The sequence below is a fragment of the Niallia sp. NCCP-28 genome (assembly GCF_023168165.1).
In the GTDB taxonomy this organism is placed as follows: Bacteria; Bacillota; Bacilli; order Bacillales; family Cytobacillaceae; genus Niallia.
Window position 1 is genome coordinate 115344 of sequence record NZ_BQYJ01000001.1, and the last position, 115343, is coordinate 230686.

Consider the following 115343-nt stretch of genomic DNA (forward strand, 5'->3'; position numbering starts at 1 on the left):
TATCCTTGGATTAGAAGTCGTCCTGATTCATTAAAGATCATTTCAAATTTACAAATGTCATCTCTATATTGAAAAAGAGATACTGTCTTTTAATTGCTCGTAGGCTTCTTCCAACTCTTTGTAAAACGTATAAATTGGTCCTGTAGTAAACCGCAATTCTCCATATTTGACATAATATGACAACGTTCCTTAAACATCATATCCGCCATCAAAACTCGTTTCATCTGGAAAATAGAACACTTCATTGAGTTCTATTTGAATAAAACCTTGTTTACCGTCGATTTTAAAATTATTCAATTCCCCTCTGCCTTTGTCTTAACTAAAGCCATTTTTTAGCGAAAGCAATGTTATGCTATCATTTTTTGATGGGGTCCCATTTATTGCATGTAAGAACCCCCACCTTTTTCTAAAGCAATACTGATATATGCTGCTATCATTATAAACTCTAATTTTTTAGCCGATGCAAAAAATATTAATCGTTCCCATAAAAAAAGGAAACCCCTAACAGGAATACCTTTTATCAAAGATAGCGGAGAAACATCTTCCATCTCCTTTAGCGAATTACTGAGTATTTTTAAGATATCACAAATAGCAAAAAGGAAAAGTTATGATTCAGCTTACTGCCAAACGTATATATAACCTGTTATACTTAATTACTCAGCTATGAAAATAATTTTGTTAAATGATAAGGAGGCTTTGTTTTAAGATGATGGAAAATACAAAGAAATTTAATGGAAAAGCAGCTATCTATTCAAAATTTCGACCTGATTATCCTGATGAGCTAATAAACGATATGATATCTGAACATGGTCTACATCAAAATTCGCTGATAGCGGACATAGGTTCTGGCACCGGCATTCTGACAAAAAAATTATTAGATGCGAACTTTAACGTATTTGCAGTTGAACCAAATGTAGAAATGCGTAAACTGGCAGAAGAACAGCTGAAAAATAATAAACGATTTATTTCAATTAATGGATCAGCTGAATATACAACATTGGATACTAGCAGTGTTGATTTTATTACGGTTGCTCAAGCATTTCATTGGTTTGACTATAAAATTTTCAAAAAAGAATGTGGACGCATTTTAAAACCTTCTGGCAAAGTAATGATAATATCAAATAATCGTTTAAAGGAAGCTGACATTAACCAGGACATCATAAAAGTTTATACTGAATTTTGCCCTGAATTTCATGGATTTTCTAATGGATTAAGTGATTCTGAAAAAATATACGATACATTTTTTTTAAAAGGAATATATACAACCAATTCTTATCAGCACCCTTTAACCTATAATAAATCTAGTTTCATCGGCCGTCATTTATCTGCTTCTTATGCTCCCAAAAAAGAGGATCCCCATTATCCATTGATTGTGGAAGCATTCGATAATCTATTTGAAAAATACTGTGAAAATGGATATGTAACTTTACCGAATGCAACAATAAGCCGCTGCGGTTTTGTCAAAGATTATTGATTCTATTAATAGAATCGGAGAGCTTAATAATCAAATGAAACCCAATATTTATATCATTTAATTTTTCATCTCTGTGACGAAACTCCATTCTCTCTTTGTGCCTTTATATTTTTATGCGTTCATTTGTCTGTTCCAAAAGGAATATATTAGATAGTTGATAGTAGCGTTTCAAATTCTTAACAACTAAAAATGAACATTTGGATTCACTCTAAACAAAGCTCCCATTACAAAACCTAAATTTCTTTATTGGAAAGCATCGGAGAATATGGAGAGCTTTAAACAATAACTAAAAATGCATATTATTACCGCAATAAAAAATAACAAGGCATGAATTCTCTACTATTCTGAATGCATGCCTTGCTGACAATCTAAAGAAATACTTTTTCTAACCTTTAGAATTCTTTCACAATAAAAAAACAGTTCTTTTTATTTATGCGCCAATTCTTTTAATAAACGATAGGATTCTAATCTATCTTCATGACTAAAGACTTGTGTATTGACAATCATTTCATCTGCATCTGTTTCAGCAAGGAATTTTTGCAGCTTTTCTTTTACTTGTTCAGGCGTTCCTACAATAGAAGCTTTTAATTGTTGATCTACAATCGCTTGTTCGTGGATGCTCCATAATTCATCCATATTGGATACAGGCGGCTTTAATTTTGTCGGCATGCCTCTTATTAAACTTAAAAAGGCTTGGGAAAAAGAGGTCGCCAAATATTTTGCTTTTTCTTCTGTTTCAGCAACAATTACGTTTACCCCAACCATTACATAAGGTGTTTCCAAACTTTCAGATGGAGTAAAATGCTTCCGGTAAATATCAAGTGCCGGAAGCGTATAATCTGGAGAAAAATGGCTTGCAAAGGAAAATGGCAACCCTAGTTCCCCCGCCAATTTTGCACTAAATCCACTTGAACCCAACAGCCAAATAGGAATATTTAACCCTTCCCCTGGAATGGCTCTAATTGGCAATTGTGTTTCATCCTGGGGCTCTAAATAATTTCTTAATTCCTCCAGTTGTTCTGGAAAATCGTTTCCATCTCTTCTTGTACTTCTTCTTAAAGCATGTGCCGTAATTTGATCACTTCCCGGAGCCCTCCCCAATCCTAAATCTATTCTGCCTGGATACATGGATTCCAATGTTCCAAATTGTTCCGCAATTACTAAAGGAGCATGATTTGGAAGCATGATGCCTCCAGAACCAACTCGAATCGAATTTGTGCCTCCTGCAATATATCCAATTAAAACACTTGTTGCACTGCTCGCAATGCCTGGCATGCTATGATGCTCTGCTACCCAATAACGATTATATCCCCATTTTTCAGCATAACGCGCTAAATCTATTGTATGTTCAAAAGCATTTGCTGCCGTACCGCCTTCTGTAATTGGCGATAAATCAAGGACAGAAAATTTTATCTCTTGTAAGGACTTTGCCATTTCTGTTCCTCCTTTAAGTCTACTTTCTCCCTACTATAAATCTGTCCGCAACGAGCTTTCAACTTTATTGCTTGAAAGAATCTTCCTATCAGCCCCTTTTAGTTATTTTTTTCGAGAAAATCCAATGTATCTTGATGATATTTCTGCATTAAATATTCTATCGGCTCAAATGGAACAACAATCGGCACTTTTTTATCGTTAATAATGCGAATAATGGGCTTTGCTACAGAATTAGATTCAATAATCGACCATTTTCCTGCTTTTTTTTCTAATCTCAAATCAATAATTCCTAAATGATTGCCCCAAAATCCAGCTTGAACAGCAGGTTTTCCAGCAATTTTGCCTTTTGTATGCTTAACAAGAAGAGTATTTTTTTCTCCTTTTTTCGGAAATAAACTATGTGAATGTCCATATAAAACGACATCAATTCCCTTTACTTTGCTGACATCTTGAACATTATTGCCTCTTTTTTCTTTTAATTCTCTGTCTGATTGCAGTCCCGCATGTACAAGAGCCACTACTATATCTGCTCCTTCCGCTTTCATTTTCGGCACTATTTCTTTTGCTGTTTCTTCCATATTTTTTATCTTCACTTTATTTTCCAGATGCTCTTTATCCCACTCTGCTGTTATAGGGGTAATTAACCCCATTACTCCTACCTTTATAATTGTTTTTTCTCCAGTCTCTGTTTGCACTTCCTTATTCAAAATAATATAAGGAGAAAAAAAGTGGATATCATCTTGATTATATTGATTATGATCATCCACATAAATATTAGCATTTACAAAAGGAAACTCTGCTCCTTGCAAGCTTTTAAGCAGATAATCAAGGCCATAATTAAACTCATGATTGCCAACTGTCGCCGCATCATACTTAAGCAAATTCATACTTTTATAGGCTGGATGAATATCTGTATAATAAAGAACATTGCTTGAAGCAACATAATCAGCCAGTGCATTTCCTTTGATTACATCTCCCACATCAAATAACAGAGTATTAGGCTGATCTTTTCTTGCTTGCTGAATAAGACTAGCTGTTCTGTTTAGTCCAAATTCAATTGTTCTTCGTTTCTCTTGATAATCAAAATCCAATATATAAGAATGAATATCGGTTGTTTCTAGAAGGCGTAAAGAAACAAGTGTTGGCTTCTCTACTTCTTCCCCATTTATTATTTTTTCCGGCATAAATAACAGCAGGAGCATGATGATATAAAAAATTTTTTTTGTCATTGTTCATTCACCTCGAAAGATAACGACTCCACATATAACCGTTCTTTACTTATTCTTCTCTATTGTCTGTTATTTTCTTTCAAACTAACCCTTGATTTTGCTCCCATTTTTTTGCTTATCATAAACTTCTTATCTGCAGGTTTATATTGCACGCAAACAGGGAAAAAACTATCTGACAAATAGTACTATAAACTGCGAGAAAATAGATAAAACCTTTTATTATGCAGAAATATGTCTACTCATTAGAAGTTTTGATAGCTTTTGTCTTATCGCAGGAAAATAGATTAAGCATCTCAAATATATGTAAACAAGAAAATAATTAAATATAAATATGAGGGGCGATTCATAATGAAAGCTTATTCCATTTATGAAGCATCAAAAAAACTAACGACTTCACCAAATAGATTAAAAAAATGGGAAAAAGAACTAAAAGATGTACTATATATTCCAAGGAGCAAAAACGGCAGCAGATTTTACACAGACAAAGAAATCTCTTTATTATTGGAAGCAAAAAATTTATATGATAAAAAATTGCCGAAAAAAGAAGTCAAAGAACAATTAACACTGATTCTTCAGCCAAAGCAAACACAACAGGAAGCACAAGAAAAGACAATACAAGAAGCTGTTGAAACATCAGTAGCGCTTGTAGAAGAAATAAAACCTGTTCCTAATGCCTTGACTCCCTCTGTAGCAGAGCAAAACATCAAGATTCTCCTTCATTCTTTAGAAACATACAAACAAGATTTTTTGCAAGAAGTTAAAGAAGAGATCCGCACTGGACTACGGGGAGAAGTTTTGGATCATATTAAAGAAGAAATCAAAGCAGGACAAGCTCAATCAGCCATAACACTCAGCACAACGCTTGAAAGGAAAAATGAAGAATTAAAAGATGTATTAAAGGATGAATTTAGAGACAATATCGATGAATTGACAGATGTTATACATAGTAATGCACATAAATCTCATACAGAATACGAAGATATTCGTTCTAATATTAAAAAACTGTCGAAAATATCAAAAGCTGAAAGAAAAACTTATTCCAAACAGTGGACCACTACCGCTTCCTCTTCACAAGAAATTAAATCAATGATTGAACATTTATCCAAATCGAATGCTGAAATAAACAAATCGATGGAGCAATTGCATCAAAATGATCAATCGATAAAAGAAGATCTTTTAAAAGAACGAGAACAGCTCAGAAAAGAAATTAGAGAACGAGAACAAAACTTCCAAGATTTAGTGCAAAGTTTTCGCGATACCGCAGTTGCAGTGGAAAAGAAAAAACAATGGTGGAAGGTTTGGCAATCTTGAAATGAAACTTCAATCAACAGAATCTTAGTTAAATAAAAATAACTATTGATTGTAAAGGCTGGCTTAAAGACATGTTTTGCTTTTTTAAACATGCTTCAAACCAGCCTTTATCTATGCTGTCTCTTTCTATGGTATTATTATTAAGGGCAATATTCTATTAAAGAACACTACCTGTTTGTTGATTCTATCGACAATATTTATTAACATATCTATATGAAAAAAATATTTTGAAACGGAGGAACAAATGACTACATATAAAATTTTATTTCTTGATATAGATGGTACTATTTTACAGCCTGATGATACCATCCAGGAATCTACCAAAACAGCAGTTAAATTAATGAAAAACCAAGGAATAGAAGTATTTTTAGCTACAGGAAGACCCCTCCATGAAATAGCAGATATTGGCGAAATACTTGATGTCCACTCTTTTATCGGCTACAATGGTGCCTATGCAATTTTTAAAGGTGAAGATGTTCTAAAAGAGCCAATGAGTCCAGAGTTGGTAAAAACATATATTGAAATCGCCAAACAGCAAAATAATGAACTTATTTTATATACAAATACGCATAATTTATTATCGAATCCAGACAGCCCTATCTTAATGGAATTTGCAAAAAAATTCCACCTGAAACAAAATAAACTGTTTTCAGAAGAAGAAGCAGGCAATGTTCTCGGCATAACAATTGTAAATGTTAAATCAGATGATATCCCATTATACGAAAAATTTGCTAATGTTCATTTATCGCAAGTCAATATTGAAGGATTTCGGCATTCTTATGATGTAATTAGCGACAAAGTCAATAAAGGAATTGCTGTTGGAAAAGTTTTGGATCGCCTTGGCATCAGCACTAAAGAGGCTATAGCATTTGGTGATGGCCTTAACGACAAAGAAATGCTCAGTACAGTTGGAGAAGGATTTGCGATGGGCAATGCCAATGAAAAATTATTTGCCTATGCTAAACATAAAACAACATCTGTAACAGATTCTGGAATATTTAATGGACTAAAATTTTTAGGATTAATTAAATAGCCCATATGCATAGATATGCTCCGAAAACTAAAAATCCCCTCAAACGCGCATTTAATAGCACTTGAGGGGATTTCTATTATAGGTCAATATTTTCTTTTTCTTCTATGTCCTCTTCTGCACGTTCACTTTCTAAATACTGGCCTATTTTTTTATCATAGTATGCTTGATTCATTTTATAAGAAAATTCAAAGGCTGGTGTTGTTGCATATTCTTTATTAACTAAATAAAAATCTCCTGCTTTTTGTATTTCTGTTAATTCCAACATCATTGTTACTTCTAATGAAATCAAATTTTTATTTTTTGTAATACTAACAGATGGATTAGATGACTTCACTGGCTTATTCATCAGTTTCTTATTAAAAAAGATAGAGAAATAGAGTTCATTGCCACTTTTGCTTTTTTTATTTATCTTTACTAAAAAAGAATCTCCCAAATCCTCCAACTTTTCTTTGTCCATATTCTCTAAAGACAAAATTAATCTTATGTACTTATTTTCTATCGGTGTTATATTAATTTTTGTTGTGCTCATCTATATCCTCCTCTAATTAGCACACTACCCTTTGACCATTCTGTTCATTATATGATAAGAGGAAGTTTTCTATAACAAAAAACACATTCTATTATCCATACTTTCCCAGAATGAAATCTACAGTAGATTTTTAACAGCATTTTTATATAATAGTATAAATCCTACTCGATTATCAAGCTTCCCTTTAAAATAACAACTTTTTTAAGTAATTCTAAGGAAATATGTGTATAATCAATACTGATAGCTTTATCATTCGACAATAAATAAGGCTAGTCTACAAAATTTTTAAAGAGGTGCACAATGAAAGAAATCCAAACATTAGAAGAATTTAATGAAATTATTCAAAGTGAAAAAATAGTGATTGTTAAGTTTTTCACTACTTGGTGTCCTGATTGTACAAGAATGGATCTATTTATCGGCGACATTATGGAAGCGAACGCAGATAAAACTTGGTACAGCCTTAATAAAGATGAACTTCCAAGCATTGCAGAAAAATACGATGTAATGGGCATCCCTAGTTTGCTGCTATTTAAAAACGGTGAAAAAATTGGTCATTTACATAGTGCAAATGCTAAAACGCCTGAACAAGTAGAAGAATTTTTGCAAGCCTATTAATTTATTTCGGCATTTCATTTATGAGAATAGAAAAGAAGAGAAAAGTTTTCCTTTTCTCTTCTTTCAGCTGTCAATAAACAGAAAACGGGAAATCCCGGTGTACAGAAACCTGCCCACAAAATCCTGTTCAACCAACAATCAGTAGGGAATAAACTCCCTATTGATTGAAGTTTTACTTTATCAGCCTGTATTACGTAAACCTGCTGCAATCCCATTAATAGTCAGCAGCACCTGGTTCATTAATTCAGGATCTGGATTTTCTTGTTCGCGCAATTGTTTAATCAATTCTACTTGGAAGAAGTTTAATGGATCTACATATGGATTTCTACGATACACCGATTCTTGAATAGATGGTGTATGATCCAATAACTGCTCTTCTCCTGTTATTTGCAAAAGAATTGACTGAGTTTTATTGTATTCATCTTTAATATTGGTATATATTCGTTGGCCAATATCCTGGTCTTCTACTAAAGAGGAATATTCTCTAGCTGTTGTTAAATCTGCTTTCATAAGAGCCATTTGCAGATTATCAACAGTTGAACGGAAAAACGGCCAATTACTGTACATTTCTTTCAGCAGAGCCATATTATTTGCGCTACCTTGTGCATATTCATAAAGCCCGGTGCCCGCTGCATACCAAGCTGGCAGCAATTGTCTACTTTGCGTCCATGCAAACACCCATGGAATCGCACGAAGATCTTCAAAAGATGTTTTATTTTTTCTGCTCATTGGCCTAGATCCTATTTTCAAATTGCCAATTTCCGTTAATGGAGTTGCTTCTTTGAAATATGTCATAAAATCAGGATCATTAAAAACTAATGATTGGTATTTCTGCAGCGAAATAGCAGAGATTTCTTCCATTGTCGTTTCCCAAACAGGTCTTCTATCATTATGTTTATCTAAATTTTGGGTGATATGAGCAAATGCTGTCAATAGAGTAGATGTTGCTTGCTCTAAACTTCTGAAAGCAATATCTTCCAATAAATATCTAGAAGACAATACTTCCCCTTGCTCGGTGATTTTCACACCATCGCCTAATGTTTCAATTGGCTGAGACAAGATGCTGCGGTTTAATGGACCGCCCCCACGACCAAGGGAACCGCCTCTTCCATGGAAAAATTTCAAGCCAATGTGATAGCCGCTTGCCATTTCGTGAATTTCTCTCTGTGCTTTATACAATTTCCAGTTCGCAGTAAGTGTTCCGCCATCTTTGCTTCCATCAGAGTAGCCAAGCATAATTTCTTGCTGATCATTATGCTGCTTTAAGTGCTCTCGATATACTGGAAGTTTGAAAAGTGTTTCCATAATTTTTGGCCCAGCAATTAAGTCATCAATTGTTTCTAATAATGGCGCAACATTTAAATTGCTTTCTACCGAACCGTCTGCATGCACACGATAAATACCCGCTTCTTTAGCAAGCACAAGCACTTCTAAAATGTCGCTAGGAGACTGTGTCATGCTGATTAGGTAAACATCGATAGCGCGTTTGCCAAATTTTTTATGGGCTTCTCTTATCATTTTAAACACTTTAATCATTTCTTGTGTTTCTTTCGAATAGTCTTCACTTAATAAAAGAATTGGTCTAGGATCCTTTAGAATTGCTTCCAATACGTTTACTTTTTCTTCTTCTGCTAAATTTTTGTAATCTTCCGCAATATGAACTTTTTTCAATATTTCGGCAATAGCTGATTCATGTTCCCCGCTATGGTTGCGAATATCCAAAGTTGCTAAATGGAAGCCGAAAAGCTTTACTTGGCGAATTAATTTATGCATTGACTTTTCATCATGGTGAATCGGCTGATGACTTTTGATACTGTCATTAATGAGCAGTAAATCTTGACATAATTCGTCTGCATCGTTGTATCCTTTTTCAGAAACACCGACTTGATTTAATCTTTCGAAAATTACCGCAAGTTTTCTGCGGTACACTTCTTTTTTAGCAGGCCATCTTTTATCTTCCGCCAAATATAATTCTTCTTCCCTATCAATTGTTTCTAGCAGCACGGAACTTACTTCAACACGATTGGTTGAATGGCTGAAGCGTTTCATTAAATCCACAACGGATTCTTTGTATTTTTCTATAACGAGCTTATTTTGTTTGTGCAATGTCTGCCATGTTACTTCTGGGGTAACAAATGGATTTCCATCGCGATCCCCGCCAATCCATGAACCAAATGTTAGGAAATTTGGCACTTTCCATTCAAAATTCGGATAATTTTCTTGCAGAGCATCTTGTACTTCTTGATGAATTTCAGGCAAAACATCAAATAAAGTTTGTTCGAAATAGTATAAACCATTTCTCACTTCATCCATTACAGTCGGTTTACTATGTCTTAGCTCATCCGTCTGCCACATAATCGTGATTTCGTTAAATAAATCTTCCTCTATTTTCTTTCGTTCTTTTTTTGTTAATAAAGGATTATCCGATTGTTTAAGCAGATTTGCAATCCGCTTTTGGATTTCTAAAATAGACCGTTTTGTTGACTCTGTCGGATGTGCTGTAATAATTAGCTCTAATGAAAGAGTATTAAGTACATCCTGAATTTCAGCTTCTGTTAAATTTTTCTGTTTAAATATTTGAATTGCACTTGCGATAGAATCAGGCTGTATGCCTTTATCATCTTGCAGCTGATAATCTCTTCTGCGTCTAATCCGATGAATTTGTTCTGCTACATTCACTAAATGAAAGTATTTCGAGAATGCACGAATAACTTGCCTGCGCATAGGTCTTTCTAATTTTTCCAATTCTGCTTTTAACGCGTTGTATGTAGATTCATTATTATTATTTCGCAGTTCAATCGATAGTTTACGTATCACTTCTACTTTTTCTAGCAATTCTTGGCCACCATGATGAACAAGAACCTCTCCTAGAATATAACCTAGCTGTTTTACGTCTTTACGTAACGGTAGACTGCTTTCATTTACTTTAATTCTTGTTGTCATTAGATTACCATCCCTTAATCTAAATATTATTTCAAACTGTATCAACATCTATAATCGTATCATTATTTTTAGAAAAATTCATTAATAATTACTGTTTATTAATAGATAGAAAAGATAAATCAGAACAAATCAATCTAATTTATAGATCAATAATCAATCCTATGGATAAAAATGGATTTTTAATGCGCTTTCAATCCTTATTATGGAAAAAGAGGTCTAACCTTTACATATTAAAGCATAAAGAGTTGACCTCCCTTTTTTAATGGTGATGATGTTCTTTTGCTGGATTATAAATAATAAAACCTGGCTCTGGAACATAGAAATATTGCACCCATACTCCATCTAAAAAATCAGCTTCACGAGTGTCTAATAAAACTTCTACCTCTTTATCTGTTTGCACAACCTCATCAAATTCAGTCTGCTTGTCTAACTTCAAATCATAATGGGCATGGTTTCCGTGGTGTTCGGTTATGTACACACGAAGTTTTTCGCCTTCATTAGCATTTGCTAACATTTGCTTCATTACTTTTGAAGCATGTCTATTTATCTTTACTTTCATTTTGTCATCCCCCAAATCATTAGTTGCTTATTTATTGTAGTATTCCAAAATGTCGTTTGCAACTAATTGGATTTCCCCTTTCCTATTTTATTATTTGCTAAGTCCTTTATCACGAAAAAAACTAGGCTGCTTATGCATTCGCCCAGTTTTTCATTTTTTATAAGAATATTCTGTTAATTTTTAAAAAACAGCTACGCTATCTTGCACCTCTTTTAATACAGCAAGTTCTTTTGCATATAAAGAAAAATTGCATTCATCCATGCTATCAAGTGTTTCATTGACTTTATATTCCAAGTAGTTGATTTTCAGTTCCAGGTCTATGATTGAACAAATCTTTTTATCTTCTACAAACTCTTCCAATTCATCTATGTACATATAGATACTAGAATTTTTTATTAAAACGAGAACTAGCCAGCCAAGGGAATCCACATATTTTTTTTCATCGGTAATGATGAATGTGTCTCCTTTATCGAATTCCAGCATAAATGTATGATCAGGACTAGGACATGTACATTCAATTAAATATTGAAAAGATTTTAGCACCACATAGTCATTTTTCATCCTATTTCCACCATCCTATAAATTGTTTAATAAACACTATTTGTGAAATAATAAGTTTTATTTGTTTTTTATTTTAAATGAAAATGATTATCAATGTCAAATGATTTTCTTTTAAAAATAGAAAAAAATGCGATGGTTTTCTTTTAAGAAGAAAACCATCGCATTTTTTAGGATATAGAGTGGGCTTTATGATTTCTTTTATCTACTAATGTCGTAACAGAGGAACTATTTCTTTTTGCAATTTTTTCTTTAAAATAGCTTATCATCAAAGAAATGATAAATACGGAAACAATACTGTAAAGCGCCCTTATTATCCCGACACTATACACCCCTATGAGTATAACCATTGCATCAAAAACAAAATTTGTTTTTCCCATATTCCAATTAAGCTGCTTTTGCAAGGTAATGGATAGAATTTGCGCTCCACCTAATGATGAGCCATTCATAAATAATAGAATGGTGCCAATTCCAATAATTACTCCCCCAACCACGCTGCCTACTAGGGGATGCATACTAATTGCCACATGAATTTTTGACAATAGGGCTGAAAATAAAGTAACCGTACAGACAGCTGCCATCGTTGCAAAGGTAAATTCTTTCCCCATTTTTTTGAAGGAAATAATAAAAAAGGGAAGGTTGATAATGACAAACAATAATGGAAAAGAAAATGGCAGCAAATACGAAAGGCTTAATGCGAGGCCTGCTGTGCCCCCAGTTACAATCCCGCTTGTTTTTAGAATAGATAAACCGAGTGCAGTAATAAAACAGCCAAGCATCATAAAGAGGAATTTCAATAGATACCACTCCTAAAACAAATTTTGTAGTGTATGAATTTTTTGCTTTTCGGCGGCATTTCATGCAGTTTGGTAAGGTATAAAGATATGTGGATTTAAAGGTGGAATTATTACAATTATAATGATAGAATAGATCGAAGCAATTTTACATAACAAAAAGCATATATTTAAATCAAAACACCTAAATATCGAATTGTTTTTTTAGAAAATCAATTCATATTGTTTAAAGGAGCCATTAAAGAAATGGATAAGGTTGATATACAATTACTGAAAATTTTGCAAGAAGATGGAAGAATAACAATAAGCGATTTATCCAAAAAATTAGCTTTAAGCCGCCCAAGCGTCTCAGAACGTTTGCTTCGCCTACAAGAAAAAGGAATCATTGTAGAGTTTAGCGCACGAGTATCTCCTGCTAAATTGGGAAGAGAAACATTATTATTTATTCAAATTAGTGAATTAAAAGGAGAAGCAAAAACATTCGAAGATTTCATTCAGACAGTAGAGGATATTATCGAGTGTCATCGGGTAACAGGACCAATTAGCTATACAATTAAAGCAGCTGTCTCTGGCATTGATGGAATGCGTAAATTGGTGGATCGGCTAATTCCATATGGAACAATCAATACCTCTGTTATTTTGGCTTCTCCTGTTCCTTACCGCCATCTATTGCCAATAAAGGAGGAGGACCTTTTGTGAATGAAAAAAGGAAGCGGAAAAAAGCAATTCGTCTTTTCTCAGCTTCCTTTTTCACTTTTAAACCAATGAATCGATGATGGCAAATAAATCGTGAAGATTCTGAATTTCATACGTAGGAATAACCTCTTTAGGAATAGCCTTTTCCCTATTGATCCATACTGATTTAATTCCAGCTCTTGTGGCACCAAGCACATCTGTATTTAGATTATCCCCTACCATCAGCACCTCTTCTTTATTCACATCTGCAATTTTTAATGCATGCTCAAATATGGATGGGTCAGGTTTGCCTTTGCCAAATGCTCCTGAAATGATGATTTCATCAAAGTATGGTGCAATTTCTGGCGTTATTTCCAATTTTGTATTTTGCAATTGCGGAGAACCATTTGTAATAAGGACTAACTTGTACTTTCCTTTTAATTGATCGAGAACTTCAAATGTTTCTTCATAAACAAATGGTGATTCTTTTCTAAAACGAGGAAAAGCCTCTGCCAATTCTGCACCAAATGATTCATCCTCAATCCCGACCGCTTTTAAGCCATTTATCCACGCATTTTTTCGGTAAAGCGGCACAATTTCTTTCATTTTTCGAAAAGAATCATGATCATCTGCAAATTCTCCCCATAATCCCTCAAAAGGGTTAATGCCAATCATTTGGGTAAATGAATAAGTTTCATACCCTTCATAAAGTGATCTTGCCTCTTTGCGTACTGCTTCTTCTAATACTTGAACATCGATTCCATATTTTTTTTGAGCAAGCTTGCATGTTTTGTCAAATGCTTCTTGCACACTTTTTTTATCCCATAATAATGTATCATCTAAATCAAAAAATATCGCTTTCATCATTTGTACCCTTCCCCATTCTATTATGTACTTAGACAGCCTTGCTTTCCCTATTAGATTACAAGGTAACAAATTAGATGTAAATACTTGATTTTTTAACAAAAGCTTGATTGTAAAGTGGATTGCCCTAGAAAGAGAAAAAATCAGGCAGTTTTCCCCGCCTGATTTTCCAATCATTATTTTTATAAAATTATTTTCGCTTTTTAATAAACACTACTTTTAAATAATTGCTTTCTTTGACCTTCTCTAAATAGCGAAAGTCTTTTGGCAAACCAAATTCTTCGACAATTTCATAACTGCTGCTTTGTTTTTCAAAAGCATCTAAAATAAATTTTTTAAATTTTTTCATATCAAAGGTGCTACAATTGGTGGAAGCTACAATGATGCCATTATCCTTTGTGATCGCAATGGCCTCTTTTAATAAATTAGTATAGTCTTTGGCAGCGCTGAATGTATGTTTTTTTGACCTTGCAAAACTAGGAGGATCCAGGATTACCATATCAAATAACAAGTTTTTTTTGACGGCATATTTAAAATAGTGAAAAACATCTTCGACGATAATTTTTTGCTTTTCAAGATCAATATTGTTCAGCTGAAAATTTTCCGCCGTTTTTGCTCTGCTTCTATTTGCTAAGTCCACACTTGTCGTTGACTTGCTTCCACCAACTGCTGCCGCAACAGAAAAAGCCCCTGTATAAGAAAAAGTATTTAAAACATCTTTCCCTTTTGCATATTTATCACAAATCATTTTGCGCACATCCCGCTGATCCAAAAAGATTCCGACCATGGCACCATCATTTAAGTCAACAGAATAGCTAATGCCATTTTCTTTTATTGTAATAGGAAAATCTCCTTTTTCCCCCATAACAAAATCATCATCTTCTACGTACATTCCTTTTTGATCAAAACGCTTTTTCTCATAAATTCCTTTAAACTCCATACATGTTTGCAGAGCTGCAATAATCTTGTCTTTAAAACGATAGATTCCTTTGCTGTACCATTGAAAAAGTAAAAATCCATTAAAAAGATCCAGCGTAAAACCACCGATTCCATCTCCTTCGCCATTAAATAAACGAAATGCAGTTGTATGAGGATCTTGAAATAATGCTTTTCTTTTCTCAATAGCATCAGCTAATTTTTTTTGAAAAAACATTTCGTCGATTGCCTCATTTGAATTATTGGTTAAAATCCAGCCGATTCCTTTATTTTGAATAGCATAATATCCAAGTCCAAGAAATTGTTTGTCCCTATTTTCCACTTCTATAATCTGCCCTTCTTCTAAACGGGAAACATTTTCCAAGGAATCTTTATACAATAAAGGATTGCCTTCTTTTATTCCACGCTCAAATAAAGGAGTTACTTGCACTTTTATTCGTTCCATTTTGTCACCTATTTACTTTCTATTATTCATTTCATTATGGAAATAACTGCACAAAAACCTTTTACGCCTTATCTTATTATACATGAAAAATAACTGGATACCTATAATGGACCAGCCAACTTTCTTTTTCCTCAAAAAAAGTCCACTTGGCCAAGTAGAACCAAATGAACTAACATTTATTATTTCGAAATAATTATTTCATCGATAATGCCATATTCTTTTGCTTCGTCTGCACTTAAAAAATAATCCCGTTCTGTATCACTGAAAACTTTTTTAAGTTTTTGGCCTGTTTTTTCGGCAATAATCCTATTTATTTGTTCTTTCAGCTTTAAAATCCGTTTTGCGGCAATTTCAATTTCTGTCGCCTGCCCTTTTACTCCCCCTAACGGCTGATGGATCATTATTTCACTATTGGGCAGAGCATATCGTTTTCCTTTTGCTCCAGCAAGCAAAAGCAGTGCTCCAAAGGATGCCGCCATTCCTGTACAAATCGTTTTTACATCTGGTTTAATATATTGCATAGTATCATAAATGGCAAATGTTACTTGCTTTTTATTTTTCCGAATCATATCCATCCATTGATGATAGGCGATTTTTTTAATAAAGCAGGAGTTATATTGTGTTCTCCGTATGCTTCTAATGCTTTTAGCCATGTTTCTTGCATAATATCTTCCCGTCCCAGTTTTTAATCTGAAGAAACTTGCAATAATGATCCAGTTTTTTTATATTTTCTTCCAGTCTGCTTTTTTGACTTATCATGCTATTTTTGGGAAAGTTCATCGACGCGCCTCTTTTTCTTTCGTATCTATAACGCAGGAAATCTTTAAAAAGATATGGTCATAAAAATTTTTTCGTGGTTTTTTCATTATACTCCTTCGCCTTGCTTTCATCCTATTTGTTTGCCAGCTCCCACGATAATTCCAGCCGATTTAGGAAAATATAAAAAAATAACAAAAGAGAGGAAATAATCATGGAAAAATCAAAAAAACAAGCAGGAACCTGTCCGTTATGTTTACGAGAAGAGGTAGAAACAACTGTTCATCATTTGACACCAAAAGAAATGGGCGGTGCTTTTTTAACTACCGCAAAGCTTTGCATTCCTTGCCACAAACAAATCCATGCCTTATACACAAATGAAGAATTAGCGCTTCGATTACATACCATTCCCCTCTTAAAGGATGATCCACAAATAAAAAAATATTTGGTTTGGATCAAAAAACAGCCATCCTCAAAATTATTGAAGGTTAAAAAATCAAAAGAAAAAAAGAAAAGAAGATAAGTGCAACTAACAGGCTGGAAAAGCATTTGCTATCCATCAGATTTTTAGCTGCACCATTTTCTTCTTTTACTAAAAATTCTTATTCCTTTATATCTTTTAATGCTTTTTTCGCTTTTGCTTCCATTAGATTATACGACTGCCAGCGAACTTCTTTTTTGTGTATAGTTTGTTTTTTCTCAATCAGCAATTGCTTTAATCCTGTAATATGGGGTTCCTGCTTATAATAATCCACTAAAGGAGGAATAGAAGCGTCAGATAGTGTTTTCATATAGGGAATATCAAACTGGCCTGTATGGGAAAATCGCTCGATATTTTTTTTGACAATTAATCCGTCTAAATTAGTGATCGTTAATGTGCAATAATATACTAAAAAAATAATTATAAAAATTCGAATTAGATTTAGCTTTTCTATCCAAATTTTTATAATCGTAAAGGCCCATGCAACAGCAAGGAGCAATAAAAAAGAATGGGCAAATAATCGCAAATAGGTATAGCCATATGCTTCTTCGTAAAGAGACAACCGAAGATGGGAAGATAATAGCATAATGAGACTAAATACTGTTAATAGTGTCATACAAGATTTTAGCATAATTATTTTTTTCTGCGCATAGGTGTTCACACAAAGGATGATCAGCAAATTTATTATAGAAACAATAATCAATTCAAAAAATCCTCTTCTTGCATATGCAGAAAAACTATAGCCATTCATTAATACATCATTAAAAAAATAGCGGAATTGCACAATTGTAAACAGCAAATATAAGCTATTTACAGCAAACAAGACTGTTAATACAATTGTATGATCAAAAGTTCCTCCCCTTTTTGACTTATTCACAGGGACTATGATTGCTTTTCTTTTTATCGTTTTCATTGCTAGAATAAAAAAAACACAAAAAATGATGACCCTAATTCCCTGCCAAATAAGGTTTGCATTTATTTTAACGCCATCCCCTACTATTTCTTTTATAAAAAAAACAAAATTTTCATCAGAGGAACTCAACAAAAAGAACATAACTACTACAATAGGTGCAGCAATGATTAAACCAATTATGACTTTTTTCAACTGTACAACACTTTTAGGATACTTTTCTTTTTTATATTGTTTAAGAAATAATTTCCCGAAAATTTTTGTGCATTCACAAAACTGTTCCGCTTTTTTTCCTAAATATTGAAGAAATAGAGAGGAACTCCAATCAAGAAATGGAGGACTTGTTATTAAACAAGCATGAATACAAACCAGCCCAATTATAAGAATAAAATTTATGCTGTAAAAATAAGGATTAGCTGTTACAACATAACTTAAGATCAACACCCATATACAGCAAAATAAAAACATGCCGATGAATTTATGGCTGGATACTCTTTTTTTGATATAAGCATAAAATAAAAAATAAAAAGCAGCAAAAAAGAGACTAAAAGATATACCGATGCTTTCTGTAAATAAACTTATTTCGGCAAGCATACTTAAAAGCAAACAACTTAATGAATAGATAATATTTTTTCTTTTCATTTTTATTCTCCTTTACATAGTAATTCTATATAGTTAACAAAATAAGAAGTAATTCTAGGTAGATAAAAACTATATATCGCTTTTTGTATTGCAATGTAGTAATTCTAGGTAGATAATAGAACAACTTAAACTGATTTTGTTGTTCCAAAACGAAAACCTACTACTGTAATTGGATACAAAAAAAACGTTGCACCAATGCAGATAAAGATAAACTGCTCAGATAATAATGGATCAAACACCGAAATAGGAATAATTTGAAAAACTATTAAAACCATTAATAAAAGATTCGGAATCAAAGAAATAGAAAATGTCTTTTGCAGCAATTTTCTGCCGCCAAGCCCAAATTCTTTGCCCACTTCATAACCTAACAACAGCCAAAAGAAACAATATAAGCAAATAATTGTAAAAGGAATGCTTGTTAAAAATGCCCATACTTTATGTATCGATGGATTAGATAATTGATGATAAATGACTGTTAAGCCAACTCCGCTTATAAAAAAGAAGAGATTGCTGATGAAAAAAAGCCATTTTGTTTTTTCCGCTGTAACCGCTGATTCCTCTTTATAAATCTCGGCAATTTCTTCTGGTAATCCAAACCTTTCAATAATCAGTTTCATCGCTTCCTGTTCTGAAATCTGCTTTTTGCTATAGATTTCGGTATGCATTTCGGCTAAATGGACTTCATATTCAAGAAGAATTTCTTCCTTATTCGAATTTTTCTCTAAATGCTCCCTAAGCAAATCGATATATTCTTTTTGCGTAGAAATCATATTCCTTTTCTCCCAATTACTTTATCAATTGTCTGTACGAATTTTTTCCATTCGCTTGTTTTATGCAATAAGATTTCTTTTCCCATTTCCGTAATCCGATAATATTTTCTAGCTGGACCTTTTTCCGATTCTTGCCAAAAAGACTCTACATACGCTTGTTTCTCCAGTTTGTGCAGCGCAGGATATAAAGTTCCTTCCTTTACTTGAAGTGTATAATCACTGCGGCTTTCCATCTCTTTTACCAATTCATAGCCGTACATTTCTTTTTCTTCTAATAACTGCAATAAAATTAATGATGTGCTTCCTTTAACCAGCTCTCGATTAAACATTTTTCCACCTACCTAGAATAAAAATGTACCTTACGTTCATCTTAGAGCTTTCCTTCTGTAAATGCAAGAAAAACAAAACTGTTAGTCGAAAAATGTACCTTTTAATACTTTGTGGGTAAAAATATTTTCTTTCTATGGTAAACTATTAGATATGGACAATTTATGATAAAGGAGGCATTTTTTATGATCGTAGAGATCTAGAGAGGTAATATGAATCAATTAGTAATTCAACATTCTTCGAATACTCGAATTATTTCTTACATCCATACTCCCATTTAGCGTTTATCCTCTTTTCTACAACTAATCAACAATAAACATTAGAATATTTGGGTACGTCCATTGTCCAAATAATTGCATATTTTAACTTAATAGTGGAATGATAATTTAATCAATATTTTATGATGGTTAATAAATATTCCTTGAATTTTCATAAGGAAAGGTGTACAAAATGGTAAAAATACATAAAAAAGAATCAAAGTCACATTTAATTCTGCGTTATATTATGCTGATGATTGGCGCAAGTCTTGCAGCAATAGCAATTGAGCTATTTTTAGTTCCAAATACAATAATAGATGGCGGCATTATTGGTGTTTCTCTTATCTTAAATTATATGACAGGGTTTAGTTTCGGAATTCTTGTGCTTATTATTAACCTGCCGTTTTTATTTGCAGGATATAAATATATAGGGAAAAACTTTTGCATTTCCTCCCTATTTGCAATTATTATCCTGGCCATTGTAGAATCAAGCCTCCATCATTTTGATGCATTAACGACAGAACCCTTGCTTGCGACAGTATTTGGCGGCTTAATTTTAGGTGCAGGTGTTGGTCTTGTAATCCGCAACTCTGGTGCATTGGATGGGACAGAAATTTTAGGGATTTTATTATCAAAAAAAATCCCCTTTTCAGTCGGTGAATTTGTAATGTTTGTTAATGTTTTTGTGTTCGCATGGGCAGGATTTGTTTTGGAATGGGAACAAGCCATGTACTCTATCTTAACGTACTATATTGCAAGCAAAGCGTTAGATGCGGTTATTCAAGGATTTGACGATACCAAAGCTGCAATGGTTATTTCCAATGAGTATGAAGAAATTGCCGAAGCATTATCAGATCGCCTCGGCCGCGGCGTTACAAAACTAAAAGGAAAAGGCGGATATTTAGATCAAGAAAAAGAAGTGCTGTATGTTGTATTTACCCGCCTAGAAGTGGCAAAATTTAAAAGCATTGTCCAAGAAATTGATCCAAATGCCTTTATTACCATAATGGATACCCAAGAAGCTCATGGGGGCAAATTTAAATCAGCCATCCATTAAAATAAAAAACTCTTGTCTGACAAGACAAGAGTTTTTTATGCTTTACACAAGGGATAAAACAATCGGCAATGTAATTAAGCTGAGCAATGTGCTAAATAGCGTTGCAGATGACACAAAGTCTGGATCCGTATCATACTGCAAAGCATATAATGTTGTATTGGCTGCAGATGGCATCGCTGCCAGCACAATCATAATTTGTTTTAACAGATCATCAACAGGAAGAAAAAATGTCATTCCCCAAGCAATCAATGGCGACACTACTAATCGGAGCACTAAAGCCAAAGAAAGCTGCGGGATTCGTAAATTTTTCACCGAAATTTTTGCCAACTGCATGCCGAGAACAAGCATAACAGTTGGAATAGCTGCATTGCCAACCATTTTAATGGCTTCCATCATTGTACTGCTTATTGGCACATGCCAAAAGTGAAAGATTATGCCTAATAATGCTCCATACATAATCGGCACACGCAATACTTTTTGCATTGTTTCTTTACTCGAGGGATTTTCGGAAGATCCTTTTGCCGCATAATATATTCCAATCGTCGCCATTATTAATTGCTGAATAACCATTAAAATAACCGCATAATGCAAAGCTGGTACGCCAAATGCAAATAAAACAAGAGGTGTGCCATAATTGCCATTATTCATAAATGCTGAAGATAAAATCATTCCGCACATCTTGTTTGTGCTATAGCCTCTGAACTTTCCCACCAGATAAATAATCGCAATAATACCAAATACTAAAGCAAGAGCATAGATAGTCATCATTACATAATCACTATTAAATTCTGTTTCATAAAACACACTAAAACCAAGGATCGGACTCATTAAATAAACACTCACGGTCGAAACCGGTTTAACGTCAATATGCAGAATCTTCTCTCCAACAAACCCGACCCCAAAAATAAAAAATATTGGCAATAATACAGCAAAAAATTCCATTGAAAAAGCTCCGTTCTCCTGCATCGTCCTTTTATTTTTTAACTCTTATTATCGAACCTTCATATTTTGCAGCTTCTTTATGTTATTCAGTCGCTTTACTAAACAAACAGCGGAAAAAACTTCTTACCTATTAGAAGTTTTCTAGTCTACCGTGCATTGGCGGGCTTAACACTCCCACCTAAAAAGAAAACGAGCGCTCCAGATGGGGAGAAACTTGCCCGCAAAAGCCTGATTAGCTCCGCTAACAATCAGTAGGATGAAGCCCCTACTGATTGAACTTTCACTTTATTAGCATTTATTGTCTTATTTGGCCATCGCCATAAATTAAATACTTGGTGGATGTTAAGGCTTTTAATCCCATTGGTCCCCTGGCATGCAGCTTTTGTGTGCTAATGCCAATTTCTGCACCATAACCAAACTCAAAACCATCTGTAAATCTTGTGCTTGCATTATGATAAACAGCTGCTGCGTCTACTTTTGCTAAAAATAATGCAGCATTTTTTTCATCGCTTGTAATAATCGCTTCTGAATGATTGGTTCCATACTGATTGATATGCTGGATAGCTTCTTCTACATTTCCGACCATTTTTACACTGATTTTTAAAGCGGAATATTCTGTATACCAATCTTCTTCTGTTGCTTTTTTCGCTTCTGCAAAAGCGGAGCATACTTTGTTGTCACCATAGATCTCCACTCCTTTATTTTTTAAAGCAGTTAGAAGCTCGACTCCATGCTCATTAAACCATACTTCATGAAATAGGATTGTTTCAATCGCATTGCAGACAGAAGGCCGCTGTGTTTTTCCATTTAAACTAATAGATATCGCCATGTTTTTATCTGCTGTTTCATCGATAAAGATATGACAATTTCCTGCGCCTGTTTCAATAACAGGAACAGTTGCTTCCTGTACAACTGTATCGATTAAATTTTTTCCGCCTCTTGGAATAAGAACATCCAAATATTCTTTTAAATGAAATAATTCTTTTGCCGCTTCTCTGCTCGTATCTTCAATCAGCTGCACAGCATCTAGTGGAAGAACAGACTTTTCTAGTGCCCTATGAATAGATTTTACAATCGCTTGATTAGAGTATGCTGCTGTAGAACTGCCTCTTAATAAAACAGCATTGCCTGTTTTAATGGATAAGGTCGCTGCATCTACCGTTACATTTGGTCTAGCTTCATAGATCATGCCCATTACGCCTATCGGAACCGTTTTTTTCACAATTTTCAAACCGTTTTCTTTTGTTATTTCTTCTAATGTCAGTCCAATTGGATCTTCCAATTCAATTAGTTGTTTAATAGATAATGACATATCTTCTATTCTTTTTTTATTCAGCATAATGCGGTCCAAAACAGACTCTGTCAGCCCTTTTTCTTTTCCATAAAGCAGGTCTTTTTTATTTTCCTCAATAATATCTTCTTGATCGATTAAAAGCTGATCGCTGATGAATAATAATGCATCATTTTTTTCCGCTGTCGTTAATTGCGTCATATCAAAACCTGCTTGTTTCGCTTTTTTTCCCTTTTGTTGGATTTCTGTCATTTTTAATCCCCCTTAAATTTTTACCCATTTATCACGGTGAATGACTGTTGTTCGGGAAGGATGTTCGGCATTTTTGCATTCTTCGCTTTTTTTGCCGATAATGGTCATAAGTTCGTCTGATGAATATAAAACTTCCCCTTTTCCAATTCTTCCTGATTCGCCAATCACTTCTACTACATTCCCTTTTTCAAATATTCCTTCAATTTTGTATATTCCAGCAGGCAATAAGCTGCTTCCATGATTCATTAAGGCTGTTTCTGCCCCTTTATCTACATAAAGGCTCCCTTGAACTGTTGAATGCAGGGAAATCCACTGGCGATTATTATTAATGGCTGTTAATTCATCTTTTCCAATATAAGTGCCATCTCCATGCCCTTCTAAAATAGAAATGAGTTTCTCTTTTCCACTGCCATTTCCTATAAATACTTTTACCCCTAATGAAATGGCCGTTTCTGCAGCAACCAGTTTCGACTTCATTCCACCTGTTCCAACCTTTGAACCGGAACCTTCCGCGCCCTTCATAAACTCTTCTGTAATTTCCTCGATAAAATCATATCTTTTGGCGTCAGGATTATCCTTTGGATTGCTGTCATACAGGCCATTAATGTCTGTTAAGATAATTAGCTGCCCTGCATGCACCAATCCACTCACCAGAGCCGACAGCATATCATTATCGCCAAATGTCAATTCTTCAACAGAGACTGTATCATTTTCATTGATAATCGGCAAAATGCCTCTTTCCAATAATTCCATCAGTGTAGAATAGGCATTGCGGTATCGATCTCTTTTCGAAAAATCATTTCGTGTCAAAAGGATTTGGGCAGGAATAATGTCAAATTGAGCAAATTGTTTGATATAGTTTTGAATCAACAAACTTTGCCCAACTGCCGCTGCTGCTTGTTTTCCCTTTAATGTAACAGGCCTTGATGGATATCCCAATTTTGCAAATCCCGCGGCAACTGCTCCTGAAGAAACAAGAATGACTTCATGGCCGAACCTTTTTAAGATGGCAATGCTTGCAATATGGTCTGATAATTTTTGTTCATCTATTTCTCCTTTAGCATTCGTTAAGGAGCTGCTCCCTATTTTCACCACAATTCTTTTTTTCTCCATAATCTGTAAAACCTCCTGATTCCAAAAAAACATAAAAAAGCCCTTCTCATCCTTCAATAAAGGACGAAAAGGGCTAATATTTCCGTGGTACCACCTTAATTGGATAATAGAACATCAATTGATGCCATTATCCCACTTTGTCTGTTAACGCCAGATTACGCCTATCTTTTTCATAGGACTCAAAAGGCAGGTTCTGCGACTTTAACGTTATGAAGTCTTTCAGCTTCTAAACTTCACTCTCTAAAACGCAAGGTTTCGCATACTAATCCTTTTTCAAACGTTCTCTTGTTTAGATGTTGATTTCATTATAACAGTTTTTTTGATTGTTTCAATCCGTTTTTTTGATTTCGCTGACGATTCCGGCTGGCAACTGGATTTACTTTGTTTTCCCATCAGTCTTTAAAGCTAGGCTCTTTTTTTAATGCATATTTTCGGATAGCATTCGCTACACCATTTGCTTCATTAGTTTCGGTAACCGCATCTGCCGCTTTTTTTACAGTCTCTTGAGCATTTCCCATTGCAACGCCAAATCCTGCTTCTTTAATCATGCTAATATCATTTAAGCTGTCTCCAACAGCCATTACATCATCCATTGTAATATGTAATTTTTCGCAGACGGTTTTTAAGCCTTTTGCTTTATTAATTCCAATCGCATTTACTTCAATGTTGCTTAAAGAAGAATTGCTTAATTCAAAAACTCCTTTATCTTGCAATTCTTTTAATACACTTGCACGAATCTTATCATCTTCTATATCAAAACCAAATTTCAGCCATTCTAATGAAGCAATATCTTCAGGCATTTGATCATTCCATGTTTTTCCGCAGCTGATAGCCCAAACTCTTGCCTTGTGTTTTTGGGAAAGCTCCCACATCCATTTAATGCTCTCTGCTTCCACCAGATTTCTTTCAATTAGATTGCCTTGGTAATCCCAAATTTCGCTTCCATTAACTGTTACTAAAAAAGTTTTTAAAAGCAAACTTTCTGCATGCTCCCGACAAGTAGCAATAGATCGTCCGGTGCTTAACACCACATGGATTCCTTGATCTTGAGCTTCTTTAATGGCTTTGCGGTTCTCTTCTGGAATCTCGCCTTTTTGATTTAATAATGTCCCGTCCATATCTAATGCAATTAATTTAATCGTGGGATTTTTTAACACGTTGTTCATGTTTTTTCCTCCTTCTTATTTGGCTGCAAAAAGATGGATAGTATACTATTATCCTTTATTTCCTTAGCAGAAAGTAAAATTCTTCTAACTAAATTTCACTTTTTTCTATTAAATAGTATATCGCTTCTCTTGCAAATAGTAAAAAATAGCGCAAATTTTACAAAATATTAATATTCCTTTATTGTAAAGAACTGAAATTACTATTATGCAGAAATAGATTTTTTTATAGCAAAAGGCCGTCTTGAAAAAATACTATGCAATACCATTCCTACAATGATGAAACATATGCCAATTAATGAGAGAAAAGAAGGCATATGTGCAGAAAGGAATAGCATTTCCCCAAGCAGCGCAAATAATACTTCAAATGATTGGGTTGCTTCCACAGCTCCTAATTTCTGCATATCACTTCGCACTAAATCGGTTGCTGCAAAAAATAAAACAGTGGCAAAAACTCCTGAAAATAAAGCGACTGCGCTCGATTGCGCCACTTGCTCCCGGCTTGGCAAACCTACAGTATAGACCCCATAAATAGATAAAATAACCCAAAAAGGCAGACTCGCAATCGTCATGCCAAGCACCCGCTGATAGGCATCTAAACGTCCGTCTAAAATCTCCATCATTTTGCGGTTGCCAAGTGGATAGGCAAATGAAGCAATGACAATTGGAATAAAACAAAGCAATGTACTTTGAATAGACATCTCTTTTGCATACTCTGCTTGCATCAGCAAAACACCAAATACAATCAGCAAAGAAAAGGTTAAACTATTAAATGGAATTTTTTTTCGAATTCGTTTACTGCCCGCTTTTTCATAAAAAAGTGGTGCAAGCAAGGTGCCAGATATAATGGTTAGCTGCCATGTTGCCGCAACAAGCCATCCAGGTCCATAAGCTGCTGCAAAACAAATAAAAGCATAAAAAATGCCGAATCCAACGGAACTCCAAAGAATCCATGGAATAGGATTTGCCTTTAGCTCGTGCCATACTATAGTTAGATTTTTTCTAAAAAGCACTATTATAATTAATAATGGCAACATAAAAAAATAACGCAGAGATGCACTCCAGACCCAACTTCCCCCATTCATTTCCATTGCTTGATTCAAAACAAATGTAAATGCGAAAAAAAACGCTGCTAAAATGCCTAAAATAATAGCTCGCATAAAACTTTCTCCTTTAGCTTTATTTCTTTATGAATTTTTATACTATTCCAAACCTTTATCTACTACTATAACGCAATTGTTTTGGAAGCTGAATAGTTTTTATCATGGATGCGTAGAATTTTATGTTAAGTTTTGCACGAATAATAAAAAAGAAAGAGATGGACATTTTGCATACAAAGAAAAAATATTTCCTCCTTTTTTTGCTCATTTGATTTTATGTATATTTACACATATTAAAATCTATACTGTTTATAGCGCCAACCTTTTTTTGCTTGCCTCTTATTCTGTTTGCAGATATTCTTATTTTTTAAAATCAAAACTTAAATAAAGTATAACTTCCATCAGGCTTTGCGGACTAGTTTCTCTCCGCCTAGATTTCTTCTTTTTCTCTCCTTATATTGAAAATTCGGGAATGCGCGATAAAGCAGCTCATGTTTAAAACCAGCTATTAATATAAAGAAAAGACCGTTGGAACACTCCAACGGCCTTTATTGCTTGCCTATTAAACAAGTACTATTGCTAGCATTTTTTGGTTATACTGATAATAATAGAAAGGTGTGGTAACAATGGATTTTATACTTTCGGCATTTTCTTTTGTAGGCATTATTTTTATTGTGTTTCTCCTAGCATATACTAATGCCTTAATAAGGATAAATCGAAATAAAGATCGGGGAAAATAGACCTTCTTCCATTACTTTATTTTTTCACACAGTAAATCGCCTAATTATCCCTTGCAATTCTTCTGAGCTGTCAGCAAGAGCTTTTGCAGAAGCATTCACTTCTTCTAGTGATGCAATTTGCTCCTGAGTGCTGGCGGCAACAGCATCCGATGCAGCAGCATTTTTTTTCGCAATATCTGCAAGTTCATTTGTTGTAGAGCTGACCGCAGAAACTTCCTCAGAAACTACTTTTACAGTAGTAGAAATTTCAGCAATTTGTGGTGCAATGCTTTTTACTCCTTTTAAAATTTCATTAAATTTTATAATCGTATCATTGGATATTTGAATGCCTGTCCCGACACTTTTAGCCGCTTTATTCATTTTTTCAGCAGATTGCTCTGTTTGCAGTTGAATTTCTTGTACAAGATCTGTTATTTGTTTTGCTGATGACTGTGATTGTTCCGCCAGTTTTCGAACTTCATCAGCGACCACAGCAAACCCTTTTCCTTGCTCTCCAGCTCTAGCTGCTTCAATTGCTGCATTTAATGCTAATAAATTCGTTTGTTCTGCAATTTGACTGATGACTGTAATAATCTCATTTATTTTGCTAGAACGATCGTTTAGTTCTTGAATCATCTGATCCGATTCATTTACATGTGCATAAATCGTATTCATTTGCTCCACATTTCTTTTGACAAATGATTCCCCTTCTTCTGCATGAAAAGCAGTATTGTTTGCTTGCTTATTTACACTTTCCGTATTAAAGGAAATTTTCTTGACGCCTTTGGCGATTTCTTCAATTGCAAGTACTGTATTATCTATTGCACTTGTTTGTTTTTCCGCATCAAATGCAATATCTTGAATAGATGCTCCTACATATTCTGTAGCTGCTCTTGTTTGTTCAGATGCTGCTGATAATTCCTCAGATGCCGTTGCCACTTGCTCTGTATTTTCATCTACTTGAATAATTAACTGGCGCAGGTTTTCGTTCATATTTTGAAAAGCATCGCCTAACTCTCCTATTTCATCTTGAGACTTAATTTTTATTGCTTCTGTTAGATTTCCTTGACTAATAATATTTGCGCTGGTCTTTAGATCATTTAATGGTTTTGTTATCAAACGTGTGACATAAAACGCTACACTCACTCCTACCATGATAGTAAGAATCTCGATTACAATGATTATTTTTATTAAATTATCCGATGCTTGCACTATTTCATTTTTGTACATAGTGCCCATGACCTTCCAACCAGTTAATTTATTGGTCAGATAAACCATTTTTTTATCTTGATCTTTATATTGATAAGAAAATTTCCCCTCATCGTCTACATATATTTTTTTCAGAAAATCCTCTTTGGCTATTGTTCCAGGATCAATGGTCGGATGGGAAATATAATTCATTTCTTTGCCTAAAAGCGCTGCATAGCCCTCTTTTCCTATATTAACTTCTCTTGTTACTTGATTAATCGTATCGACTGTTAAATTAATTCCTATAACACCAGATCCATCTTTTAGTTTTTTTGAAATCGTGACAACATGGTCTCCTGATGCTGACAAATAGGCATCTGAAATAACCGTATTGCTCTTATTTTCCGCATTTTTATACCAGTCTCTATCTCTTGGGTCGTATCCTTCCGGAAGTTCCTTCTTTGGATACTGCACCATTGCCCCTTCTGTAGTCCCAAGAAAAACACTTGCATTTTCTGGATGAATGGATGCATATTCTTCCAGTCTTTTTCTTAATTCTGATCCCTCATTTATTTGTATATTTTGCTTTGAAATTGTTTCTGCAAAATAATCTGCATCTTTTACTTTTGGTTCTACTGTATCGGTAATATACTGATCAAGCAATTTAATGCTTTCTGTTGCAGCATAATCAATTTGATTTTCTACTGCTTTTGTTCCATTCAAATAGGACATTGTTCCTATAAAAATAGCAGGAACAAGTGCAAGCAGCAAAAAAGCAGCCAATAATTTTTTTTTAATTGTTAAGAGTGCCCGTTTCTTTTTCATCTAAATCCTCCCGCAATGCAAAAACTTAATATTTTTGTCCTTACCCTTAATATCGGCAGAACCTTGTTTATCTGAATAAACGATTAGTCATCATTCAACAGGCGGAATTTTCAAAAAAATAAGAATGCGCCTCTTTTTTTAATGAATTATATTCAGGAGATACGGTATATCTTATGCTGCTCTTATAAAAATAAAAAAGGACGGAAACAGTTTATACCTGTTTTCGTCCTTTTTATCTCAGATTAATGGACATTAAAAATCCCCATTAATTGCTAGTTTTATTTTATTGCTGATATTGAACACGATGAAGGTTAGCAAAAATGCCGTCTTGTTCCAGTAACTCCTCATGACGTCCTTCCTCTGCAATTCCATCTTCCGTTACCACTACGATGCGGTCTGCATTGCGAATCGTTGCAAGGCGGTGGGCAATCACTAGTGTCGTACGGTTTTCTGCAAGCTCATTTAATGAGTTTTGAATAATTAATTCTGTTTCTGTATCCAGCGCAGAGGTTGCTTCATCCAATATTAATATTGGCGGATTTTTCAAAAACATACGAGCAATGGCAAGGCGCTGTTTCTGCCCCCCTGAAAGTTTTAAGCCCCTCTCGCCAATTTGCGTTTCATATCCATCTGGAAGCTTGCGGATTAAATCTTCCAAATGCGCACGTTTTACTGCTTGATGTATTTCTTCATCCGTCGCATCTAATTTTCCATAAGCAATATTTTCTTTAAGTGTTCCTGTAAATAAAAAAACATCTTGCTGAACAATGCCAATTTGGGAACGCAAGGAAGAAGTTGTCATCTCGCGAATATCGATTCCATCAATTGTGATGCTTCCACCTTTTACATCATAAAAACGAGGAATCAATGACGTAATCGTTGTTTTTCCTGCTCCAGATGGCCCTACAAAGGCAATTGTTTCTCCGGCACGTATGGAGAGATTAATATTCTCTAAAACAGGACGATTATTTTCATAGCTAAAATCGACATTTTTTAATTGGATATCTCCGCGAAGATTTGGTACATCAATTGCATTTTCTGCATCTTTAATATCTGGTTCTGTATCAATTAATTCTAAGAAACGCTTAAATCCTGCCATTCCTTTCGGATATAGCTCTAATAATGTACTAATTTTATCAATCGGTTTTTGCAATACATTCACATATAAGATAAAAGCAACAAGCGCTCCGCCTGTTAGTTGATTATTAAAAGTAAGCCAAGCACCATACACGAGTACAATTAGTGTAAAAAAACGCATAAGCATATAAACAGAAGAAGAAGTAAGAGACATTATTTTATAGGCCCCAACTTTTGCTTTGCGGAAACGTTTATTGTTAACCGAAAACCGGGACATTTCAAACTCTTCATTGGTAAAAGATTGCACAACGCGAACACCTGATACACTGTCTTCCACACGAGCATTTACATCGGCAATATCACCATACATATTCTTCCATGCTCTATGCATGCTTTTATTGCAATACGTAATTAGCCAAACCAAAATTGGAACTATGAATATAATGATAAGTGCAAGTTTCACATTGATTGTAAGCATGATCCAAAAAGCGCCGACAAATGTCATAATGGCAATAAATAAGTCTTCAGGTCCATGGTGAGCCAATTCGCCGATATCAAATAAATCGTTGGTAATGCGGCTCATAATATGGCCTGTTTTTGTATTGTCAAAAAAACGAAATGATTGCCTTTGAACATGGTTAAACAGTTGGGCACGCATATCTGTTTCAATATTAATCCCTAATTTATGGCCCCAGTAGTTAACGATATACTGCAAATATGTACTGACTAAATATAATGCCAATAAACCAAAACTTACAGATACAATCGAGCTCCAATTGCCCTCAGGCAATAATGAGTCTATAAACCAAGAAACAGCCAAAGGAAATGCCAACTCTAATATGGCTACAACAACGGCACTCGAGAAATCTAGTATAAATAATTTTTTATGTGGCAAATAATAGGTGAAAAATCGCTTAATCATAAAAATCTCCCTTATATTTTTTATTTTAAGATCCTATTCACTCCCCCAAAATGTTGCATACTAGAATTGTTTATGAGAATCATTATTGATTATAGATGTTAAACAGCTATTATTCAAGAAATTTATTTTTCAAACCGAAATAGTTTCCCGACAAAAAAACAATGAAGAAATATATCTCCATCGTTTTTTTGTCTATTAGTGATTTAAAACGCTTTTTGCAATTCTAGTTAACAATACTACACTCATCGGCAGCACTTGTTCATCTATATCAAAACAATGATGATGATGTGGAGCAGGAAGTGGGGAACCGATAATCATATAGGTTGCTTTTCCTCCACGTTCTTGTACCCGGCGCATCATAAAAGTGGCGTCTTCACTGCCTAGATTGCTTTTGCTTTCCAGCTCAAACTTTGTAAATCCTGGAACTTTTTTTGCCTCTTCAATCACCAATTCCATTAGTTCAGAATCAGAAGCTGCCGTTGTCGCTTTGCCAATTACTTCGATATTTGTTTGTACACCATGCATGGCACCGCTTCCTGCAATGATGTTTTCTACCCTTTTTTTTAGCTCTTCATTCACTTCCCAGCTTTCAGCTCTTGTTTCCAAAATCATTTCTGCATGAGCTGGAATAATATTGGCAGCAGTTCCTCCTTCTAATACGCCTACATTTATTCTCGTTTTTCCCCCGCTAAACCGAGGCAGAGCATGAATATTCAACAAAGCAGTAGAAGCTGCCAATAATGCATTCGCTCCTTTTTCAGGAGAAGCGCCAGCATGGGAAGGAATTCCTTTAAATATCGCTTTTAATTTAGATGTCGCCAAAAAATTGCTGATGCCACCGTGCACTTCACCCAATGGAAGGTTTAAGCCTAAATGAAGGCAAAATAGATGACGGACATCATCTAATATCCCTTTTTCTACCATTGATACAGCGCCGCGTCCGCCTTCTTCTGCAGGCTGAAAAATCAGCTTAATGATTTGAGATGGAGCAGCTTCTGCTATTTTTTCGGCGAATGCCAAACCTATTGCGGTATGGCCATCATGGCCACATGCATGCATAGATCCTGCCATACAAGAAGCATAGCCTTCTTTAAATGGCAAATGATCTTCCTCTTCACTTTCTTTTATTGGCAGTGCATCCATATCAAAACGAAAAGCGATGGGAGACCTCTGCCCCCCTCCTCTCCAAATGCCAACAACAGCAGTATTTCCACCTTGCATCCTTGTAAGCAGCAAAGGATCTGCCCCCTGATTCAATGCTTGATGATAGGCTTTTGTTAATTGCTCCTCTTTTGGAACGCCAAAACGAGCTTCTGGCACCATTGCTTCTTTGCCGCAAAGCACTTCAAATCCTAGTTTTTTTAATGTTTGTGCGACAATGGAAGCAGTGCGAAATTCAAGAAAACCTTGTTCGGGATGACGATGGAAATCCCTTCTTTGTTCAATTACATTCACATTAATTGCTCCTTTTTTGCAATCCTTTCTCTCTATTTTACCATAATTTAAATTTTTTAAATTTTTTAAATTCAATAAACCATCATTTGTCATAAATACAAAACCATATGTTTTTCATCATAATAAATATTTTTATACTTTAATGCTTTTTTTTCTAGCCCCATAACAGTAAAGCCAATTCCTTCATATAAGTGGACAGCATCCATATTTTGAGCGACTACAGTAAGAAGAAGTTGTTCTATTTCATAGTTTTGGGCAATCGAAATAACTTTTTTTAATAAAGCTTTGCCTATTCCCTTACCTCGATAATCATTTTCCACAAAAAAAGACAATACACTGCCCTTATGTTTAATTTTTTCAAATACTTCTCTTTGCAATGTAATTGAACCAACCAATCTGTTTTGATCAAATGCCCCTAATGTTATTCTAGTTTGATCTTTTAACTGCTGTGCCGTCTTTTTTACAGGCTGCAGTTTATTTTCTTCTTCCGCAACAGTAAGCAAAAAAGCATGCGGATTTTGTTTTAGTGTTTTTAGTCGCAATTGCCAATATAATTTGGCATCTTTTGCTGTCAATAATCTTATGTACATGTTTCCACCACACTTATCTTGTTGATTCAAGCTGCAGCACATGCAGCTAAACTCTATCTCTATATTGTAATTCCATAACTCTTCGTTTCATCCCTTCTCCTTCAGTAAATTTTTTTAATGCAAAAAAACGCAAGATTTAAGCTCTTGCGCTTTTTTCTTCTCACCATTATTAATTGGCTACTTTTTTCGTCGCATTTATTAAAGCTTTGATTCCTTCGAGATCGTTTTGATCAAAAAGCTCCACTATTTTACTGCCCACGATAACACCGTCGCAGTACTGTGTCATGTTTTTGACATGTTCTGGTGTAGAGATGCCGAATCCTGCCAGAACTGGAATAGGACTTATTTCTTTCACTTTTAATAAATGTGGACCTAAATGTTCTTGGAAAGTGGTTCTTGCTCCTGTTATTCCAGTTACCGTTACAGCATACAAAAAGCCGTTTCCTTTATTGGCAATCGTCGCAATTCTTTCCATTGGGCTTGTTAAGGTTACTAGACGAATTAATTCCACATCATGTTTAGCTGCAGCAGCAAGCAGAATTTCTTCTTCTTCCATCGGCATATCCGGCACAATTAAACCGTTGATATTCGCCTCTTTACAGCTTTGAAAAAACGCCTCTACTCCGTAGGACAGAATTGGATTAATATAGGTCATAAATACTAATGGGATCGATGTTTCTTTTCGGAAAGAAATAATCGTATTAAATACTTTATTTAACGTCGTTCCTGCTTTTAATGCACGTATTCCCGCTGCTTGAATAATCGGTCCATCTGCAACAGGATCAGAAAAAGGAATGCCGACTTCAATTGCTGTTGCACCAGACTCTTCCAAAAACTTAATTTTTTTTTCTAAAGTCTCTAATCCGCCATCTCCAGCCATAATATACGGCACAAATCCTTTATCCCCATTTTCCTTTACTTTTGCAAATGCTTCTGCAATTGTCGCCATTAGTTATTCACTCCCATTTTCTCCATTACTGTATTGACATCTTTATCGCCTCTGCCTGATAAACAAACGACAATTCCTTCTTCTTTTTTCATTGTCGGCGCTAATTTCAGTACATGAGCTATCGCATGAGAACTTTCTAATGCTGGAATAATCCCTTCCAATTTGCATAATAATTGCAGTGCCTCAAATGCTTCATCATCTGTTACCGATTCATACTGGACACGGCCAATATCATGCAAATGGCTATGTTCTGGCCCAACACCTGGATAATCAAGGCCTGCAGAAATAGAATGAGCCTCTTGCACCTGGCCATCTTCATCTTGCAGCAAATACATATAAGCTCCGTGAAGCACGCCAGGTTTTCCTTTCGTTAAGCTTGCTGCATGCTTTTCTGTATGAAGGCCATGCCCTGATGCCTCTATTCCATACAGCTTTACCACTTCATCTTCAATAAAAGGATAAAACATGCCCATTGCATTGCTGCCTCCCCCAATGCAAGCAATGACGGCATCCGGCAATTTTTGTTCTTTTTCTTTATATTGCTCTTTTGTTTCTTTGCCGATTACACTTTGAAAGTCACGAACCATCATTGGAAATGGATGGGGCCCAGTCACTGAACCTAAAATATAATGAGTATCCATTACATTTGTCACCCAGTAGCGCAGCGCTTCATTGCACGCATCCTTTAATGTCGCGCTTCCTGATGTCACACTTACTACTTTTGCTCCTAACAATTCCATACGGAATACATTTAGTTTTTGTCGGCGAATATCCTCTTCTCCCATAAATACCGTGCATTCTAAATTTAAAAGGGCACATGCTGTCGCTGTTGCAACACCGTGCTGGCCTGCGCCTGTTTCTGCAACCACTTTCTTTTTGCCCATTCTCTTCGCAAGCAATGCTTGACCTAACGAGTTATTGATTTTATGTGCACCAGTATGGTTAAGATCTTCTCTTTTCAAGTAGATTTTTGCACCATTTAAGTGTTTGGTTAAATTCTCGGCATAATAAAGGGGCGTTTCTCTGCCAACATAATCTTTCAGCAAATAGTCCAACTCTTGTTGAAATGCTGGATCTGCGATTGCTTTTTTATAGCCTTTTTCCAGCTCCAAAACGGCATGCATTAATGTTTCGGGAATATATCTTCCCCCATATACGCCAAAATGGCCTTTGCTGTCTGGAAAAGAATAATTGATTGTCATCTTTATTTCCTCCTATTGCTTATGTAGATTCGCAATTGATAAAAAATCACGTATTTTCTTTAAATCTTTTTTCCCGTCTGTTTCCACTCCACTGGAAACATCCACTAAATCAGGCTGAACCATTTCTAATGCTTCTTTAATATTATCAGTATTTAATCCTCCGGCAAGGATGACTTTTTTTCCTTTAAAATCATAGTCTTTTAATATCGTCCAATCAAAGGTTTTTCCATTGCCGCCATGATATGTTTCTCTTGGGCTATCCAATAATACATAATCACATTCAAATGCAGCCGCTGCTTTCAGGTCTTCTTCTGATTGAATGCTGAATGCTTTAATAACCGGCAAAGAAAACTGGGCAGCAAATTCATTGGATTCATCCCCATGAAGCTGAATAACATTAATGCCAGAACTGTTTGTGATTTCATCAATTTTTTCCTTTGATTCATTCACAAACACGCCTACTTTCCAGATGTCTTTAGGAAGCTCTTTAATAATTGCCTTTGCATCTTCCGCACTTATTTTGCGTTTGCTTTTGGCAAAAACAAATCCTACTGCTTTTGCCCCATTTTCCAATGCACATTGTGCTGCCTCTTTTGTTGTAATGCCACATATTTTTGCACCCATATCTTCACTACCTTAAATAGAAACTTTCATTTGTTTTAATGTTTCTTCTAAGTTTCCGCTTCTCATAAATGTTTCTCCTACTAAAATGGCATTGGCTCCTGCTTCTGCTACTCTTCTAATATCGTCTGCTGTTGCAATGCCGCTTTCGCTTACTAAAAAGCTGCCACTTTTTTTAATCATCGGCGCCAATCGCTCCGTTGTATCCAATGTTACTTCAAATGTTTTTAAATTCCGGTTATTTACGCCAATCAATGAAGCGCCAAGGGCGATGGCGCGTTCTGCTTCCGCTTCATCATGCACCTCCACAAGAACTTCCAAGTCTTTTCCTATTGCATAATCATACAGATTTTTTAACGTTTCATCATCCAATGCTGCCACAATCAATAAAATTAAATTGGCGCCATAATGTTTGGCAAAATCAATTTGAATAGGATCAATAATAAAGTCTTTGCATAAAATTGGCAGTTCTACAGCGGAACGGACTTTTGTTAAATCTTCGAATGTTCCTTTAAAAAAAGGAGTATCTGTTAAAACAGATATAGCATCTGCTCCGAACTGCTGGTAATCTCCCCCTTGTTTAGCTGGGTCTAATTTGCTATTAATCTCCCCTTTTGAAGGCGAAGCCCGCTTAAATTCCGCAATAATAGAAAGAGTATTGGCATTTTTCAATGTATTTAGAAAAGAGTATTTTTGTTTCTTTTGCACAGAAGTCTCCAATTCTTCTTTTCTAGTTTTTAATTCTTCCACAACAGAATGTTTTTCAGCAATAATTTTATCCAATATTGTTCCCATTATATCCCTGCTTTCTGCAATTTTCCACTTTTTTCAACCAATTGCTGCAATTTGCGATACGCTGCACCCGTATCAATACTTTCAGCGGCTAATTGGACTCCTTCTGCAATTGTTTCTGCCCGCCCTGCTGCATAAATGCCGATTCCTGCATTTAATAATACGGTATCTCGGTAAGCCCCTTTTTGTCCTTTTAATACATTTAATAGAATTTCAGCATTTTCTTTTGCGTCCCCACCTCGAATTTCCTCATTTGAATAAACAGGAAGATTTACATCAAAAGGGTGAAGCATTACTTTACGAATGCTGCCATTTTCTAAAATAACCAATTCATTTTCTCCTTGCAAACTAGCTTCATCCATGCTGCCTGCACCATTTAACACAACCGCTCTTTTTCTTCCTAATTTTTTCAGTACTTCTGCAAAAGGCTCGGTAAAATCTTTTCGGTAGATCCCAAGCACTTGAGAATCTAAATTGATTGGATTAGTTAATGGGCCAATTAAATTAAAGATGGTTGGAATTCCCAACTCTCTGCGAACTTTCGTAATTCTCCCCATTTTCGGCTGAACATGTTGTGCAAATAAAAAAGTAATGCCGACACTTTCTAACTGTTCTTCATTTTGCTCTGGTGTAATGTTTAATTTAATGCCCAGTGTTTCCAAAACATCGGCACTTCCTGTTTTACTCGAGATGCTTCTGTTTCCATGTTTTGCAACTGGTATTCCTGCACCTGCCATCACGAATGCAGAAGTACTGGAAACATTAAAGCTTTGCGAACCATCTCCTCCTGTGCCACAATTATCAATGCAGCCTGGCATGCTATTTTGAAATGGAAGGGTTTGTTCTCTAACAGCTTTGACGATGCCGACCATTTCATCGACTGTCTCTCCCTTCATTTTTAAAGCAGTAATAAAGGAAGCAATTTCACTGTCAGATATTGTGTCAGAAAATAACTGTCTTGCAGCAATAATCATTTCTTCTTCTGTTAATGATTGGTTTTGCAATAACTTCTGTAAATATGCTTTCATTTGATTACTTCCTTTCTTGTTTCTTTTATAAAGTTCGCAATTAATTGTTTACCATACCCTGTACCAACCGATTCTGGATGAAATTGAAATCCATAAAGAGGAAATTTTTTATGCTTAATAGCCATAATTTCTTGATCATCACTAGAATGGGCCAATATGGTAAATTCTTCTGGCAATGTGCCATTTTTAATTACAAGAGAATGATATCGCATCACTTCAATCGGCTCTTCTAATCCTTCAAAAACCGAAGATTGCTTTGCTGCTAAAAAGGATGTTTTTCCATGCATAATACTTTCTGCTTTTATTATCTCGGCACCAAATGCGTAGCCAATTCCTTGATGGCCTAAACATATTCCAAGTATTGGAAATTTTTTATATAATTGTTGGATAAGCGCAATCAGTATTCCAGCATTTTCTGGTCTTCCAGGACCAGGAGATAAAACAATTCGATCTGGATTCAGCGCTTGTATCTCCTCAATGGAAATTTTATCATTGCGGATAACTTTCACTTCTTCTCCCAATTCTCCTAAATACTGAAATAAGTTATACGTAAAAGAATCATAGTTATCGATTAATAAAATCATGTTGACCCTCCAAAAATACTTTTAGTTTATGAATGGTTTCCTCATATTCCTTTTCTGGCACAGAATCATACACAATGCCTGCACCTGCTTGGATATATGCCGTTTCTCCTTTAATCACCATGGTTCTTATTGCTAAAGCAAAATCCATATTGCCGTTTTTAGAAAAATAGCCAACTGCTCCTGAATAAATACCTCTTTTTACGCCCTCCAGCTCATTGATGATTTGCATGGCGCGTATTTTCGGTGCACCAGACACAGTTCCTGCTGGCAAACAGGACACAAGTGCATCCACACTAGAATATTCTTCTTTTAAATCGCCGCTTACTTCGGATACTAAATGCATCACATGTTTATATTTTTCTACTTTTAAATATTTATCAACATTTACGGAACCAAAATGGCTTACTTTTCCGACATCATTACGTGCTAGATCTACAAGCATTTTATGTTCTGCCAACTCTTTTTCATCTTGCAATAAATCGTTTGCTAAATGACTATCTTCTTCTACATTTGCACCTCTTGGCCTTGTTCCTGCAATTGGATTAGTAATGACTTTGCCATTATGTGCTTTAATCAAACTTTCCGGTGAGCTTCCTACCACTGCATATTCATCAAAATCTAAAAAGTACATATATGGCGATTGATTCTTAATTCGCAGGCTGCGGTAATAAGAAAAAGGAGAACCTTCTATTTTTGCCGACATGCGCTGGGATGGAACAACTTGAAAAATATCCCCGTTTCTAATATATTCTTTTGCCTTATTCACTTTTTCTACAAATGCTTCCTTTGTAATAGACGGCTGAAAACTAGTTAAAGCAACCTCATCCTTTTCTTCTACAAATGGTATCGTTAGTTCTTCTTTTCGTTTATTTATTTTATCCTGCAATTCTTTTTCCGTTGTTGTATCAGAAAGGGGAGTAGCTATTAAATAAATTATTTGTTCTAAATGATCAAAAATAATCAAATCTTCAAAAAATAATAAGTGTACATCTGGAATGCCAATCTCATCTTTTGCTTCTGGTCCGATATCTTCATATTGTCTAATATTATCATAACCAACATAGCCGATTGCACCTCCAGTTATTGGAAGATCAAATGGCAGTTCCAATTGCCTTTTTGGCAGCAGTTTTTTTACCAAAGTCAAAGATTTTTCGTTGATGACTTCTGTTGTATTTCCTCGAATAATGGTAGAAACCGAACTGTTTCCAATTAACTCAAAGGCGGGATTTGAGCCAATAATCGAATATCTCCCCGAATTTTCATGCTTTAAAGAACTTTCTAAAAGAAACTTCTTTTTTCCTTTTATCCGTTGATAAATGCTGATTGGAGTTAATGTGTCTCCGTCTATTTTTTCAATAAGTAATAAATCTGCTTTTGTAGGCATCAAACTTTCTCCTCCTTATAATAAAGTAACACTAATAATCAGGCTTTTACTCAATAAGTTTCTGTCCACTTGATTTCGCTTCCTTTTGAAGCGAAAGTTAAAAGCCAATTAAATTAAGAATAAAAAAAGTCCCCTACCTGACATCTTCTAAATAAAGATGCAGATAGAGGACGATTAAAAAACCGCGGTACCACCTCATGTTAGAGTGTCAGACACTCTCCCTTTTTAAGTACTAGCAATAAATACTACTCCCTTTAACGGCGGAAACCGGCGAACCATACTTTCCATTTCAAGCTCGCACTCTTAAGTCCATTCTGCAAGTAGATTGTATCGGTTCCCACCAGCCACCGACTCTCTAAAACAACACTCACTAGCATACTACTCTTAATCATCGCTTTTTTTATTTTTTTATATACAAAAAGGGCTCTCTCCTATAAAAAGGACGAGAAACCCGTGGTGCCACCTTCATTAGCTTACAATAAGCTCACTTTAAGAAATGATTGCATATCTATGATGCAATATTTCCGTCTCTTGTAACGACGAGACTTTCGCTAAAGCCTACTTCTTAAAAAAGTTTCGGTTTAGAGGCTCAGAAGTCCATTCACTATTATGTCTACGCTGATTTTCACCACCCATCAGCTCTCTTAAGAATCCATAAAAGTTACTAATCTTCGTCACTGCCAATCACTATGTTGTTATAATCATATGTATTTTTCCGCAAAAAGTCAAGAAAATCTAACTTTTTTTTTATTTTTGCAGCATTTTTTCAAATCGATTGCGCCAATCCATAGCCAAATCTTCCAATAATAGCACTTGTTCGATTTTCTTTTTATTACTTTTATCTAAAAGCATTAAATTTGTTGCATCCCACACTGATATTTCTGATTGGTTTCTTTCTAATAAAGTAAAAGATGAATCTGCATCTACCCTGCCTTCTTTTAATACTTTTAAAAAATAGCCAGTATAGCAGGTCTCCATTATTCTTTTCAAAAACATATTTATATGGTTATACTTAGAAATAGTGGAGCACGGAATTCTTCCTTGCGTCACTTGCACAATTGCCTCACCTAATGAAAAGACATCCCCTATATATGTTTCTTTTTCCACATAACCTGTTGCACAAATATTTTCCCCAAATGCAGGAATCGCCAATTCTGTTTGAAACTCCCTTTCCCAAGCTGCATAATGCTCATAAGGGTAAAAACATACAGCTCTTTCAGGACCACCATGAAAGGCTGGATTTGCCACTCCATCTCCAACAAAACTTTCTGCTGTCAATTGAGCAGATTTTTTTGCTGTTTTTCCAATCGCCGAAATATACCTTTTTTCCTGCCAACTAAGATCTTCTGGTTGGCCAATGCTTAACGCAACAATATTCCCCATATTAATTCCCCTTTCTGTTATTTTGCCTATCTTTTATCTTAATATGAATGAATTAAAAGTCAAAGCCCTTTCCTCCATAATTCTTTTCTTATGTTGATGCTTATTCGTAAAAAAATATCCTCATGATTAGTTAGCTTTTTGTATTTTTTGCTTTATCATCATATACACTTTTTCCCAAAACATTTTTTTACTAATTTGCAGAGGAAAGGCACATATTAAATGTAGTTAACATTTTGAACGCTAAGGAGATAAGTCAAGATGGAGAATATTAATGATAAAAAGACGATTGGCATGTCTATTAATAAAACAACCGATAAAACAAAAAAGAAACAAACCGGAGTATCTAAAATGTCAATCCTTTCGATATCATCGATACCACTGGTTATGACACTGGGCAACAGCATGCTTATCCCCGTATTGCCCTCTATAGAGAAAAAACTGAATATCTCTTCTTTTCAAGTCAGTATGATTATAACTGTTTATTCCATACTAGCAATTCTTTTAATACCTGTTGCTGGATACTTATCAGATCATATAGGCCGAAAAAAAGTAATTATTCCAAGCTTGATTATTTCTGGCATAGGTGGGTCGATTGCAGGAATTGCCGCCTGGTTAATAAAAGACAGCTATTGGATTATATTGATTGGAAGAGCACTGCAAGGCATTGGAGCAGCCGGAGCATTTCCGATTGTCCTGCCGTTAGTTGGTGATATGTTTAAAAACGAAGAAGAAGTTTCAAGCACCTTGGGGGTTATTGAAACGGCAAATACATTCGGCAAGGTGCTAAGCCCTATATTAGGCGCCATTCTAGCAGGATTCATCTGGTTTATTCCCTTTATGGCAATTCCTGTATTCTGTCTTTTATCAGTCATTTTAATACTAATTTTTGTAAAAGCGCCAACTAGTTCAAAAAAAACACTTCCATTTAAAGAATTTATTGTACACACGAAAGAGATAATTCATAAAGATAAAAAATGGCTATATGCTATTTTTTTTATTGGAACTATTGTCATGTTTGTTTTATTTGCAGAAATGTTTTATTTATCTGATGTTCTAGAAAAGAAGTACCATATTAAAAACATCAAAAAAGGTTTTTTCCTTGCTATTCCATTAGGAGCACTATGCATTACTTCTTTTATCGCAGGAAGAAAAATTAAACAAGACCAAATGCTGATGAAATGGATTACTTTCAGCGGCATTATAGCTATTATTATCGGTACAGTCGCTTTAAGTTTTCACAATAGTTTATGGTATGTTATCGGTTTTTTAACATTATCCGGGATTGGAATAGGAGCGAGCCTTCCTCCTCTTGATGCATTAATTACAGAGGGCATTGAAAAAGAAGAGCGGGGCACTATTACAAGCATATATAGTTCCATGCGGTTTATTGGAGTTGCTGCTGGACCACCTATTATGGCCGTTTTGATAAAACACGCAAGCCACACTCAATTTTATATTTTAAGCGGCATTACATTGCTTGCAGCACTTGCCGCATTTTTCCACTTAAAGCATGACAGCAAAACAGCAAGCTGACTAGATTATCATCCCCCCCTTTTTCATCTATTTAAGTGAGGGGGTTTTAATTATATTATGCTAATTAGAATTATGCATTCAAAAGAGATGCCTCAGTTTATAATTTATTTTTACGGCTCTTGTCTGTTTTAACCATAGCCATACAATAAGCAATAAGCTGCATTAAAGATTTTTTTCCATATACAAAAAAGTACCAGCAGAAGATATCACCTTTTAAAAGAATATTTATTTTGCATAAAAAAGAGGATGTAAAGGTCTTTTCGACCTTTACATCCTCTTTTTGTTTTATTTTTATTTTTCAGCTAGTGGCTTTTTTAAAATTCCTAATAAAATGGCCCCTATTACTGCACCAATTAAAATGGCTAAGAAGTATAATAATGGACTGCCATCCACTAAACCTACAACAAAGATTCCTCCATGTGGTGCTCTAAGTCCGATATTAAAGAACATGGATAATGCGCCAGTAACTGCTGCACCAATTGCGACTGATGGGATAACACGCAATGGATCTGCTGCTGCAAACGGAATCGCGCCTTCTGTAATAAAAGATAATCCCATAATATAGTTTGTTGGAGCCGCGTCACGTTCTTGTTTTGTAAATTTATTTTTAAAGAATGTAGAAGCCAATGCAATCGCAAGCGGTGGAACCATACCGCCCGCCATAATAGCTGCCATTGGTTCATACACACCATTTGCAATTAAACCTGTTCCAAAGACATAGGCTGATTTATTGATTGGGCCACCCATATCGATTGCCATCATACCACCTAAAATAAGTCCTAATAATACTGCATTTGCTGTTCCTAAACCAGATAACCAATCTGTAATAGCTGTATTCAACGCCCCAACAGGTCCGTTTACTACATAATGCATTAATAATCCTGTAATTAAGATTCCTAGTAATGGGAATAAAAGAATCGTTTTGATTCCTTCAAGAGCTTGAGGCATTACTTGCAATGCTTTTTTCAAACCGATAACAACATAACCTGCTAAGAAACCAGCAATTAAACCACCAAGGAAACCGGCACCGCCGCTTGCTGCCATCATACCGCCAACCATACCTGCTGCAAAACCAGGACGGTCAGCAATACTCATTGCGATAAATCCTGCTAAAACTGGAACTAATAGAGCAAAAGCGTTATCTCCGCCAATTGCTTTTAGTACTGCCGCAAAAGCATTGTAGCTTGGATCGTCAGGATTGGATGAATTATAGCCAAACATAAAGGAAATCGCAATTAAAATTCCCCCACCGACAACAAATGGCAACATATTGGAAACACCATTCATCAAATGTTTATAAAATCCTGATTTGCCTTTTTTGCCGCTTTCGCTGTCAGAAGATGCTGAACTAGAACCGCCTTGATAAATAGGAGCATCTTGATTTAATGCTTTTTCAATTAATTCTTTTGGCTTTCTTATCCCATCGGCAACTGGAGTTTCCAACACATGCTTCCCTTTAAACCGTTCCATTTGCACTTTTGTATCTGCTGCAACAATAACACCTGTTGCATTTGCAATTTCTTCTGGCGTCAGAACATTTTTTGCTCCGCCAGAACCGTTTGTTTCTACTTTAATGTCAACTCCAAGCTCTGCTGCTTTTGCTTTTAAAGAGTCTGCTGCCATATACGTATGGGCAATTCCTGTTGGACATGCTGTAACGGCAACAATAAAGTTCTTTTTGTCTGCAATATTTTGTTCTTCTTCTTCCTCTTCTTCATCATAACTGTCAATAATATCTACCACATCTTTTTTTGTTGCTGCTGCAAGCAATTTAGCACGCACTTCTTCTTTCAGCAAGATAGTAGATAAACGTGATAATGCTTCAAGATGGGTATTATTTGCGCCATCTGGAGCAGCAATCATAAAGAAAAGGTGAGCTGGCTGACCGTCTAACGACTCATAGTCTAGTCCATCTACAGAACGTCCAAAAGCGATGGCTGGATTTTTTACAGCGCCAGTTTTCGCATGTGGAATGGCAATGCCTTCTCCAATACCTGTTGTACTTTGCTCTTCTCTTTTTAAAATAGCTTTTTTATATTCTTCTTTGTCTGCTAATTTCCCTGCATTATTTAACGTATCAACTAATTGATTAATTGCATCAATTTTTTGTGTTCCTTCTATATTTAAAAGGATAGTTTCTTGCGTTAATAATTCTGTAATTCTCATCAGATAACGCTCCTTTTTCTATTTATTCGTTTTATTTTTCGCTATTATTGAATAACTACTTGAGGCAATAAACTTTCTACTTTTTCTTTTGTACATAAGCCTATTGAAAATGCTGTCGCACTGCCTGAAGCTACACTATAGCGAAATGCTTCTCTAATATCTTGCGTTTCTTGATATTTTGCTAAGAAACCAGCTACCATGCTATCTCCGGCACCTACAGAGCTTTTCAGTTCGCCTTTTGGAACTGTGCTAATGATTGTTTCATGCTCATTAACCAATACAGCGCCATCGCCTGCTAAAGATACAATAACATTTTGCGCACCACGTTCCAGCAGCTTTTTAGCATATGGAATTACTTCTTCCACACTTGTTATTGTTGTATCAAATAATTCTCCCAATTCATGATGGTTTGGCTTAATAAGAAAAGGATTGTATGGAAGTACTTTGTTTAATAGTTCCCCTTCTGCATCCACTACAAATGACACATTATTTTTATGGCAAATTCCCACTAGCTCTTCATATGTTGTTTTGGGTAAAGTAGATGGAATGCTGCCTGCAAGCACTAATAAATCTTCTGAAGTCAGTTCTCCGATTTTTTGTTTTAGTTCTTTAAACTTTTCTTCTGAAATAACAGGACCATTTGCATTTAATTCTGTTTCTGTATCAGCCTTTACTTTTACATTAATCCTCGTATCTTCTTCCACTTCTACAAAATTTGTTGCAATATTTTCTTTTTGCAGCTGATCGACAATATAATCCCCAGTGAAACCACCGACAAATCCTAAAGCTTTGCTAGAAACCCCCATGCGATTTAGTACGCGGGAAACATTTATTCCTTTTCCTCCAGCAAATTTGCTTGGATTGCCTATTCTGTTTAACTCACCTAATTGCACCACATCTAATTCGATAATGTAATCAACAGATGGATTTAATGTCAATGTGTAAATCATACTTTCACAACCTTTATACGTGTTTTACTTGCATACATTTTACTTACTTCTTCATTAAGATGATTAGTTATAATAGTAGCTTCATGCAAATCTGCAATCTTAGAGAAATACACTTCCGAAAACTTGCTGCTATCTGCCAGTACATATGCTTCTCTCGAAAGTTTCATGGCTGCGTATTTCATCATCGCTTCTTCTTGGTCAGGTGTAGTATACCCTGAATTAGGATGAATACCATTGACTCCCATAAAACATTTATCAAAACGATAATTATTTAAACTTAATAATGCGCCCCTGCCCACTAATGCATTGGTCTTTTCTTTTATATATCCCCCTATCAGATAGGTGCTGATCCCAAGTTTTATTAAGGGTTCCAAGTGCATTAGTCCATTCGTTACCACTACAATATTTTTATGTGCCAGATAGGGAATCATCTCTGTTACAGATGACCCTGCGTCTAAATAGATGCTGTCCCCTTCTTCCACAAATTGCGCTGCAAATGAGGCGATTGCTTGTTTTTCATGACGGTTTTTGGATGTTTTTTCACTCATGCTTGGTTCAGTCAATTTCCCTTGCATTTTGCTTGCCCCGCCATGCACTCTTTTTAAAAAACCTTCTTCTTCCAATAATGTTAAATCACGTCTAATCGTCGATTCTGAAGTATGTGTTATTTCTACAAGTTCCTGTATTTTAACAATATTTTTTTCCCTAATTAACTGCAATATTAATTGATGGCGTTCAGGTGTTAACACCTATTCACATCCCCTTTTTTAGAGTATGTGCTTGCTTTATATAGCATATAATACTGTAATCGATTTCAATGAGCAAGCATTTTCTTTCAAAATTCGTCAAAAAGTTTCATATTTTGATAGTTTGTGAACGTTTTTCGTATTTTCAGTTTTTTTCTTTATTTTTTTAAATAACCGTTGTTAAATCCTCCTATTGATTTCCGCTTCAAGCGTTCGCTTTGCGCGGGCGATCCGGTCGCCTGCAATGTCTCCCTTTTACTCGCTTCTCCCGCAGGAGTCTCACACCTTTTGCTCCAATCAATAAAGTGTCTCAAAATCAACAATAAGCTTTAACATAACCTGAAAAAAGCTGAAATTCCCTCCTACTATTAGCTTTATTATTGTATTTCTTCTATAATGAAAAAATCGACAAAATTTTTCAGGAAAAGGATTTAATAAAATGAACAAAATCTCCTACTATTATTTAGAATTAGTTAAGTTGATTATTACCGCTATTATTCTTTTTGCACTGTTTGGTGTAATCAATGATGCAATTATTGAAGGAATAACTGGATCATCTTTCCCAAACCCTGATTTTCTTCAGTATAAAGGCTCTCATGCTTTATACATTTTACAGCATATCGCTTGCGCACTTCTCGTATTTGTTTTGTACAAAAATACCATTCAATTTATTGGTTTCAACAAAAATAAAAAAGGAAAGAAACTTTCTCCGAAATGGTCAAAAACCATCATCTATTCTTCCTTTTTGATAATTATTATTTATTATTTATTTTTATTGCTGCAATAATTCACCCATCTTTCTATTTCATCTGTTTTTTTTGCTTCTAAAAAAATGATTGCGGAAATGGACAGAATAAGTTGCCACCAAATCAACATATAGATGTTTTCATCCACTGCATCATTGCATATAGCTATCAATCACACCAAATGTTTTCGATTTTAAGGAGAAGCGGCTTTTTCGAGCAAAAATCAAGACAATACATCAAAATCAATCATGTTGATAATGGATTTTACGAGTTATAAAAAAGCCGCACCAGCAAAAGAATACAAAACAAAAAAAAGAAGCTGTAATCGAGATTACAGCTTCTTTTTTTTGTTTCAGCACCCTAGCGCTTTGCGAATCTTTCATATATATCCTGCAAAGTGTTACAGCCCATCTCCTGTGCCTTGCACAAATATTGCGACCAGAGAATAGCTGTTAGTTTTGCATCACCTAATGCATGATGACGATTTTCAATGGGGATTTCACTGTATTTGCACCAATCTTCCAACGTGATAATGGAATGATTAGGCGCCACAATTTTAAATAAAAAAGAGGTATCAACAATACGATGCTTAAAAGGTGTTTTAAATTGCTTCCAACATGCAGATTGCATAAAGTTTTTTTCATGTGAAGAGTGATGGGCGACTAATGTATCATCTTTAATAAATTCAAAAAACTTCACCATTACTTCTGATAAATTCGGCGCGTCCAATAAATCATCGTTGCTAATGCCAGTCAAGTCTGTAATTTCTCCAGGCACTTCTTCCTTAATGTGAACCAACGAGTAAAATTGCTCCTCCTGTATTTCACAGCCTATGACTTTTACCGCTCCAATAGAAATAATCTGATCTCCCTTTTCAGGGAAAAAACCAGTTGTTTCAATATCAAATACAACTGTTTTTAAATCCTGCAAAACGAGGCGGCTTGCCACCTCCACTTTTAAATCCTTTTGAAACTGCCTCATAAATGCAAGCTGCTGAGAATTAAATCCTGATGAATTTGTATTTAACACACTTGAATTTACTTTTCCATACAAATCTCGCATATACTGAAGAAAAGATTCTACCCCCATGTTAACACCCTTTTTCAATTATCCTTTGAACCTGTTGATATAATTTTATTCCGTTTCTCAGCAATTGTTTAATTTCTTGTCTTTCTTCTTTTGTCAATTGATTAATATTTAAAAAATGAACATCGCTGTATGTTTTGGCATTTCTAAATAAACCAATTCGATAGGCTAATATTTCAGCAAAATATTTTTCATAAGGAATTAGAATTGTTTGGTAACGCTCCATGGTTTTTAATCGATTCATTCTTTCCAACGTGGAGGTTTCTTGAATACCTTCTTTGATGGCAAGCAGCCTAATGGAATTGACATACGGCAAATACAGCGTATTCTTTAAATGAATCGAGCCTTTATGAGGACCTGTTCTTTCTACAAAAAACTGGCCAAAAATGCCGACACCTTTTTTGATTCTCATGACATTGTTAGAAAATCGTTTTAAAAGGGAAGGCTTAAAAAAACGATATTCATGAATAAACGTTCGCAGCTCCTCTACATAAACAGCGTCACCTGCGAGTTTTCTAGCATCATAAAAAATTTGCAAAAACCGTATCGTTTCCCAACTCCCTGTTTCCATCCATTTCAACAGCTGTTTCTGCCAATCGTCTAGTGATCTGCACCAAATAGGATTGCTGCTCATTACATTTCCTTCACAATAGGAATAGCCTACTTCATTGAGCGCATCGCTTAATTTTTTGCCAAATGTTAAAAAATACTGCTGATGACTGGCACTTGTTTCCTTAAAAATAATGCCGTGGTCCTGATCACTGAACAATCCTTGTTCCAATCTTCCTGCACTGCCAGTGACAAACCAGACAAATTCACAAGGAGGCCTTCCGGCAGAAGTTATATAATCTTCTAAAGCTACTGCAAAAACCTTTTTTAAGATTTCATCATGACACCTGTTTAATTGCACATTTGTTTCTGATGCTTTCTTAATTTGTGTTTTTTTATATTCCTTTATTTGACTGATTCGAATAGTATAAGAGCACATTCATGCACTTCCCTTTATAAAAGATAAACGGTGGATAAAAAGGATATCCTCCTAAAACAGCGAGCCTAGCCGTTTGTTACGTTTGTTTTACGCATGTTATATATTATAACATTCTTTCAGATGAAGTGAATCTCCAATTAGGCTTTTTACTGGCAGGTTTCTCCCCACTTCCATCACTTGTTTCTTCTTCTAATTTTGTCGCGGAAATCCAACTTGCCATTGAGCCAGATAAAGCGCACATCATAATTCATTGACTGCTCCCACAGCTGAAGCAGTAGAATTCCCACCCCAAAGCTCGTTAAATAGAATCTTCTTTCACACGTTCTATTTGCTGCAAGTTTTCCTATGTCATACAAACCTTCGGTTCGCAAAAAGAGCCTAATCTCTAGCGACTCTCATTAGGCTACCCCCGTGTGCCCCACGGTTCTAAACGAATAACATTCATTCGCTTTTTGAAAGGATTCTCAATCCTTCGGCCAAGATGTTTTTTGCCGCATTTTGGTCTCTGTCGTGTTTAGTTTGACAACTTGGACATTGCCATTCCCGAATAGCTAAGTTTTTCGTTTTTTTATTTTTAAACCCACACTGACTACACAATTGAGAAGAAGCATAGTTAGAACCAACTACCACCAGTTCTTTGCCGTACCATTCACACTTATAAGTGAGTATTCTTCGAAACTCTGCCCACGACACATCCGAAATAGCCTTTGCCAGATTGCCATTTTTTAATAGATTTTTTACACGAATGTCCTCCATGCTAATTACTTGGTTTTCGTGAACCAGCATTGTCGTGATCTTCTGTAGAAAATCTTCTCTCGCATTGGCCATTTTTTCGTGTGTTCTTGCTACTTTTTTCTTTTGTTTCCACCAATTCCGGCTTCCAATTACTCGTCTAGAAAGAATTCGTTGCTCTTTTTTCATTTTTTCTTCTACACGATAGAAAAATTTAGGATTATGTATAACAGTGCCATCTGAAAGGGTGACAAATGCTTTCAACCCAACATCCACACCTGTTTGGAACATACTGATTTGAGTCGGTTCTTTTCCCACTTCTGCTAAAACAGAAACAAAATATTTACCGGAAGGTGTTCTTCGAACGGTTGCGCCGATGATTCTTCCTGTCACTTCTCTTGATTTAGCAAAACGAACTTTCCCTACTTTCGGCAAGGTGATATAGTTTTCCTCTACTATTCGTATCGTTCCGACACCTTTATTATAGTTACATTTGGAAGTGTACGACTGCATTTCATTCTTTTTGGATTTAAATTTCGGTTTACCTTTTTCTTTTTTATAATAAGCATTGTAGGCTTCTCCTAGATGTTGAAGTGCATTTTGAATAGCAGTAGAATCTACTTCTTTTAACCAGGAAGTGATTTTCTTAAAAGCCGTATTTTCTTTCATCGAAGCATTTGCATTGTATCGAGGACCTTTCCATTCATTGGAAAGCAACTGTCCATTTTGAACCATTTCTTCGGTGATCCACCATAACAAGTCCTTCTCTTTTTGTTTTCTCAACGCCACATTATAAGAATAGCGACAACAACCGATTGTTCTATTGATTTGAGTAGCTTGTTCCTCAGTTGGGTACAAACGGAATTTAAATCCTTTATGATAGGTCGTATTATTTTCCGTCATTCCCCTCACCCCCCATACGAACATATGATCCTATTATTATCATATTTTGAAAACAAAAAAGGCAAGTGAAACCACTATTGTCTTCCTTATATTTCCAGATACTTGAAGTACCGCAAACCGTTGTTTTTGCGGCACTCCGTATCTGACCTCACTTTCATCCCACCCCTGAAGGAGTAGACTTTCTCGTTCGGAAAATCTGTAAAATAATCGGAGCCTCACTATAATAGCGAGGCCCTCATGTCTTTTTTATTATATGTTTTTGCTTTCTTCATTAGGAAGGAAAGCTTCTGGATATCCGTATGTTCCATGTTCACTAATATCCAAGCCCATAATCTCTTCTTCCTCGGATACACGAATTCCGCTTACTTTTTTGATAGCCAATAAGATAATATAACTTACAGCAAATGCGAAGATTGCACATGTTACAACACCTAACGCCTGAACTCCTAATTGATGGAAACCGCCTCCGTAGAATAATCCAGGCTTACCTACTGTAGCAAGCTCTTTTGTTGCAAACAAACCATTTGATAAAGTTCCCCAAACACCTGCAGTACCATGTACAGATAATGCAAAAATCGGATCATCAATTTTTCTGTTTTCAAAGAAACGAACACTATAGAATACTAATACTCCAGCAACTAAACCAATCACAACTGCTGCCCATGTATCAACGAATGCACATGATGCTGTAATTGCAACTAATCCTGCAAGAGCCCCATTTAAAATGGTTGTAATATCCGATTTCCCCAAAACAAGCCAAGAGATAAATAATGCAGAAACTGCTCCGGCAGCAGCCGCTAAATTTGTATTTAATGCAACAAACCCAAAAAAACCATCTGCTACAGAAACTGTACTTCCTGCGTTAAATCCAAACCAGCCAACCCAAAGGATAAGAACGCTTAGTGCTGTGTATACTTGGTTATGTCCAAAAATCGGATTGGCCGAACCATCCGCATTATATTTGCCAATACGTGGTTTTAATAGAATAGTAGCCGCCAACGCTGCCATTGCACCAGTCAAATGAACTACTGTAGAACCGGCGAAGTCTTGTTTTCCATGTTCAGCCAACCAGCCGCCGCCCCAAATCCAGTGGGCAATGACCGGATATACAATCGCAGAGAATAAAAGTGAAAAAATAACATAAACAGATAATTTCGCACGTTCTGCAAAACCGCCAAGAGCAATTGTTAAAGAAATTCCAGCAAAAGCTAATTGGAACACAAAAAATACGGATGTTTGTAACGCTGCACCATCTGCTTGTGCGCCAGAATAGAAGAAATCAGTTAACCCAACAAAAAAGTTGCCATTTCCTCCAAAGATAAACCCATATCCAACAGCCCAGAATACTAATGATGAAACCCCAAATGTAAAGACTGTTTTACCAGCAATATGTCCAGCATTTTTCATTCTTGTAGAACCTGCTTCTAATAAAATGAAACCACCTAACATAAAAATAACTAAAATTGCAGCAACCATCGTCCACAAGCTGTTCATTAAAAACTCTAATTCTTCCATTTTGAGCTTTCCCCCTTTATATTATGTATATTATCTTTACTTTAAGTGTCACATTTCCTAACACTTTATTAACTTTATTTTACCCATATTAAATTTTCTGTCAATACGATTTCTTTATTTAATTTTCAAAAAAATGAAATAATTATTTGTTTCCCTTTATTTTACGTGATCTAATAGCCTTTTAGAATAAAAAACTATTTTTTTATGAACAAACAAGGAAAGCGCTACCATAATTGTTCGTCATTCTTTTTTCTACCTTCTCCATAATAAAAGGGGTGTATTAATATGCCAGATACATGACATATTAATACACCCCAGTAACCTAAATTTTGCTTGCAATTAGCAAATAAATGTCGCACCAACGATAATCAACAAGATAAATAATACTACGATTAATGCAAATCCGCCGCCGTATCCAACTCCACCAGCATATCCACAACCACCGTATCCATATCCTGCTCCATAACCGTAACCACCGTACATAAAACCTTCCCCTTTCTACATATATATTTTAATCGTTAACAACCTCACGTTAACGAGGAAGCTTTTTGCTAAAGAATTTCTTCCTTAACACTTCCTTACAAAACATCATATGCAAGTATTTCTAATTGGGTTTGGGTAAATGTCTATGTTCCGCAAAAAACCTATTGTATTTTATTATTCACCTATACTAATATACTTTCTTCTAATTGTTTTGCACGATGAAATGGAGAATCCCCATAGCTGATTTCAGAAATAACTGCCACTCCATCTCCTCCAGCATCCATCACTTTTTTGGCATTTTTGGATGTAATCCCGCCAATTCCGACAATAGGAAGATCGATGCCCCTCGCTTTCAGCTCTTGAATTAATTTTGTGCCCTGCACTTTTTTAGCATCTTTTTTTGTATTAGTAGGGAAAATGGGACCGATCCCCACATAATCAGCGCCAGCAGCAATTGCTTTTTCAACCTCTTCAACCGTATGTGCTGACACACCTAACATCCTATCTCCAATTTTCTTTTTCACAAATGCCGGAGATTCATCCTCCTGGCCGATATGCACCCCATCCGCATCTATTTCAATGGCCAAATCCACATCATCATTGATGATAAAAGGAACCTGATATTCATCACAAATTTCCTTCCATCTTCGAGCAAGTTCTATTTTCTCCTTGCCTGTACAGGATCCGTCTCCCTTTTCACGAAATTGAAAAATCGTCACTCCGCCTTTTAGCGCTTCTGTTAAAACAAATTCATGTTCATGATTTGTATTATTGCTGCCCATGATAAAATATACTTTCAATTTCTCTCGGATCCATTCCTTACTGTATCTGCTCAATCTTTAGCCCTTCTTTCCTAACTTCTTACCGTACGATTTTGCTGCTCTTGATAAGCCCAATGATTTGTTGGTCCATGGCCACTTCCAATATGCAAATCCTTTTGAATCGCACAATATACAAATTCTTTGGCAATTTGAAATGCATCTTCCATCGTCTGCCCTTTTGCTAAACAAGCTGCAACAGCTGCTGCAAATGTACAGCCTGTGCCATGAGTATTTTTTGTGGAAATTCTTTTTGAATATAATTCTACAAAATCTTTTCCATCAAATAATAAATCTGCCAAATTATCATCGGTAGCATGTCCTCCTTTAATAATGACATTTTTTGCACCTAATTCAAACAAAGCTTCTGCTGCCAATTTCCTTTCAGCTAAAGACTTTATCTTAAGGCCAGTGAGTTCCTCTGCTTCCGGAATATTTGGTGTAATCACTGCTGCAACGGGAAGCAAATATTTTTTCATGGCAAACACAGCCTCCTGCTGCAATAGTGCAGATCCTCCCTTTGCAATCATCACAGGATCTACAACTACCTGCCGCCACCTGTATTGTTTAATTTTAGAGACTACTAGTTCAATAATTTCCGAATTAAATAACATCCCTGTTTTTACTGCATCTGTCCCCATGTCAAGCCCAATGGCATCTAGCTGCTGTTCAATTGCTTCTAGACTCATTGGGTATACACCATGCACTCCAAGTGTATTTTGAGCTGTTATGGCCGTAATAGCGCTCATGCCAAATACTTTCAGTTCTTGAAATGTTTTTAAATCTGCTTGAATCCCCGCTCCTCCGCCTGAATCAGAGCCGGCTATTGTTAATGCTTTTGCTCTTTTCATATTGCAAATTCACCCGCTTTCTCTATGCGTGCCATTTTTAAAATGTCTTCTTCATTTACTTGCGCCAATTTATTTAATAATTGAATTTGAAAACTTCCTGGCCCTTCATTGCCCCCTTGTTCTGCTGCCATTTCTGCTGCAACTCCATATGCAATAAGCCCAGCTGCGCAAGCTTTGACAACATCCTTTTCTACAGCAATAAAAGCCGCCAGCACAGCAGACAATAAACAGCCGGCACCAGTAACTTTTGTTAATAATGGATGCCCATTAGCTACTAAATAGATAGTATCTCCATTTGCTATAACATCTTTTTTTCCTGTAATAACAACAGGTGCTTGCACTTTTTGAGAAGCAGCTTTTGCAATTGCCACAACATCTTCCTTCAATCCTACTGCATCCACTCCTTTTATCTCTGCCTGTATCCCGCTGACTGCGGCAACTTCTGCTGCATTCCCTCTCATCAAGGAAATCTTTACTTCATTTAGGATTTTTTGAACACTTTCTGTTCGATAAGCGGTAGCGCCAGCGCCTACAGGATCTAAGATAACCGGCGTATTCCCCTTATTTGCCGCTTTTCCTGCAATAATCATGCTTTCCACATTTTCTTTTGTTAAAGTTCCTATATTTAACACTAAGGCATCTGAAACTGTCGCCATATCTGCTACCTCTTCTTTTGCATAAGCCATAACAGGTGATGCCCCAATGGCAAGAAGTCCATTTGCTGTAAAATTTGTCACCACAACATTCGTGATATTATGTATAAGAGGGTTCTTTTCTCTCAGTCTATTTAATATTTCTCCCGATTCCATTACTTCTTTCATTATATTCATATAGTTTATCTCCTTTTTTTCCCCATTATTTATGCCTATTTTTCACAATAAAAAGCTATGCCTGTACAGGTTCCTTTCTAGCTCTCCTCCTTTTTTTGCCAACAGAAGAAGCGGCTTAAAGCGAACTCACAAGCATAGCCCAATAAAAAAACACTTCCGCCTTTTAGGTCAAAGTGTTCCGACATGTGTGTTTACACCTCCCTGCGCTGGCATTATCCAACAGGTTCCTCCGGTCTATGGCAGCATAGCCATACTCTCAGCCTGATTCCACAAGCTCCCGATTATTCATTTTGTACACACTTAGTGTATCTTATTTCTTTTATCGATGCAAGATTCTGTCTATTCGTTGCCCCATTATAAATCATAAATATACTCTTCCAATGGCTTTTCACTTTTTTCCACTTGTTTCACTTTTAATACAGGCATAACCGTGCCATCTACTTCTTTTTTGTGAATTGTCGCCGTAATCGTATACCAGTCACCTGTTTTTAGCTTGCTAAGATCTCCGTTCAGCATATATCCATATGTGGACAAATCAGCGACACAATGGGTCATTACTTTTCTCGCAAGCACTGCTTCATTATCTTTAAATCCTTTCTCTCGATAAATATATCCATTCATTACTATCTTTCTTCCAACTGCAACATCTAATTGATTATTAAGAAGGTCCATCACGGAAAAAAAATTTGTATCTTCTACAATTATTTCATCTTTCATTTTAATGTCAGAATTTCTAACATCATCATTTGCTGTTTCCGAAATATAACCATTTGTAGACAATAAATCTTTATTTATAGAAAAATCTTCAATTGTAAAAAAGAAAAACAATGGACTGAAAAATAGGAGATAAGGAAACAGCTGCTTAATCATCGAAGTATTCTGATCGCATACATCACAATCACAATCTGCCCCTTTTAAATTGCTGTTTAAAAGACGAAAAAAACCTAACACAAACATCACAATCATGGATATTAGGAGAAAAGGAACCAATTTTGGCGCAACAAGCATGGTAATCATATTTTTGACAAATAGTTTAAAAAGAAGCAGGCTAAAACTAATCAAAATAATGCCTTGCAGCTCATTCGATAATTGCCAATTAGGGCTCCAGCTGATTTTCATAAGACAGCCTCCTTTCATTTGCCTCTGATCCGCTTAAAATAGCTCCAACATTTTTCAAACCAAAAAGCTGCCGACTATTATAGATAAAGCAAAAACCGCAATCGTGACAAGCATAATAAAACAAACCACAAATTTTATTTTAAAAGAAGCAAGCATTACAAAGGTATTTTTAAAATCTAAAATTGGTCCAAATACTAAAAATCCTAATATGGCGTGAGAAGAAAATATTTTGGAAAAAGAAGCGGCCACAAACGCATCTGCTTCAGAACATAATGATAATAAATAAGCAAGCCCCATCATTACCGCGGTTCCTTGGAAAGTGTTTTGAGCAGCTTGTACAAAAGCAGACCCTTGCAGATACAGCTGAGCAACACTGGCAAATAAGGCACCGATCATAAAAAATTTTCCAACCGTAAAGAATTCATGGCAAGTATGGTGCAAAATGCCTTTCCACTTTGAATCTCCTTTATTGACATTGGCTTGTACACTATTCATTAAATCTTCTCGCTGTGTTTTTAGCACACGGTCTTTTCCGAAAAAAAGATAGATACATGCACTGACAATAATAGCTGCCAGGATACAGACAATAAATCGGCCATAAATGATTGCCGGATGATTCTGAAAAGCAAAAAAAGTGCTGCCAAATACAATAAAATTCAAAATAGGGGCACCCATTAATAATACAACCCCAACATGCAAAGGCACTCCTTTTTGAATCAGCCTTCTGACAACCGGAATAATGGCACATTCACAAACAGGGGTAATAACCGCGGCAACCAGCCCCATTAGTATGCCTGCAACAGGATTTTTGGGAATTAGCTTTGCAATTGCCTTTTCTGATACAAAGATATTAATAACAGACGAAGCAAATGCACCTAACAGCAAAAAAGGAAGAGCTTCTAAAAAAATGCCTAAAAATAGGACAAAAACAGCTTTGCCATCTGCCGATAAGGCAATGCCAATAGTATGAATCAGCGCCTCATCTCCAAAAAAGAATAAATAGACCATCACCATAAACAAACTAAAAATTAATACATCTTTTAACGAAGTAGGAATAGACATACAGATACTCCTTCAAATTTAATAATCGAACATAGGATGCTTGTCTTATGATATATATGAGGGACTATCAGCAAATATGCATAAAAAATAAGCAGCTATATTTGCCGCTTATTGCAAGCTGTCGACAAACGCTCGCTTTCTTCGTTGTTCACCTTACTCGGATGCTCATTACCTCCCTTGGTAACTCCGCTCCTCCCAAGGTTTCACGCCTCGAAAGTCAACCGTTTTCGATTAGCTGGAAATTTTTCATTTTGGATTTTGGCTACACTCTTAAATAAGCAGCTATATTTGCCGCTTATTATGAAAAAATCTCTTCTCTTGAAAGTTTTTCACCAATTAAAATAATCTGCCCCTTCTCTTCTTGCGGCTTATTGGCTAGTTTTTCCCATACCAACTGACCTGCTGCATATTGAAAATGATACCACTCTAGGTCTTCCCTGTTTTGAATGCTTCCTTTTGCACGAATGACTTTTTCTTGATGCTTATGCAATAAATTAATAATTTCCTTTTTTGAAATAGCTACTTTCTGCTCAATTTTTATTGCTTTTACATGAATATGATGAGCATGGCCTAAACCCTCTATTGGAGTTGCAGGTATATGACTCTCTATATGCTCGACAACACCCTTTCCATAGGAAGAATAAATAATCGGTGCAGCCCCATTATATTTGCGCACTACTTTTTCTATTTTTTGCAGAGTATCTTTTTTCGGCAGCTGATCTAATTTATTCAATACAAGCAAGCTGCCTTTTTCAATTTGTTCTTTCTGAAGTTCCCTTACTTCTTTGGAGCTTGCAAAAATGCTTATATAATCAAGTATATTCGCACTATCAATCACACAGACACTTTGCATAATAGAAAAAGAATCAGCAAATGGCTGTTCCTCAAATGTTTCGATAATCTCTCCAGGGTTGGCAACACCGGTACCTTCTAATAAAACTACATCAATTTTTTGCTTTTCCACCGTTTCTTTCAGCTCAGATAACGTTATTTTTAAATCATCCTTAATAGAACAGCAAATACAGCCATTTAATAATTCAAATAATGATTCTTCTTGAAATAAATGTTTTTCTACATTAACATTTCCCAGTTCATTTAAAATAATCGCCACTTTTTTATTATTTTTTTTAAAATAACGTATGCATTCAAGCAATACTGTTGTTTTTCCACTTCCTAAAAAACCGTTAATTAAATAAACTGGTGTTTTTAGCATAAATAACCCTCTCCCTTTTCCTTTTAATCATACGGTTACTGTATGAAAAAACCTTACGTTTTAGTACATCTAAGGAAAAAGAAAAAAAACCATCGCATGATGGCTTTTTAATGAATTTCTTTTAAGCTTTCAATATCTACTTCTGTTTTTTCCTTTGTGCCTCCGCTTAGCAAATGCACAATGGCTGTTTTATCAGCTTCCTTAATATCATCAATCCAAATCGACTCACCGTTGTATTCTACCTCAATGTTGGCTGAAGAAGAAAGAATTTGTTTCGCTCTATTCATGTCCATGTTTTCTGCCGCCTTCCTATACACATTTTTTATCCGCTTTTCTACTATCATACATAAAAGCGCTTTTTTAAATTTTGTTTTGCTACTTTTCATTATTCCAATAAAAATTTATTCTATTCTTACTTTTGGGATATCTTAACGATTAAACTGCCATTTATCCTTCTTTATACCGTAATTCGCCGACACGTTAAAAAGTAGGAATAACCATGGACTTTGAAATCATCTATCTTCCCTTTTATATAGCAACAGCGGAAAGAAAAGAAGATGCGATCAAACATTAACGATCAAGACTATAAACAAAGCGCTTTAAAAGACTTTTTAAATGGAGAACCAGAAAAAATCTCTAAACGAAAAGTTGACCGTCATCCTAAATTGGAAAATGTACAAACAAAAATTGGACATTTTATCGTCGAAGCAGGCCATGATGCCACTTCCAATTCAAACTACAATTTTTTTTAAGCCGTAAAAATAGCGGAAAACATGAATAATTCTCAAGAAAATGCCGAAAATATTGGATCAACTTACCTAGATACAAACACTGCATGCAGCGGTGTCCTTCTTCTTGCTACAGCCAATCTGCGCAAATATTTCAGTGAGTCCTTCTTATTCATGATGAAATGTGCCTTCGAACTAAAAGTCGCAAACACCTTAGATGAAAATACCATGATTATACAAGCAGAACTAGCTATTACAACAAAAAATATGAAATCGATCCAATATCCATATACATCCTATTTATACTTTTTTTCACTTGAGGAAGTATCTTTTGTATCATGTTTTGCTTTTTCTTCCTGCTTTTCTTCTTTTAAATCCTCCATTGGAATTGGATCAACTGTTTGCTCAATCTTAAATTTATCAAACAGGCTTTCGTTCTCTGTTGGATATTGTTCCGGATGATCCATATTTACCCGGGAATGTTCCAACACTGGTTTTTTTTTGTTTTTATTCAATTGCCATCACCTCTTTAGAACTATTACCCTATTTTTATTGTCAGCAATCTTGATTCTTCCTTTATTTCCCGGTATATTTATTTTTTTGTATGCCTTTACCTTGTATATCAATATTTATCAAATAATCTGTCTAACTTTATAGGAATGATTCAAACCTTATTTTAGCTAATTAGATTTTCTTAGAAGCTCTTATTCAAAATTCCTGTTTAAACTTCATTCATCCTTCTTGCAGTACAAATATAAATACCCTCCCTCGCTTTAACCTTCTAGTTAAAATGAGGGAGGGCTACGGTCTGAATTTACCAAAAGGAAACTGGTTTACTGTCTATACATTAGACTTCCAATCAAAAATAAAATCATCATCAGTCAACGGCTCTACTTTTGTAGCTTTTACGTAGCCATTGCCTTTTACAGAGAAGAAGTCGTGGTTCTTAGTATCTGTCTTCATGCCGTTTTCAACAATCGGGTTAATTGGCTCTGACGGATAAACAGGCTCATATCCAAGGTTCATGCATGCTTTATTCGCATTATAGCGGATAAATTTATTCACTTCGTCCACTAGTCCAATTTGCTGGTACAAGTCCTGTGTATATTCCAGCTCATTTTCATAAAGAATGTTTAATAAATCCAATCTTTCACGAGTAGCTTTTTCCTGCTCCTCTGTTGTCAGTTTTGCATATAACTCCTGAGCGATAAGGCCTATATATACTCCGTGTATACTTTCATCCTTATCCTTCATCTAAGGTCGTTAATCTTAGACCGTTCATGCCACGTTACATGAACTGCTTACAGTTACCTGTAAGAAGAGACTATATCACCTACCTTCTCAGGTAGCCTTCCATTTCGATTTAAGGGATTCTCACCCACCACTTGGCCCTACTCCTATTGCGGAATTTCACCGCCTAAGGGATAGTCGTTGAACATTTCTTTATCTACATATCGTCCCGCTCCTGTTTGTACAGTTTGCGGTGACGGATATGGCTGGCTGTTCCGCCAGATAAAGACTTTGCTGCTGATTGTCCTACCGGCTATCCTCCTCTATCTTATGGATAGATAGGATATAACCATTATGAACCTATTCGTCAATAAAGAGGAAAAGATTCACGATAAGGATTTCCCAGCAATTAGAAAGGTTTTTCAAGCAACATTACTGCTGCAAGCCGCAAAACGTTTACGGATTATCAAATTAATTATTTCACCTGAAGCGGTTAGTTTTCCTTGTCCTGCCAAAAACAGCGGATAGAAAAATCCGGAATAAAACAGGAATGACTCAAGATACACAGAAGCAACTGTTGCCATATAAAGGTCATATTTACTTACTTCAGGCTTAAAAAGCTTTTGATAGTATTCGGAAATCAATTTTCCTTTTGATTGCAATTGAGGGTGATTATGCACCCAATCAAATACTTCGTCAATTTCTTCTTCTGTAGCTAGTGTTGTAAAGATAGTAGAATATGATTTCGCATGGATTTGCTCCATCATTCCCATAAAGGACAAAACACCCTTTCGTTGCAGTCCCTCTATATGCATGCCAATCAAAGGCATTCCTTCCCCGCCTTGCTCTGTATCCAGCAATGTCAAGCCGCCTAGCACTTTTTTATAGGTATCTTGCTCTTCTTTCGATAGTTCTCCCCATGTATTTTTATCAGCAGAAAGACTGATCTCTTCTGGCAGCCAGAACTGTCTAGTATTCTGCGTATAAAACATCTGTGTGAAGTCATCTTCATGCTGATTCCAGTTAACGGCATACTTTGTCATTTCATTTCCCCCAGTGATTCCAAAAATAAGGAGGAGTCATTTGCTCCCCATACTCCTTCTCTTATTAAACGGCACATGCAATACATTCGTCAATCGCCAAATTTCGCGTCCGTGTGTAGTAAAGTGATTTTAACCCTATTTCATTTGCGTAAATATAATAACGAGCCAATTCTTTTGTAGAAACATCAGAGTTTACATAAAGAATAGTAGATATGCCTTGGTCCACATGCTCTTGTGCTGCTGCAATCAAGTCCATTATCTTAAATTGATTCATATCAAATGCCGATTTATAGAACCAGAAGTTCGTTTCATCCATATAAGGCATTGGATAATACGTCGTAGAGTTCGCATATGTGCGAGACTCTATTTGATTCACGACCGGCATTACAGATGCTGTTGCATTTTGGATATAACCAATAGATTGTGTAGGCGCAACGGCTAAACGGTACGCATTATACATTCCATGTTTTTGCACCAATGTAGCCAATCGTGCCCAATCTTCGCAAGTAGGAATGTAAATGCCTTCAAACAATTGTTTTACTTTGTCCGTTTTAGGAGCAAAGCTTGTTTCCTTGTATTTCTCAAAGTAGGTCCCTTTCGCATACTCCGATTTTCCGAACTCTTTGAACGTTTCTTCTTTTTCTTTTGCGATCAGCATGCTCTTTTCAATAGAATAGAAATTCATCATCATAAAAAAAGTCATAGTAAAGTCTTTTGCTTCATCTGATTCGTAGCTGATCCTATTTTTCGATAAATATCCATGAAGGTTCATCGCTCCTAATCCGACTGCATGAAGCTCTTCATTGGCTTTTTTGACAGATGGAGCATTTTGTATGTCAGATATATCCGAAACAGTTGTCAATGCCTCGATGCCGACATGTACAGAATCCCTGAATACATCGCCAGACTGCATGACATTTGAGATGTTCAGTGAGCCTAAGTTGCAGTTAATGTCACGGCGGATAATATCCTCTTGGCCGTAATCCATAATTTCAGAGGTTTCCTGAAGTTGGAAAATCTCTGTGCACAAATTGCTCATTTTAATTTGTCCAATATCCTTAAGAGCATGTCCTTTATTTGCATTGGATTTGTTCATAAAATATGGATAGCCTGATTCCAGCTGGATTTGGGCAATTTTTGTGATCATTTCACGAGCTGTCATAGCGACACGCTTTTTCACATTTGGGTTTGCCACAAGCTCTTCATACATGTCATCCATTCTCATATCATCCAAATGAATGCCATATTCCTTAAAGACACTGAAAGGAGCGAATACATAAAATTCTCTATTTTCTTTGGCCAATTGGAAAAACTTATTTTCCACAATCAATCCAATCGAAAGTGTTTGGATGCGCGACTTCTCATCAGCATTTATTTTTTTTGTATCAAGGAACTCAACAACATCCCAATGAAAAATGTTCAAATAGGCAGCCCCTGCCCCTTTGCGCTGACCCAATTGGTTTGCATAAGAGAATGTATCCTCCAAAAGCTTCATAACCGGCACCACACCTGATGCAGCGTTATCAATGCCTTTGATCTGCTCATTGCGAGAACGAAGCTTCGAAAGGTTAAGGGCTACGCCTCCCCCTATTTTCGACAGCTGGCCGGATGTATTGATATTGTGGAAAATTGAATTTAACGAATCGTCCATTTCCAATAAGAAACAAGAAACCATCTCACCGCGGCGGCTTCTGCCTGCATTCAAGAAAGTAGGAGTTGCCGGCTGATAGCGCTGTTCAATCATCGCAATTGCTGTTTTCTTCGCTTTATCGAAATCTCCTTGTCCCAAAAATAAAGCGACGATGATAATGCGGTCTTCGTATGTTTCAAGGTAATTTTTCTTATCATTCGTTTTTAAAGCATAGTCTTTGTAGAATTTTGAAATAGCCATATAAGATTGGAATTCAAATTCGTAGTCATAAACGGTCTTTGTGATTTCTTCGATCTCGGAAATCTTGTATTGGTCCAAAACCTGTGGATAATAGAAATCCTCTTCTACCATATAAGCAAATTTTTGTGCGACAGAGTCAAAACGAATCAATTTTGGCTTGATTTCCGATTCCAGAAATTCAGCCACAGCTTCTTTGTCTTTTTCAAGCCGGAAGAAACCCTTTTCGTTAAGCTGTGTCACTTCGTTGTTTAATTCTATATGTCTCATAGCTAATATTTTGCACCCTTTCTCTAAATATCTCCATATCTTCGGGCATGCCGCTCATTTCAAACTTATGTAAAATAGGCACCCCGTACATGGTCGATATTTTATTAGCACTCAAAGCGAAATTTTGCCCCCAATTTCTATTTCCACTAGCAGCTACAGCATGAAGGCTGATGCGATTTGCCTTAAGGAAGTCTAAAGTTGTTTGAGGAACTTGGCCCATACCAGTTGTGTAAGTTACTAGTATATAAGGTTCGTAGACTTTTAGTCCAGCCTTTAATTCTATTACTTTATTTTCCGGCAATCCTAATTTCTGAACAAATCGGCGCACATTTCCCGTCTTACTGTCAAACACGATAAGCAAAATTTTTCCCTCCTTGAGGACTAAAATGAAAAAATCTATATTTTATATAATCCTCCCTGTTTCATACAAGGAATACTAAATACAGATGTTTTCAGAAAACAAACCTCAATATCTTGTGTTATAAAACTATCTAATCCTTTTTTCGATCTAGAGTCAATACAGTATTTTTGAGTTTTTTTGTCAATAATTATAGCTTAAAAATAATAGATATTTAAAAATTCAAGCTGGATATATTTGCCGAGAAAAGCAAGAAAAGTCTGATGAGGACTGCCCTCATTAGACTTTTTCATCGAGAAAATATATTCTATTATTTTTATAAAAACAGTTATTTTAATTAATATAAATGTCTAGCATTTAAAATTATTTCTCTGCATTTTGTACATCCGGCTAAATTTTCTGAATATTACCTAAAAATAAAATAGAGCATCACGTAAAGGCTAGACTCCTGGCAATCAATTAATCTATTTTGCCCATTCGCTCCTGATTTTCTCTACATGGAAAGAATCGTTTCAATCAGAACATTTACTCCTTTTTCACAATCTTCCCAACTAGTAAGTTCTTCCTCACAATGACTTTTTCCATCTACACTTGGGACAAAGAGCATAGCTGTGGGAATATAGCTGGCGATAAATTGAGCATCATGGCCTGCTCCACTATCCATTCGCTTATAGGAATATCCGAGATTTTTGGATGATTGTTCTAAGCGAGCGCAAAGCTTTTCATCGAATAGAACTGTGTCCCGATCCCAAAGCTTGGTTACTTTGATTTCACAGCCTTCATTGTTTTCTATTTGCGGAAGACATTGAATAATTTCTTCTACTTGTTTAATAACGTTCCCATCCTTATGTCTGGATTCAATTGTAAACACAACTTTATTTGGAATTACAGTATGGATATTCGGGAGGATATTAAATCTTCCCATTGTATAAACCAATGCCTTATCGAGATTGCTCAGCTTTTTCCGGGCCTCTGCAATAATATTGGTCGATGCAAAAAGAGCATCTTTCCTCATTTCCATCGGAGTGGTTCCTGCATGGTCGGATAGGCCAGTTACTTCAATTTCATAGCTGCACATGCCGATGACACTTTCTACCACACCAATCTTTACATGTTCATTTTCTAAAATCGGTCCTTGTTCTATATGCAATTCTAACAAAGCAGTCGCTTCTTTTAGGCGATTTTCTTCACTGCCATTATAACCAATTGCATTTAGCGCTTTTTCAAAAGTGATACCATTAACATCCTTCACTTTTATCATCTTCTCTTTTTCGAATTTCCCTGATAATACGCCTGAAGACATCATAACGGGTTCAAATCTTGCTCCCTCTTCATTGGTAAAAACGGCAACGGTAAGGGGAAGCCGTGGTTTAATATTATTTTCCACTAACGTACGAGCTACTTCCATGCCAGCAGCCACGCCCAGTATACCATCAAAACGGCCACCTTTTTTGACTGTATCTATATGAGAGCCGATTACAATTGGTTCCTTATTTTCTTGCCCTTCCAAAGTGGCATAGATATTCCCCATATCATCCACCTTAATAGCCATTCCCAATTCTTCGCAAAAAGAACAAAAGAAATCTCTGGCCGCTTTATCTTCTTCAGACAAGGATAAACGAGTAACGCCATTATTTTCTGTTCGGCCAAAACCAGCAAATTGCTCTAATGTATCCTTTAATTTTTCCCCGTTTACAAGTACCATTTGTTTTTCCATCATTATTTGCTCCTCTCTAGCTATCCATTATTCATCTATTTTTTTGCAGCATTTCCCCACCAATAAACAACATAGATTTTCTATCATTATAGTCTGCTAATTGCTGTTTTTATTGACCGTATTATAAAGTAATATTTTCTGCCTTATAGGCAGTATTTTTTTCTAAATAAGACACCCAATTTGTAGAGTTCTCATATACTTCCGCGATATTTAAGATTTTTCCATCATCATACGGCTTGCCGATTAATTGGAAGCCAACTGGCATTTTTTCTTCTGTAAAACCACATGGAACACTAATAACAGGAAATCCCAGTAAATTTCCGAGAGGAGTCCGACCTAATGTAAAAATATTATTCAATGATTCTTCTGGAAAAATGCTGCCAATATCAAAAGGAGGGGTTGTATTTGTTGGTGTAAAAAGAACATCGATCTCCTGCTGAGCCATTTTCTTTAATATATGTTCTATAAAACATTTCCGGGTGTTTCTAGCTCTGATATATTGTGTAGCAGGAACGCTATGCCCTAAGCTCAGACGATAGGCAGTATCTTTTCCATATAATTCAGGTTTTTTTGCAAAATTCTCCTCGTGGAACGTATAAGCCTCTGACTTGGAAATTATTTTTTGTGCTGCAATCGCTTCTTCCAAATCTTCGAGTTTAATAGCAACCATTTCTGCTCCTAATTCCTTTAATCTCAGCATTGCCGCATCCACCACATTTTTCATTTCATGATTCATATTTTCAAAAAAGTACTCTTCACATATCCCTATTCTAACTCCATGCAAATCCGTAATTTCCGTATCTAAATCAATAAGATTGACAGTTTCCGGATCAGCCATGATTCGCAGCATGCTGCGACTATCAGCTACTGTTCTTGTCATTGGGCCGATGTGATCAAGTGTCCAACTTAATGGTGTGCATCCCTCTGTATGGACTAGATTATACGTTGGCTTTAAACCAACAATGCCACAAAGTGCAGCCGGCAGGCGAATAGACCCGCCTGTATCTGTTCCAACCGCTCCAAATGCTGTCCCTGTTGCAACTGCAACAGCGGAACCGCCGCTAGAGCCACCCGGTATTTTTTTGATATTCCACGGATTTCGAGTAGGGCCATAATGAGGATTTTCTGTAGTAGCTCCCATTGCAAACTCATGAAGATTGGTTTTGCCGATGATAATCGCTCCAGCAGCCTTTAGTTGTTCGATTACTTTTGCATCCCGCTCTGCAATAAAATGTTCAAACACCTTTGAACCAGATGTTGTAACGCTGCCCTTCGTTTCAAAAATATCTTTAATCGCAATTGGTATACCATGAAGAGAACTGCGAATATTGCCTTCTGCCAATTCTTTTTCCATTAAAGCTGCTTGCTCTAAAGCTTCCTCTTTTAATACCATAATATATGCATTAAGAGTTGGTTCAAGCTCTTCAATTCTCTCTAAAAGTTGGTTTGTTAATTCTACTGGTGAGATTTCTTTTCTTTGCAATAAGCCAGAAATGGTCTGCATGTCATTAAAAAATAATTCTTTCATCATAATCTCCTCCCGTTCAAATCACATTCCTTTTTCGATATACTTCTCCCAAATCCCCTTGCAGAGTCAAAATAGAGCTTAATAATTTTTTGGTCATCTCATGTTTAGGATGTTTAAACAACTCCATTGTGGAAGATGTTTCAATTACTTCTCCTTTTGATAAAACAGCCACTCTATCACAAAAATAAGCAACTAAATCTAGGTTATGGGCAATAAATAAATAGGTTAAGTTAAATTCTTTTTGCAACTCCATCAATAAATTAATAATTTGTGCTTTAACTGAAACATCTAGTGCAGATACTGGTTCATCAAGAACGAGGAATTTTGGCTTCAAAATCAACGCCCGTGCAATTCCTGCCCGCTGCCGCTGCCCACCGGATAGTTCATGGGGGTAACGGTCATAAAAATCCGCTCTTAAACCAACTACTTCTAACATATGGAGAGTTTCCTTGCGAATTAATTGGCTATCTAGAGTATCCCCAAATTTCAGCAGGGACTGAGCAATTTGAGAACCGATTGTTTTGCGTGGATTAAAAGCTGAGCCGGAATCCTGAAAAACAATTTGAATATCCTTTCGCAAGGCAGCCATCTCTTTTTTTGATAAATCCATTAACGATTGTCCATTATAGCTAATAGATCCCCTTGTTGGATCAATCAACCTTAACATCATTCGTCCAACGGTTGTTTTGCCTGATCCAGATTCACCGATTAACCCAAACGTTTCTCCCTTATAGATGGAGAAACTCACATCCTTGACGGCTGTCACTTTTTTAGCGGGAAGGAATATACCTTTTTTTCCTCCATAGACCTTTTGCAATCCTTTTACTTCAATTAAAGTATTGTCCTTCATCTTTAATGGCTCCTTTCAGTCAGCACACAGCGCACTGAATGGTTTGATTTATAACGATTTTGTTTTTTTAATGATGGTTTCGTTACATGGCACTCATCCTTTGCCAAATGACAGCGACTGGAAAAACGGCATCCCTGTGGTAATTCTAAAAGATTAGGCAATTCCCCCTTAATCTGGAATAATGGTTTTTTATGAACTCCTTCCCTAAATATCCAATCCATATCAGGGATACATTTTAATAAACTTTGCGTATAAGGATGCTCGGGATGATCAATGATATCGCCAACTTCCCCGTATTCAACAATCTGTCCAGCATACATGACCGCTACCTTATGTGCCATCCGAGCAACAACGCCAAAATCATGTGTAATAATTAAAATGGCTGTACCAAACTCGCGATTTATCTTGGTAAATAAGTCTAATACCTGTAATTGTACGGTGGGATCTAAAGCAGATGTCGGTTCGTCCGCAATAATTAAATCCGGATCACAGGCCAGTGACATCGCAATAACCACACGCTGCCGCAAGCCGCCACTTAATTGATGTGGATAAGACTGAAAAATCCGCTCTGGATCATCAATTCCCATTTGCTTTAAAAGCGATAATGCCTTTTCCTTCGCTTGTGCCTTCGTTTTATTCGTTTTTTCCACTATTATTTCGACAATCTGTTTGCCAACCCGATAAGAGGGATCCAATGAAGTCATTGCATTTTGTGCTACAAGAGAAATTCTTCTTCCTCTTATTTCCCGCATTTTATTTTCATTGAGGGCAATAACGTCATTTCCGGCTACTTTTATTGAACCTTTGTATTCTTCTATCAGATTTTTAGGCAATAATTTCAAAATAGAATTAATAGTCATTGATTTTCCTGACCCAGACTCCCCAACAATTGCCATGATTTCGCCTTTTTCCACAGTAAAATTAACATCCTCTAAAACGGTAAGAATACCATCCGCTGTTTTTATTTTCGTGGACAGATTTTCGATATTAAGTAAAACACTTTCTTCTTTTAGTGAAGCAGCCATTTTCATCTAACCACCCTTTCCTTTTGCCTGTATAAAAACTTCCATCCCTCAACCTTCTTTAGCTGTTTGCCCTAAACTGACTCCTGCCGTCTTCTCTGCTTTCAGTTTCTTCTTAGCTTTCATTTTTGATTGTTCATATGGATCTAAGGCATTTCTTAATCCATCGCCAATCATGCTGAAGGCAAAGGATAAAATTAAAATAGCAATTCCTGGAATAAAGGTAACGTAAGGATATCCTTGCATTAATACTTTGCTGCCATCACTCGCCATTCTGCCCCAGTCAGCTGTCGGCGGCTGAACACCAAGCCCAATAAAACTTAAGCCAGCTACTGTGACAATGGTTACACCAGCAAGTGTTGTCGCATATGCAATCAAACTTGGCAATACATTAGGAAGAATTTGTTTAAACATAGTTTCCAAATCTCCTATTCCAAAAGCTTTGGCTGCTTCTACATATTCCTTCTGACTTTCTTGCAGAACATCTGTATAAACAACTCTTGTCATATAAGGGATGCGGACAATAATCATCGCAATAATGACATTAAGCAGTCCCGGCCCTAAAATAGCAGCAATTGCAATAGCCAATAAGACAGCTGGGAAAGCAAAAAAGATATCCATTAATCTCATAATCAAGCTCCCAATAAAACCTTGATAGTATCCGGCTATAATGCCAAGAGCAATACTGACAACAGCTGCAATAATAACGGGAACAACTGCGGAAATTAAAGAGGTTTGCGTTCCAAAAATAATTCGGCTTAAAATATCTCTTCCTTGCTGATCTGTTCCTAGAATATGTCCATCTGTTCCTGGAGGAAGCAATCGAGTGCTTCCTTCTGCTACTGTATTTGGATCATATGGTGCAACAAAGTTCGCAAAAATTGCTAGAAACACTGCTAATAGAATAATAACCGCCCCTATTGCAGCCATTTTATCGCTAAAAAAAGCTTTACATGAGAGTTTCCACTTCTCAGCCATATTTTCACCCCTATTCTGCTTTTATAGAATCTTGCAATTTTGGACTTAACCAAACATTTAATAAATCGACGACTAAATTAACTAGAACAAAGGTTAAGGAAATTAAGAGAATGCCTGCTTGAACAGTAGGATAATCATTGGAAGTTACAGCTGTGTAAAGCTGTTGTCCGATGCCAGGCCAGTTAAACACAACTTCACTAAACAAAGCACCACCCATAATGTAACCAACTTGCAGTCCAGAAATATTGATAATTGGCGGAAGCGAATTCCGCATCACATGAACGAGGTTTATTTTTGTGTTGGAAAGACCAAACGAATGGAAATATTTAACGTAATCTTTTTGAAGCACATCAAGAACGGTGCTTCTTGTTAGTCTAGCAATCACAGCGAGAGAAACGGTTGCTGTTGCAAAGGCCGGTAAAACTAAGTGATGCAGCAAATCTGCAATTCCGCCAGGATTTCTCATATTATACATTCCGCTAACTGGAAACATTTGTAATCTGATAGCAAATAGCCACATAAGCATTAAAGCAATCCAAAACACTGGCATACTAGCGCCAATTAAAGCAGCTCCCATGCTTACTTTATCAAGGATGCTATCTTTTTTTAATGCACTGACAAGCCCTAAAATAACTCCTAATGTAATACATATTAGTAGACTGGCCACTGTTAAAATCAAACTGTTCACAAATCTCGGCAGAAGTTCATCAATAATTGGTTTATGAAGCGTATAAGAATAGCCTAAATCCCCCTTAAGCAGATCCATCATCCATAACCCGTATTGTGTCAAAAGTGGTTCATTCAATCCCATCTCATCTCGCAAAGCTTTCACTGCCCCTGGTGTTGCATCACTACCGAGAATAGATTTTGCAGGATCTCCCGGTATCATTTGGATTAATAAAAAAACAATAATCGTAACCCCAAAAAGTACAGGGATAGTTGATAAGATTCTTTTCAGTATATATCTCAGCAACTAAGCTCGCCTCCTAGCCGACTTATTATAATTGGTTGGGCAAAACCCGAGAAAACAAATTGGAGATATGCATTCTGCGGGTTTTGCCCTTGCTAATAGATCAGGTGCTTTTTAAACTAATTATTCTTCAATATAAACAGGTGCCAATGTGTACCATTCTTCTGATGGTATAACAAAGCCTTTCACACGTGAATTAATCACATACGGTGCTGAATCATTAACAATCGGAGCAAACGCTGCATCCTCCATAATCATTGATTCTGCCTGTTTCCATAATTCTAATGCTTTATTTTCCTCTACAGAGGTAGAAGCTTTATCTAGAATCTCATCTAATTTTGTATTCACATATTTGCCAGAGTTAAAGCCACCTGGTGCTACAAATTCAGAGTGAGCCACCATAGACAGAAAATATGGAGATGTACGTCCAGATGACATTTGATTCATCCCAACATTTGGTTTCATTCCATTGCTGTAAGCAGAATAATAAGTAATCCATTCCTGTGTATCTAAAGTAACATCTATGCCAATTTCCGCTAAATCCCTTTGAATCCATTCAGCCATATCGACTGGAATTAATTGTCCTGAACCATCAACAGATGTTTGCAACGTTGTTTTAAATCCATCTTCCAAACCAGCTTCTTTTAGTAGTTGTTTTGCTTTCTCTGGATTGTATTCATACCATTTTTTCTCAGGATCATAGTTTACTGCACCAGGTGATTGAATCGTGTAAGCTGGCGTTACAGTTCCCTTCAATAGTTCATTGGCAATTCCTTCTCTATTAATGGCATAGTTAATTGCTTGTCTTACTTTCTGATTCTTCATATTTTCATTATCAAAATTAAATGTTAAATACCAAACATGTGGAGGTGTACCAGAAACAACCTTAAATCCTTGATCTTTCAAGTTTTCAATAGAGTCAGGAGACGGAACAGCAATCATATCGACCTCATCATTTTGAAGCGCCAATACCCTTGCTGCTGGGTCTGATAATGGTCGGAAAATAACTTTATCTAACTTCGCCTTCTCTCCCCAATAGTCTTCATTTTTTACAAGAGTAATATGTTTGCCTCTTTCTCTGCTATCGAACTTAAATGGACCTGTTCCAACTGGATTTTCCCCCATACTATCATTGCCATTCTTTTTAATTGCATCAGGACTGACAATTTGCAGTGAATTGATTTGTGCCAGCATTCTCGGAAATTCTGAGAATGGGGAAGTTAGATGGATATTAATTGTTTTATCATCTACTACTTCGCTGCTTTCAAAAAATTTCCAAGTTCTAAAAGTGCGGCCTGCGCTTAATTTATCATAATATTCAAAATTTTTATCTGTTAACCTTTTAATATTAAAATCTACTGCTTCCGCATTAAAATCTGAGCCATCATGGAATTTAACGCCTTCTCTCAAATGGAAGGTATATGTTTTGCCATCTTTGGAGACTTCCCAACTTTTTGCTAATACGGGTATTAACTCTGGCACTGCTGATTCTTCTGATGATTTGCTTAAATCTTCCCCAATTAGAGGTTCAAACATTTGATTCGTAATTCGCATCGTTACCCATCCGCCTGCACGGTGCGGGTCTAGAACATCTGCTTCTGACTCCATCCCGATAATTAATTCGCCGCCGCCGGAACTTTTTTTGCTACTATTGGTGGATGATCCTGAATTAACATTACACGCCGTTAAAATAAGGACGAAACTCAATAAGATAGATAGTATCAAACTCTTCTTTTTCATTTTTTTCCTCCTATTAAATAAAAAATTGCTTATATTATTATAGATAAGTAAATTTATCAAGCTTCGTTTTCAAGGTGAAGTTATGATGCTGGTGTCTATCCTGCAGATGAAGTTGCCTTAGTGTTGCACTTCTAAGATGAGGGTTTTATTCAGTTATAGAGAAGATGTTTTTGTTTCATGTAGATGATTGGCTAACCCATTTAAATCGATTTTATAGACAAGACGGGGGCGTCCCTTTTGATTCATTGATTCTTTCCCAATAATTTTGGCAACATTTTGTTGATGCAGACTTTTTAAGATTCTAGCGGCATGCCTTTCGCTTGTACTCATTCCTAAGCTTATTTCTCTTGTTGTCACTTCACTTTTTTGCATCATCAAAAGCCATGAGTAAAATTTTCTAAGAGTCAATGAATGTTGATTATCCACTTCACTGCTCGCTAGTGTATAGTCAATAGACTTGGTTGTTCCTAACGGACCATAAATCCTTTTCTGTTCGTCAATTAAAAAGCAGCTTCCTTTTTCTTTTCTGATGGAAAACTCTAAGGCATTGCTTGCATTGTAGACAGCATCTTGAACGGTTTTTCCTATGCCAATGCCAAGATTCACCTGAAAAGATGTCATTTTGTTGAACTCATGGAGAAAAGAAAAATCTTGTCTTTTAGATGTCGCTTTTTCAAAAACTCCTTTTGTTGTATAAAGGGTAATCATGCCGTCTTTGATTTGATTGGTACTAGAAAATAATGTTCTTCCAAGTTTAAGAATTTTATCGATGATAATCTGATTCAGCTGTTTATAGTAAACGTCTTTTTTTTCTTTCTCATAAAGAATTTGAAATTTCAAAACGATGATTTGCCTTTCTTCTTTTCTTTGCTTATCCTCTCTAAGAAGTATCTTTTGCAAGGTATCTCGAATTTTAGCTTTCGTGTGTTTAATTAAAAACACTGATGATCCTGCTTCCTGCAATTGTTCATAAACTGAATTTAATGTAGTAGCAACAACCTCTGCTTTTCCTTCTTTCAGCAAATTCGAATGATAGTTTGTTAACCTTTCACTATCCATTCCTTCTTCTAATGTTTGTAAATAATAAGGAATACGGGTGATTTTCATTTCATGATAAATCTCATTTAACTCTTGTCCATCAACGATATCAAAACTGATTTTCGGGTAGTAATGATAGTGTTCATATACTTGCAATAATAGCCTATAAATATCTGTACCTTCAAAAGGAATGTAAGCAGCTTTGCTGTGGGCAGGAACACTGTTTTTCCCCGACATATAAGGCGTAGGGCCAGAAAAAAGGAAAATATCCTCTTGTTCCTGATGCTGTTTCACTAACTCTGCTGATTCTTCCGCTTTTTGATAAATCAGCGGAAGAATCACTACTTCATTAAATTCAGAAGCTATCTCACAAATATCTGCCACTAATGGTTCAGGGCCAACTACTGCTATACGAAATTTAATAAGCATCTCCCTCTCTTGTCTTTAATATGTCTTTAATTATCTTATGAGGCTTATTATATTCTGAAAATTCATAGTTTTCAACACACGCGTAAGGAAATCTCACATACATTTTTCACAAAATAGATAATGCTCCTTGATTCTTGTCTCTTTATAGGAATAACATATACATTAAAACCAATATCTTCTCAAATTTTGCAGGAACTATGTGCTTTCCCAACTCTTCAACGTTATATATGTGTTATAAAATGCAACATGTTAAAAAACTCATTTTTGTTGCTTTATAGAAGTTGATAGTGTACTCAAAATAGCGACTCTGTTACATTCAAATATTACAATCTGCTAGAGGCTATTAATATATTTCCTTATTCTCAAGCTTTAACATGCCTAAATATTAGTATCATATAGCCAATACAAAAAGCGCTTCTGTTTTCTACAGAAACGCGCACCGCTAATGGAAGAGAATAACTTCCTGACTATCAGTTTGAAAGTATCAGCTTTCTTAACTCCGTTGTCATTTTGAGAGAATTAAGATAAACGGAGTCATCAGTAATATACATGAATGTGCTCTTTTCATTTTCCTTTCCCAACCATAAATGAATTCCGTGTGTAGGCAGCTCTCCTTCTTTTGCTTTATATTCGACCATTACATCATACTCTGGCTCGTCTATATCAACTTTCCCAGGCTGTTTAACAGCAGTTGTAATTGCCTTTTCAAAAATATCTATGGATTTCTTATCTTTGAAAGATAGAATGAAATCTTCATTCATCCTTCCAAAACCTTTTGATTTTGAAACTTTGATTTCTGAAATTTTTTCATCTAATAGAACCATTCTTTCTGTTTGTTTTAATTGACATGCTACCATAGCCATTGCAACAAATAAAATGAATAATGTTGAAAATACAGCCTTCAAGCTGCCTCCCCTCCTCTCTCATCAAATTATGCCCTTTAAAAGTGAACATGTTTGCCCATGCCACTTAATAAGACGATTTATATATTCTATCGTTGTCAGTATCAATCACAAAATCAACCACTATGTCTTCATTATAATGGGCAATTTGGTAAAAGCGGTTAATTCGGCAAAAAGCAGCTGGAAATTCTAACATATCGCAAGTATTAGCTTTAGCATTTATATACATATTTGTAAGCTCAAGTTTGGAACACCTTTTCCCTTTTATTAATACTTGGTGATAATATCCGTCAATTGCCACTATCAATGTCATGATGATGGAGTGCTAATTAATCTGTATAGCTTAGATTTTTTTGCAAAACTCCATTAATAACCTTTGGTAATACTTTGCTTAAAAAACTTCGTATAATGATAGCCTTATAAAAACTAAAGTGTGTTGAACTATAAATTTTATAATCATATTCAGGAGATATCCTGAAATCCAATTTCCGTCATACCATAAAAAAAATAGCAACAGGAAAGAAAAAACTGCCAATACACAGAAGAAATGCAGATTGATTTATTAAATACATGGCAGCTTCAAAAGTGATCCATCTGATGCTCCCCTGCCTTGCATAAGGTTAACAGCTTATCCTTTTTTCATTAATTCAATTTTATTTTAATTCACCATTTTCCATTAGTTGTATACAAACTTAAACGGGACAAGAATATCTATATCCTGTGGGGAAAATCTATTCCTGTTACGACTTCAAGTCCTAATGATCCATATAAAATAAGAGTTTTATTTAAATTTCGGTTTAGTTTTCTAGATACATTAAGAAATTTCCTATAAAAATATTCACTGTACAAATGCTTAACATCTAACTACATCCTTATTTTTCTTCAATAAATTCTATCATTTAGTAGCAGAACCAAATACTAGAGAGAACTCTTGTTATTTAAATGGTTACCTATTACTTATTCCATATTTTGCTTCTATTATAACAAAGAATGCATCCTTCCTTCTGCTATTTCCTGACATGCATATTCTTAAAGTAAGGCAACATTTGTATGGACAATGCTGTAAAACTAACATTTAAGAAAAAGCGATCATTCCATCAAAACATAAAAATCTCATCATATTGTCATGAAATTAGTAAACTTCTGAAACACAATTGCAATAATAGCTTGATATAATTTTCATATGACAAACAAAGGAGTTTTAAATGTGAAAAAATCCTTCATAACAATTTCCGTATCTATTATGCTAGCACTTGGAATCAGCAGCGGGGCATCAGCTGCTTCAAATACATATACCGTAAAAAAAGGAGATTCCCTTTCCAAAATTGCAAAAAACTATCATATTACTGTCAGTCAATTAAAGCAATGGAATAACCTTTCATCCGATCTCATTAAAGTAAAACAAGTATTAAAAGTTAAAAAAACTAGCACAACTAGTAAATCTAGCAAAACTGCAAAGAAAACAAAAGAGATTACAGTAAATGCTTCTGCCTACACATTATTCAAAGGTTCTACTGGTATCACAGCAACCGGTATAAATTTAAAGAAAAATCCTAATCAAAAGGTTATATCTGTTGATCCGAAAGTAATTAAGTTAGGCTCTAAAGTCTATGTCCCTGGTTATGGCTATGCGGTAGCAGGAGATACTGGTGGCGCCATAAAAGGCAAAAAAATTGATGTGTTTATGCCTTCTAAAACATCCGCATTGCAATGGGGCAGAAAAAATATAAAAATAAAAATTATAAACTAGACAACTAAATTGCAAAAAACGAAAGCAATGCATATCGATATTTTATCGGCACATATTGCTTTTATTTTTTTGCAGTAAAAACGCTTCGATTCCAACCTAATAATGCCTGCTATCCATTGAGCCTTTCTTCTAGATATATCTGCAACAAATTTCTTTTTTTTTCAAAGTTTTGATATCTTATATAAAGTTATGCGGATCTTAAAAAATTTATATTGTAAAAAAATCAAAAAAGAAAATTGCAGCATTTCGGTTTGACACTTTGGAATATTTTTTCCTTTCCTCTTACTACATAACTTAAAGTTCCAGCAATGTTCATGCAATATATATTAAAATCCGCTGTCAAACTGTTTTCATCATCAGATAATTCAAGAAAATCCCTCTGGCAACCCCCTTGCATTTTATGTCCATCTTCATAAGGGGTGGTTTGTACAATATTTCCTTTATAAATACAAGCTGTTTTTTAATACCATTAAAATCCATATTGTTTTCTCCATTCCTTATTTCTTATTTTCTGTTGTATGAAATAAGCATTTTCCTGAACATTTCCCGTTTCTTTTTGCTATTTATTTTGATTCATATTCCCCATTTTCAACAGCAATTGTTTAAGCAAACCAGCATAGCATTATCCACTCTTTATATTACCAGGCATTTATCAACCAATTTTGCAGATATATTTACCCGATTAGGAATAGCATTAAAATCACAGCCAAATGAATGTGCTTCTTATGCAGCAATAAAGTGAAACTTCAATCAGTGAGGGTTTTCCACGTTCCCCACTGATGTTAGTGGAACCAATCAGGCTTTTATGGGCCAGTTTTCTACCCACCTAGATTTCTCGTCTTCTCTTATCATCTTGAGGTGTGGGTCAAAAGCTCGTTAATGCGTGATAAATAACATTTCTATATCCTTTTCCAAAAAACAATCTCAAAATGATATTTGTTTAATATCGATTTGAGATATATAATTATTTTAAGAAATCGCTTACATATTAAAACTAACTTTACTTCTTTTACATAGGGAGGAATTAACATGGACCAATTAGCAAGAGAAGACAAAGTGAAAGATTTATTAGAAAAACAAAAATTTAATCTACAAGAAATTGCCCAGATGACAGATCCTCAGATTGAATATTATCACTGGCTCTATTTTGAAGATTATGTATACGACTATATGTAATATAAAAATAATACTTATAAATTTTTGCAGGGAGGATGGGATGTCTTCCCCTTATTAACCAGCCTATTGCCCCCAATAGGCTGGTTAATTTTGTCTATATGCAAATATATTTATACAGATGCATATATTTTCCCGCAATTTTATCTATTGCAGGTGGATAAAAAGGTGCAACAGCTTTTCCTTTTTTTATCCATTGGCATTAATCCGTTGGGACAGAAATAACTTGATAAAAGGAGGTGTTTCGATTGCTAAAACTCTTCAAAAAACGGTGGGTTCTCTTTGATCAAGCAGTAAGGCCATATAAACCCTATGTTACGGTCGATCTCGGCATCACATCGATTTCACCAAAGAATATTATTGGATTAACTTTTCCAACTAAAAAAATAAAAAGTGATGCTAAACTGACAGATTTACGTAAATCCGTTGAATTAAAAGGGTGGAATGACAGGTCTCCTGCTGATCTGCATTTATTTCTCCTTCCTAACGGAAAGTATACTGTCGCAACAGGTGGGAATCATCGTTCTTACCTATCCAATAAATTAGAAATACCAAAAATTCAAGCAATGGTATCTATTCTAATCCCCGAAAAGTACATGACAGAAAACATTCAATCTCAAATGAAGTATTATGCTGACAAAGAAGAGGTGTATAAAAAAGAAGCTCTTGATCTCCAAAAATTCTTGGAAAAACAAGGAAACAGACGCAAAAATTATTCAAAAGAGGAAAAGCTCTATAGTGACTACTGTAAGTTAGCTGAAGAGATGAAGCATAAAAAAAATAATCTTCTTCTTTCATTAGCCAAGTTCCTTAATTTGTTGCCAAAAGAAGCGGCAGATTAATCTGCCGCTTCAGACTGTAGACAAAATTCTTAGAATGGGAATTTATCTACAGCTTTTTTTTATTTTAAGCTCTTTTAATTTTAAATGTTGATCTCCGCTCCAATCAACCTGGCATCAAAGTCAACAATAGCATTTAACACAGCCTTACTTCAAAAAATAGTAGATACTTTTTTGGAAGTAACAACATGCATTCTATCCGAAGAAATCAACTAGAATAGAAAAAAACAAAAAGTATACTAATCCATCTACTATAAATAAGGTTAAAAAGATGGAGGAAAAAGAAACTGACCGGGGAAAGAAAGACCACGCACTTTTTCTAAAAATAGCACTAAACATTTAGAAGACGAAATACAATTCTAAAACGCTCTTAAATATGAAAAAAATGGAAAATCAATGAATATCATGCTTTTTGAAGTTTCCACCCTTAACTTCTGATACATCGTATATTGCGACAAAGGCTTTTGGGTCAATTTCTTGAATGATTTCTTTCATTTTGCTTTCTTCCAAACGGTTAATGACACAAGTGATTTCCTTGAATTCTTCATTGGAGTAACCGCCAAGTGCTAGTGTATACGTTGCTCCACGACCTAATCTATCACGTATAGTTTCAACCATTAATTCAGGTTGAGTGGTAATAATTTTAAAAGTTTTCGAACCACTTAAACCTTCTTCCACAATATGTATTACTTTAGATGCGATAAAGTAAGCAATACCTGATAAAATGGCCCCTTGAAGACCAAATACAGTTGATACTACAATAAAAACAAACAAATTCAAAAATAAAATTAAATCACTGGTTCCAAAAGGTAATTTTCGAGAAAGTAATACAGCTAACATATCAATTCCATCTAATGCACCACCATTACGTAAGGCTAATCCCATCCCAAAACCAAGAATAACACCACCAACAACGGTTACCAATAATGTATCACCTTCAATTATCGTTGGAACATGATGCATTAGGATAGTTCCAATTGAAAGGGATACAATACCGATGATTGAATATATAGCAAAGCTTTTCCCAATTTGTTTGTAGCCTAAATATACGAAAGGGATATTCAGGATGGCAATAAAAATACTTAATGGCAATCCAAAAAGTTGTGAACCAACAATGCTTAGTCCTGTCACTCCCCCATCGGATACATTATTTGGGATTAATACTGACTCTAAACCATATGCTGCGAGAAGTCCCCCAATAATAATCAATAGTGCCCGTGAAACCATCATAAGTTTGCTGCGTTTTTGCTTTGTCATTGTACTCACTTTATTTCCCTCTTTTCAAATTATTCAAATAACCTGCGACTTTCATTTAAGTTCTTTTAGGACAGACTATGGTCTATTTTAACACAGTTGTTCACTAACATAATAAAGCATCACTCGAAATATCTTAAAAAACAATAAAATAAATGTCCCCTTTTTTTATCTTTTATGTATTCTAACCGCATTAAACCAGCACTGAATGGTTTTCGACAACTGGCCAATTCCCTTATCTATATTACCTGTTTTAAAACTTTTTTTGAAATATGTCTCAATTTCAATCCTTATCCTTTTTTCCGATTTGTGAAATAACCCTTGTATAGCGACATAAGTTCCTTTGACATTGGTTAAAAATTGAGCATCAAAATTCTCTTCCGTAATTTGATCAATTGATTTAGCAATTCATAAGGTCAGCATTGTTGATGAAAATATCTATTTTTCTATCGATTTCAATATCATCATTAAACAACTTTTTGATCTCTTTTACTTTATGAACAGCGATTGTTCTAGCACCTTGCGAATTAATTCAGCCGACTAAGTTCTTCAGCATTTTTTTAAAATCCTTTCGTTCCTCTTTGAATAAATCAAAATTATGGCAGGTGACCGTAAATTTAAGATATAACACAAAAGGCTGCACCAAAATTAGGTCCAACTTATATCTCTATTTTCTCTTTAAGTATTCATCCAACCATGGCTTAATAAGAAGCAAAACGATAATAGGCTGCATTGCTTTTGTATAATCCATTCCCTCATCTTGTAAAAATTTAATCTCCCAGCCTAACTGTTTCAATTCTTTTTAAGTAATCCAGGTCACGCTGCCAAAGCTTTCTCCGTACACAAGGGAACCTTTTTCTCCGGCAAAAGCCAACCTGGATATAGTCAAATTTTTTTGAATTGCTCTATCATCAAAATTCATTAAGTTTTGATACAATAAAAGACTATTAAACTTTTTTAGTTTCAGAGACAATAAGGCTGAGTTTGCTTCAAAGCTTACGATGCTCATGGGAAATTAAAAAACTAGATTGTATCAATTATTCTGTATCTGGACGACTGACACTCTTATCTAACAAGAGATTTAGCATATATAGAGAAAAAGAAAAAAGATAGTTCTTTGTTGATTTCCAGCAGAAAAAACAAAGGACTATCAAAATACAAAAGATGCATCAAATTCTAACTTCTAAACAAACTGTTACTGACTTTGGCATCTAGCCTTTCAATATGCAGCCGATTTTTCAGCTTATTCAATTTTTTCAATTACAATAAAACACGTACTGTCGGGAAGCCTTGCCGTATTTCTGTCTTTATCCATTACTTTAACATGTGGCAGAATGTGCTCTTCATAGCCATCCTGCAGGTAATGCTGAAATATGAGCAACCGTCCCTTTTCCCCAAGAAGATTTTGAATGGCTTCTTTATACTCGCTTGGCGTAAAATAGCCAAATTGCTCTTGAACTTCATGAGGATATGCCTCCTCTCCCCATGTATATGTATAAAGAAATTCCATTAAATCATTAATTGGCAATTGAATGGTGCAATCATTTATTTGTTCATAGGATATTTTTCTCCCTTTAAAGTCATTCACGTACCTTCTAAAAAATTCAATTCCTTTCAATTGATAAAATTCCATTATTCTTATTTGATCTTTCGGCTCTGTCATAATTCCATCCCTGATAATAATTCTTCCACCTGGTTTCAAAACTTCAAAAGCGCTTTTCAGACTATCGATGATTACTTCTGCATTGAATTTTTTCCCCTTATAAGGAATATAGGAATACATTTCATGCAGAATAGAAGAAAATACAATCGTATCAATACTATTTATTTCATAAAAATCCTTTAGTAATAGAGCATCTGCTTGTTTAACCAACCAACGCTTCTTTTCCCTAATTTTTTTCCTTTCTAATTCTTCTATTACATTGGTGGAGATATCAATGCCGATTACCGTCGCATTTGGATGATATTCAGACAATACATCTAACATAATGCCGCCGCCTGCACCTATATCCAGCATCTTACTCCCTACCGCATATTCTGCAATCACTTTTTTATGGTTTTGCGAATTATTCATGTCAGACAAATAGATGTGTTCATTGTGCAGCCGATCAAAACCATCTTTCCTAAAGCCAAAGAAGTCATATAAGAGAATAATAGAACGTTCATACAATGGAGACTTTTCTGCTTCCTGACAAAATTCAATTAATTTTTCTCCTGCTTTAGAGTAAATAAACTTTGCTCCTATTATTTCATCCAATTGATTCATTGCAACAATCGCCAATTCTACATGCTCATTCTGTACATATTTGCCTTTCATCAAATCTTCTATATTCAGTTCTTTCAAATAGGCTTCTATTATTCTTTTTTTATATAAGTTAATCATTTTTTTGCCTTTATAATCATAATAGATATCCTTCATAAAAGGCTCAAAACTAATTTGCTTTAAAGTTAAAGGATTTGCCTTTTGATAAATTAATAGAAAAATTTTCAAAAATTCATCAAAAGAGAAATCATGGAGTGCTGCCTCTACATACCACATATCTGTTTTTCTAAAAAAAGTTTGGAATAACTTTTTTAGTTTTTTATCCGAAAAATATCGGTCATATAACAGATTAAAGTTTTCGCCATTTTTAATGGAGGATTTTCTTAATTTCATAATCCTTTTCTTTAAAAGATATTCTTTCCCTCTTTCCCCTTTCAAAATCCAATTAATTACATCCCCTACTTCTCCTTGGACCTCATTCCAAGTAGCGGCTGAAACAGCTTCAATAATGCACTGATTGAGAACATACAGCATATTGCCTATATTTATTGGATATGTCTCCCTATTTTGATGAAGAAAATCCATTAAAGGCTCTAATTGGCGAAATCGAACTTCTCCTCTAATAAATTGTCCTATCAGCCCATGAGTGGAGATTAAAATATAAACAAGCTCTTCATTATCTAATACTCGCTCTTTAATTGGAATAGCCATTTTTTCATCTGCATAAATCTGCGCTGATCCAATATTATGTATGCCTAATTGAAAGCCACGATTTTTCCATTCTTTTCTTTTATGCTCCAATCCGCATTTGGCAACATCGCTCCAAATCAAAACCTCTTCTATGATTTCTTTTTCGTATTCGCTCACTTTGAGGCTGCCGTTTAATATTTCCAATGATTTTTCAATATAGGAAAGGACAGGATTATCTTTTATTCCTCCAAGTGATTCCACTTGTTCTAAATTAACATTCTTTTCTTTTGTTAAATATAGATACTGCAGCCACTTTTGTTCACGGAGCAAGGTTTTATCACCCATTTTTACTTTTTGAATGGAATATAAAGAATGCAGCATGATAATTCCTCCTTAATGTTGCGATTAAGAAAGCCTCTTTTTCTAATGTTAGCATAGGTCGAGCATAGATTTCGAAAAAAGGAAAAAACAGTATCACTGTTAGCAACACCGCTTCCATCAATTCCCTAAAATTTCATTAGGAAGCCTAACAAAAGAAAAACAATGACATAATGGATACTCCCCTGTTTGTATGCTTTCTGTTTAAAATCCCCCCTTTTCTATAAGGCATAATAACCATTGATAAAAACTATTCCCAAAAAATCTAATTCTAAAGCACAGACACTCTTTCAGCTAAAATAGCTTAAACATTAAAAGCTTCAGAAATCCTTATAAGAAATTCATTTTATGTTGACGAAAAAAAGGTTTAGAAACTATACTAACTGCATGAATAAAAATCAACTCCCAAATAATACGAATAATGGAAGTCGCAATTTAGGTCGACTGATTATGCAACTTCGGCGACTTGAACGAAAACCTCATCATTTTGGAAATGCTGGACCATTAACACCTAGTAAAATTCATACAGTGGAAGCGATTAGAACTGAAGGAGCTGTTCTTATAAGTGAGCTCGCTATGCGGCTGGGCATTACGAAAATTTACGATTCCTTCTCATTTATCGTTTCTTTAATTATTTCTGCCAAAATATCCGTTGTTCTATATGCCTCTTCCAGTGTGTTTTCTACTCCGCCAATTTCTAATAAAACAGAATTTTTTTGAACATCTTGATTATAGGTATTTCGAGGGTTTACTCCTTTTTCCACTACACCTCTTGATAATCCAGGATATAATTCTTCTAATCTTTTATGGAGAATCATGGCGAATTCTCTATTTGCTTCATAATTATCACTTGTTTTAGATACAACAAATACAATTCTCCCAAAATCTTTGCCCTCTATATTAATAGTTGTAGTTTTTCTATCATTAAAGTCTCTGTGAATATCAAAGATCATTGCTATACTCTTATTGTCCTTTAATGTATCTTGCAATACTTCTCTTGACACTATATAAGAGTCCAAAAATGATAAATTTCGTTCCTTTAAAATTCCAGCTACATCTGTATCATCGTGGATGGTGCTGATATTATTTTCTTTTAATGCCCTGCTCAACTCTTTTCCAATCAATGTGACATTTTTAGTATCGCTAATTGCTTCATTGGCACTTTTTACATTAAGTTCTGGAATAAAGGATTCAGTATTATGGGAATGATAAATAAACACTAATGGATTTTTTTCTTTCCTATTATCATCAAGTATAGAGAAAGATTCCTCTCCAAGATTATATAAAGCATTTGTCATTACCTCTTTTCCACTAAATAAAAATAACCAAGAAAAAGCAAATGCAAAAAATAAAACACCACTTGAAATGGCAGATACTTTTTTTATCATCAATTTTCTCTTCATACTGCGTGCTTTTTGTCTAAGCTTATTTTCAGTTGCAATAATAAACTCTTTGTTTGGACTTTTGGGATGCATATTCTTTATCATTTCAAATAAGTCTTTTTCATTTTGCATGGATTAAAACCTCCTCGATATTCATATTTAATTTTCTTTTGAGGTCTTTTAAGGCTCTATGATAATCTACTTTCACTTTGGATTCACTGCATTGCAAAATTGCAGATGTCTCTTTTATGGAAAATTCATTTATGCCACGAAGTATAACAACCGCCCTATAATTAGGCTTTAATTTAGCAACAGATTCATGGACCATTTTTTTCATTGCATTCATTTCCATTTCTTCATCAGGTTTTTTTTCCTTTGATTCTAATTGTTTAAAAAATCCATCCTTAAAAATAGAATAAAATCTTTTTTTTCTATAATGATCAACTGCTGTATGTTTGGCGATGGAAAAAATCCATGTTTTCAAATTATTTTCTCCATTAAAGCTGGGCAAACTTTTTAATACACGAATAAATACTTCTTGCGTCAAATCCTCTGCATCGTTTTGATTTCCTGTAAAACAAACAAGAAATCTATACACATCTAAATAGTGATTTTTGTAAATAGCAACTATACTGGACTCCAAATTCTTTAAGTCAATCAAACTTTTCCCTCCTTGTTATGTTTTCACTTATTATTCGTTTAAGGTTTGAAAAAAGTTACAATTTTTCCCTTCAAAAAAAGCAGAGTATAACTTTCTATACTCTGCAGGCTAAATGATTTAAACGTTTTCTTATTATCTAAATCAGAAATATTTTTTAAGTTATTTTCGGGAACATCGAATAGACTGCAACTTAGTTGGACAAAAAAGGAATCCCTTATTTAAGGTTTCATGTTAATAAAAACCTCTTATTCACTTTTATTTAAAAGCCAATAATCAATAATATCTTCTGCAGATAAAGGCTTGCTAAAATAAAACCCTTGCACCTCATGGCATCCCCATTCATTAAGAATTAGCACCTGTTCTTTCTGTTCAACTCCTTCTGCTGTTACTATAATACCTAAATTCTCAGCAACCGATATCAATGATTGTACTATCGCTCCATTATTTTTATTATTTGGCAATCCATTGATAAAGGATCGATCAATTTTAATTCTATCTAAATTAAATTTAGATAAATAAGTTAAGGATGTATAGCCTGTACCGAAATCATCCATGGATACCTGAAATCCCTTTTCTTTAAGTATATTGATTTTTCTTCTGGTCAATTCTGTGTTATCTATCGCTAAACTCTCCGTGATTTCCATATCTAACATAAAAGACGGAAGTTGATATTTTTTCAATTGTTCTAATAAATAATCAATAAAATTACTGTCTAAGAAGTGGATTGGAGATATGTTAATGGATAAATGAAAATCAACATGATACTGCGAAATCCACCCAGAAAAAATTTTACACGCTTCTTCAATAATCCAATCGCTAAGTGGAATGATTAGACCAGTTTCTTCTGCTAGAGGAATAAATTCGCCTGGACTGATAATTCCTCTTATAGGATGATTCCATCTGATTAATGTTTCTACTCCCACAATCTTATAATCAATGGAACTATGTTTAGGCTGAAAGTATAATATAAATTGCTTTTGTTCGATTGCCAACTTTAATTCGTCAAGCATATTTATTTGTTTTAATTTCTCTTCTTCAAACTCAGAAGAATATTGAATATAATTGTTTCTTCCAGATTTCTTTGCTTTATACATTGCCATATCAGCATGCTTTATCAAGGTATTAATGTCTTCTCCATCACTGGGATAATAAGAAACCCCTATACTTAATGTAATATTTTTTAATGATTCTTGAATTTTAAATGGCTCTTTCATTTCTGATTGAATATTTTGTATTACATCTAATACTTCTAATTTATTCCGAATTTCCGTAAGGCATATTAAAAATTCATCTCCCCCCATTCTCGCAATTAGTCCTTTGCTTTCCATTGAGTTTTTTAATCTTGCAGCGACTTGCTGAAGAAAAATATCTCCAGCTATATGGCCAAGATGATCATTTATGTCTTTAAACATATCAATATCTATCAGAATAGTTGCATATAAAGTTGCAGAATTACTATGTTTTTCTACTTCACGATAGATTCCTCTTCGATTTAATAACCCGGTTAATTCATCATGATAAGCTAAGAATTTTATTTTTTCTTGCATTTCAACTTGTTCGGTTATATCCTGTGCAATAAAATAGGCTCCCGTAATCTCTTCATTAATTTTAATAGGTAATGCAGTAACCTTTAGTTTTACTGATTTTTCGTTTTTTGTAGACATTATTGTTCTAAAATTAGCATTGCTGCCTTTATATACTTCTTGAAGTATCTCATTCCATTTTTGCTTTTCATCTTCAATTAATAAATCTGATAATGTTAATGGAAGCAGCTCATCTAATGTAAGGCCAGTCAATGGCAGAACTGATGAATTTAAAGCAATAAAGTTCCCTTGAAGGTCTAAAGTGAACACTGCATCAGGATTATTTTCAAAAAGAGACCGGTAATGCTGCTCATTGATGGTAAGAACTTCATTTTTATGCTCTAATTGACCTTGCTGATAAATAAGCTGATTTTCTATATAATGAATAGTGAGGAGCAACAAAGCTACAACACTAACTAATGCCATTGTCCCCATATAAAAGTTCATTTTTAAAAAAAGACTTATTATAAAAATATAAACACTGGAATTTATGCAAATGCTGAACATAAAAAAAAGAAAAAATATTTTAAAAGGAGATATATGTCTTTTGATAATTAATTTATCCATATAGAGATGTTCATATATTCTTGCTAAAGTATAAATGGAAGCTGCCAACAATACAAACGATATAATTGCATGTTCTTTTATTAAAAATATTGGAATTTTTAATGAATGGATAAAAGAATAAGTAAATCCTAATATAAATACAGCTCCAAAAACACCGATTAAAAAATATGTATATAGTTCTTTTTGTTTACTGGTTTTATAATTTTTTAGCTTTACAGGAAGTTTCTCAGGAATATTCAACAGTCCAAAACATATAAAGCAAAAGAGAATACTGACTAAACCATTCTTTAATAATAACAGTAAAGTTTCTGTTCCAAAATCTATAGCATTGGTTCCTAAAAGGCATAAATATGGTATTAAAGTGATTAAGATGCCGCAATTTATTGCTAGAAATGCATTAAGGGTAAACTCATTATAATTTCTTTTTGCACTTATATTATTAATATACATAATAAAAAATAGTGAGAAGAGACATATAAAAATACTTAACAATAAAAATAAAAATAGATCCATGGTTTTCCTCCTAGATATCATTTAAAACTAAATACTAAAATAACATCTGTGTTTTCTTTTGGCTATAAAAAAACTTAGAATTAACTATTATAGAATTTAGTGGAAAAAATAAATATATGCTATATAAGAGTACTTTCTAGATTATCAGTGTATAAGTATCTCTCCTTTCTTTTTTTATTTAGTGTTCACCTCTTTTGAAAATCTCATGATATTTTCAGTGTTTGCAAATCATCATTTCTAAATTCAACATAAAATGAAACTTCAATCAGTAGGGTTTTACTGCCCGTTAATGCTGGATAAAATAATATCCTCTTTGCTGCCAATAAACACGATTAAAAGAATCTTTTCGAGTCGCGTAATAATCGCCTCTATTATAACTCTAACTGATGATTTTGATATCAGTGGTGCAAGCAAGTTATCTTAAACCCTTAGATAAAATTAGCAAATACAGGACATAGTCTCAGATTTCCCATTCTCAAAATCCCTCTTAAAAGAGCGAAATGCTTATCATCAAGACTCATTCGTTTCATATCACAATTTTTTATGCTATCAAGTGAAAACATGAGCCCACTTTGTTTCACTAGATCCATGCTATTGATGAAGTCCACAAAGCTTATATATTCAACTTCTCTTTCTATATCATCATCTTTTTCAGATTTCTCGCAGGGTAAGCACCTTTTGGAAAAATAGAAAGCCGCTGCTGCAACGGTCAGTAAAAAATTTATTAGTGTTTAAAACAGATAAATAACATTTCTATATTATTTCCGAAAAAACAATCTCAAATTGATATTTGTTTAATGCCGATATGAGATATATAATAAAAATAAGAAAACAAAGTAAACGTTTTCAATTATACAGTTACTTCTTATACATAAGGAGGAATTAACATGGAATTAGCAAGAGAAGACAAAGTAAAAGATTTGTTAAAAAACCAAAAATTCAATCAAAAGGAAATTGCTGAGATGACAGATCCACAGATTGAATATTATCACTGGCTTTATTTTGAAGATTTTGTTTGCGATTATATGTAAGCTAAAAATAAAATGATAAAAATGTTATACTAAGGCAGCAGCGCCTCCCCTTATTGATACAGTAAAAAACAAACATCTTATTAAACAGCTGATTATCGGCATAGTGCCGGTGGTAGGCTGTTTAATTTTATTTATATACAGCTATAATAATTAATGGTTTCTTCGACTGTATTTGGCAAGCAGAAAATAATTTTTACATAACTTGAGCAAAATTTTCTCTTTTCCTTTGAATGCATAGCTTTAAACACCAGCGATGCTGCATACAATATATATTAAAATCTGCTGTCAGCGGGTTTCATCATCAGACACTTCGAAAAAGCATTATGGTTATTTTTTAAAAAATTCATCACCCATTAACGGGCTTTTTCCCTCCACCTAAGAGATGATGAGAGAAAACAAAAAATCCAGATAGGTAGAAATTTCCTGAGTAAAAGCGTGATTGGTTCCACTAGCAATCAGTGGGGAATGTGGAAAATCCCTACTGATTGAAGTTTCAATTTATCGGCACATGCTATCATAGCTGCTTTAAAGAGGGCTCCTTTTTCAGGTTTCTATCTTGTATAATCATCCGCAAACCACGCTTCGGTCTGAGGGTAATGGTAGGATAGGTCTTTACTATATGGTGGTCTGGTGCCAGTTTAAGCCGGAATCGCTGTGCAATGGTGACTAGCACAAGCACTGCCTCCATCAATGCGAAGTGATTGCCAATACAGACCCTTGGACCACCGCCAAACGGAAAAAAAGCATAAGAAGGAATAGTTTTTATAAAATTATTTTCAAATCTTTCTGGAATGAAAGAGGTCGGATTTTGAAAGTATTCTGGCTTTCTGTGCATGACATATTGGCTTACAAGGATTACATCGCCTTTTTTGAAAAGATAACCTTTTATCTCCACATCTTTATCTACTTTTCGGCTAGTGACAAAGGCTGGCGGATACAGGCGCATCGACTCCCACATGATATTTTGTGTGTAAGTTAATTGCATAAAGTCACTTGGTGCTAGCGGGCGGCTTCCAATTACCCTATCTATTTCCTCGTACATCTTCGCTTCCACCTCAGGATGTTGGGAAAGCAAATACAATGTCCATGACAAAGCGTTTGCGGTAGTTTCATGTCCGGCAATAAAGATGGTCATCAGTTCGTCACGGACCTGCTTGTCTGACATGCCTAAACCATCTATATCATCACGAGCGTCCATGATGATGCCAAGCATATCCTCATGCTTCTCTGGATCATTCCTACGTTTTTGGATAATGTCGGCAATTATGCAATCAAGTGCTCTTATCGCCTTTTTAAAATTACGATTCCTTTTGGTTGGAATCCATAATGGCAGCTGGATAAGACTTCTCATTCTTCTAACAGCCAAGTTCATGGCCGTCTCTATCGGTTGCCCGATTTTTTGGTAACCCTCTTTGAAATCAATGTTGAACATCGTCTTACAGATGACACCGAGCGTGATGCTCATCATGTCCTGAGTGATGATTCGTTCTTCTCCATCTTGCCACGTCGACAAATAATCGCTTGCTATATCAATCATATTCTGGCCATAATCGATAATATGTGATTTTTTGAAAGCTGGTTGAATCAGTCTTCTTTGCTGCATGTGAAATTCTTTGTCGCTCGTAAGAAGCCCTTCTCCAAATATGGGTTTTAAAGCCTTAAAATCATCCGACTTCATGAAATTTTTCTGTTTTGTTACGAGTACTTGTTTGATCATTTCTGGATCTGAGACTAAATAAAAATTTTGCAATGGGCCAAAACGGAATTTTACAACCTCACCGAACTCTGTTGCCAATTGCGTAAGAAATCCAGGTGGATCCGATCGGAATGCCTTCAAATTTCCGGTTATGATTTTCCCCTTCGGTCCTTTGGGAGATTTAAAAAAGGTAGTTCTGTCACTCAATTATCTATTCTCCTCCTTTGCATAGCTGTGTTTTTGTTTCTTTTTATACTATGAAGGAAAGGAAAAAACGGATTGTACAATAGTCAAGAACCTATAAAAAATTCACTTGTATTGTAGCAGCAATGCTTTACGGATGAGTTAGCTTTTTTAATATTACTTTTAACAGCAGCCCTATAGAAAGTCCTGAGATAACACATAACAGTGGAAAACACCTAGTATCTAACACTACTCCAAATAATCATACTCTTTATGAGTATATAAGCCCTGCTGTAACAAAAAACGCTGATACTGCAAATGGCAGGTATTAATATGGTTCTTTATTCCCACCCACATCTTTATATGCATCCCACATAGCCATAAAGTATACACAAGGATAAAACATCAACCATTGATATTCTGTAAGATTAATGGCTTTGTTTATTTCTCCATTAAATTTCCTTCTTATACATAAGGAGGAATTAATATGGAATTAGCAAGAGAAGACAAAGTAAAAGATTTGTTAAAAAACCAAAAATTCAATCAAAAAGAAATTGCTGAGATGGCAGATCCACAGATTGAATATTATCACTGGCTTTATTTTGAAGATTTTGTTTGCGATTATATGTAAGCTAAAAATAAAATGATAATAATAAAAATGTTATACTAAGGCAGCGGTGCCTCCTTTTAATGATACAATACTTATTAAACAGCTGAGTGTCGGTACAGTAGCGGCGATAGGCTGTTTCATTTTGTTTATATACAGCGATTTTTATACTCTTCTACCATGTTTTAAGCATTATTTTTCTTCTTTTAAATCCTCTATTGGAATAAAATCAACGGTTTGCTTCCTTTTTACATTTATCAAATAAACTCTCATTTTCGGTTGGATATTGATCAGGATTGTCTATGTTTCCTTGAGCATGCTCCAATACCGATTTTCTTTTATTTGTATCCATAATTATCATCTCTTCATTTTCAATATCCAATTTTCATCCATAAAAAAACAGATAATCTCCTTTTTAAAATTCTGCTGAAGGCCAGTCAAAAACGATAGATCAATTTTCACCTTTTATCAAATTTTCAATTAATTAAATTGTAGAGGCTGCTGTCATTCAATTAATGAAGAATGGATATTCACCGATCGAACTGCTGTATCCTAGCCAATAAAATATAGAAGGAAAATTATAAGGTTTTTAGAAATCAGGTTTTATTATATATCTCTATGGATAAACCAGTAACATAATTATTAAGAGGTGATTATGCGTGAGACAAGGCTGTCTAATAAGTGTGCTAATAAGCATAGGGCTAGCCATACTACTAAATGTAATACTTTGGCTAGTCTTTGTTTTTCCAAATTTTTCATTAAACAACCACTTCTAAAGGGGTTTTTAGTGAACCAAAATCCCTTTAATAAATAAGATAACGTTAACTCATTAGTTCTTGATTCATTCTATATGATTCCAATATTAATCATTTTCTAAATTGCCATTATATCTTTGCAGCAGCTCATAAGGACGCACTTTAAAAGCTTCATAGGGAACGCACTTTCCTTTCATGGCATCTAATACTCTTGGAAGAAATTTTCCTCTTTTTATATACTGTGAAATATTTGACGAGTTTAATGCTATAAAACCAACTTCCTCCGTTTCATTGGATGTTGTTAAATTACCGCCAATACATTTCCCAAGAAATACGATTGATAATGTGCTTCCATTTGAATACACACCAGACACACCCAGCAGCTTAACTTTAATCCCAGTTTCTTCATAAATTTCACGACGTAACGTTGCGTCCAATGTCTCACCATCATCTGCTCCACCGCCAGGAAGTTCCCATGTATCCTTTCTCCAATATGTTTTGACTAATAAAGTTTCATTTTTATCATTTGTAATATAACCACTAACCGCTACAGCCTGTTTTGGGATATGATAAGCTCCTGTTGAGGTCAAAATATCTTTTCTCATATCAATAAACATCTTTCCATCTTGATGTTGTTGAGTTTTTAATCTCTTATGCATCTCATCTTTGACTACTCTGTCTTCAATTTTTAAATATTCTTCATAGTTCGGATACTCCCAAATCGCTATAATCTCATCTTGCAGCTCTGTTGTCCATCTGCCCATTAATTTTGCACCATTTTTTAATTGATTGGGCAGCAAGTATTTATGAAAAAAATCATTGAATTTATTTAATTGATTAGGTAAAATTCGATATACTTCTCTCATATAGAACATTTATTTTTCACTTCCAAACTTAATTTATCAACAAACATACTTTATTGTACGTCAGACATATCAGTTAAGTTCTAAGCCGGAAATTCTTTTTGATGAAGAAGCTCTTTTTATGTATATACCTTCTCCAAAATTAAATTTCATCCTAAAATCTAAATTAATAAAAATATCTGTTGGAATCCTCCATATAATTTAATGAAGAGCAATATCCTTATTAATAAGGGGGTAATATAATGGTAAGGCTTAATACCTTGTATCATCATAAAATGAAGGGCTGGCAATCAAAACAAATCATTTATCAAATTCCTCCATCTATCGGTGAAACGGTCAAAATAGATAAAGTTCATTATAAAATCATCAATATTATTCATTATGCAGAAGACGGAACGCTCGAAATAGTTGCTCAAGCAGAATAATTTGTATAAAAAAGCTGCAAACATAGCTGGTCATGTTTTGCAGCTTTTTTATGAAAAGATTAAGTCGAATAACCGTTTTTTGTCGAAAAATAACTATTCGAACAAAAATGAAACAATCCATTGAAAAATTAAAGCAATAGCACAAGAAATAAAACCAAATAGACAAATTTGTTTCTGTAGAAAGAAGTTACTTTGCTCGCCTATTCTGCCAGCCCTTCATGAATGGTATCCAAATTCCATTTCACCATTTTTAAGTAACTGTCTCCGTCTGATCCTGGTTTTCCAACAGAATCAGTGAATACTTTTCCTTTTATTTTAACACCTGAATCATTTGAAACCATTTCCATGCTTCGTGGATCTACACTTGATTCCACAAATAACGCAGGTACATTGCCTTCTCTAATAATATCAACAATTCGTTTTACTTGAGCGCTTGTTCCCTGGCTTTCTGTATTGATTTCCCAAATATATTCTGCTTTTAAGCCATATGCTTCTGCAAAGTATTTAAAAGCTCCTTCACTTGTTACCAACATCCGGCGTTTTTCTGGAATATCAGCAAATTTTGCTTTTGCCTCTTCATGCAATTCACGCAAACTGCTAATATATTTATCCGCATTTTCCTCATATGCCTCTTTATTTTTTGGATCTTTTTTAATTAATGCATCCCTTACATTTTCTGCATATTTTATGCCATTGTTTAAATCCAGCCATGCATGGGGATCTTGTTCTGTTTCTTTCCCTTTAGATGTCAAATACTTAGGTGCAACCCCTTTGCTGATACGAAAAACCTCTTCTCCTTCTTTATCCTTTTTCCCTGCTGTCTCTAGCATTTTATTAAACCAGCCATTTGCTGTCTCTAAGTTTAGGCCATTGTAAAAAATCATATCTGCATCTGTACTTGCACGAATATCAGCAGGAAGTGGATCATATTCATGAGGATCTTTGCCAACTGGCACAATCGAATGAACAGTTACATGCTCGCCTCCTACATTTTCAATGATGTCAGCAAGAATAGAATAAGTCGCAACAATTTTCACCTTTCCATCAGATTGCTTTTCCTTTGTTGTTTGGCTGCATCCAGTAAATACAAACATACACACTAGCAAAAGAAATCCTCTGTATAACCATTTTCTCATAAAAAGTTCCTCCTTTTTATATTAACGTGATAATCCACGTTGTTTATATGCTCGCAATTTATTCCACAAAACCCCTTGTTTTGGAGAAAAAATAAAGGCAATCAGAAAAAATATTGTAGAAATTACAACAATGGTTGCACCAGATGCCAAGTTATAAATATAGCTGTAATAAAGGCCGATAACAGAAGACAAGGTGCCAAAAATTACTGCAAGACTTATCATGACAGATAAACGATTTGTTAATAAATACGCAGTAGATGCCGGTGTAATCAACATAGCTACAACAAGAACAATTCCTACAGTCTGCAAGGAAGCAACTGTCACCAAGGTTAATAATGTCATAATCAAATAATGGATTATTTTATTGGGAAGTCCATATGCTTGTGACATGGTGGGATCAAAGGAACTTACTAACAATTCTTTAAAAAAGGCAAATACAATAATCAAGATAAACACACCGATAAAAAAGGTAATCCACATATCTGACGATCGCACTGCAAGCACGTTGCCAAATAAAATATGATAGAGATCACTGGAACTTTTCACCATTGTTATTAAGATAATTCCTAGTGCAAAAAACGTACTGAACATAATGCCGATTGCCGCATCATTTTTTATTCTGCTGTTTTGGCTGACATAACCAATGCCAAGTGCTGCTATAAGTCCACTGATTACTGCCCCAAAAAAGAAATTAATTCCAAAGATATAGGAAATGGCGACACCAGGCAACACAGCATGACTGATTGCATCCCCCATCAAAGACATGCCCCTTAAAATAATAAAGCTTCCAATTACTCCGCAAATAATTCCTACCATTACTGATGTGACCAATGCTTTTTGCAAAAATGCATAATCCATTACTGCCTGGATAAATTCCATCATTTATTCTCCTTTCTATACTTGCTCTGAATTAACAGACTGCTGAAATATTTCCTCTTGCAAAAAAGATTGAAATTGAAATTCTGCATCATATGCCTGCATAATATATTTCCGTGTAAACACTTCATGAACAGGACCTGCTTTAATAATCGTTTTATTTAATAAAACAAGATCATCAAAATACTTTTCCACCTTACTTAAATCATGGTGGACCACCAAAACTGTGCTGCCTTCGTCTTTTAATTCTTTAAGAATTTGGACAATCACTTCTTCACTGGCCATATCAATTCCGACAAAAGGTTCATCTAAAAGATAAAGCTTCGGTTTTTGGGCAAGTGCTCTTGCCATAAATACACGCTGCTGCTGCCCACCTGACAATTCACCAATTTGCCTTTTGGCGTAAGCTTCCATGCCGACCCTTTTTAAACATTCATAGGCCCATGCTTTTTCTTTTTTCCCAGGTCTATGAAAGAGTCCTAACAAAGGATACGTACCTAATAGCACCGTATCAATAACTGTAATGGGAAATGTCCAGTCAATATTGCTGCGCTGTGGCACATAAGCGATTCTTTTTTTATTTTTTTTGACTGGTTCCTGAAATATCTCCACTTTCCCCTTATCTTTTGGCGTCAACTCCAGCAACGCTTTCATAAATGTAGATTTCCCTGCTCCATTTGGGCCAACAATTCCTATTAATCTGCCGCTTTCCAACTCTACACTTAAATCGAATAAAGCAGGATTGCCCCTATAAGAAACCGCTAAATCTTTAACCCTTATAATTTCCATTTCCATCCCTCTTTCATTGAGACAAGTTTATTTACTGAAACTAATTATTTTTCCCTAATGCAACTTTTATGGTGATTTTAGCACATCTATTTTTAGATGTACAGAATTATCTACTTATTTTTTTGCAACTAGCTTTTTTTATTAAGATCGATTAACTCCGCAGATTTTCGATAATACTTCAAATTATTCTCTTATCGTTAATAAGTTTCCAAAAAAATAATAGTGATTTATTTACACGGCAAAAATGCCCATTGGAAAAAATCAAATGGGCATTTTTTATTCTACTGAAAAAGTGCTTTTCTATTTCTTATTCTCTTTTTCCCAATGGCTAACTTCTTTTTTTACAATCGGAGCTACTTCTTTTCCTAATAATTCGATCGCTTTCATTACATCAGCATGAGGCATTGTGCCAACTGGAACATGAAGCATAAAACGAGTAATACCGACATTTTTGCGTAGATGAATAATTTTTTCTGCTACTTCCTTAACATCTCCTACATATAATGCTCCTTCTAATGTGCAGGCATTGTCAAAGGTGTCTCGAGTATATGGCCCCCATCCTCTTTCTTTTCCCAGCTGATTCATGACTTGCTGAGTTGGCCGGAAAAACTTATCTTTTGCCATTTGTGTTGTCTCTGCTACAAATCCATGGGAATGAGAGGCGACTGGCAAATCATCGGGATTATAACCTGCATGTTTAGCAGCTTTTTTATAAAGATCAACAAGGGGAGCAAATTGTCTAGGACTGCCGCCAATAATGGCTAAAACAAGAGGCAGACCTAATAAACCTGCACGAACAACTGATTCAGAGTTGCCGCCGCTGCCGATCCATACCGGCAATGGATTTTGCACTGGTCGAGGATAAACTCCTCGATTATGGATGGCTGGACGATACCCTCCTTTCCATGTTACTTTTTCTGATTCCCGCAGTTTTAATAAAAGTTCCAACTTCTCTTCAAATAGCTTATCATAGTCCGTTAACTCATATCCAAATAAAGGAAATGACTCAATAAAAGAACCTCTTCCCGCCATAATTTCTGCCCGACCATTTGAAATGCCATCAAGTGTTGCAAAGTCTTGAAATACTCGAACCGGATCTGCTGATGACAGCACTGTAACAGCACTTGTCAACCGGATTCGTTTAGTTTGGGGTGCTGCTGCTGCTAAAACTATTGCTGGAGAAGAAGCAGCAAAATCTTCCCGATGATGTTCGCCGACACCAAAAATATCTAATCCTACTTGATCCGCAAGAATAATTTCTTCCACCACTTCCCGAAGCCGCTCAGCATGAGCAATCACTTTCCCTGTGTCCACATCTGGTGTGGTTTCTACAAATGTGCTGATTCCTATTTCCATAAAACATCCTCCTGCTTATTTATTGAATCTGTGGATTTTCAACCTATGAACTGCTTCAAAACCTTTATATATTCATTGTGCCAATTTTCCCATCTTTTCATCGAAAAATCCAGTTCTTTCCCTTTTAAAGCTTCCAATAACTCCAAATATTCATGCCAGTCTGCTAGAGCTTTTGCCATACGCTCATTTAGCTCTTTTAATTGCAAAAAAACAGCCTTCTTCTTCAGCAAGTTCGAAGCGAACTGAACTTTCTCCCCACCATAAGACTTCTCATTTCTCCTCATCATTTTGTGACAGAATGCATCATAAAAAACTAATAAAACAGTGCATCGAAAGAAATGATGCACTGTTTGCCTGCTTCTATTTTTGATAATAATCTGCAATCAACTGATCCATTACCCAATTTGTCCTTGCAGCAGTTTCTCCCGTACTGGAACTACCCCCTTTCCCTATTAATTCATCCACAATTTCTTGAATCAAATACTTTTGAATATGGCGTGGATTTTTTATTGTCCATTGTTTCTGTCCTTTTGCTGTTGATAATGTAATAGAGCTATCGCCAAAAGTTGAAAAGGTTAGTTTTCCTTTGCTGCCGATAATTTCATTTTTATCCATATGGTCAAAAGCGGCAAAACACCATGTTCCCATTCCATGTATGCCTGATTCAAATAAATACGTGCCTGTGACGATATCCTCTGCATCGTATGCACCATTTTGATTAGATGCAATTCCCTTTACTTCTTTAATAGGACCAAGCAAATAATCAAGAATATCCAGTGTATGGCTTGCAAGGTCAAGAAACAACCCTCCCCCAGCTATTTCTGGATTTACACGCCAAGGCTGTTCTTTAGGAGTTTGCACTTCATTGTCTGCTTTCTGGAAGTGCGTTGTCTGAACAAAACGAAGTTCACCAAGCACACCGCTTTCTATTATTTCTTTTATCTTTCGAAAACGCGGCAATGTGCGGCGATAATAGGCCACAAATAAAGAAACATCTCCTTTTTTGCAAATTTCTATCATCTCTAAACACTCTGTTGCAGTGCGGGCCATCGGCTTTTCTACATATACAGGCTTTCCTGCTTTTGCTGCTTTTATCGTATATTCATTATGTACGTTAGGAGGTGTTGCAATATAAATGGCATTAACCTCTGGATCATTAATTAATGCATCTGCATCATCATACCATTTTTTGATTTGATGGCGCATTGCATAGTCTTTTGCAAGTTCTCCATTTCTTCTCATAACTGCTGCGATCTGTGAATTTTCTGCTTGCTGCAGGGCAGGTCCGCTTTTTACTTCAGTCACATCTCCACAGCCGATAATTCCCCAACGCACTTCTTTTAAGTATGATTTCATTTTTCCACCTCCTTTTATATTATTCGGCATCCTATATAGAAACCCTTTTCAAAACATATAAAAAGAACGATTCAAAAAGAATCGTTCTTTTTATGAAAAGTAAACATTATTTATATTGTATGTCATCTCTTAAAGAAGCAACTTTTGTTAATGCAGTATCAATATCTGCTTCTTCCACCCCAAAATGTGCTAAAGCATCATGAAGATGTGTAGCAATTGCATCAAAGTGGGCTGGCTGAATATTCATTCCTTTATGCGCTTTTTCCATTGATTTTCCTGCATACTGTTTTGGACCACCTAATGCAAAACTAATAAATTTCGTTTGATGGCCAATTTGTTTTTTCATATCTGTATTTTTGAAAAAATGGCTAACGGTATCATCTTTTAATACCAACTCATGGTAAAAATACTCCACTACTTTTTCAATACCTTTGTCTCCTCCAACTTTTTCATAAAGTGTTTGTTCCATTATCCAACTCTCCTTGTTTTATTATTTTATCTCCTTATCTTTTGCTCCTTTCTTTTTTTATATTCCATAAACAATAGATTTTTACTTATTTAACTAAACTGCATTCCATACAGCGATTTTTTTGGTTAATTTTTTCCATTTTAAATTAAAAGGTTTATACATCTTCTGCAAGTGTATATAGAGAGTAATCAATAGATTATCAATTTATTAACTTAAAGGAGGAATAAATGATGAGCGTTTTACAAAAAATTTCATTGGTTCTTGTTATTATAGGAGCGGTGAACTGGGGGCTAGTAGGTTTCTTCCAATTTGATCTTATTGCTGCCATCTTTGGCGGTCAAGATGCTGCATTATCCAGAATTATTTATGCTTTAGTCGGTATTGCTGGTCTTTTAAATCTATCTTTATTATTCACTTCTAAATCAGCAACTGAAACAAGAACTAGTGCAAGAATGAATCATTAATTTACAAAAGAGCTGGAACTAACCAGCTCTTTTTTATGCCTACTTTTCCATCATTCTTCTTTTTAATTTTTTTGTCGGAAAATACAATTTGAAATATCTGGATATTTAATAGATTGATATAGTAATATAAAAATAAAGTGAAACTTCAATCAGTAAGGGTTTTCTACGTCCCCACTGATTGTTAGTGGAACCAATCAGGCTTTTATGGGCAAGTTTCTACCCACCTTAGATTTCTCGTTTTCTCTTACAATCCCTTAGGTGGGGGACAAAAACCCGTTAGTGCGTGATAAATTCTTTATAACAAACTATTGGAGGGGATTTTGTGCGTAAAAATAATATTTTTTCTTGTATCTCTATTGGGCTCATTTCGTTAGCTTTATTTGCATCTTCAGCTACAGCAAAAGAAAACACTGATACATTATCTAGTCTAGTTATAGAAAACCCAGAAAAAAAACCACTTACATCTATAATTACCAATTCTTCTACATTTAAGCAACTGGCAAAAGAAATGCAATCTTCTCCCAAAAAAACTAATAACATAGGAAAAATCAGCACAAGTTCCAATGACTACATACTGGAAAAAGAACCAAATAATGATTTTCCTTACGCCAACACTACATCCTATGACAAAACAACTTTTGGCCAATTGCTTCCGTACGGAGATATTGATTTTCATAAAGTGGTAGTGCCAAAAGATGGAGTATTATTAGTCGGCGGTGCTTCTTATTCCTATTCTATTGATCTGCAGTTCGTTGCCGTGCAAAAAGATTTTGTAAATAGCAATAAGCTAGTATACATAGGATATGATTATAATGATGGAGTAGAAGTTCAAGGCTATCAAGCAAAAGCAGGAACCTATTATATAGGAGTTATAGATGGAGACTATGAATATGATTATGATGATAACACAGAAAACGACTTTTACGGCATAGCTCCCGCCTTTTTCGATAACGTTGCACCAGCCAAACCTAAAGTAAATAAGGTAGATAATAATGATAAAGTGGTTACAGGGAAAGCAGAAGCTAATTCTACTGTAACTGTCAAAGTCGGCAGCAAAAAAATCGGATCTGCAAAAACAACTTCAAAAGGAGCATTTACTGCCAAAATAGCTGTTCAAAAAGCAGGAATAAAAATTTCTGCTTCTGCTAAAGATTCATCTGGAAATGTTAGTGGAACTGCAACAGTTACCGTTATGGATGTTGTTCCTCCAAATAAACCAACTATAAATAAAGTAGACAGCAATGATAAAGTGGTTACAGGAAAAGCGGAAGCCGGTTCTGCGGTAACAGTTAAAGCTGGCAGCAAAACGCTCGGGTCTAATAAAGCTTCCTCAAAAGGAAACTATTCAGTAAAAATAAAAGCACAAAAAAAAGGCACGGTTCTTACTGTTACCGCTAAAGATAAAGCAGGAAATGTTAGCAGCAAAGCAACAAAAACGGTAGTGAAACCATAAACACCACTATTTCCCAGCAAAAAGAACCTCTATCACCAAATGGAGGTTCTTTTGCTAGGCACCTTAGTATCAACTCTTTAGATAAGACGTGTTGATACAACGCCTTCGATTTGAGCAATTTTGTCATATAAAGCTGGCAAAATATCGCCATTTACTTCATTATCTATATCAATCATTGTATAAGCGTATTCTCCTCTGCTTCTGTTTACCATATCAGCGATATTCAAGTTTAAACTAGAGATTGCCAATGTCATTTGCCCTACCATATTAGGGACATTTTTATGGAATGCCGCAACACGTTGTTTTCCTGTATATGGAAGGTATACTCCTGGGAAGTTGACAGAGTTTTTGATATTGCCAGTTTCTAAGAAATCCTTCACTTGACGAGCAGCCATAATCGCACAGTTCTCTTCAGATTCAGCTGTAGAAGCTCCAAGGTGAGGAACTGGAATCATATTTTTCATGTTCAACACTTTTTCATTTGGGAAATCTGTAATATATCTGCCTACTTTTCCATTTTCAAGGGCTTGCTCCATATCTGTTTCGTTTACAAGTTCTCCGCGAGAGAAATTAAGAATTTGAACACCTGGTTTCATAATGCTGAAAGTGCCTTGGTTAAACATTCCTTTTGTATCATTTGTTAAAGGAACATGCACCGTAATATAATCAGCATTTGCAAACAATTCTTCAATTGTCATTGCCCGCTGCACATTTCGAGATAAATTCCATGCTGTATCAATAGAAATAAATGGATCAAAACCAATTACGTCCATGTCTAAGTCCAATGCATTATTTGCTACAAGTGCTCCAATTGCACCTAAACCAATAACACCCAATGTTTTTCCTTTGATTTCATTGCCGACAAATTGTTTTTTTCCTGCTTCAACAAGCTTAGGAATTTGATCTCCTTCATTTACCAATGTTTTTGCCCAAGCTACTCCATCAAAAAGATTTCGAGATGAAGCCATCAAGCATGTTAATACCATCTCTTTTACTGCATTTGCATTTGCTCCAGGTGTATTAAATACAACAATTCCTTGTTCTGTGCATTTCTCAACAGGAATATTATTAACACCCGCACCGGCACGTGCAATTGCTTTTAAATCATTGCCAAGTGCAGTTTGATGCATGTTAAAGCTGCGAACAACAATAGCATCTGGATTGTCGCTGTCATTATCAATAACATAGTTCTCTTTATTGAATACCTTCAAACCATTTTCTGCAATGTTATTTAATGTTTTAATTGTTTTCATTTTATTTAGTAGCTTTGTGCTCATGTTTTATTGCTCCTCTTTATTAAAATTAATTAAATTTCACTAACTTAATCGGCATCTTAATCTACAATAATAATTTTCGCAATTTTCCAAATATAAAGAATCAAATAGCCTTAAATCTCCCCTCCTATTAAACAGAAAGAGGCAAGGGAGATTCCCTTACCTCTGCCCAGGCGAACGGCTACGACACTGTATGCTCCCTCACGGTTCTCCGTGCTTCGCCAGTTACATACAGCCTTTTGAATGACTTCATGTTATCAAATTTTTCTGCATTCTTCAACCACTATTTTTTGAATTTAATGTGAAAATACTATTTGCAAAAATTTTTATCCTAAATTTATTTGCTTAAAGAAACTTTTTTTCCTGCATAATAATTGTATAGTCAAAGGAAAAAAGGTTGCTGTAGACCCATCTCAACTTATCCTGCTATGATGGACAAAGAGGATGAAGACGGAGGACAAGATATGGAGCAAAAAAAATACAATGATTTAAAATTGGGCGAAAAGGGAGCCATTATCAGCATCATTGCCTACATATGTTTATCTTCTTTGAAATATTTAATTGGCATAACAACAAATTCAGATGCGCTAAAAGCAGATGGATTAAATAATGCTACAGATATTGTTGCATCACTTGCTGTCTTAATCGGTTTAAAAATATCACAAAAACCAGCGGATGCGGATCATCGTTATGGCCACTGGAAATCAGAAACAGTCGCATCCATGATCGCTTCTTTTATTATGATGGCAGTTGGCCTACAAGTTTTATATGAGGCAATCATTTCCGTATGGGAGGGGAAATCAGAATCTCCAGATGCCCTTGCAGCAGCAGTCGGTTTATTCTGCGCTGTTATTATGTATTTTGTCTATCGCTACAATAAAAAATTAGCCACAAAAATTAATAGCCAATCTGTTATGGCTGCTGCAAAAGACAATCTCTCCGATGCTTGGGTTAGTATTGGCACAGCAATCGGGATTATTGGAGCACAATTTCAGCTTCCTTGGCTCGATCCTTTTGCTGCTGCAATTGTTGGCTTCCTTATTTGCAGAACCGCATGGGAAATATTCCGTGATGCTTCTCATTATTTAACAGATGGTTTTGATGAGGATTTAATAAAAGAATACAAAACAACTATTCTAAATACCTTTGGAGTAAAAGGAGTAAAAGATATTCGAGCAAGAAACTATGGCAACAATACCGTTGTAGATATTGTTATCCTTGTTAATTCCACTTTAGAACTGCGCGATGCCCATGATATTTCCACAAAAGTAGAAAATATTTTAATAGAAAAACATGATGTGTATGAAGTCCATGTGCATGTGGAGCCAAATTAGCAGCAAACAGCCACTAGATGATGACCTAAGATTTAAGCACAGCTATCATATCAGCCATGCTTAAGTCTTAAGTTTCATAAGTGCTCCTGCTAAAAAAATTCTTACTAAATGGGGAATGCTCCTACCTAAAAACAACAACTTTTTTCTTATATAAAAAAGGCGGAAATTTATTAACTCTAGCACAATTTTCTATTAAAAAAGCAGCAAATAAAAACAATATAAAAGAAAAAGACTTCCATGAATTATATTTTTCATAAATGATGCTTAAATTGCTATAATAAAAGGTTAGCTGGAAGCATCATTGATTATATAAATAATTCCTAAAAAGGCGAGTATCGATAAAAGCTTTTCTTTTTTGATTATTAAAATAAAGAAAACAACCATAAAAAAACAGATAAGCGCTAAATCAGCTTATCCATTTTTTACAAATTATAAATTAATCCCCTTCTTTCCCAGCCGGCTTTCCTGCTTCAAGCAGCACTTTGCTTCCAATTAAAAAGAAGCTTTGCATAAATAATAAAATGCCTGTAAATATAAGGAGCCATTCTATTCTGATAACATCGGCAATTGGTCCAAATACAAGCATTCCTAGCGGCATCATCGAAGTAGAAATCATTCCTAAAACACCAAATACTCTTCCAAGAAAATCCGGCTCTACTTTTTCCTGCAATAAAACATTTGCTGGAGTATTAAAGATAGGCATCGCAATACCGACAATCCCCATGAACACTAAATAAATCCAAAAAACAGGAATAACTCCAAGGGCAAATGTAGAAAGTCCCATAATCAGACTAGAAAGGGTCATCGTATAGGTCTTATTTTTAAACCCTCCCCAAGAAGCTATGATTATTCCACCAAGCATCATACCAATTGCGAATATAATTTCAATTGCTGTTAACCGCCAAACATCATTGCCGAAACTCCGAGTTACTTGAAGTGGAGTTAAAAAGGCAACAGGTGCAGCCAAAATAAAGAAAAAAGTAAAAAACAAAAAAAACTTTTTGATAAAATCATGATTTTTAATATACATAAATCCTTGTTTTAAATCATCATAATAACTGGTAGATGATTGTTCTATCGCTTTATCATGCGAAGGGATAGGCAAAAACAACCATAAAGTCAAAACAGCAATGGCTGCTGTTACAACATCAATAAAGAAAATAAATTTAAGTGAGCTGAAGGTAAGCAAAGCGCCACTAACCATCGGGGCAACAAGCATCACAAATGCTTGAATGCTTCCATTTGTTCCATTAACCTTCATCAATTTATCTTCTGGCACCAGCTGAGGCAAAATCGCTCCAACCGCTGGTGTTTGAACACCCGTTCCTAATGCCCTAACTGCTGAGATGACAAACAGCAGCCAAATTTCGTCATATCCTAAAAGATAAAGAATAGCAAGAATCAGTGTAGAAAGGGCAATCACAGAATCAGATAACATGATGAGAAGTTTTCTATTATAGCGATCAGCCCAGACTCCCGCAAATGGAGAAAGAAAAAAAGTTGGAACAAAACCGCAAATAATTGCGATGGTCATCATCACTCCTGACTGTGTATTTAATGTTATATTCCACATAATTGCATATTGGACAATGGATGAGCCAAATAAGGATATTGTTTGACTTGTTAGAAAAAGGACAATATTCCGCCTCCAATTATCTAATTTTTGCTCATTTATTTGTGTCAATTTCAAACACTCCTCTTCTTTTTTAACTAGTACACTGATTTATTGATACATTTAATTTTTTCCATCAAAAGGATATTCACAATGTTTTTTTCATAAAAAAACGCACAGGTATCTGCCCGTGTTTAAGTAAAAGGATTTGACCAAGCGTTGTTTATTCATCAAAGAAACATAGCTTCCACTCACTATTTTTGTCTAAGATTCTCTTATTTTGCAGAAAAAAAAGAGAGGCATCTCTCCCCTCTTTTTACTATCATCCGTAAAATTAGGTTTTCCTTAAACAGGCAGACTAATCCCTTGTACTCTGCATAAGCAGACAGAGCTTTTGAACATATTGAGTTAACGGTTCAAAGTTTGGAATCGAAGTCTTACAGATGCCATAAAGGATACCCTCCATTTCTTATTAATTATGTAAATTGTAACAGGAAAATACACTTCTATCAAGAATGAACCCTATCCCTTATAAAGTGAAACTTCAATCAGTGAGGGGGTTTATTCATCCTCCACTGATTGTTAGTTGAACCAATCAGGCTTCTATGGGCTGTTATCCCCTACCTAGATTTCTCTTACAGGGGGTCAAAAGCCCGTTACTGTGTGATAAATAGAAGGATTTGTTAAAATCCCCTGTTTATTGCAGCGAGAGGCGTCGGCTCCAATCAATAAAATGTCCCTAAGCCAACAATAAGCTTTAACATAGCCAAATATAAAAAAGAATGTATTCACGTTGCCATAAACACATTCTTTTACTATGTTTAATAAGGTTCAGAGAATGCCTTTTGCGCCAATTTCATATCGTTTTCCACTAATTTAATGTTATTAAATTGTTTTATTTTCTCCAAAGCAATATCTTTATGCAGTCGCCTGTTCCTTTCCTTTTACTAATGTTAATAAAACAGCAGCAAAAATAAATATCACTCCAAATGACTGAACCATATCTGGATGGAAACCTGTAAAAACAATATCCAAAAGAATGGCCACAAAAGGATCCAAAAATACTAAAATAGAAATAACTTTTGCTGATAAATATCGCAAACTATCAAAAAACAGCAAATATACAATTCCTGTATGTATAAGACCTGTCATTAAAACAATTATCCAATTATTTGTTGTCAAATCAGCAAATGCTGAAAAATCAACAAATGGCATTAACATGCAAATGCCAAGCATTGTTTGCAGAAACGTTATACAATAAGCACTTAAAGTTTTTATTCCTTTGCCAAGCAGAGTAGTAAATGCATAAAACACAGCAGCTCCTATTCCCCATATAACACCAGATGATATAATGCTCTCCAATGAATCAGCTTTTGTAATGCCAGAAATGAAGATGGATCCGATAAAACAAATCAGAATGGAGATTGCGGAAACAATTGTTAACTTTTCTCTAAAAACAATACTACCGATAATTAAAACAAAAATTGGCGCAATATGATAAACAGAAATCGCAACGGTAATCGATGACTCCTCAAATGCCTTAAATAAAAACACCCAATTTAACACAAGACAAACTCCGCATAATAATGTTTGAATCACTTCGTTTCTTTTCCATTTTTCTTGTTTATATTTCCCACTCCATAACCAAACAAGCAATAAAAAAAAAGTTGCACAAACACAACGAACAAATACTAGTTCTAAAGCAGGCAAATTACTGCGCTCCGAAAAAAATCCAATCGATCCAAATATAATCATCGATAATACCATTTTTCCTACTGCTGCATGTTTCCCCCTTAATATTTTGCCACCATACAAGTACTTCTCTTTCATTTCCTATTCCCCTCCATGCTGCTTCTCTCGACAAAACGATGGTTTTCTTTCTCTCAATAAAATTGTTAAGATATCTATTAATACATGATATAATCTTAATTATCTTTGCTGTTAAGGAGAATCATTTATGATTTATGCAAGTGGAATTGTCGATTTTTATTATCGAACCACAAAATCGCCTACATATCAACAATATATCACGAATAAAATTAATAAAATCAAAAATCCTTATCGGGATAAATTTAAAGTTCTTGCTATTTCCGAACCTTTTGAAAAAAACAATCAAATATATGTAAGGGTTTCCTGCTCCTTTCAATTATATATGCAAGAAAGCTATTATCGTAAAAGTTTGGAAGATTATGTCGGCCAAGTATTCCCTACATTAAAAGAAAGACTTTCATCAGATGTTATTTCTACAAAAGTGCACAATCTTGCAAAAGCGCATGATATAAAAGAAAAAAAAAGGAAGAAACATGTCTAAACCATTTTTATCTTATCCATCTAGTACTGTAAAGGAGAATAGCAATTGTTTTCATCCTATCTTTCGTTTATTCTGCTTATCCTGCTCTTTTTGCTTCTTTATTTTCTTTTTAAAACTTTAGCAAAATCAATCGCTCTTTCCACTCTTTTGCTCCTTAGCCTACTCCTTATGGCTATTGCCCTAATTTACCGCCACTACTTTGTTTAAAAGGAGATGATAAAAAAAGGGTCCATTTGATCCAGGTAGAATAGATCTTAGAGCTGACCGAACCATTACTTTTCTTCATTCGGTTTCTTGTGCGGCTGTTTTTGAAACTATTGAATTAATAAGCAAAAGAAAAATTATCAACTGGCAACTTCTCTAGCCGTTCCTCCCTTATAACCCTTATTTCCTCTCCACCCTTTTTATTTTCTAAACTTTTGTGAAATTTCTTCTATGACTCCAGAAAAAAATGATATACTACTTAATATTATGTTGTAAAGGGATGGATAAAAATGATCAGAGACATGCAAGAAAAAGATCTGCCAGAAGTATTGGAAATTTATAATGATGCGATTATCCATACAACTGCTGTCTACAGCTATACTCCTCAAACACTTCAAGATAGAAAAATTTGGTATAAACAAAAAGTAGAGGATGGTTATCCTGTACTTGTTTTTGAAGAAAATAATATCGTGATGGGTTTTGCCACATATGGCCAATTTCGTCCTTGGCCTGGTTTTAAATATACGATTGAACATTCTGTTTATGTACATAAAGAATTCCGAAAAAAAGGAATTGGCACAAAATTATTAAAAGCATTAATTGCTGTTGCCGAATCACAAAAGTATGCAACCCTTATAGCCGGCATTGATGCAAACAATGAAAAAAGCATTTTAGCCCATAAAAAATTAGGATTTTATCATGCAGGAACTATTAAACGAGCAGGCTATAAATTTGAAAAATGGTTGGATCTAAGCTTTTATCAATTAGATTTGCAAGGTCCGGATCATCCGACTGAAAATTAAACAAGCTGCTTTTCATAAGATGAATTGTCTTATGAAAAGCAGCTTGTTTCTATTATAAATTCTTTTTATTTAATTAATGATAAAGCTTACAGCAAAAAAAATCAGGAAAAATACTAGAATCATCTAGATAATATACAATATATACATCTTTTTCTTTCAAATGCGCAAAATTAAATAACTACAGGTGAAATTAGCCAGGTTTTATTTTTTTGCATTACTGATTCATTTTAATCCATGCTAATAAGGTGGAGGTGAAAAAAATGCAAAATAGAAATCCTGTTGAATTTACTGGAAAAGTGCTTGATCAACGAAATGATTTAACAACAACAGCGGAAGATAGTGTTTCATTTCCCCAAAGGCCGAAGCATGTACCGATTCGCGCATCCCAAAAAAAGAAGTAACTATTCTGTTTTAATAAAAATATATTTTTTATAGAAAGATGTATTCCGCTGATTCTCCCATCGTTAATAAAGCCAATAAGCCAATCAGAACATTTAAAGGTTCTGATTGGCTTATTGGCAAATATCTTCTAATATTCTCTATCACTGGGCGCTTCTCTTAAATTAGCTGACTAGCTTTACAAGCATATGCGCTAATTTATGCTGCTCCTCTTCATTTCCTGCTTTCCAAAGTTCTTGCAGCAGTTTTTCTTCACGGTTTTTCGGTTCTTCTTTCTTTGCAAGATAATCGCCAATTTTTTGTGCTGCTTTTGCTAACTGTTCTTCATCCAGACCAAGATTTTCTGCTTTTGCTAACTGTTCTTCATCCAGACCAAGATTTTCTGCTTTTGCCACTTTATCTGCCAAAAAGCTTTTAAACTCTGTAAAATTATCCAGAATAGCTTCTTTTTCTTTGCCATCCATCTGATTCAGCTTATTTTCTATTTTACTTGCAATATTTTTTTCCATCTTATGTTCCTCCTTTAATTCAATAATTTAATTTATCTATTCCCGAATGCTTAAAGGCGAAACTAAAAGGGCATATTTACCAAAACAAACATGATACTATTTTTCCTCTTCAAAATACAATGGATAATGAAGTTCACATCTGTCATTAAATTTCGCTCCACAATTTGAACAAACCTTCATATTTTTATATGCGTTAATAGTATGTTCCATTTTGCATACACCACATAAAATTGCTTTTTCATCAAATCGCTGCTTTGGCCACCGCTTTATTGGATGATTAGCTTCTTCTTCATGACATTTATAACAAGGATAATAATGATTGCAGCAAAAAAATTTAATCGCAATAACATCCACCTCTCCATGATAATGAATGCACCTTGTTTCCTTATCAACTGGAAAACCAAATATTTTTTTCATTTCCTCTTTTCTCTCTCCCTACTTTTTCCTTTAATACTCTCTATTAATGTAATACAACATATTAAGTATAATGCAGGATAGATTTTTAATGATTAGGAAATAGTAAAAAAAAACATGGAGGCTATTTATTATGAATGAGAATCAAATACCTATTACATCTTCAGAATTAGCTAATTTATGGATGGCTTATCAAGAAAAAACAATGATTATGAGAATATTGACTCATTTTATTGAACATGCCACCGGAGAAGAAAAAGAACTTTTAGTATCACACTTTCAGCAGTCAGAAAAAGATATGGCTAAAATAGCAAATATTCTGCAGGAAGAAGGTGCTGTCACTCCCCTCGGCTTTACAGAACAAGATGTGTATAAAGAAGTTCCAAAATTATTTGATTTTTATTATGATATGATGTATTTGCATATGATGACAAAACTAGAAAGCAGTTTATATGCGCTCTTCACGAACATGTCCTATCGAAAAGACATTAATGAGTTATTTATTGCTTTTACGGCACATTCACAAGAAATGAACAATAAAACAACACAATTTCTCCTGCAAAAAGGCATTTTAGCAAGACCACCTTTTGTTACTATGCCAAAAGAAGTAAACTTTGTAAAAGACAAACAATATATGAATGGGTTTCATTTATTCAACGACACCAGATCATTAAATACCGTGGAAGTTTCCCTTATTCATCATACAATTGAGACAAATCTTGTCGGAATGCAGCTGATGATTGGATTTGCACAGACTGCGACCACAGAGGAAGTAAAGGAATATTTAGTAAAAGGAATGGACTTATCGAAAAAAATAGAAATTAATTTAGGAGAATTTCTTCGTCAAAGTTATATTGAACCGCCAGCAACGCATGCAGGAAAAACGACAACATCAAAAACTCCGCCATTTTCTGAAAAATTAATGCTGTATAATACAAGTTTATTAACATCCTTTGGGCTTGGAAGCAACGCCTTAGGCGGAGCATTCAGTCTTCGAAATGATTTGCCGGCCAAAATGACGCTTCTGGCAAACGACATATATTCTTTTGCTAGAAAAGGGGGAGAAATTTTAATCAAAAACGGCTGGATGGAAGAGCCTCCACAAATAGAAGATCGAAAAAAGCTTACTAAATAATCGGGATTAATCTTTAAATACTTTTTGTGATGGTGTTTATTCTAACTCAAAGCGGCAGATAGGAATGGAATAGCATATTTCTAAAAGATTTTATCAACTTTTGTGATTTTCCGACTAGCTGATCAGCTAGTTTTTTTTGCTGATCGCAAGCTTAATTGACTCCATTTTCAGTTATTATATAAAGGGGGATGACTGAAATATATATAAGCATTTCTGTACAAATCCTTATCTGTTTGCATGATATGGTGGTCTGGTGCTGAAGTTTTTGAAGAAATAGGACGTTTTTTGCTTTTAATCTTTTATTAAAAAAGAATTATCGATACGGAGATGACCTTTCATACGGTTTGAGGACATGGGGGAAGCTGTTTTAATTGGGGAATATCACGGGCTCTAAGCTCTATCACTTTGTATAGTATGGTCCAATCATGGACTTTAAGCAGCAGCGTAGGTAGATCACACATTCCCTGTTGCAATACAAGCTCAATTTACTAATGCGCATTTTTGCATTGACATTATATATCGCATTCTCCTTAGCTGTTCTTTACGTCGTTAAACAAAATTATTCTAAATGCGTTTTATATGCGATTCTTTTTCATGCAGCAGTAAATTTCATGCCTGCTTTGTATCAACAGGCATAAAATTTACTATTAATTGAATTGCTGCTTCTTATTTCAGCTATCTTCTGCATCTATTTTATCGTAAAAATAAAAAACAAATTTGCAGATACAATCAAATAATCATTTTTTGTTTCACTATTATAATAAAACAACAGGCTCATTCGATTTGGTCATTAAATATATAAATCTAATGGGCCTATTTATTAATGTAATTTATAGTTATATTTTTTATTAACTTTTTCGGCAATTGTTTCAAGAAAATGATCAACTGTCATATTTTCCACTCTTTTTGTATACCAATCCAATCTGGCTCCTTTATTTTCACCACGAAATTCAAATAATAATGGAATAAATTTTTTGCGGGTCGGAGTATAATCGAAGTGAATAAACAAGTGATTTCCTTTGGAGCATTCAAGCAATACTTTGTAATGAGGTTTATCATTTAACGCATCTGGTTCAAACTTCACTTTTTTTATTTTCGCTAACATATGGCATTCTCCTTTATTAAAACAGATTTACTAGCACAAATCGTTATTTCCCATATTTCTAGTATAGCCTCGAAAAAAAAAGTACGCTCAACCAGAATATTTTCTTCCAACCTCCAATCTATCAATTATATCATAATATCTTCTAAATACAAAATTATTTTTCTGTTTTTGTTTTTCATTATACTTTCATTAAATTTTCATTTGTTTTTAATGAAATGATTTCACAAAACCAATATTTTATATTACTATTCTAGGAGGATCTTTTTTCTCCTCATACTATTATTGATTTTAGTATGTTGCTTAACAATCAGTCTGCAGGAATCCTTACTGTCCGAATAAGCGAGCTAAATTAATCAGCTGATTTATATAATCAATCATTTCAAGGAGTGTGTTGCATGGAAAATTGGATTACAAATATGATGGAGGAATTTGGGTACTTTGGAATTTTTCTACTCATTACATTGGAAAATATTTTTCCTCCTATTCCATCAGAAGTCATTTTGACATTTGGTGGCTTTATGACTACAACTACAAGTCTTTCTATAGCTGGAGTAGTAGCTATTTCAACAATTGGTTCTGTTGTTGGAGCAATTATTCTTTATTGGATCGGATCATTTCTTGATATGAATCGAATGGAAAAAATAATTGATAAATACGGCCATATTGTTCGTTTAACAAAAGATGATTTGCATAAAGCAAATAGCTGGTTTACTAAATACGGTAACTGGACTGTCTTTTTTTGCCGGTTCATTCCCCTTATCAGAAGTTTAATTTCCTTGCCTGCCGGAATGGCTCGTATGAATTTTGGAATCTTTTTACTTCTGACTACAATCGGAACACTTATTTGGAATTTTATTTTAATTAAAATAGGTGCAATGGTAGGGGGATCGTGGGAAAATATTGTTCATTATATGGATGTTTATTCTAACATTGTCTACTTTTTAATTGCATTTGCAGGAATAGCTGCTATCGTTTGGTTTATTCGCAAACGAATTGCAAAGCAGAATTAATAGAAACGGAGCTGTCCTCTAGGTTAAAGTTTCAGCCAGTGGATGCTCCTTTTGCGCTTAAAAATACTATTATAACAAACATACCACTTTTCTATCGATTTCTCTCTATAGGTGATCGAATTCTTGCTATTTTTCTGATTTTATACTGATTCAACAGTGCGATTCATTATCCCTATGTACTAGATATCGGGATAACGAATCCGTTTTCATTCTTTTCCTTGCCGCAGCTTTATCACACATTAATGGCTTTTGCTTCTTATCTCAAGATTATAAAAGAAAACGAAAAATCTAGCCGGATAAAAACTTGCTGAGTAAATCCATTAACAATCAGGATGGGGAAGTGGAAATCCCCATCCTGATTGAAGTTTCACTTTATTTAAACCAGCCCTTCTCCTTAAACCTTGAGATTGCTTCAATGCGGTTTTTCACTTCTAATTTATCTAAAATCATGCTGATATAATTTCGCACTGTGCCTGTTTTAATGGAAAGTTCGTCTGCTATTTCTTTTGTGTTTTTTCCATCTGCAACTAAGCTAAGCACTTCTTTTTCCCGCTCAGTCAGAGGGTTTTCTTCTTTATACATATCATCAATCAATTCAGGAGCATAGACTCGTTTTCCCGTCATTACGCTGCGAATGCTTGAAGCCAGTTCTTCACTGGGGCTATCTTTCAGCAAATAACCGCTCACTCCTGCTTTTAAAGCCCGCTCGAAATATCCTGATCTTGCAAAAGTGGTCAAAATAATGACTTTACAGCTTTCTTCTTTTAATTCTTCCGCTGCCTCTAATCCTGTTTTTCCTGGCATTTCAATATCCATGATGCAAATATCTGGAGTTAACTTTTGCACTAATTCAATAGCTTCCATTCCATTATTCGCTTTGCCGACAACCGTCATATCATCCTCTAAATCAAGCAATGAACCTAATGCACCTAAAAGCATGCGCTGATCTTCTGCAATTACAATCTTAATCATATACTCCCTCCTTTTCTACTTGTTTTACATCTTTGGGCACCTTTATCGTTAAATTGGTTCCTTGGTCTGATTGTACATGTAAACTTCCATTGACAAATTCTAATCGTTCCCGCATGCCGACTAATCCATGACCTTTGG

General features: G+C 35.0%; 105 protein-coding genes, 5 pseudogenes, 1 riboswitch and 3 other annotated features (1 of these 114 only partly in view). Of the genes and pseudogenes, 26 read left to right on the plus strand and 84 right to left on the minus strand.

The window, feature by feature from the left end; genetic code table 11:
* The first annotated feature begins 706 nt into the window (after positions 1-706).
* On the plus strand, positions 707-1474 hold the full coding sequence (locus NCCP28_RS00555) for a class I SAM-dependent methyltransferase (protein WP_248559476.1): 768 nt from the start codon (positions 707-709) through the stop codon (positions 1472-1474).
* 426 nt (positions 1475-1900) lie between these two features.
* On the opposite strand, the gene NCCP28_RS00560 is transcribed toward NCCP28_RS00555, so the two are convergent.
* Positions 1901-2908, minus strand: coding sequence for an LLM class flavin-dependent oxidoreductase (locus NCCP28_RS00560; protein WP_248559477.1), 1008 nt, complete (start codon positions 2906-2908; stop codon positions 1901-1903).
* A 98-nt stretch (positions 2909-3006) separates the two neighbouring features.
* A complete protein-coding gene (locus tag NCCP28_RS00565; RefSeq protein WP_248559478.1) occupies positions 3007-4137 on the minus strand; it encodes a metallophosphoesterase in 1131 nt (376 codons plus the stop codon).
* Positions 4138-4485: 348 nt separating this feature from the next.
* Here NCCP28_RS00565 and NCCP28_RS00570 point away from each other — a divergent pair, with 348 nt between their 5' ends.
* Together NCCP28_RS00570 and NCCP28_RS00575 are read left to right on the plus strand one after the other, a co-directional pair.
* Positions 4486-5448 (plus strand): MerR family transcriptional regulator, encoded by a 963-nt coding sequence (locus NCCP28_RS00570; RefSeq protein ID WP_248559479.1) that lies wholly within the window; start codon positions 4486-4488, stop codon positions 5446-5448.
* Between the two features lie 244 nt (positions 5449-5692).
* Positions 5693-6481 (plus strand): Cof-type HAD-IIB family hydrolase, encoded by a 789-nt coding sequence (locus NCCP28_RS00575; protein WP_248559480.1) that lies wholly within the window; start codon positions 5693-5695, stop codon positions 6479-6481.
* 76 nt (positions 6482-6557) lie between these two features.
* Here NCCP28_RS00575 and NCCP28_RS00580 read toward each other — a convergent pair whose 3' ends face one another.
* Positions 6558-7010 (minus strand): hypothetical protein, encoded by a 453-nt coding sequence (locus tag NCCP28_RS00580; RefSeq protein WP_248559481.1) that lies wholly within the window; start codon positions 7008-7010, stop codon positions 6558-6560.
* Between the two features lie 300 nt (positions 7011-7310).
* On the opposite strand from NCCP28_RS00580, the gene NCCP28_RS00585 reads away from it, so the two are divergent.
* Entirely contained in the window at positions 7311-7625 is a 315-nt protein-coding gene (locus NCCP28_RS00585) for a thioredoxin family protein (protein WP_248559482.1), read from the plus strand.
* Positions 7626-7805: 180 nt separating this feature from the next.
* On the opposite strand, the gene ppc is transcribed toward NCCP28_RS00585, so the two are convergent.
* The 4 genes from ppc to NCCP28_RS00605 form a co-directional block, all read right to left on the minus strand.
* Positions 7806-10568, minus strand: a complete 2763-nt coding sequence (ppc, locus tag NCCP28_RS00590) for a phosphoenolpyruvate carboxylase (RefSeq protein ID WP_248559483.1) — start codon at positions 10566-10568, stop codon at positions 7806-7808.
* A gap of 259 nt (positions 10569-10827) precedes the next feature.
* Positions 10828-11127 carry an iron-sulfur cluster assembly accessory protein gene (locus tag NCCP28_RS00595; RefSeq protein ID WP_248559484.1) on the minus strand — a complete coding sequence of 100 codons (300 nt, stop codon included), beginning with the start codon at positions 11125-11127 and terminating at the stop codon, positions 10828-10830.
* 180 nt (positions 11128-11307) lie between these two features.
* The gene (locus tag NCCP28_RS00600) at positions 11308-11688 is read right to left on the minus strand and encodes a hypothetical protein (protein WP_248559485.1); all 381 of its coding nucleotides are present in this window, start codon (positions 11686-11688) and stop codon (positions 11308-11310) included.
* Between the two features lie 167 nt (positions 11689-11855).
* On the minus strand, positions 11856-12482 hold the full coding sequence (locus NCCP28_RS00605) for a YitT family protein (RefSeq protein ID WP_248559486.1): 627 nt from the start codon (positions 12480-12482) through the stop codon (positions 11856-11858).
* Positions 12483-12725: 243 nt separating this feature from the next.
* On the opposite strand from NCCP28_RS00605, the gene NCCP28_RS00610 reads away from it, so the two are divergent.
* Positions 12726-13178 (plus strand): Lrp/AsnC family transcriptional regulator, encoded by a 453-nt coding sequence (locus NCCP28_RS00610; protein WP_248559487.1) that lies wholly within the window; start codon positions 12726-12728, stop codon positions 13176-13178.
* A gap of 57 nt (positions 13179-13235) precedes the next feature.
* Here the strand turns inward: NCCP28_RS00610 and NCCP28_RS00615 are convergent, their stop codons facing one another.
* The 3 genes and pseudogenes from NCCP28_RS00615 to NCCP28_RS00625 all read right to left on the minus strand — a co-directional run.
* The gene (locus tag NCCP28_RS00615) at positions 13236-14021 is read right to left on the minus strand and encodes an HAD family hydrolase (RefSeq protein ID WP_248559488.1); all 786 of its coding nucleotides are present in this window, start codon (positions 14019-14021) and stop codon (positions 13236-13238) included.
* A 187-nt stretch (positions 14022-14208) separates the two neighbouring features.
* Positions 14209-15399: a class I SAM-dependent rRNA methyltransferase gene (locus NCCP28_RS00620; protein ID WP_248559489.1), complete on the minus strand. Its 1191-nt coding sequence runs from the start codon at positions 15397-15399 to the stop codon at positions 14209-14211.
* Between the two features lie 179 nt (positions 15400-15578).
* A pseudogene (locus NCCP28_RS00625) lies at positions 15579-15938 on the minus strand (ATP-dependent Clp protease proteolytic subunit); the annotation flags it as partial.
* Positions 15939-16369: 431 nt separating this feature from the next.
* Between NCCP28_RS00625 and NCCP28_RS00630 the strand changes: the two are divergent.
* Entirely contained in the window at positions 16370-16678 is a 309-nt protein-coding gene (locus NCCP28_RS00630) for an HNH endonuclease (RefSeq protein WP_248559490.1), read from the plus strand.
* Between the two features lie 79 nt (positions 16679-16757).
* Here NCCP28_RS00630 and NCCP28_RS00635 read toward each other — a convergent pair whose 3' ends face one another.
* The 3 genes from NCCP28_RS00635 to NCCP28_RS00645 all read right to left on the minus strand — a co-directional run bounded on the left by NCCP28_RS00635 (position 16758) and on the right by NCCP28_RS00645 (position 19287).
* Positions 16758-18188 (minus strand): DUF4153 domain-containing protein, encoded by a 1431-nt coding sequence (locus tag NCCP28_RS00635; RefSeq protein ID WP_248559491.1) that lies wholly within the window; start codon positions 18186-18188, stop codon positions 16758-16760.
* Between the two features lie 125 nt (positions 18189-18313).
* The gene (locus NCCP28_RS00640; RefSeq protein ID WP_248559492.1) at positions 18314-18958 is read right to left on the minus strand and encodes an HAAS signaling domain-containing protein; all 645 of its coding nucleotides are present in this window, start codon (positions 18956-18958) and stop codon (positions 18314-18316) included.
* Complete coding sequence (locus NCCP28_RS00645; protein ID WP_248559493.1) at positions 18955-19287, minus strand: PadR family transcriptional regulator; 333 nt, start codon at positions 19285-19287, stop codon at positions 18955-18957. Before NCCP28_RS00645 ends, NCCP28_RS00640 begins: the two co-directional genes overlap by 4 nt.
* A gap of 448 nt (positions 19288-19735) precedes the next feature.
* On the opposite strand from NCCP28_RS00645, the gene NCCP28_RS00650 reads away from it, so the two are divergent.
* Positions 19736-20599 (plus strand): YitT family protein, encoded by an 864-nt coding sequence (locus tag NCCP28_RS00650; RefSeq protein WP_248559494.1) that lies wholly within the window; start codon positions 19736-19738, stop codon positions 20597-20599.
* Between the two features lie 42 nt (positions 20600-20641).
* Here the strand turns inward: NCCP28_RS00650 and NCCP28_RS00655 are convergent, their stop codons facing one another.
* From NCCP28_RS00655 to NCCP28_RS00735, 17 genes are all read right to left on the minus strand, one after another.
* On the minus strand, positions 20642-21541 hold the full coding sequence (locus NCCP28_RS00655; protein WP_248559495.1) for an AEC family transporter: 900 nt from the start codon (positions 21539-21541) through the stop codon (positions 20642-20644).
* A gap of 295 nt (positions 21542-21836) precedes the next feature.
* Complete coding sequence (locus tag NCCP28_RS00660) at positions 21837-23084, minus strand: glutamate-5-semialdehyde dehydrogenase (protein WP_248559496.1); 1248 nt, start codon at positions 23082-23084, stop codon at positions 21837-21839.
* A 12-nt stretch (positions 23085-23096) separates the two neighbouring features.
* Positions 23097-24197, minus strand: coding sequence for a glutamate 5-kinase (gene proB / locus NCCP28_RS00665; protein ID WP_248559497.1), 1101 nt, complete (start codon positions 24195-24197; stop codon positions 23097-23099).
* A 56-nt stretch (positions 24198-24253) separates the two neighbouring features.
* Positions 24254-24484, minus strand: a binding site (T-box leader).
* Between the two features lie 105 nt (positions 24485-24589).
* Positions 24590-25363, minus strand: a complete 774-nt coding sequence (locus NCCP28_RS00670; RefSeq protein ID WP_248559498.1) for an HAD family hydrolase — start codon at positions 25361-25363, stop codon at positions 24590-24592.
* Positions 25364-25566: 203 nt separating this feature from the next.
* Complete coding sequence (locus NCCP28_RS00675; RefSeq protein WP_248559499.1) at positions 25567-26520, minus strand: DMT family transporter; 954 nt, start codon at positions 26518-26520, stop codon at positions 25567-25569.
* Positions 26521-27224: 704 nt separating this feature from the next.
* A complete protein-coding gene (locus NCCP28_RS00680) occupies positions 27225-29192 on the minus strand; it encodes a methyl-accepting chemotaxis protein (RefSeq protein ID WP_248559500.1) in 1968 nt (655 codons plus the stop codon).
* 283 nt (positions 29193-29475) lie between these two features.
* Positions 29476-31191 carry an ABC transporter ATP-binding protein gene (locus NCCP28_RS00685; protein ID WP_248559501.1) on the minus strand — a complete coding sequence of 572 codons (1716 nt, stop codon included), beginning with the start codon at positions 31189-31191 and terminating at the stop codon, positions 29476-29478.
* A gap of 195 nt (positions 31192-31386) precedes the next feature.
* Positions 31387-32646 carry an amidohydrolase gene (locus NCCP28_RS00690; protein ID WP_248559502.1) on the minus strand — a complete coding sequence of 420 codons (1260 nt, stop codon included), beginning with the start codon at positions 32644-32646 and terminating at the stop codon, positions 31387-31389.
* Between the two features lie 89 nt (positions 32647-32735).
* Entirely contained in the window at positions 32736-33236 is a 501-nt protein-coding gene (locus NCCP28_RS00695; RefSeq protein ID WP_248559503.1) for a GNAT family N-acetyltransferase, read from the minus strand.
* A gap of 169 nt (positions 33237-33405) precedes the next feature.
* Positions 33406-34185, minus strand: coding sequence for a tryptophan synthase subunit alpha (trpA, locus tag NCCP28_RS00700; protein ID WP_248559504.1), 780 nt, complete (start codon positions 34183-34185; stop codon positions 33406-33408).
* On the minus strand, positions 34185-35381 hold the full coding sequence (gene trpB / locus NCCP28_RS00705) for a tryptophan synthase subunit beta (RefSeq protein WP_248560252.1): 1197 nt from the start codon (positions 35379-35381) through the stop codon (positions 34185-34187). Before trpB ends, trpA begins: the two co-directional genes overlap by 1 nt.
* Before the next feature lie 18 nt (positions 35382-35399).
* The gene (locus NCCP28_RS00710) at positions 35400-36011 is read right to left on the minus strand and encodes a phosphoribosylanthranilate isomerase (RefSeq protein WP_248559505.1); all 612 of its coding nucleotides are present in this window, start codon (positions 36009-36011) and stop codon (positions 35400-35402) included.
* 12 nt (positions 36012-36023) lie between these two features.
* A complete protein-coding gene (trpC, locus tag NCCP28_RS00715) occupies positions 36024-36803 on the minus strand; it encodes an indole-3-glycerol phosphate synthase TrpC (protein WP_248559506.1) in 780 nt (259 codons plus the stop codon).
* Positions 36803-37828, minus strand: a complete 1026-nt coding sequence (trpD, locus tag NCCP28_RS00720; RefSeq protein ID WP_248559507.1) for an anthranilate phosphoribosyltransferase — start codon at positions 37826-37828, stop codon at positions 36803-36805. Before trpD ends, trpC begins: the two co-directional genes overlap by 1 nt.
* Entirely contained in the window at positions 37825-38412 is a 588-nt protein-coding gene (locus tag NCCP28_RS00725; RefSeq protein ID WP_248559508.1) for an anthranilate synthase component II, read from the minus strand. Before NCCP28_RS00725 ends, trpD begins: the two co-directional genes overlap by 4 nt.
* A complete protein-coding gene (gene trpE / locus NCCP28_RS00730) occupies positions 38393-39796 on the minus strand; it encodes an anthranilate synthase component I (RefSeq protein WP_248560253.1) in 1404 nt (467 codons plus the stop codon). Before trpE ends, NCCP28_RS00725 begins: the two co-directional genes overlap by 20 nt.
* A gap of 163 nt (positions 39797-39959) precedes the next feature.
* Positions 39960-40197 (minus strand) — a binding site (T-box leader).
* Between the two features lie 34 nt (positions 40198-40231).
* Positions 40232-40483 (minus strand) — a binding site (T-box leader).
* Positions 40484-40543: 60 nt separating this feature from the next.
* Entirely contained in the window at positions 40544-41179 is a 636-nt protein-coding gene (locus NCCP28_RS00735) for an MOSC domain-containing protein (RefSeq protein WP_248559509.1), read from the minus strand.
* Between the two features lie 258 nt (positions 41180-41437).
* Here NCCP28_RS00735 and bcbE point away from each other — a divergent pair, with 258 nt between their 5' ends.
* Positions 41438-42712: a bacillibactin exporter BcbE gene (gene bcbE, locus NCCP28_RS00740; protein WP_248559510.1), complete on the plus strand. Its 1275-nt coding sequence runs from the start codon at positions 41438-41440 to the stop codon at positions 42710-42712.
* A gap of 291 nt (positions 42713-43003) precedes the next feature.
* On the opposite strand, the gene NCCP28_RS00745 is transcribed toward bcbE, so the two are convergent.
* The 3 genes from NCCP28_RS00745 to NCCP28_RS00755 are packed head-to-tail and all read right to left on the minus strand — an operon-like array spanning position 43004 to position 46577.
* Positions 43004-44878, minus strand: a complete 1875-nt coding sequence (locus NCCP28_RS00745; RefSeq protein WP_248559511.1) for a PTS fructose transporter subunit IIABC — start codon at positions 44876-44878, stop codon at positions 43004-43006.
* Between the two features lie 44 nt (positions 44879-44922).
* On the minus strand, positions 44923-45828 hold the full coding sequence (gene pfkB, locus NCCP28_RS00750) for a 1-phosphofructokinase (protein WP_248559512.1): 906 nt from the start codon (positions 45826-45828) through the stop codon (positions 44923-44925).
* Positions 45825-46577 carry a DeoR/GlpR family DNA-binding transcription regulator gene (locus tag NCCP28_RS00755; protein ID WP_248559513.1) on the minus strand — a complete coding sequence of 251 codons (753 nt, stop codon included), beginning with the start codon at positions 46575-46577 and terminating at the stop codon, positions 45825-45827. Before NCCP28_RS00755 ends, pfkB begins: the two co-directional genes overlap by 4 nt.
* 436 nt (positions 46578-47013) lie before the next feature.
* Here NCCP28_RS00755 and NCCP28_RS00760 point away from each other — a divergent pair, with 436 nt between their 5' ends.
* Positions 47014-47361 carry a hypothetical protein gene (locus NCCP28_RS00760; RefSeq protein WP_248559514.1) on the plus strand — a complete coding sequence of 116 codons (348 nt, stop codon included), beginning with the start codon at positions 47014-47016 and terminating at the stop codon, positions 47359-47361.
* 319 nt (positions 47362-47680) lie between these two features.
* On the opposite strand, the gene NCCP28_RS00765 is transcribed toward NCCP28_RS00760, so the two are convergent.
* The 13 genes from NCCP28_RS00765 to NCCP28_RS00825 all read right to left on the minus strand — a co-directional run bounded on the left by NCCP28_RS00765 (position 47681) and on the right by NCCP28_RS00825 (position 59213).
* Entirely contained in the window at positions 47681-48409 is a 729-nt protein-coding gene (locus NCCP28_RS00765; RefSeq protein ID WP_248559515.1) for an exonuclease domain-containing protein, read from the minus strand.
* 1 nt (position 48410) lies between these two features.
* On the minus strand, positions 48411-49394 hold the full coding sequence (locus tag NCCP28_RS00770) for a DUF294 nucleotidyltransferase-like domain-containing protein (protein ID WP_248559516.1): 984 nt from the start codon (positions 49392-49394) through the stop codon (positions 48411-48413).
* Positions 49395-49497: 103 nt separating this feature from the next.
* Complete coding sequence (locus NCCP28_RS00775) at positions 49498-49638, minus strand: hypothetical protein (RefSeq protein WP_248559517.1); 141 nt, start codon at positions 49636-49638, stop codon at positions 49498-49500.
* 197 nt (positions 49639-49835) lie between these two features.
* Complete coding sequence (tnpB, locus tag NCCP28_RS00780) at positions 49836-51029, minus strand: IS200/IS605 family element RNA-guided endonuclease TnpB (protein ID WP_248559518.1); 1194 nt, start codon at positions 51027-51029, stop codon at positions 49836-49838.
* A 249-nt stretch (positions 51030-51278) separates the two neighbouring features.
* Positions 51279-52544, minus strand: a complete 1266-nt coding sequence (locus tag NCCP28_RS00785) for an ammonium transporter (RefSeq protein WP_248559519.1) — start codon at positions 52542-52544, stop codon at positions 51279-51281.
* Positions 52545-52883: 339 nt separating this feature from the next.
* Entirely contained in the window at positions 52884-53027 is a 144-nt protein-coding gene (locus NCCP28_RS00790) for a YjcZ family sporulation protein (protein ID WP_101177047.1), read from the minus strand.
* A gap of 182 nt (positions 53028-53209) precedes the next feature.
* Positions 53210-53863, minus strand: coding sequence for a thiamine phosphate synthase (gene thiE / locus NCCP28_RS00795; RefSeq protein WP_248559520.1), 654 nt, complete (start codon positions 53861-53863; stop codon positions 53210-53212).
* Between the two features lie 17 nt (positions 53864-53880).
* The gene (gene thiD, locus NCCP28_RS00800; RefSeq protein WP_248559521.1) at positions 53881-54696 is read right to left on the minus strand and encodes a bifunctional hydroxymethylpyrimidine kinase/phosphomethylpyrimidine kinase; all 816 of its coding nucleotides are present in this window, start codon (positions 54694-54696) and stop codon (positions 53881-53883) included.
* Positions 54693-55517 carry a hydroxyethylthiazole kinase gene (gene thiM, locus NCCP28_RS00805; RefSeq protein WP_375709364.1) on the minus strand — a complete coding sequence of 275 codons (825 nt, stop codon included), beginning with the start codon at positions 55515-55517 and terminating at the stop codon, positions 54693-54695. The genes thiD and thiM overlap by 4 nt, the downstream gene beginning before the upstream one ends.
* A gap of 363 nt (positions 55518-55880) precedes the next feature.
* A complete protein-coding gene (locus NCCP28_RS00810; protein ID WP_248559522.1) occupies positions 55881-56645 on the minus strand; it encodes a TIGR03943 family putative permease subunit in 765 nt (254 codons plus the stop codon).
* Positions 56646-56699: 54 nt separating this feature from the next.
* Positions 56700-57707: a permease gene (locus NCCP28_RS00815; protein ID WP_248559523.1), complete on the minus strand. Its 1008-nt coding sequence runs from the start codon at positions 57705-57707 to the stop codon at positions 56700-56702.
* A gap of 298 nt (positions 57708-58005) precedes the next feature.
* Positions 58006-58920, minus strand: coding sequence for a CobW family GTP-binding protein (locus NCCP28_RS00820; RefSeq protein WP_248559524.1), 915 nt, complete (start codon positions 58918-58920; stop codon positions 58006-58008).
* Between the two features lie 107 nt (positions 58921-59027).
* Positions 59028-59213, minus strand: a complete 186-nt coding sequence (locus tag NCCP28_RS00825) for an H-type small acid-soluble spore protein (protein ID WP_248559525.1) — start codon at positions 59211-59213, stop codon at positions 59028-59030.
* A gap of 258 nt (positions 59214-59471) precedes the next feature.
* Between NCCP28_RS00825 and NCCP28_RS00830 the strand changes: the two are divergent.
* Positions 59472-59930: pseudogene (locus tag NCCP28_RS00830) on the plus strand (DUF3900 domain-containing protein); the annotation flags it as partial.
* 14 nt (positions 59931-59944) lie between these two features.
* On the opposite strand, the gene NCCP28_RS00835 reads toward NCCP28_RS00830, so the two are convergent.
* From NCCP28_RS00835 to NCCP28_RS00900, 14 genes and pseudogenes are all read right to left on the minus strand, one after another.
* The gene (locus NCCP28_RS00835) at positions 59945-60163 is read right to left on the minus strand and encodes a hypothetical protein (protein WP_248559526.1); all 219 of its coding nucleotides are present in this window, start codon (positions 60161-60163) and stop codon (positions 59945-59947) included.
* A 325-nt stretch (positions 60164-60488) separates the two neighbouring features.
* Positions 60489-60893 (minus strand): annotated as a pseudogene (locus NCCP28_RS00840) (ribonucleotide-diphosphate reductase subunit beta); the annotation flags it as partial.
* 443 nt (positions 60894-61336) lie between these two features.
* A pseudogene (locus tag NCCP28_RS00845) lies at positions 61337-61921 on the minus strand (ribonucleotide-diphosphate reductase subunit beta); the annotation flags it as partial.
* Positions 61922-61985: 64 nt separating this feature from the next.
* The gene (gene nrdE, locus NCCP28_RS00850; RefSeq protein WP_248559528.1) at positions 61986-64079 is read right to left on the minus strand and encodes a class 1b ribonucleoside-diphosphate reductase subunit alpha; all 2094 of its coding nucleotides are present in this window, start codon (positions 64077-64079) and stop codon (positions 61986-61988) included.
* Complete coding sequence (gene nrdI, locus NCCP28_RS00855) at positions 64039-64431, minus strand: class Ib ribonucleoside-diphosphate reductase assembly flavoprotein NrdI (RefSeq protein WP_309296612.1); 393 nt, start codon at positions 64429-64431, stop codon at positions 64039-64041. Before nrdI ends, nrdE begins: the two co-directional genes overlap by 41 nt.
* A gap of 499 nt (positions 64432-64930) precedes the next feature.
* Positions 64931-66154, minus strand: a complete 1224-nt coding sequence (locus NCCP28_RS00860) for a Zn-dependent hydrolase (RefSeq protein WP_248560255.1) — start codon at positions 66152-66154, stop codon at positions 64931-64933.
* A 121-nt stretch (positions 66155-66275) separates the two neighbouring features.
* Positions 66276-67685 carry an amidase gene (locus NCCP28_RS00865; RefSeq protein WP_248559530.1) on the minus strand — a complete coding sequence of 470 codons (1410 nt, stop codon included), beginning with the start codon at positions 67683-67685 and terminating at the stop codon, positions 66276-66278.
* Positions 67686-67698: 13 nt separating this feature from the next.
* On the minus strand, positions 67699-68532 hold the full coding sequence (locus NCCP28_RS00870; RefSeq protein ID WP_248559531.1) for an ATP-binding cassette domain-containing protein: 834 nt from the start codon (positions 68530-68532) through the stop codon (positions 67699-67701).
* Positions 68533-68534: 2 nt separating this feature from the next.
* Positions 68535-69563 (minus strand): ABC transporter ATP-binding protein, encoded by a 1029-nt coding sequence (locus NCCP28_RS00875; protein ID WP_248559532.1) that lies wholly within the window; start codon positions 69561-69563, stop codon positions 68535-68537.
* Positions 69564-69605: 42 nt separating this feature from the next.
* Complete coding sequence (locus NCCP28_RS00880; protein WP_248559533.1) at positions 69606-70532, minus strand: ABC transporter permease; 927 nt, start codon at positions 70530-70532, stop codon at positions 69606-69608.
* A gap of 10 nt (positions 70533-70542) precedes the next feature.
* A complete protein-coding gene (locus NCCP28_RS00885; RefSeq protein ID WP_248559534.1) occupies positions 70543-71505 on the minus strand; it encodes an ABC transporter permease in 963 nt (320 codons plus the stop codon).
* A gap of 120 nt (positions 71506-71625) precedes the next feature.
* Positions 71626-73242, minus strand: coding sequence for an ABC transporter substrate-binding protein (locus NCCP28_RS00890; RefSeq protein ID WP_248559535.1), 1617 nt, complete (start codon positions 73240-73242; stop codon positions 71626-71628).
* Positions 73243-73395: 153 nt separating this feature from the next.
* Positions 73396-74709, minus strand: coding sequence for a hypothetical protein (locus tag NCCP28_RS00895; RefSeq protein WP_248559536.1), 1314 nt, complete (start codon positions 74707-74709; stop codon positions 73396-73398).
* 470 nt (positions 74710-75179) lie between these two features.
* Positions 75180-75614, minus strand: a complete 435-nt coding sequence (locus tag NCCP28_RS00900; protein ID WP_248559537.1) for a YhfM domain-containing protein — start codon at positions 75612-75614, stop codon at positions 75180-75182.
* Between the two features lie 1204 nt (positions 75615-76818).
* Here NCCP28_RS00900 and NCCP28_RS00905 point away from each other — a divergent pair.
* On the plus strand, positions 76819-77361 hold the full coding sequence (locus tag NCCP28_RS00905; RefSeq protein ID WP_248559538.1) for a 3D domain-containing protein: 543 nt from the start codon (positions 76819-76821) through the stop codon (positions 77359-77361).
* A gap of 223 nt (positions 77362-77584) precedes the next feature.
* On the opposite strand, the gene NCCP28_RS23760 is transcribed toward NCCP28_RS00905, so the two are convergent.
* Positions 77585-77809, minus strand: coding sequence for a YxiJ family protein (locus NCCP28_RS23760; protein ID WP_375709365.1), 225 nt, complete (start codon positions 77807-77809; stop codon positions 77585-77587).
* Positions 77810-78390: 581 nt separating this feature from the next.
* Between NCCP28_RS23760 and NCCP28_RS00910 the strand changes: the two genes are divergently transcribed.
* Complete coding sequence (locus tag NCCP28_RS00910; protein WP_248559539.1) at positions 78391-78537, plus strand: BH0509 family protein; 147 nt, start codon at positions 78391-78393, stop codon at positions 78535-78537.
* Between the two features lie 245 nt (positions 78538-78782).
* Complete coding sequence (locus NCCP28_RS00915) at positions 78783-79376, plus strand: hypothetical protein (protein WP_248559540.1); 594 nt, start codon at positions 78783-78785, stop codon at positions 79374-79376.
* Between the two features lie 390 nt (positions 79377-79766).
* Here NCCP28_RS00915 and NCCP28_RS00920 read toward each other — a convergent pair whose 3' ends face one another.
* Complete coding sequence (locus NCCP28_RS00920; protein ID WP_248560256.1) at positions 79767-80630, minus strand: YitT family protein; 864 nt, start codon at positions 80628-80630, stop codon at positions 79767-79769.
* A gap of 1240 nt (positions 80631-81870) precedes the next feature.
* Positions 81871-83961, minus strand: coding sequence for a class I SAM-dependent methyltransferase (locus NCCP28_RS00925; protein WP_248559541.1), 2091 nt, complete (start codon positions 83959-83961; stop codon positions 81871-81873).
* A gap of 384 nt (positions 83962-84345) precedes the next feature.
* On the opposite strand from NCCP28_RS00925, the pseudogene NCCP28_RS00930 reads away from it, so the two are divergent.
* A pseudogene (locus tag NCCP28_RS00930) lies at positions 84346-84555 on the plus strand (MarR family transcriptional regulator); the annotation flags it as partial.
* Positions 84556-84557: 2 nt separating this feature from the next.
* On the opposite strand, the gene spoIIP reads toward NCCP28_RS00930, so the two are convergent.
* The 3 genes from spoIIP to NCCP28_RS00945 all read right to left on the minus strand — a co-directional run bounded on the left by spoIIP (position 84558) and on the right by NCCP28_RS00945 (position 88010).
* Positions 84558-85472 (minus strand): stage II sporulation protein P, encoded by a 915-nt coding sequence (spoIIP, locus tag NCCP28_RS00935; protein ID WP_248559542.1) that lies wholly within the window; start codon positions 85470-85472, stop codon positions 84558-84560.
* Positions 85462-86001, minus strand: a complete 540-nt coding sequence (locus NCCP28_RS00940) for an RNA polymerase sigma factor (RefSeq protein ID WP_248559543.1) — start codon at positions 85999-86001, stop codon at positions 85462-85464. Before NCCP28_RS00940 ends, spoIIP begins: the two co-directional genes overlap by 11 nt.
* 245 nt (positions 86002-86246) lie before the next feature.
* Positions 86247-88010: a sensor domain-containing protein gene (locus tag NCCP28_RS00945; protein ID WP_248559544.1), complete on the minus strand. Its 1764-nt coding sequence runs from the start codon at positions 88008-88010 to the stop codon at positions 86247-86249.
* 1541 nt (positions 88011-89551) lie between these two features.
* Between NCCP28_RS00945 and NCCP28_RS00950 the strand changes: the two genes are divergently transcribed.
* Positions 89552-89695 (plus strand): hypothetical protein, encoded by a 144-nt coding sequence (locus NCCP28_RS00950; protein ID WP_248559545.1) that lies wholly within the window; start codon positions 89552-89554, stop codon positions 89693-89695.
* A gap of 514 nt (positions 89696-90209) precedes the next feature.
* Here the strand turns inward: NCCP28_RS00950 and NCCP28_RS00955 are convergent.
* A complete protein-coding gene (locus NCCP28_RS00955; RefSeq protein ID WP_248559546.1) occupies positions 90210-91598 on the minus strand; it encodes a cytochrome P450 in 1389 nt (462 codons plus the stop codon).
* Between the two features lie 463 nt (positions 91599-92061).
* Between NCCP28_RS00955 and NCCP28_RS00960 the strand changes: the two genes are divergently transcribed.
* Positions 92062-92205 carry a hypothetical protein gene (locus NCCP28_RS00960; protein WP_248559547.1) on the plus strand — a complete coding sequence of 48 codons (144 nt, stop codon included), beginning with the start codon at positions 92062-92064 and terminating at the stop codon, positions 92203-92205.
* Positions 92206-92410: 205 nt separating this feature from the next.
* Here NCCP28_RS00960 and NCCP28_RS00965 read toward each other — a convergent pair whose 3' ends face one another.
* Together NCCP28_RS00965 and NCCP28_RS00970 are read right to left on the minus strand one after the other, a co-directional pair.
* A complete protein-coding gene (locus NCCP28_RS00965; protein WP_248560304.1) occupies positions 92411-92563 on the minus strand; it encodes a hypothetical protein in 153 nt (50 codons plus the stop codon).
* A gap of 480 nt (positions 92564-93043) precedes the next feature.
* Positions 93044-93811: an NUDIX domain-containing protein gene (locus tag NCCP28_RS00970; RefSeq protein ID WP_248559548.1), complete on the minus strand. Its 768-nt coding sequence runs from the start codon at positions 93809-93811 to the stop codon at positions 93044-93046.
* Positions 93812-94041: 230 nt separating this feature from the next.
* On the opposite strand from NCCP28_RS00970, the gene NCCP28_RS00975 reads away from it, so the two are divergent.
* Positions 94042-94224, plus strand: coding sequence for a hypothetical protein (locus NCCP28_RS00975; RefSeq protein WP_248559549.1), 183 nt, complete (start codon positions 94042-94044; stop codon positions 94222-94224).
* Positions 94225-94424: 200 nt separating this feature from the next.
* On the opposite strand, the gene NCCP28_RS00980 is transcribed toward NCCP28_RS00975, so the two are convergent.
* The 7 genes from NCCP28_RS00980 to NCCP28_RS01010 all read right to left on the minus strand — a co-directional run bounded on the left by NCCP28_RS00980 (position 94425) and on the right by NCCP28_RS01010 (position 100206).
* Positions 94425-95360: a metal ABC transporter substrate-binding protein gene (locus NCCP28_RS00980; protein WP_248559550.1), complete on the minus strand. Its 936-nt coding sequence runs from the start codon at positions 95358-95360 to the stop codon at positions 94425-94427.
* Positions 95361-95381: 21 nt separating this feature from the next.
* Positions 95382-96239 (minus strand): metal ABC transporter permease, encoded by an 858-nt coding sequence (locus NCCP28_RS00985; protein WP_248560257.1) that lies wholly within the window; start codon positions 96237-96239, stop codon positions 95382-95384.
* A gap of 15 nt (positions 96240-96254) precedes the next feature.
* Positions 96255-97025, minus strand: a complete 771-nt coding sequence (locus tag NCCP28_RS00990; protein ID WP_248559551.1) for a metal ABC transporter ATP-binding protein — start codon at positions 97023-97025, stop codon at positions 96255-96257.
* A 300-nt stretch (positions 97026-97325) separates the two neighbouring features.
* The gene (locus NCCP28_RS00995; protein WP_248559552.1) at positions 97326-98381 is read right to left on the minus strand and encodes an LLM class flavin-dependent oxidoreductase; all 1056 of its coding nucleotides are present in this window, start codon (positions 98379-98381) and stop codon (positions 97326-97328) included.
* 38 nt (positions 98382-98419) lie between these two features.
* Positions 98420-98587 (minus strand): hypothetical protein, encoded by a 168-nt coding sequence (locus NCCP28_RS01000; RefSeq protein WP_248559553.1) that lies wholly within the window; start codon positions 98585-98587, stop codon positions 98420-98422.
* A 154-nt stretch (positions 98588-98741) separates the two neighbouring features.
* Positions 98742-99737: a Gfo/Idh/MocA family protein gene (locus NCCP28_RS01005; RefSeq protein ID WP_248559554.1), complete on the minus strand. Its 996-nt coding sequence runs from the start codon at positions 99735-99737 to the stop codon at positions 98742-98744.
* Positions 99738-99843: 106 nt separating this feature from the next.
* On the minus strand, positions 99844-100206 hold the full coding sequence (locus tag NCCP28_RS01010) for a group I truncated hemoglobin (protein WP_248559555.1): 363 nt from the start codon (positions 100204-100206) through the stop codon (positions 99844-99846).
* Between the two features lie 230 nt (positions 100207-100436).
* Between NCCP28_RS01010 and NCCP28_RS01015 the strand changes: the two genes are divergently transcribed.
* Positions 100437-100670, plus strand: coding sequence for a DUF378 domain-containing protein (locus NCCP28_RS01015; protein ID WP_248560258.1), 234 nt, complete (start codon positions 100437-100439; stop codon positions 100668-100670).
* Between the two features lie 322 nt (positions 100671-100992).
* A complete protein-coding gene (locus NCCP28_RS01020; RefSeq protein WP_248559556.1) occupies positions 100993-102123 on the plus strand; it encodes an Ig-like domain-containing protein in 1131 nt (376 codons plus the stop codon).
* 77 nt (positions 102124-102200) lie between these two features.
* Here NCCP28_RS01020 and NCCP28_RS01025 read toward each other — a convergent pair whose 3' ends face one another.
* A complete protein-coding gene (locus NCCP28_RS01025; RefSeq protein ID WP_248559557.1) occupies positions 102201-103400 on the minus strand; it encodes a phosphoglycerate dehydrogenase in 1200 nt (399 codons plus the stop codon).
* 157 nt (positions 103401-103557) lie between these two features.
* A riboswitch (ZMP/ZTP riboswitch) is annotated at positions 103558-103636 on the minus strand.
* Between the two features lie 225 nt (positions 103637-103861).
* Here NCCP28_RS01025 and NCCP28_RS01030 point away from each other — a divergent pair.
* Positions 103862-104731 (plus strand): cation diffusion facilitator family transporter, encoded by an 870-nt coding sequence (locus NCCP28_RS01030; RefSeq protein ID WP_248559558.1) that lies wholly within the window; start codon positions 103862-103864, stop codon positions 104729-104731.
* Positions 104732-105167: 436 nt separating this feature from the next.
* On the opposite strand, the gene NCCP28_RS01035 is transcribed toward NCCP28_RS01030, so the two are convergent.
* A complete protein-coding gene (locus NCCP28_RS01035; protein ID WP_248559559.1) occupies positions 105168-106415 on the minus strand; it encodes an MFS transporter in 1248 nt (415 codons plus the stop codon).
* 846 nt (positions 106416-107261) lie between these two features.
* Positions 107262-108173, minus strand: a complete 912-nt coding sequence (locus NCCP28_RS01040) for a DMT family transporter (protein WP_248559560.1) — start codon at positions 108171-108173, stop codon at positions 107262-107264.
* Positions 108174-108300: 127 nt separating this feature from the next.
* Between NCCP28_RS01040 and NCCP28_RS01045 the strand changes: the two genes are divergently transcribed.
* From NCCP28_RS01045 to NCCP28_RS01055, 3 genes are all read left to right on the plus strand, one after another.
* Complete coding sequence (locus tag NCCP28_RS01045; RefSeq protein WP_248559561.1) at positions 108301-108654, plus strand: hypothetical protein; 354 nt, start codon at positions 108301-108303, stop codon at positions 108652-108654.
* 494 nt (positions 108655-109148) lie between these two features.
* On the plus strand, positions 109149-109661 hold the full coding sequence (locus tag NCCP28_RS01050) for a GNAT family N-acetyltransferase (protein WP_248559562.1): 513 nt from the start codon (positions 109149-109151) through the stop codon (positions 109659-109661).
* A 260-nt stretch (positions 109662-109921) separates the two neighbouring features.
* The gene (locus NCCP28_RS01055) at positions 109922-110062 is read left to right on the plus strand and encodes a hypothetical protein (protein ID WP_248559563.1); all 141 of its coding nucleotides are present in this window, start codon (positions 109922-109924) and stop codon (positions 110060-110062) included.
* A 162-nt stretch (positions 110063-110224) separates the two neighbouring features.
* Here NCCP28_RS01055 and NCCP28_RS01060 read toward each other — a convergent pair whose 3' ends face one another.
* Together NCCP28_RS01060 and NCCP28_RS01065 are read right to left on the minus strand one after the other, a co-directional pair.
* On the minus strand, positions 110225-110569 hold the full coding sequence (locus tag NCCP28_RS01060; protein ID WP_248559564.1) for a DUF3243 domain-containing protein: 345 nt from the start codon (positions 110567-110569) through the stop codon (positions 110225-110227).
* Positions 110570-110665: 96 nt separating this feature from the next.
* The gene (locus NCCP28_RS01065; RefSeq protein ID WP_248559565.1) at positions 110666-110986 is read right to left on the minus strand and encodes a CHY zinc finger protein; all 321 of its coding nucleotides are present in this window, start codon (positions 110984-110986) and stop codon (positions 110666-110668) included.
* Positions 110987-111116: 130 nt separating this feature from the next.
* Between NCCP28_RS01065 and NCCP28_RS01070 the strand changes: the two genes are divergently transcribed.
* A complete protein-coding gene (locus NCCP28_RS01070) occupies positions 111117-112118 on the plus strand; it encodes a DUF3231 family protein (RefSeq protein WP_248559566.1) in 1002 nt (333 codons plus the stop codon).
* Positions 112119-112585: 467 nt separating this feature from the next.
* Positions 112586-112756, plus strand: coding sequence for a YhfC family glutamic-type intramembrane protease (locus NCCP28_RS23765; protein WP_375709355.1), 171 nt, complete (start codon positions 112586-112588; stop codon positions 112754-112756).
* Positions 112757-112938: 182 nt separating this feature from the next.
* On the opposite strand, the gene NCCP28_RS01075 is transcribed toward NCCP28_RS23765, so the two are convergent.
* Positions 112939-113223, minus strand: coding sequence for a hypothetical protein (locus tag NCCP28_RS01075; protein WP_248559567.1), 285 nt, complete (start codon positions 113221-113223; stop codon positions 112939-112941).
* Between the two features lie 395 nt (positions 113224-113618).
* On the opposite strand from NCCP28_RS01075, the gene NCCP28_RS01080 reads away from it, so the two are divergent.
* Positions 113619-114233 carry a DedA family protein gene (locus NCCP28_RS01080; protein ID WP_248559568.1) on the plus strand — a complete coding sequence of 205 codons (615 nt, stop codon included), beginning with the start codon at positions 113619-113621 and terminating at the stop codon, positions 114231-114233.
* 372 nt (positions 114234-114605) lie between these two features.
* Here NCCP28_RS01080 and NCCP28_RS01085 read toward each other — a convergent pair whose 3' ends face one another.
* Together NCCP28_RS01085 and NCCP28_RS01090 are read right to left on the minus strand one after the other, a co-directional pair.
* The gene (locus NCCP28_RS01085; protein WP_248559569.1) at positions 114606-115205 is read right to left on the minus strand and encodes a response regulator transcription factor; all 600 of its coding nucleotides are present in this window, start codon (positions 115203-115205) and stop codon (positions 114606-114608) included.
* Positions 115198-115343, minus strand: the final stretch of a protein-coding gene (locus NCCP28_RS01090) for a sensor histidine kinase (RefSeq protein ID WP_248559570.1). The gene runs 994 nt beyond the window's last position; 146 of the gene's 1140 nt are visible here — the last part of the coding sequence; the start codon falls outside the window, past its right edge; it ends in the stop codon at positions 115198-115200. The genes NCCP28_RS01085 and NCCP28_RS01090 overlap by 8 nt, the downstream gene beginning before the upstream one ends.

What these genes read in the sequence shown, in the direction of transcription:
- NCCP28_RS01075 (WP_248559567.1), bottom strand. Translation starts at nt 113,223, where the DNA reads ATGTTAGCGAAAATAAAAAAAGTGAAGTTTGAACCAGATGCGTTAAAT.
- NCCP28_RS01055 (WP_248559563.1), top strand. Translation starts at nt 109,922, where the DNA reads ATGCAAAATAGAAATCCTGTTGAATTTACTGGAAAAGTGCTTGATCAA.
- NCCP28_RS00875 (WP_248559532.1), bottom strand. Translation starts at nt 69,563, where the DNA reads ATGAAAATGGCTGCTTCACTAAAAGAAGAAAGTGTTTTACTTAATATC.
- NCCP28_RS01025 (WP_248559557.1), bottom strand. Translation starts at nt 103,400, where the DNA reads ATGAGCACAAAGCTACTAAATAAAATGAAAACAATTAAAACATTAAAT.
- NCCP28_RS00990 (WP_248559551.1), bottom strand. Translation starts at nt 97,025, where the DNA reads ATGGAAATTATAAGGGTTAAAGATTTAGCGGTTTCTTATAGGGGCAAT.
- NCCP28_RS00880 (WP_248559533.1), bottom strand. Translation starts at nt 70,532, where the DNA reads ATGGCTGAGAAGTGGAAACTCTCATGTAAAGCTTTTTTTAGCGATAAA.
- NCCP28_RS00785 (WP_248559519.1), bottom strand. Translation starts at nt 52,544, where the DNA reads ATGGAAGAATTAGAGTTTTTAATGAACAGCTTGTGGACGATGGTTGCT.
- NCCP28_RS00995 (WP_248559552.1), bottom strand. Translation starts at nt 98,381, where the DNA reads ATGGAAATAGGAATCAGCACATTTGTAGAAACCACACCAGATGTGGAC.
- NCCP28_RS00890 (WP_248559535.1), bottom strand. Translation starts at nt 73,242, where the DNA reads ATGAAAAAGAAGAGTTTGATACTATCTATCTTATTGAGTTTCGTCCTT.
- ppc (WP_248559483.1), bottom strand. Translation starts at nt 10,568, where the DNA reads ATGACAACAAGAATTAAAGTAAATGAAAGCAGTCTACCGTTACGTAAA.
- NCCP28_RS00910 (WP_248559539.1), top strand. Translation starts at nt 78,391, where the DNA reads ATGGACCAATTAGCAAGAGAAGACAAAGTGAAAGATTTATTAGAAAAA.
- trpE (WP_248560253.1), bottom strand. Translation starts at nt 39,796, where the DNA reads ATGCCTACAAAAGCAGATTTATTACTTATTGAAAAAATAGACGGAGAC.
- NCCP28_RS00670 (WP_248559498.1), bottom strand. Translation starts at nt 25,363, where the DNA reads ATGAACAACGTGTTAAAAAATCCCACGATTAAATTAATTGCATTAGAT.
- NCCP28_RS00660 (WP_248559496.1), bottom strand. Translation starts at nt 23,084, where the DNA reads ATGACAGAAATCCAACAAAAGGGAAAAAAAGCGAAACAAGCAGGTTTT.
- NCCP28_RS00895 (WP_248559536.1), bottom strand. Translation starts at nt 74,709, where the DNA reads ATGCTTATTAAATTTCGTATAGCAGTAGTTGGCCCTGAACCATTAGTG.
- NCCP28_RS00560 (WP_248559477.1), bottom strand. Translation starts at nt 2,908, where the DNA reads ATGGCAAAGTCCTTACAAGAGATAAAATTTTCTGTCCTTGATTTATCG.
- spoIIP (WP_248559542.1), bottom strand. Translation starts at nt 85,472, where the DNA reads ATGCAAAATGAAAAAGACTTATTTGAAATGATAAAGAATATGCATCCC.
- NCCP28_RS01080 (WP_248559568.1), top strand. Translation starts at nt 113,619, where the DNA reads ATGGAAAATTGGATTACAAATATGATGGAGGAATTTGGGTACTTTGGA.
- NCCP28_RS00925 (WP_248559541.1), bottom strand. Translation starts at nt 83,961, where the DNA reads ATGCTGCATTCTTTATATTCCATTCAAAAAGTAAAAATGGGTGATAAA.
- NCCP28_RS00570 (WP_248559479.1), top strand. Translation starts at nt 4,486, where the DNA reads ATGAAAGCTTATTCCATTTATGAAGCATCAAAAAAACTAACGACTTCA.
- NCCP28_RS00595 (WP_248559484.1), bottom strand. Translation starts at nt 11,127, where the DNA reads ATGAAAGTAAAGATAAATAGACATGCTTCAAAAGTAATGAAGCAAATG.
- NCCP28_RS00810 (WP_248559522.1), bottom strand. Translation starts at nt 56,645, where the DNA reads ATGAAAATCAGCTGGAGCCCTAATTGGCAATTATCGAATGAGCTGCAA.
- NCCP28_RS00640 (WP_248559492.1), bottom strand. Translation starts at nt 18,958, where the DNA reads ATGATTTCTACGCAAAAAGAATATATCGATTTGCTTAGGGAGCATTTA.
- NCCP28_RS00790 (WP_101177047.1), bottom strand. Translation starts at nt 53,027, where the DNA reads ATGTACGGTGGTTACGGTTATGGAGCAGGATATGGATACGGTGGTTGT.
- NCCP28_RS01060 (WP_248559564.1), bottom strand. Translation starts at nt 110,569, where the DNA reads ATGGAAAAAAATATTGCAAGTAAAATAGAAAATAAGCTGAATCAGATG.
- NCCP28_RS00960 (WP_248559547.1), top strand. Translation starts at nt 92,062, where the DNA reads ATGGAATTAGCAAGAGAAGACAAAGTAAAAGATTTGTTAAAAAACCAA.
- NCCP28_RS00675 (WP_248559499.1), bottom strand. Translation starts at nt 26,520, where the DNA reads ATGCGAGCTATTATTTTAGGCATTTTAGCAGCGTTTTTTTTCGCATTT.
- NCCP28_RS00725 (WP_248559508.1), bottom strand. Translation starts at nt 38,412, where the DNA reads ATGATTTTATTAATCGATAACTATGATTCTTTTACGTATAACTTATTT.
- trpC (WP_248559506.1), bottom strand. Translation starts at nt 36,803, where the DNA reads ATGGGAACAATATTGGATAAAATTATTGCTGAAAAACATTCTGTTGTG.
- bcbE (WP_248559510.1), top strand. Translation starts at nt 41,438, where the DNA reads ATGGAGAATATTAATGATAAAAAGACGATTGGCATGTCTATTAATAAA.
- NCCP28_RS00650 (WP_248559494.1), top strand. Translation starts at nt 19,736, where the DNA reads ATGGTAAAAATACATAAAAAAGAATCAAAGTCACATTTAATTCTGCGT.
- NCCP28_RS00695 (WP_248559503.1), bottom strand. Translation starts at nt 33,236, where the DNA reads ATGTACATAAGATTATTGACAGCAAAAGATGCCAAATTATATTGGCAA.
- NCCP28_RS00980 (WP_248559550.1), bottom strand. Translation starts at nt 95,360, where the DNA reads ATGAGAAAATGGTTATACAGAGGATTTCTTTTGCTAGTGTGTATGTTT.
- NCCP28_RS01030 (WP_248559558.1), top strand. Translation starts at nt 103,862, where the DNA reads ATGGAGCAAAAAAAATACAATGATTTAAAATTGGGCGAAAAGGGAGCC.
- NCCP28_RS00870 (WP_248559531.1), bottom strand. Translation starts at nt 68,532, where the DNA reads ATGAAGGACAATACTTTAATTGAAGTAAAAGGATTGCAAAAGGTCTAT.
- NCCP28_RS00770 (WP_248559516.1), bottom strand. Translation starts at nt 49,394, where the DNA reads ATGTGCTCTTATACTATTCGAATCAGTCAAATAAAGGAATATAAAAAA.
- NCCP28_RS00580 (WP_248559481.1), bottom strand. Translation starts at nt 7,010, where the DNA reads ATGAGCACAACAAAAATTAATATAACACCGATAGAAAATAAGTACATA.
- NCCP28_RS00645 (WP_248559493.1), bottom strand. Translation starts at nt 19,287, where the DNA reads ATGTTTAATCGAGAGCTGGTTAAAGGAAGCACATCATTAATTTTATTG.
- NCCP28_RS00760 (WP_248559514.1), top strand. Translation starts at nt 47,014, where the DNA reads ATGAACAAAATCTCCTACTATTATTTAGAATTAGTTAAGTTGATTATT.
- NCCP28_RS00860 (WP_248560255.1), bottom strand. Translation starts at nt 66,154, where the DNA reads ATGGAAAAACAAATGGTACTTGTAAACGGGGAAAAATTAAAGGATACA.
- NCCP28_RS00820 (WP_248559524.1), bottom strand. Translation starts at nt 58,920, where the DNA reads ATGCTAAAAACACCAGTTTATTTAATTAACGGTTTTTTAGGAAGTGGA.
- NCCP28_RS00920 (WP_248560256.1), bottom strand. Translation starts at nt 80,630, where the DNA reads ATGACAAAGCAAAAACGCAGCAAACTTATGATGGTTTCACGGGCACTA.
- NCCP28_RS01065 (WP_248559565.1), bottom strand. Translation starts at nt 110,986, where the DNA reads ATGAAAAAAATATTTGGTTTTCCAGTTGATAAGGAAACAAGGTGCATT.
- NCCP28_RS00950 (WP_248559545.1), top strand. Translation starts at nt 89,552, where the DNA reads ATGGAATTAGCAAGAGAAGACAAAGTAAAAGATTTGTTAAAAAACCAA.
- pfkB (WP_248559512.1), bottom strand. Translation starts at nt 45,828, where the DNA reads ATGATTTACACATTGACATTAAATCCATCTGTTGATTACATTATCGAA.
- NCCP28_RS00610 (WP_248559487.1), top strand. Translation starts at nt 12,726, where the DNA reads ATGGATAAGGTTGATATACAATTACTGAAAATTTTGCAAGAAGATGGA.
- NCCP28_RS00585 (WP_248559482.1), top strand. Translation starts at nt 7,311, where the DNA reads ATGAAAGAAATCCAAACATTAGAAGAATTTAATGAAATTATTCAAAGT.
- NCCP28_RS00710 (WP_248559505.1), bottom strand. Translation starts at nt 36,011, where the DNA reads ATGGGTGCAAAAATATGTGGCATTACAACAAAAGAGGCAGCACAATGT.
- thiM (WP_375709364.1), bottom strand. Translation starts at nt 55,517, where the DNA reads ATGAAAGAAGTAATGGAATCGGGAGAAATATTAAATAGACTGAGAGAA.
- NCCP28_RS01050 (WP_248559562.1), top strand. Translation starts at nt 109,149, where the DNA reads ATGATCAGAGACATGCAAGAAAAAGATCTGCCAGAAGTATTGGAAATT.
- NCCP28_RS00630 (WP_248559490.1), top strand. Translation starts at nt 16,370, where the DNA reads ATGGAAAAATCAAAAAAACAAGCAGGAACCTGTCCGTTATGTTTACGA.
- NCCP28_RS00765 (WP_248559515.1), bottom strand. Translation starts at nt 48,409, where the DNA reads ATGGGGGTAGAATCTTTTCTTCAGTATATGCGAGATTTGTATGGAAAA.
- NCCP28_RS01015 (WP_248560258.1), top strand. Translation starts at nt 100,437, where the DNA reads ATGAGCGTTTTACAAAAAATTTCATTGGTTCTTGTTATTATAGGAGCG.
- NCCP28_RS00945 (WP_248559544.1), bottom strand. Translation starts at nt 88,010, where the DNA reads ATGGCATTAGTTAGTGTTGTAGCTTTGTTGCTCCTCACTATTCATTAT.
- NCCP28_RS00575 (WP_248559480.1), top strand. Translation starts at nt 5,693, where the DNA reads ATGACTACATATAAAATTTTATTTCTTGATATAGATGGTACTATTTTA.
- NCCP28_RS00825 (WP_248559525.1), bottom strand. Translation starts at nt 59,213, where the DNA reads ATGGACATGAATAGAGCGAAACAAATTCTTTCTTCTTCAGCCAACATT.
- trpA (WP_248559504.1), bottom strand. Translation starts at nt 34,185, where the DNA reads ATGGCGACAATTGCAGAAGCATTTGCAAAAGTAAAGGAAAATGGGGAT.
- NCCP28_RS01070 (WP_248559566.1), top strand. Translation starts at nt 111,117, where the DNA reads ATGAATGAGAATCAAATACCTATTACATCTTCAGAATTAGCTAATTTA.
- NCCP28_RS00655 (WP_248559495.1), bottom strand. Translation starts at nt 21,541, where the DNA reads ATGGAATTTTTTGCTGTATTATTGCCAATATTTTTTATTTTTGGGGTC.
- trpD (WP_248559507.1), bottom strand. Translation starts at nt 37,828, where the DNA reads ATGAAAGCATATTTACAGAAGTTATTGCAAAACCAATCATTAACAGAA.
- NCCP28_RS00745 (WP_248559511.1), bottom strand. Translation starts at nt 44,878, where the DNA reads ATGAGAATTACAGAATTATTAACGCAAGAAACTATCCTTTTAAATATA.
- NCCP28_RS00775 (WP_248559517.1), bottom strand. Translation starts at nt 49,638, where the DNA reads ATGATGTGCGCTTTATCTGGCTCAATGGCAAGTTGGATTTCCGCGACA.
- NCCP28_RS00970 (WP_248559548.1), bottom strand. Translation starts at nt 93,811, where the DNA reads ATGTTCTATATGAGAGAAGTATATCGAATTTTACCTAATCAATTAAAT.
- NCCP28_RS00565 (WP_248559478.1), bottom strand. Translation starts at nt 4,137, where the DNA reads ATGACAAAAAAAATTTTTTATATCATCATGCTCCTGCTGTTATTTATG.
- NCCP28_RS00735 (WP_248559509.1), bottom strand. Translation starts at nt 41,179, where the DNA reads ATGGGGAATATTGTTGCGTTAAGCATTGGCCAACCAGAAGATCTTAGT.
- NCCP28_RS00865 (WP_248559530.1), bottom strand. Translation starts at nt 67,685, where the DNA reads ATGATGAAAGAATTATTTTTTAATGACATGCAGACCATTTCTGGCTTA.
- NCCP28_RS00635 (WP_248559491.1), bottom strand. Translation starts at nt 18,188, where the DNA reads ATGAAAAGAAAAAATATTATCTATTCATTAAGTTGTTTGCTTTTAAGT.
- NCCP28_RS01040 (WP_248559560.1), bottom strand. Translation starts at nt 108,173, where the DNA reads ATGAAAGAGAAGTACTTGTATGGTGGCAAAATATTAAGGGGGAAACAT.
- proB (WP_248559497.1), bottom strand. Translation starts at nt 24,197, where the DNA reads ATGGAGAAAAAAAGAATTGTGGTGAAAATAGGGAGCAGCTCCTTAACG.
- NCCP28_RS00685 (WP_248559501.1), bottom strand. Translation starts at nt 31,191, where the DNA reads ATGATTAAGCGATTTTTCACCTATTATTTGCCACATAAAAAATTATTT.
- NCCP28_RS01010 (WP_248559555.1), bottom strand. Translation starts at nt 100,206, where the DNA reads ATGGAACAAACACTTTATGAAAAAGTTGGAGGAGACAAAGGTATTGAA.
- NCCP28_RS00680 (WP_248559500.1), bottom strand. Translation starts at nt 29,192, where the DNA reads ATGAAAAAGAAACGGGCACTCTTAACAATTAAAAAAAAATTATTGGCT.
- NCCP28_RS00985 (WP_248560257.1), bottom strand. Translation starts at nt 96,239, where the DNA reads ATGGAATTTATCCAGGCAGTAATGGATTATGCATTTTTGCAAAAAGCA.
- NCCP28_RS00600 (WP_248559485.1), bottom strand. Translation starts at nt 11,688, where the DNA reads ATGAAAAATGACTATGTGGTGCTAAAATCTTTTCAATATTTAATTGAA.
- thiD (WP_248559521.1), bottom strand. Translation starts at nt 54,696, where the DNA reads ATGAAAAGAGCAAAAGCATTAACAATAGCCGGCTCTGATTCAGGCGGA.
- NCCP28_RS00815 (WP_248559523.1), bottom strand. Translation starts at nt 57,707, where the DNA reads ATGTCTATTCCTACTTCGTTAAAAGATGTATTAATTTTTAGTTTGTTT.
- NCCP28_RS01005 (WP_248559554.1), bottom strand. Translation starts at nt 99,737, where the DNA reads ATGAAATCATACTTAAAAGAAGTGCGTTGGGGAATTATCGGCTGTGGA.
- NCCP28_RS00975 (WP_248559549.1), top strand. Translation starts at nt 94,042, where the DNA reads ATGGTAAGGCTTAATACCTTGTATCATCATAAAATGAAGGGCTGGCAA.
- NCCP28_RS00620 (WP_248559489.1), bottom strand. Translation starts at nt 15,399, where the DNA reads ATGGAACGAATAAAAGTGCAAGTAACTCCTTTATTTGAGCGTGGAATA.
- NCCP28_RS01045 (WP_248559561.1), top strand. Translation starts at nt 108,301, where the DNA reads ATGATTTATGCAAGTGGAATTGTCGATTTTTATTATCGAACCACAAAA.
- nrdE (WP_248559528.1), bottom strand. Translation starts at nt 64,079, where the DNA reads ATGAGACATATAGAATTAAACAACGAAGTGACACAGCTTAACGAAAAG.
- NCCP28_RS01085 (WP_248559569.1), bottom strand. Translation starts at nt 115,205, where the DNA reads ATGATTAAGATTGTAATTGCAGAAGATCAGCGCATGCTTTTAGGTGCA.
- tnpB (WP_248559518.1), bottom strand. Translation starts at nt 51,029, where the DNA reads ATGACGGAAAATAATACGACCTATCATAAAGGATTTAAATTCCGTTTG.
- NCCP28_RS00555 (WP_248559476.1), top strand. Translation starts at nt 707, where the DNA reads ATGATGGAAAATACAAAGAAATTTAATGGAAAAGCAGCTATCTATTCA.
- NCCP28_RS00615 (WP_248559488.1), bottom strand. Translation starts at nt 14,021, where the DNA reads ATGATGAAAGCGATATTTTTTGATTTAGATGATACATTATTATGGGAT.